The 92,880-nt window shown below is 49.9% G+C and carries 79 protein-coding genes and 1 pseudogene; 55 read left to right on the plus strand and 25 right to left on the minus strand.

Annotation, left to right across the window (positions count from 1 at the left end; genetic code table 11):
* Nucleotides 1–256 precede the first annotated feature (256 nt).
* The 5 genes from H8S52_RS09420 to H8S52_RS09440 all read left to right on the plus strand — a co-directional run bounded on the left by H8S52_RS09420 (nt 257) and on the right by H8S52_RS09440 (nt 10,747).
* Complete coding sequence (locus tag H8S52_RS09420; RefSeq protein ID WP_117954776.1) at nt 257–2,980, plus strand: TonB-dependent receptor; 2,724 nt, start codon at nt 257–259, stop codon at nt 2,978–2,980.
* 19 nt (nt 2,981–2,999) lie between these two features.
* A complete protein-coding gene (locus tag H8S52_RS09425) occupies nt 3,000–4,352 on the plus strand; it encodes a hypothetical protein (protein WP_117906694.1) in 1,353 nt (450 codons plus the stop codon).
* Between the two features lie 410 nt (nt 4,353–4,762).
* Complete coding sequence (locus H8S52_RS09430) at nt 4,763–4,966, plus strand: hypothetical protein (protein WP_016662945.1); 204 nt, start codon at nt 4,763–4,765, stop codon at nt 4,964–4,966.
* A 158-nt stretch (nt 4,967–5,124) separates the two neighbouring features.
* Nucleotides 5,125–7,404: a PAS domain-containing sensor histidine kinase gene (locus tag H8S52_RS09435; RefSeq protein ID WP_186909694.1), complete on the plus strand. Its 2,280-nt coding sequence runs from the start codon at nt 5,125–5,127 to the stop codon at nt 7,402–7,404.
* A gap of 148 nt (nt 7,405–7,552) precedes the next feature.
* Entirely contained in the window at nt 7,553–10,747 is a 3,195-nt protein-coding gene (locus H8S52_RS09440; RefSeq protein ID WP_186909695.1) for a carboxypeptidase regulatory-like domain-containing protein, read from the plus strand.
* Between the two features lie 134 nt (nt 10,748–10,881).
* Here the strand turns inward: H8S52_RS09440 and H8S52_RS09445 are convergent, their stop codons facing one another.
* The 6 genes from H8S52_RS09445 to H8S52_RS09470 all read right to left on the minus strand — a co-directional run bounded on the left by H8S52_RS09445 (nt 10,882) and on the right by H8S52_RS09470 (nt 18,883).
* The gene (locus H8S52_RS09445; RefSeq protein WP_117906697.1) at nt 10,882–11,994 is read right to left on the minus strand and encodes an endonuclease/exonuclease/phosphatase family protein; all 1,113 of its coding nucleotides are present in this window, start codon (nt 11,992–11,994) and stop codon (nt 10,882–10,884) included.
* Nucleotides 11,995–12,078: 84 nt separating this feature from the next.
* Entirely contained in the window at nt 12,079–13,035 is a 957-nt protein-coding gene (locus tag H8S52_RS09450) for a D-2-hydroxyacid dehydrogenase (protein ID WP_117984775.1), read from the minus strand.
* Between the two features lie 49 nt (nt 13,036–13,084).
* A complete protein-coding gene (locus H8S52_RS09455) occupies nt 13,085–14,353 on the minus strand; it encodes a replication-associated recombination protein A (protein WP_005653543.1) in 1,269 nt (422 codons plus the stop codon).
* A 25-nt stretch (nt 14,354–14,378) separates the two neighbouring features.
* Nucleotides 14,379–14,744, minus strand: coding sequence for a four helix bundle protein (locus H8S52_RS09460; protein WP_005653544.1), 366 nt, complete (start codon nt 14,742–14,744; stop codon nt 14,379–14,381).
* Between the two features lie 39 nt (nt 14,745–14,783).
* Nucleotides 14,784–17,369, minus strand: coding sequence for a DUF5686 and carboxypeptidase-like regulatory domain-containing protein (locus H8S52_RS09465; protein ID WP_034536330.1), 2,586 nt, complete (start codon nt 17,367–17,369; stop codon nt 14,784–14,786).
* 419 nt (nt 17,370–17,788) lie between these two features.
* Entirely contained in the window at nt 17,789–18,883 is a 1,095-nt protein-coding gene (locus H8S52_RS09470; protein ID WP_005653550.1) for a UDP-N-acetyl glucosamine 2-epimerase, read from the minus strand.
* Nucleotides 18,884–18,963: 80 nt separating this feature from the next.
* Between H8S52_RS09470 and H8S52_RS09475 the strand changes: the two genes are divergently transcribed.
* The 3 genes from H8S52_RS09475 (at nt 18,964) to H8S52_RS09485 (ending at nt 22,572) form a co-directional block, all read left to right on the plus strand.
* Nucleotides 18,964–19,599 (plus strand): trimeric intracellular cation channel family protein, encoded by a 636-nt coding sequence (locus H8S52_RS09475; protein ID WP_005653552.1) that lies wholly within the window; start codon nt 18,964–18,966, stop codon nt 19,597–19,599.
* A 294-nt stretch (nt 19,600–19,893) separates the two neighbouring features.
* The gene (locus H8S52_RS09480; RefSeq protein WP_016662935.1) at nt 19,894–20,397 is read left to right on the plus strand and encodes an RNA polymerase sigma factor; all 504 of its coding nucleotides are present in this window, start codon (nt 19,894–19,896) and stop codon (nt 20,395–20,397) included.
* A 399-nt stretch (nt 20,398–20,796) separates the two neighbouring features.
* Entirely contained in the window at nt 20,797–22,572 is a 1,776-nt protein-coding gene (locus H8S52_RS09485) for an oxaloacetate decarboxylase (protein WP_117984778.1), read from the plus strand.
* A 24-nt stretch (nt 22,573–22,596) separates the two neighbouring features.
* On the opposite strand, the gene H8S52_RS09490 is transcribed toward H8S52_RS09485, so the two are convergent.
* The 3 genes from H8S52_RS09490 to H8S52_RS09500 form a co-directional block, all read right to left on the minus strand.
* Nucleotides 22,597–25,314, minus strand: a complete 2,718-nt coding sequence (locus tag H8S52_RS09490; RefSeq protein WP_186909696.1) for an ATP-binding protein — start codon at nt 25,312–25,314, stop codon at nt 22,597–22,599.
* 12 nt (nt 25,315–25,326) lie between these two features.
* Nucleotides 25,327–26,517 carry a glycosyltransferase family 2 protein gene (locus H8S52_RS09495; RefSeq protein ID WP_186909697.1) on the minus strand — a complete coding sequence of 397 codons (1,191 nt, stop codon included), beginning with the start codon at nt 26,515–26,517 and terminating at the stop codon, nt 25,327–25,329.
* Nucleotides 26,518–26,705: 188 nt separating this feature from the next.
* Complete coding sequence (locus tag H8S52_RS09500) at nt 26,706–27,908, minus strand: BamA/TamA family outer membrane protein (protein ID WP_186909698.1); 1,203 nt, start codon at nt 27,906–27,908, stop codon at nt 26,706–26,708.
* 11 nt (nt 27,909–27,919) lie between these two features.
* Between H8S52_RS09500 and H8S52_RS09505 the strand changes: the two genes are divergently transcribed.
* The 19 genes from H8S52_RS09505 to H8S52_RS09595 all read left to right on the plus strand — a co-directional run bounded on the left by H8S52_RS09505 (nt 27,920) and on the right by H8S52_RS09595 (nt 48,432).
* Nucleotides 27,920–28,096: a hypothetical protein gene (locus H8S52_RS09505; protein WP_155895308.1), complete on the plus strand. Its 177-nt coding sequence runs from the start codon at nt 27,920–27,922 to the stop codon at nt 28,094–28,096.
* Nucleotides 28,097–28,245: 149 nt separating this feature from the next.
* Nucleotides 28,246–29,643 carry a C1 family peptidase gene (locus H8S52_RS09510; protein WP_186909699.1) on the plus strand — a complete coding sequence of 466 codons (1,398 nt, stop codon included), beginning with the start codon at nt 28,246–28,248 and terminating at the stop codon, nt 29,641–29,643.
* A 264-nt stretch (nt 29,644–29,907) separates the two neighbouring features.
* Nucleotides 29,908–31,257: a Na(+)-translocating NADH-quinone reductase subunit A gene (locus H8S52_RS09515; protein ID WP_016662929.1), complete on the plus strand. Its 1,350-nt coding sequence runs from the start codon at nt 29,908–29,910 to the stop codon at nt 31,255–31,257.
* Nucleotides 31,258–31,379: 122 nt separating this feature from the next.
* Entirely contained in the window at nt 31,380–32,552 is a 1,173-nt protein-coding gene (locus H8S52_RS09520; RefSeq protein ID WP_005653578.1) for an NADH:ubiquinone reductase (Na(+)-transporting) subunit B, read from the plus strand.
* Between the two features lie 16 nt (nt 32,553–32,568).
* Nucleotides 32,569–33,258, plus strand: coding sequence for a Na(+)-translocating NADH-quinone reductase subunit C (locus H8S52_RS09525; protein WP_016662928.1), 690 nt, complete (start codon nt 32,569–32,571; stop codon nt 33,256–33,258).
* A 4-nt stretch (nt 33,259–33,262) separates the two neighbouring features.
* Nucleotides 33,263–33,898, plus strand: a complete 636-nt coding sequence (locus H8S52_RS09530; protein WP_004294324.1) for an NADH:ubiquinone reductase (Na(+)-transporting) subunit D — start codon at nt 33,263–33,265, stop codon at nt 33,896–33,898.
* A 94-nt stretch (nt 33,899–33,992) separates the two neighbouring features.
* Nucleotides 33,993–34,619, plus strand: a complete 627-nt coding sequence (gene nqrE, locus H8S52_RS09535) for an NADH:ubiquinone reductase (Na(+)-transporting) subunit E (protein WP_005653585.1) — start codon at nt 33,993–33,995, stop codon at nt 34,617–34,619.
* 17 nt (nt 34,620–34,636) lie between these two features.
* Nucleotides 34,637–35,911 carry an NADH:ubiquinone reductase (Na(+)-transporting) subunit F gene (gene nqrF / locus H8S52_RS09540; RefSeq protein ID WP_034536317.1) on the plus strand — a complete coding sequence of 425 codons (1,275 nt, stop codon included), beginning with the start codon at nt 34,637–34,639 and terminating at the stop codon, nt 35,909–35,911.
* A 156-nt stretch (nt 35,912–36,067) separates the two neighbouring features.
* The gene (locus H8S52_RS09545; protein ID WP_186909700.1) at nt 36,068–37,621 is read left to right on the plus strand and encodes an ATP-binding protein; all 1,554 of its coding nucleotides are present in this window, start codon (nt 36,068–36,070) and stop codon (nt 37,619–37,621) included.
* A 289-nt stretch (nt 37,622–37,910) separates the two neighbouring features.
* Nucleotides 37,911–39,242, plus strand: coding sequence for a DEAD/DEAH box helicase (locus H8S52_RS09550; protein ID WP_186909701.1), 1,332 nt, complete (start codon nt 37,911–37,913; stop codon nt 39,240–39,242).
* Between the two features lie 326 nt (nt 39,243–39,568).
* Nucleotides 39,569–40,636, plus strand: a complete 1,068-nt coding sequence (serC, locus tag H8S52_RS09555) for a 3-phosphoserine/phosphohydroxythreonine transaminase (RefSeq protein ID WP_117858955.1) — start codon at nt 39,569–39,571, stop codon at nt 40,634–40,636.
* A gap of 113 nt (nt 40,637–40,749) precedes the next feature.
* Entirely contained in the window at nt 40,750–41,670 is a 921-nt protein-coding gene (locus tag H8S52_RS09560; RefSeq protein ID WP_016662923.1) for an NAD(P)-dependent oxidoreductase, read from the plus strand.
* Nucleotides 41,671–41,691: 21 nt separating this feature from the next.
* Nucleotides 41,692–42,939, plus strand: coding sequence for a DUF1015 domain-containing protein (locus H8S52_RS09565; protein WP_117917486.1), 1,248 nt, complete (start codon nt 41,692–41,694; stop codon nt 42,937–42,939).
* A gap of 178 nt (nt 42,940–43,117) precedes the next feature.
* Complete coding sequence (locus H8S52_RS09570) at nt 43,118–43,522, plus strand: FKBP-type peptidyl-prolyl cis-trans isomerase (RefSeq protein ID WP_022104499.1); 405 nt, start codon at nt 43,118–43,120, stop codon at nt 43,520–43,522.
* 18 nt (nt 43,523–43,540) lie between these two features.
* Nucleotides 43,541–44,872 carry an MATE family efflux transporter gene (locus tag H8S52_RS09575; protein WP_186909702.1) on the plus strand — a complete coding sequence of 444 codons (1,332 nt, stop codon included), beginning with the start codon at nt 43,541–43,543 and terminating at the stop codon, nt 44,870–44,872.
* Between the two features lie 114 nt (nt 44,873–44,986).
* Entirely contained in the window at nt 44,987–45,889 is a 903-nt protein-coding gene (locus tag H8S52_RS09580) for a DMT family transporter (RefSeq protein ID WP_117665868.1), read from the plus strand.
* A gap of 84 nt (nt 45,890–45,973) precedes the next feature.
* The gene (locus H8S52_RS09585; protein WP_005653630.1) at nt 45,974–46,576 is read left to right on the plus strand and encodes a YigZ family protein; all 603 of its coding nucleotides are present in this window, start codon (nt 45,974–45,976) and stop codon (nt 46,574–46,576) included.
* A gap of 75 nt (nt 46,577–46,651) precedes the next feature.
* A complete protein-coding gene (locus H8S52_RS09590) occupies nt 46,652–47,779 on the plus strand; it encodes an HpaII family restriction endonuclease (RefSeq protein ID WP_117941597.1) in 1,128 nt (375 codons plus the stop codon).
* 86 nt (nt 47,780–47,865) lie between these two features.
* The gene (locus tag H8S52_RS09595; protein ID WP_186909703.1) at nt 47,866–48,432 is read left to right on the plus strand and encodes a nitroreductase; all 567 of its coding nucleotides are present in this window, start codon (nt 47,866–47,868) and stop codon (nt 48,430–48,432) included.
* Between the two features lie 34 nt (nt 48,433–48,466).
* On the opposite strand, the pseudogene H8S52_RS09600 reads toward H8S52_RS09595, so the two are convergent.
* The 5 genes and pseudogenes from H8S52_RS09600 to H8S52_RS09620 form a co-directional block, all read right to left on the minus strand.
* Nucleotides 48,467–48,601: pseudogene (locus H8S52_RS09600) on the minus strand (hemolysin III family protein); the annotation flags it as partial.
* Nucleotides 48,602–48,713: 112 nt separating this feature from the next.
* Nucleotides 48,714–51,563, minus strand: coding sequence for an aminomethyl-transferring glycine dehydrogenase (gene gcvP, locus H8S52_RS09605; RefSeq protein WP_186909704.1), 2,850 nt, complete (start codon nt 51,561–51,563; stop codon nt 48,714–48,716).
* A gap of 128 nt (nt 51,564–51,691) precedes the next feature.
* A complete protein-coding gene (locus tag H8S52_RS09610) occupies nt 51,692–52,330 on the minus strand; it encodes an MBL fold metallo-hydrolase (RefSeq protein ID WP_118939613.1) in 639 nt (212 codons plus the stop codon).
* A gap of 142 nt (nt 52,331–52,472) precedes the next feature.
* Nucleotides 52,473–53,093, minus strand: coding sequence for a 16S rRNA (guanine(527)-N(7))-methyltransferase RsmG (gene rsmG, locus H8S52_RS09615; RefSeq protein WP_005653646.1), 621 nt, complete (start codon nt 53,091–53,093; stop codon nt 52,473–52,475).
* A 30-nt stretch (nt 53,094–53,123) separates the two neighbouring features.
* The gene (locus H8S52_RS09620; RefSeq protein ID WP_117742079.1) at nt 53,124–53,981 is read right to left on the minus strand and encodes a DUF3298 and DUF4163 domain-containing protein; all 858 of its coding nucleotides are present in this window, start codon (nt 53,979–53,981) and stop codon (nt 53,124–53,126) included.
* 287 nt (nt 53,982–54,268) lie between these two features.
* On the opposite strand from H8S52_RS09620, the gene H8S52_RS09625 reads away from it, so the two are divergent.
* The gene (locus H8S52_RS09625; RefSeq protein WP_186909705.1) at nt 54,269–55,933 is read left to right on the plus strand and encodes an HAD-IC family P-type ATPase; all 1,665 of its coding nucleotides are present in this window, start codon (nt 54,269–54,271) and stop codon (nt 55,931–55,933) included.
* Between the two features lie 4 nt (nt 55,934–55,937).
* On the opposite strand, the gene H8S52_RS09630 is transcribed toward H8S52_RS09625, so the two are convergent.
* Both H8S52_RS09630 and H8S52_RS09635 read right to left on the minus strand, forming a co-directional pair.
* Nucleotides 55,938–56,771 (minus strand): helix-turn-helix domain-containing protein, encoded by an 834-nt coding sequence (locus tag H8S52_RS09630; RefSeq protein WP_117740092.1) that lies wholly within the window; start codon nt 56,769–56,771, stop codon nt 55,938–55,940.
* A 44-nt stretch (nt 56,772–56,815) separates the two neighbouring features.
* On the minus strand, nt 56,816–57,991 hold the full coding sequence (locus H8S52_RS09635; RefSeq protein WP_186909706.1) for a glycerate kinase: 1,176 nt from the start codon (nt 57,989–57,991) through the stop codon (nt 56,816–56,818).
* Nucleotides 57,992–58,233: 242 nt separating this feature from the next.
* Here H8S52_RS09635 and lipB point away from each other — a divergent pair, with 242 nt between their 5' ends.
* The 15 genes from lipB (at nt 58,234) to H8S52_RS09710 (ending at nt 71,942) form a co-directional block, all read left to right on the plus strand.
* Complete coding sequence (gene lipB, locus H8S52_RS09640) at nt 58,234–58,902, plus strand: lipoyl(octanoyl) transferase LipB (RefSeq protein WP_005653663.1); 669 nt, start codon at nt 58,234–58,236, stop codon at nt 58,900–58,902.
* A 317-nt stretch (nt 58,903–59,219) separates the two neighbouring features.
* Nucleotides 59,220–59,819: a UpxY family transcription antiterminator gene (locus H8S52_RS09645; protein ID WP_225982403.1), complete on the plus strand. Its 600-nt coding sequence runs from the start codon at nt 59,220–59,222 to the stop codon at nt 59,817–59,819.
* A 38-nt stretch (nt 59,820–59,857) separates the two neighbouring features.
* On the plus strand, nt 59,858–60,334 hold the full coding sequence (locus H8S52_RS09650) for a UpxZ family transcription anti-terminator antagonist (protein ID WP_005653675.1): 477 nt from the start codon (nt 59,858–59,860) through the stop codon (nt 60,332–60,334).
* A gap of 91 nt (nt 60,335–60,425) precedes the next feature.
* Nucleotides 60,426–61,517 carry an MraY family glycosyltransferase gene (locus H8S52_RS09655; protein WP_186909707.1) on the plus strand — a complete coding sequence of 364 codons (1,092 nt, stop codon included), beginning with the start codon at nt 60,426–60,428 and terminating at the stop codon, nt 61,515–61,517.
* Between the two features lie 64 nt (nt 61,518–61,581).
* Nucleotides 61,582–61,839 (plus strand): hypothetical protein, encoded by a 258-nt coding sequence (locus H8S52_RS09660; protein WP_186909708.1) that lies wholly within the window; start codon nt 61,582–61,584, stop codon nt 61,837–61,839.
* Nucleotides 61,827–62,123, plus strand: coding sequence for a type II toxin-antitoxin system RelE/ParE family toxin (locus H8S52_RS09665; RefSeq protein ID WP_117902421.1), 297 nt, complete (start codon nt 61,827–61,829; stop codon nt 62,121–62,123). Before H8S52_RS09660 ends, H8S52_RS09665 begins: the two co-directional genes overlap by 13 nt.
* A gap of 215 nt (nt 62,124–62,338) precedes the next feature.
* The gene (locus tag H8S52_RS09670) at nt 62,339–64,147 is read left to right on the plus strand and encodes an aminotransferase class I/II-fold pyridoxal phosphate-dependent enzyme (RefSeq protein ID WP_186909709.1); all 1,809 of its coding nucleotides are present in this window, start codon (nt 62,339–62,341) and stop codon (nt 64,145–64,147) included.
* A gap of 67 nt (nt 64,148–64,214) precedes the next feature.
* Nucleotides 64,215–65,645, plus strand: coding sequence for a lipopolysaccharide biosynthesis protein (locus H8S52_RS09675; protein WP_117943295.1), 1,431 nt, complete (start codon nt 64,215–64,217; stop codon nt 65,643–65,645).
* A gap of 51 nt (nt 65,646–65,696) precedes the next feature.
* The gene (locus H8S52_RS09680; RefSeq protein ID WP_118086443.1) at nt 65,697–66,401 is read left to right on the plus strand and encodes a LicD family protein; all 705 of its coding nucleotides are present in this window, start codon (nt 65,697–65,699) and stop codon (nt 66,399–66,401) included.
* Nucleotides 66,402–66,406: 5 nt separating this feature from the next.
* Nucleotides 66,407–67,417 (plus strand): glycosyltransferase, encoded by a 1,011-nt coding sequence (locus H8S52_RS09685; RefSeq protein ID WP_118086442.1) that lies wholly within the window; start codon nt 66,407–66,409, stop codon nt 67,415–67,417.
* Between the two features lie 2 nt (nt 67,418–67,419).
* Nucleotides 67,420–68,631, plus strand: a complete 1,212-nt coding sequence (locus H8S52_RS09690) for a hypothetical protein (protein WP_117943297.1) — start codon at nt 67,420–67,422, stop codon at nt 68,629–68,631.
* A complete protein-coding gene (locus H8S52_RS09695) occupies nt 68,624–69,721 on the plus strand; it encodes a glycosyltransferase (RefSeq protein WP_117943299.1) in 1,098 nt (365 codons plus the stop codon). The genes H8S52_RS09690 and H8S52_RS09695 overlap by 8 nt, the downstream gene beginning before the upstream one ends.
* Nucleotides 69,722–69,750: 29 nt before the next feature.
* A complete protein-coding gene (locus H8S52_RS09700; RefSeq protein WP_186909710.1) occupies nt 69,751–70,824 on the plus strand; it encodes a glycosyltransferase family 4 protein in 1,074 nt (357 codons plus the stop codon).
* Between the two features lie 13 nt (nt 70,825–70,837).
* Nucleotides 70,838–71,653 (plus strand): glycosyltransferase, encoded by an 816-nt coding sequence (locus H8S52_RS09705; RefSeq protein ID WP_118086440.1) that lies wholly within the window; start codon nt 70,838–70,840, stop codon nt 71,651–71,653.
* A gap of 67 nt (nt 71,654–71,720) precedes the next feature.
* Nucleotides 71,721–71,942 (plus strand): hypothetical protein, encoded by a 222-nt coding sequence (locus H8S52_RS09710; protein ID WP_117665862.1) that lies wholly within the window; start codon nt 71,721–71,723, stop codon nt 71,940–71,942.
* A gap of 182 nt (nt 71,943–72,124) precedes the next feature.
* Here H8S52_RS09710 and H8S52_RS09715 read toward each other — a convergent pair whose 3' ends face one another.
* The 3 genes from H8S52_RS09715 to H8S52_RS09725 are packed head-to-tail and all read right to left on the minus strand — an operon-like array spanning nt 72,125 to nt 73,154.
* Complete coding sequence (locus tag H8S52_RS09715) at nt 72,125–72,541, minus strand: N-acetylmuramoyl-L-alanine amidase (RefSeq protein ID WP_178605499.1); 417 nt, start codon at nt 72,539–72,541, stop codon at nt 72,125–72,127.
* Nucleotides 72,538–72,645 (minus strand): smalltalk protein, encoded by a 108-nt coding sequence (locus H8S52_RS20160; RefSeq protein ID WP_016662907.1) that lies wholly within the window; start codon nt 72,643–72,645, stop codon nt 72,538–72,540. The genes H8S52_RS09715 and H8S52_RS20160 overlap by 4 nt, the downstream gene beginning before the upstream one ends.
* A 38-nt stretch (nt 72,646–72,683) precedes the next feature.
* Nucleotides 72,684–73,154 carry a hypothetical protein gene (locus tag H8S52_RS09725; RefSeq protein ID WP_005653717.1) on the minus strand — a complete coding sequence of 157 codons (471 nt, stop codon included), beginning with the start codon at nt 73,152–73,154 and terminating at the stop codon, nt 72,684–72,686.
* Between the two features lie 199 nt (nt 73,155–73,353).
* On the opposite strand from H8S52_RS09725, the gene H8S52_RS09730 reads away from it, so the two are divergent.
* Entirely contained in the window at nt 73,354–73,581 is a 228-nt protein-coding gene (locus H8S52_RS09730) for a DUF4248 domain-containing protein (protein WP_005653719.1), read from the plus strand.
* 547 nt (nt 73,582–74,128) lie between these two features.
* Here H8S52_RS09730 and H8S52_RS09735 read toward each other — a convergent pair.
* Entirely contained in the window at nt 74,129–76,081 is a 1,953-nt protein-coding gene (locus H8S52_RS09735; RefSeq protein WP_117984830.1) for a DUF3987 domain-containing protein, read from the minus strand.
* 179 nt (nt 76,082–76,260) lie between these two features.
* Nucleotides 76,261–76,935 carry a BT4734/BF3469 family protein gene (locus H8S52_RS09740; RefSeq protein WP_016662904.1) on the minus strand — a complete coding sequence of 225 codons (675 nt, stop codon included), beginning with the start codon at nt 76,933–76,935 and terminating at the stop codon, nt 76,261–76,263.
* A gap of 183 nt (nt 76,936–77,118) precedes the next feature.
* Here H8S52_RS09740 and H8S52_RS09745 point away from each other — a divergent pair, with 183 nt between their 5' ends.
* From H8S52_RS09745 to nhaA, 11 genes are all read left to right on the plus strand, one after another.
* Nucleotides 77,119–77,277: a helix-turn-helix transcriptional regulator gene (locus tag H8S52_RS09745; protein ID WP_005653730.1), complete on the plus strand. Its 159-nt coding sequence runs from the start codon at nt 77,119–77,121 to the stop codon at nt 77,275–77,277.
* Between the two features lie 254 nt (nt 77,278–77,531).
* Nucleotides 77,532–79,994 carry a phenylalanine--tRNA ligase subunit beta gene (gene pheT, locus H8S52_RS09750; protein WP_186909711.1) on the plus strand — a complete coding sequence of 821 codons (2,463 nt, stop codon included), beginning with the start codon at nt 77,532–77,534 and terminating at the stop codon, nt 79,992–79,994.
* A gap of 17 nt (nt 79,995–80,011) precedes the next feature.
* Entirely contained in the window at nt 80,012–80,236 is a 225-nt protein-coding gene (locus tag H8S52_RS09755; protein ID WP_117984839.1) for a hypothetical protein, read from the plus strand.
* A gap of 42 nt (nt 80,237–80,278) precedes the next feature.
* A complete protein-coding gene (locus tag H8S52_RS09760; RefSeq protein WP_005653738.1) occupies nt 80,279–81,016 on the plus strand; it encodes a YebC/PmpR family DNA-binding transcriptional regulator in 738 nt (245 codons plus the stop codon).
* On the plus strand, nt 81,016–81,261 hold the full coding sequence (locus H8S52_RS09765) for a TIGR03905 family TSCPD domain-containing protein (protein ID WP_005653739.1): 246 nt from the start codon (nt 81,016–81,018) through the stop codon (nt 81,259–81,261). Before H8S52_RS09760 ends, H8S52_RS09765 begins: the two co-directional genes overlap by 1 nt.
* A 363-nt stretch (nt 81,262–81,624) precedes the next feature.
* Nucleotides 81,625–82,884: an Nramp family divalent metal transporter gene (locus H8S52_RS09770; protein ID WP_186909712.1), complete on the plus strand. Its 1,260-nt coding sequence runs from the start codon at nt 81,625–81,627 to the stop codon at nt 82,882–82,884.
* 120 nt (nt 82,885–83,004) lie between these two features.
* A complete protein-coding gene (locus H8S52_RS09780) occupies nt 83,005–83,769 on the plus strand; it encodes an exodeoxyribonuclease III (protein ID WP_117740077.1) in 765 nt (254 codons plus the stop codon).
* 3 nt (nt 83,770–83,772) lie between these two features.
* Nucleotides 83,773–84,234, plus strand: a complete 462-nt coding sequence (locus tag H8S52_RS09785; protein WP_117740076.1) for a C-GCAxxG-C-C family protein — start codon at nt 83,773–83,775, stop codon at nt 84,232–84,234.
* Nucleotides 84,235–84,391: 157 nt separating this feature from the next.
* Complete coding sequence (locus H8S52_RS09790) at nt 84,392–84,592, plus strand: winged helix-turn-helix domain-containing protein (RefSeq protein WP_005653747.1); 201 nt, start codon at nt 84,392–84,394, stop codon at nt 84,590–84,592.
* Between the two features lie 132 nt (nt 84,593–84,724).
* Nucleotides 84,725–86,509, plus strand: a complete 1,785-nt coding sequence (gene lepA, locus H8S52_RS09795) for a translation elongation factor 4 (protein WP_005653751.1) — start codon at nt 84,725–84,727, stop codon at nt 86,507–86,509.
* A gap of 111 nt (nt 86,510–86,620) precedes the next feature.
* The gene (gene nhaA / locus H8S52_RS09800) at nt 86,621–87,937 is read left to right on the plus strand and encodes a Na+/H+ antiporter NhaA (protein ID WP_117740075.1); all 1,317 of its coding nucleotides are present in this window, start codon (nt 86,621–86,623) and stop codon (nt 87,935–87,937) included.
* Between the two features lie 235 nt (nt 87,938–88,172).
* Here the strand turns inward: nhaA and H8S52_RS09805 are convergent, their stop codons facing one another.
* The 4 genes from H8S52_RS09805 to map form a co-directional block, all read right to left on the minus strand.
* On the minus strand, nt 88,173–89,492 hold the full coding sequence (locus H8S52_RS09805; RefSeq protein WP_005653755.1) for a nucleobase:cation symporter-2 family protein: 1,320 nt from the start codon (nt 89,490–89,492) through the stop codon (nt 88,173–88,175).
* A gap of 9 nt (nt 89,493–89,501) precedes the next feature.
* Nucleotides 89,502–90,068, minus strand: a complete 567-nt coding sequence (xpt, locus tag H8S52_RS09810; RefSeq protein WP_186909713.1) for a xanthine phosphoribosyltransferase — start codon at nt 90,066–90,068, stop codon at nt 89,502–89,504.
* 25 nt (nt 90,069–90,093) lie between these two features.
* The gene (gene rmuC, locus H8S52_RS09815; RefSeq protein WP_186909714.1) at nt 90,094–91,542 is read right to left on the minus strand and encodes a DNA recombination protein RmuC; all 1,449 of its coding nucleotides are present in this window, start codon (nt 91,540–91,542) and stop codon (nt 90,094–90,096) included.
* 194 nt (nt 91,543–91,736) lie between these two features.
* On the minus strand, nt 91,737–92,591 hold the full coding sequence (map, locus tag H8S52_RS09820; RefSeq protein WP_005653762.1) for a type I methionyl aminopeptidase: 855 nt from the start codon (nt 92,589–92,591) through the stop codon (nt 91,737–91,739).
* Nucleotides 92,592–92,880 lie beyond the last annotated feature (289 nt).

A 92,880-nucleotide genomic window follows, 5' to 3' on the forward strand; every position in this document is an offset into this window, starting at 1 on the left:
GATAGAATTATGTGAGAAAGCACCGAAAAATGGCAATAAGAATGGCATATGAAGTGGTCATGTCCTATCATCTTCATATGCCATCTTATTTTTTAGGGACATTTACTGAATATCCCTAAAAAGTTTTTAGAATGCTTTATTAGGCTGAAAAAATGTAGTGCAAACGTAATAATTATTTGATATATAAATAGTATATTTGCAACTCAATATTATTTTAAACTTTAATTAACACTATCTATTAACAAAAAGCAGAATTATGAGAAAACATCTAATTCAATTTCTGTTGGTTGCCGTGTTGTTGGTATTTACTTCCGCAGCATGGGCTCAGACCACAGTGCATGGTCAGCTTGTCGACGCTGAAACCGGCGAACCTTTGGTAGGTGCTGCCGTTATGGTAGAGGGAACCACTCAAGGTTCCGTGACCGACATTGACGGCTATTTCAAGCAAAGCGTTGCTTCGAATGCCACGTTACTTTTCAAATACATCGGTTATAAAGACCAGAAGAAAAAGATTACACAGAAGGGTGCTTCCGTAGAGCTGGGAACTATCAAGATGCAACCTGATGCAGTGATGCTGTCGGATGTGACGATTACATCGTCCGTTGCAGTGGCCCGTAAAACTCCGGTAGCGGTATCTACCGTAGACCCGGTGTTCATTGAAGAAAAACTCGGTTCGCAGGAGTTTCCCGAAATTCTGAAATCCACTCCGGGTATCTATACCACTAAAGACGGTGGTGGTTATGGTGATGCCCAAACACGTATCCGCGGTTTCAAGAGTGAGAACGTGGCTATGATGATTAATGGTGTGCCCATGAACGGTATGGAGAACCAGAAGGTGTACTGGTCCAATTGGGCCGGACTGTCCGATGTAACCCGTAGCATGCAGGTACAGCGCGGTTTGGGTGCTGCCAAAGTATCTGTTCCGGCAGTGGGCGGTTCTATTAACATCGTAACAAAGAGTACGGAAGCCAAGAGAGGCGGATTTGTGTCTTACGGCATGGGTAATGACGGTTACAATAAAATCCTTTTCAGCGTATCGTCCGGTTTGTCCAAAGACGGTTGGGCGTTCACATTGCTGGGTGGTAAGACCTGGGGCGACGGATACATCCAGGGTACGGAGTTCGAAGGCTACAACTGGTTTGCCAGTGTTGCCAAGCGTTTCAACGATAATCACCAGTTGTCTCTGACTGCGTTCGGTGCTCCGCAGTGGCACAATCAGCGCAACAATCAGAACGGACTTACCATCAAGGAATGGCAGCGCGTAAAGCAATACATGGGCGAGGACAGTCCTTATAAGTACAATCCTACTTTCGGTTACAGAAACGGACAGGTATTCAACTCATCCAGAAACTCATACCACAAGCCGCAGATTTCGTTGAACCATCTGTGGCAGATAGACCGCAAATCAAGTTTGAGTACGGCACTGTACGTATCCATCGGTCGCGGTAACGGTTACAGCGGTTCGGGCGATGCTGCCAACCGCAGCAAGTGGTATGGTGCAAGTAACGGATTGGTGAACAATGAATTCCGCGAAGTGGACGGCACATTTGCATACGATGAGGTAGAAGCCATGAATGCGGCAAGTACTACCGGTTCTAAGATGATAATGTCCAAGGCAATGAACAACCATACATGGTATGGATTGCTTTCCACTTACACCACCAAGTTCGGCGAGAACTTCGACTTTTATGGCGGTATCGACTTGCGTTACTACAAAGGATTGCACCAGAATGTGATTACCGACCTTTTTGGCGGTTCATACTTCGTGGATATAGACAACCGTAAAAATGTACGTGTTGAGAATAATGCGGCGGCTGCCGATCCCAATTTCAAGAATCAAAAATTGGGAGTAGGCGATGTGATATACCGCGACTATGACGGCTTTGTAATGTCTGAAGGTGTATTCGCACAGTTGGAATACAACTACGACAAGCTGAGCGCATTTGTTTCCGGCGGTCTTTCAAACACCAGCTACTGGCGTTACGACCGTCTGTATTACGACAAGGCACATGCCAAGTCCGACAAGAAACACTACCTGGGCGGAAACGTCAAAGGCGGTATTAACTATAACCTCAACGAGTACAACAACATCTACTTCAATGCCGGTTATATCAACCGCGCTCCGATGTTCGATACATCTTTCATCAATTCTCAGAACTCACATGCACGCAACGGCGATGCCAAGAACGAGAAAGTAATGTCCTTTGAGTTGGGCTACGGTTTCCGTACCGGTTTCTTTACAGCCAATGTGAACGCCTACTACACCCGTTGGAAAGACAAGGCACTCTACGACTCAGGTACATACGACTATGAGAATGAGGAAGGTGTAGAGATAGAAGACCGCTGGACGCTGAACATGACCGGAGCCAATGCCAACCACATGGGTATAGAGCTTGATTTCGTTGCCAAGCCACTTAGATGGCTTGATGTAACGGGTATGTTCTCTTGGGGAGACTGGCGTTGGAACGGTAACGCGAAAGGTTTCTACTACAACGGAGCAGGTCAGATGCTTGCCGACCTGAAGACCGGTGAGGTAGTGAGCGATATGGCTAATGCAGAGCAATACCGTGCCAACATCAAGATGGACAACATCCACGTAGGTGGTTCGGCACAGACCACAGCCGCTTTGGGTGTGAACGTACGTCCTATGAAAGGTTTGCGCCTCAGTCTGGACTGGAACTTCTTTGCCCGCAACTATGCCGGATACGACATCGATGCAGGACAAGCCGGTATGGGTAATGAATACGTGGTTACAGAACCTTGGGAGATACCTTCCTACCACACATTCGACCTGAGTGCGGGTTATTCCTTCGACTTCGGTAAGGTACGTGCCACTTTGAGCGGTAACGTTAACAACCTCTTGGATCAGGAATACATTGCCGATGCACGCGATGGCAGCAAGCACGATTGGGAAACCGCAACACGTGTACTTTACGGTTTCGGCCGTACTTATTCCGTACGCTTGAAATTCAATTTCTAAACCTTTAAGAGCTATAATTATGAATAAAAAGTTAATATACGGCTTGTGCGCTGCCTCGTTCCTGATGACGGCGTGCGACTATAATGAAGATAACTTCCCCGGCTTCGACCAGGAACCTCTGACAGACGTTGTCTACTACGAAGGAGAATTTACCGGGAAGTACCCTACCGAAGGCTATTTCAGCCTTGTGCAGGGTGATGAAGAGTCAGGAAAGGCGACCATAGAAAAAGCATTGATCGAAATGCTTGAGGATACCTATCCGTATTGTGATAAGGGATCATCGGCAAAGATTAAGGTGAAGGTGGCGGATGTGATGCCTTCTCAGGAGAAAGAACCTGCTTATGAAGATGCCTATGAGTTGAGCACAGCAGATTATGATGCAATGGGCACGGGCAAGAATGAACCGGGTGAACATGATAACTTCTCGTATAGAATCGATCCGAATGACTATCTGCCGGATTTCTGTGCAGGGAAGTATGCTGACAAGGCGGAAGGATTTATCTGCAAGATAATATATAAATATTATAGTAACAGAGTTACCACTACTCAGGCTAAATACTACAAAAAAGGTGCAGACGGTTGGACAGAAGAGCCGCTTATTCCTTACGATGCAGATAAGAAACTTCCATTGGAAGAGCAGGATTATGACGCTATGGGTATAGAAGCTGGCGAGCCGGGAGCTAATGACACATTTGTTTCCGATGAGCAGGCTGATGCTTATTTGCCGATATTCCTGCAGAACAAATATACCTATGTTGCCAAGGAAGGTCTGACTGTAGAAGTAACTTATAAAGTATCCGGTAAAGAGAAAAAAACTATTTACCGTTACAACGGTTCCGCTTGGGAGGTATATAACCCGAAGGCATCCATTGTTGTTTCCGTTACCGAGCGCATCACAGTGATGAAATTCGACGGCAAGGAATGGAAGCTCTCCAACCTTATCAGCGATATCAAGGAACTGTCTCTCACCAATGCTGAATACACTAAGTTGGTAGAGTGGGTGAAGGAAAACAAACCGGAGTTTATGAGTACGCAGAACACAACTTCCGAGTACTATTTCGGCGCCGATACAAAGAATAACAATATCAACAACAAGTATTCCACTTGGACTCAATATTACAATGTAGACGGCTATCTGAACGATTTGAAAGATGAGGAAATCCAGGTTATCATGGACGAACGTCTTGCAAAGGAGGCTTTCCCGCTTATCCTGTTGCCCGATATGGTAGATAATCCCGACCCGGATATAAGCTATACTGTTATCTATAAGATATATGGCGGACGTGGCAATGGTAATTATGCTATGTCGTTCTACTACAGCAAGGAAGATAATGCTTACACATGGGATGAAATGGCACCTGTTATGCAATAATAGGATGTAACATCATTTCAAAGAACTCTGAAAAAAGACGGGGGGAGTTGTCCTGTAAAGGACAGTTCCTCCCGTTTTGTTTTCTTACAGATTAATCGATTTCATGTCGGTAAAAATATTGCTTAGTATATTACTATGTTGGCGTAACGAACTGATTTAGTTAGGTATTCATTTCACTCACTCTTATCAAATTCGGTACAGCCGTTGTAATGTTCCTGTCATACGGCTTATTTCTTCTTTTTTATTGTATTATTTATCCATAATCATGTAAATAATGGCAAAAAGTGTTATCTTTGAGCGTCCTTCTTTCCGTAAGGGGAGTGAGGTGTGTTTTTTCGATGGGTGTTTTCCCGACATGTTTTTGTAAAGCAGATAAGATAACCCCTTACATAAACCCAAAAAATAAACTAATGGATAAAAGTCCTCTATGCACCTGCCTGATGAAGCAGGATTTGGAAGAAGCTGCCGACCCTTATGAGTTTCTTGATAAAAACTATTCGATCTCCGGTATTCTCGACAATTTGGATAAACTTTCCCCAAAAGAATTGAAATGCGCTTGCTGCCTGTTCGGTGTGGCATTGCAGAAAGCCTGCAGGAAGAAAAGGCGGTGGTAGATGATGACATACTGTTGACATCTCGGCAAGTATGGTGCAGGGCATTCAAAAATAAAAGCGGCAATGTTTTTTTTATTTTATAATATCAACGATATTCAATACAATTTGTTTCCGGTATGTATTACTATCTTGGCAAGTGCAAAAGAAGAACAAACAAAATGAACATAAAGACAATAGCTATCCTGTTGCCTTGCTGGCTAATTCTGCTTTGCCTGTCGGGATGCGGGCATAAGCCTTATACCAGGCAGTATAAGATAGCTCTTGTCCACTCCTACGAAGAGGGGTATCCGGATGCGGAGCGCACCCGTCGGTTGCTATGTGAAGCATTGGCAAAGCGCGGCTTGTCCTGCGATTTCCGCGAATATTTCCTGAACTGCGACGGTCTGCTGTCCGATAAGGAAGAGGAGTTCTGTTCGGATTTCATTGATGATTTTACCCGCTGGGGCGCCCATCTTGTGGCAGTGCTGGATGATCAGGCCACTTACTCGCTCATGGCCTGCGGCAATCCTTTGTTGCACGACTTGCCTGTGGTGTTCAGCGGCGTGAATTATCCCAATCGCCAACTGTTGGAACGCTATCCCAATGTGACGGGCTATGCCGACGCTCCCGACTACCTGAATACCGTACGTATGCTGGAACGTGTCATGGGCAAATCCCGTGTGTGCGTGATAAACCGTAACAATGTGCTCGACCGCTTCATATGGGAGGACCTCATGAAGCAGTTCGACGGACAAGGCTACGAGATTTACTGCGGACGGGTGGGTATGCACGTTTCGACTCACCGGAAGTTGGGCGATGATCTGCCGTCCTTGGTTCCCGGCGTAAATTGGGAAAACGAACGTTTCGACACTACAGCCATTGTTCGTCTCAACAGCGACTCGCTCTCACTTACCCAAGTGGCGTGGACGGGATATGGCAGCCGCACGCTATGCCTTTTCACCCACCGTAACTTCATAACCGTGCACTCTGCCAGTTTCTTTCAAAATCCCTGCTTCGCGACGGTAAATAAAGGCTTTGGTCTGTCGGACTATGCTTTGGGCGGCTATTTCGCCACTATTGAAACGCAACTGGATGATATGGGGCAGGGGATCGCCGAACGTCTTCGGGGAAGGATGCCTGCCGAGCAAGTGAGGTACTGTGCCAAACGGTACGTGGTGAACTGGCACGTGTTGCAACGCTACGGTATTCCTCTGAGCTGTATTCCCAAGGAATACACCATAATGTACATGCCCTTTACGGAGCGTTACCGTTACACCTTATTATATATGGCATCCCTTTTCGGTCTGCTTCTGTTGTTGCTGATAGGTTTCCTCATCCGAAGTCTTTCCGTGGAGCGCAGGCGTAAACACGAGGCACTGCACTCCCTGCGTTACGAGCACGAGACGCTGGCACTTGCCATCAGTGGAAGTTCCACATACGTATGGCGTATGGAAGGTGAGGGGATTATCTGCGACGCGCACTTCTATGAGGTTATCCATCACCCGCGTGAGCGTATCACTTTGGACGAGATAATGGATTTTATCCATCCTGACGACCGGGGACGGTTCTACCGCAATTATCGCGCGTCGGAAACTGTGCGCAGCCACAAAGGGCAGTACCGCTTCGATTTCACAGGCGAGGGATACGAATGGTGGGAACTGCGTTACAGTACGCTGTCTGCAACCACAGGCGGCAGGCATATCATTACTGGAGTGTTGCAGAACATTCAGGACATCAAGGACCATGAAGAGGAACTGATACGTGCCCGTCGTCTGGCAGAGCATGCCGAACTGAAACAGTCGTTCCTGAACAACATGAGCCATGAGATACGTACACCTCTCAATGCCATAGCGGGTTTTGCCAATCTGCTGGTGTACGATCCGGAGCTGTCCGGAGCGGAGAAGCAGGAGTATGCAGGCATCATCAACACCAATACCAAACTGCTGCTGAAACTGGTGGACGATGTACTGCAGCTCTCGCGCATGGAGACTGCAAACATGTCTTTCGACCTGCGCCGGGAGAGTGTTCATCATCTGCTCGAAACGATTTACCAGACACATAGTGTGCTGATTAACCCGTCACTGGAGTTTGTCACGGATTTCTCCGACAGGGATGTCTTTGTGAACGTGGACTGCATACGGCTGACGCAGGTCATTACGAACTTTCTGAACAATGCCAATAAATTCACGCCCCAAGGCTACATCAAGTTGGGATACATCTACCGGCCTGCTACCAACGAGGTGAGCATTTACGTGGAAGATACCGGAATCGGTATTCCGAAAGAGGAGCAGGAGATGATTTTCGCCCGTTTCTATAAGCGCAGTGAGTTTTCGCAAGGTGTGGGATTGGGGCTTGCCATCTGCAAGGCTATAGCAGAAAAGTTGGGCGGGTGTATCGAAGTGGAGTCGCAAGTAGGGCGGGGAAGCCGGTTTGCGGTGGTATTGCCATGTGTGGAATAGTTTTTTACGTTATATGTTGTATCTGGATAGCTGTAGACTCAATTCTTAAAAAATGTAGCATGATTGTAATGTATTTATATATTATTTTGCTTATCTTTGCCAATGTTTTCGAAAATATAACATTTTAAGAAACCAATTAAAAACTATTATGTTAAAAGTATTAAGACTTATTTTTACGTTTATGCTGGTTCTGACGGCTGTGGGCGTAAATGCGCAGGTTACGACTTCCGCTATCAGCGGTAAGGTGACCGACGAACAGAGTGAAACGGTAATCGGAGCGACGATTATTGCCGTTCATGAGCCTTCCGGTACACAGTACGGTGCTATCACCAATGTGGATGGACGTTATACGATTCAGGGTATGCGTACGGGTGGCCCGTACAAGCTTACGGTGTCTTATGTAGGTTATCAGAGCGCAGTGTTCACCGGTATCATGCTGGAATTGGGTAACACTTATACACAAAACGTAAAACTGCATCCCAGTTCGGAATTGCTGGATGAAGTGGTTGTCGTAGCCGATGCCAAAACACAAAGCGGTGCTGCTACCAACTTCTCTGCCAACGCCATTGAAAACACTCCGACCGTAGACCGTAACATCTACGACATCGTGAAGAACAGTCCGTTGGCTATGACTTCCAAAAACGGCGGTATCACTTTCGTAGGCTCCAACAACCGTTACAACAGTTTCCAGATTGACGGTACGGTGGCCAACGACGTGTTCGGTCTTTCTGCCGGTGGCACGAACGGTGCTCAGACAGGCGCCAATCCTATCTCTATGGATGCCATTCAGGAAATTCAGGTAGTGGTGGCTCCCTACGACGTTCGCCAAAGCGGATTTACGGGCGGTGGCATCAACGCCATCACCAAGCAGGGTACGAACGAAACCCACGGTTCAGCTTACACTTATTTCAACAACCAGAACATGTATGGCAAGTATAGCGCCGTACGCGGTTATGAGAAGTCGCCGATGTCCCAGCAGTTCGACCGTACCTACGGTGGTACGTTGGGTGGTGCCATTATCAAGAACAAACTGTTCTACTTTGTCAGTGCAGAAGGTAAGAAGAACAGCTATCCCTCAAGCACTTATCCGGGATATACCACTAATTACATCACCAGCACCACTGCCAAGCTGATTGCCGACCAATACAAGAAGCTCACCGGTATAGAAGAAACTTACGGTGAACGTGATATCGAACAGAAATCTTTCGGTCTTCTGGCACGTGTGGACTGGAATATCAGCGAAAAGCATAAACTTGCCGTACGCTACCAGCACAACAACTCTTATAAAGATGTGTACGGAGCAAATTCCACCACTTACTACTTCGGCAACAGCGGTTATCGCATGAACAACAAGATGAATTCGGTAGTGGCCGAGTTGAACTCCCGTCTGGGAGATAACCTCTACAACGAGTTGCGTGCATCGGGTACGTTTGTCCGTGACTTCCGCGATACGGAATATGCAGGTCCTTGCGTGCAAATCAGCAATGTCACAGGCGGTGACGGTGAAACTAAGATTACAGCCAATATCGGTACGGAGTTCTCTTCCGGTGCCAACAAGCTGAATCAGGATGTGTATAGCTTTGAGGATAACCTCTCTTGGTACCTTGGCAACCATACACTGACTTTCGGTACTCACAACGAAATCTACAAAATCAGCAACTTGTTTATCCAGGCTTCGGAAGGTGCATGGTACTATAACTCTTTGGATCACTTCCTGCAAGACAAGCCCTACAAGTTTACTTACAAGTACAGTGACCCCGACATGACGGGTGGTAACCTGAAATATGCTCCTGTTATGAAAGCTGGTCAGTTCGGTTTCTACGCTCAGGACAAATGGGTAGTGTCAAGAGACTTCAACTTCACCTACGGTATCCGTTTCGATATTCCTCTGCTGTTCAACAAACCTACTGTGAATCCTACTTTCAACGACTTTGCAGCCGGACGTAATATGGGTGTGCGCGTAGGCGAAACTCCGAGTGCCAAGCTGATGGTTTCACCGCGTGTGGGCTTTAGCTGGTATACCGACGAAGAACACCGCACGCTTATCCGCGGTGGTGTAGGTATCTTTACCGGACGTGTTCCGTTTGTATGGCTCAGTAACTCGTTCAACAATACGGGTATGGAACAGAAAGGTACTACTCTCCAGCCCAAGGATGAATCGGGCAAGAATGATACCAATGAAGCTCCTTCATTGGGAGAATACAAGGATAATCCGCTGGCTGCCGCTACAGGAAGCATGAAGCAGGATATCGTGACTACCGACAAGAAGTTCAAGTATCCGCAGGTGTTGCGTGCCAATCTGGCTTGGGAACAGTTCTTGCCGGGTGATGTGAAGATGACTCTCGAGGGTGTTTACTCCAAGACCATGAATAATGTATTCTTCGAGAATCTTGCTCTTGTGGAAAACGGACAGGTGTATGCCGTTCCGGGTGTAGAGGCTTCCGCTTCTCCTTCTTATAAGGTACAGGCGGGTGACTATTACTCTATTATCAACCTGAAGAATACAAACAAGGGTTATAGCTATGCTCTTTCGGCCTTGTTGGAGAAACACTTCGGGTTCGGTCTTGACATGTCTGCATCTTATACCTTCGGACACTCCAAGTCTGTAAACGACGGAACTTCTTCCGTTGCCTACTCTAACTGGAAGTACAACTACTCCCGCGACACCAACAGCGGTAATGAACTGGGTTTCTCCAAGTTCGATATTCCTCACCGCGTAATGGCTCAGGTGGCTTATACTACTCCGAAATACTGGAACAACTGGATGAGCACTTCTATCTCTGTTATCTACAACGGATTCTCCGGAAACCGTTACAGCCTGACCATGAATGAAACTTCCGACTTCAACGGCGACGGACAGAAGGGTAACTCCCTGCTGTATATTCCGACTGACGAAGAGTTGGATAAGATGAAGTTCGTGGATGCCACAAACAAAAAGGGAGAAGTAACCATGACTGCCGAAGAAAGCCGCCAAGCTTTCAAACAGTGGATTGAAGGTGACGCTTATGCCAAGGAGCATCGCGGACAGTATGCCGAGCGTAACTCCAACCTCACCAAGTGGGAACATGAAATCAATCTCCACCTGGCTCAGACCATCTATAATCCTAAGGGGTTGGGCAAACTGGAATTTACTTTCGACATCATCAACTTTGCCAATATGCTGAACAAGAAGTGGGGAGCAACCTATGGTTCACTCTATAACCTTTCACCGATTTCCGTTACGAAACTGACAACGGTGGACGGTCAGACCACTCCTAACTATATTTACAACAAGTCCGAAATCACCAAGAGCGATGTTTCCTCACGCTGGCATGCTCAGGTGGGTATCCGCTTGACGTTCTAAGGATATTTTTGTTCATGTTTATTTTTACGGTAGAGCTGTTCCGGGAAACCGGGGCAGCTCTATTTTTTTTATTGTACCTTGAGCGTAAGAGGAAATACGGTATGGCAGAGTGGGATGGTGTTTAAAATCCTCTTTTAATACTTCACCGTAAATATCACCGGGTTGTGGTCACTGCATAAATCCAGATTGGGAGAGTAGTAGTCGGTGCATTCCAGCTCCGGTGAGTGGAAGGCATAGTCGATGCGTAGCATGCGCTTGCCGTAACGGTAGGTGTACATGTAGCCGTGTCCGCCTGTCTTGAAGCCGTCCTTGAGGCTCTCGGAGAGCCGGTGATAGGTGTAGGATGAGGGTAGGGAGTTGAAGTCTCCGCACACCAGTACGGGGTGAGGGCTGGCAGTGGCGAGCTGACAGATGCTGTCGGTCTGGAAAGCGCGTTTCACGAAGTTTTCATGCAGGGTTTCCGCTGCATCCTGTACGGCTTGCGCTTCACGGCGTGTATTGTCGGTGGCAAGTTCGCGTTCCCATTTTTTACGGTTCTGGCTGACACTGGTAGTTTGCAGGTGATTGTTCAGCAAGCGGATGGTATCTGTATTCAGAATGATGTCGCACAGCATGCTGCAATTGGCGCTGTGAGGGTAGGTGATGAAACGTCCGCCGATAAGCGGGTAGCGGCTGAATACGGCAATGGGGAGAATGCCGCGGATGGAGTCGTCTGCAGGGATAATGGCATATTGCCAGTGGGAAAGGGCACGACGCAGACTGTCTGCCGTGAAGTGTTTGTTTTCGCCGAATTCCTGAAAGCAGAGTACATCGACGTGTTGTTGCTGCATGTACTTGGCAATCTGCTTGCAGGAGTAGCCGGTAATTTCGTTTCCGAAGTTATGAACGTTGTAGGTGGCTACGGTGAGGTAATCGCTGTTTTCGCCTTGTCGGTTCGGTGCCGGTGCGATGGCGGGTACTTCCTGGGGAGAACCGAAACGGATAACAGCTGTAAGGTATTCCCAATTGAAGAAGAAAGCCGTCAGCGTGACGAACGCCCATTTCCTGTGTGCCAATGCCCAGCAGAGGGCAACAATCAGGCAGGATACCAGCAGTACCGGTACGGCAAGTCCCAGCAAGGGCATGATGGTGGAATGTTCCGGATGGTAATGCCCGGAACGGGATGCGATGATGGTGACAACAGCCAGTGCAAATGTGGTAGCTATCAGTATCAGATGAAACAGACCTTTGACGGCGGTTTTTCCCATGATTAACGCAGGTGTGTTTTATAAAAGTGTGGCGAAAGCCCCGGCAACAAGCTTGCCGGAGCTTTCGTCACACCCTTTTGCTGGTTATTTTATTACTGAATTAATCGGCTTTCCGTCCAAGAAAGCTTTTATATTATCCAGCATGATTTGCATGAGGCGTTCGCGTGCGGCGGCGCTTGCCCAGGCTATGTGCGGGGTGATGTAGCAGTTTCGGGCGGTGAGCAGCGGGTTGTCGGCACGGGGAGGTTCCTGTGAGAGCACATCCAGTCCGGCGGCAAAGATGGTTCCGTTGTTCAGTGCATCGGCAAGGTCTTGTTCGTTGACCAGCGGACCGCGTCCGGTGTTGATGAGGATGGCGTTGGGCTTCATCTGTTTCAAGCGGGCGGCATTGACCAGTTCACGGGTGGAATCGGTGAGGGGGCAGTGCAGGCTGATGATGTCGCAGTTGGCAAAAAGTTCGTCGAGCTCCGTTTTCTTGATTTCGGGAGGAAGCTGGAAAGGCGATTTGGATGTGTATGCATGTACTTCCATGCCGAAGCCGATGGCGATGCGGGCGGTGTTGTAGCCGGTTTGTCCGAGACCGATGATACCGATTTTCTTTCCGCGCAGTTCGATGAGCGGAGTGTCCCAGAAGCAGAAATCGGGGCTGTTGGTCCAACGGCCTTTGTGTATCTCATCCGTGTAGTGCTGCACATGCTGGGCGATGTTGAGGATGTGGGCAAAGACCATTTGCGCAACGGATGGGGTACTGTACGCCGGGATGTTGGTAACCGTGATACCCCGTTCTTTGGCAGCGGCGGTATCAATGATGTTGTATCCGGTGGCAAGTACGCCGATGTATTTCAACTGGGGCAGGGCTGCGATGGTTGTTGCATCGAGCACTACTTTGTTCGTCAGCAGGATGTCTGCTCCGGCAGCACGTTCAAGCACTTCGGCAGGGGCGGTACGGTCGTAAACGGTACATTCACCCAGGCTCTTCAGTTCGTCCCAGGAGAGGTCTCCGGGGTTGGCGGCATAGCCGTCGAGGACTACTATTTTCATAAGTGTTATTATAAGTTGTTTCTAATGTTGTTCTGCAGAATTTCCATTTCTAAAATCTTTCCTTTCCCCACAGGGCCTGCATCCTTTCTTTATGCTTTTGTTCGGCGGCATTTGCTTGCGGCTCCCAGATGCGGCGGTCTTTCAGTTCGTCGGGCAGGAACTGCTGGCGCACGAAGTTGCCGGGGTAGTCGTGGGCATATTTATAGTTGTCGCCATAGCCAAGCTGTTTCATCAGTTTGGTGGGGGCGTTGCGCAGGTGCAGGGGAACAGGCAGGTTGCCGGTTTGCCGCACCAGTTCGAGTGCATCATTGATGGCCATATAGGCCGAGTTGCTCTTGGGACTGGTGGCGAGGTAGATGGTAGTCTCCGCCAGCGGGATGCGTCCTTCGGGCCAGCCCACTTTCATGATGGTATCGAAGCAGGCATTGGCCAGCAGCAGTGCGTTGGGGTTTGCCAGCCCGATATCCTCGGAAGCGGAGATAACGAGACGGCGGGCTATGAAAGCAGGGTCTTCACCGCCCTCTACCATGCGTGCCAACCAGTAAATGGCTCCGTCCGGGTCGCTGCCGCGGATGGACTTGATAAAGGCGGAGATGATGTCGTAGTGCATCTCCCCGTCTTTGTCGTAGGCAAGGGGATTCTGCTGGAGGCGCTCGGTCACCATCTCGTCGGTGATGACAACGGGGTCTGCGGTTTCGGACTGCACCACGAGATCGAGGATATTAAGCAGTTTGCGGGCATCGCCGCCGCTGTAGCGGAGCATGGCGGTAGTCTCCTTGAGCTCTATCTGCCGTTCTTTCAGTTGCACATCCGTGGTTATGGCGCGCTGGAGCAGTTCCAGCAAGTCATCCTTCTCCAGTGATTTCAGTACGTAGAGCTGGCAGCGGGAGAGCAGCGGGCGGATTACTTCGAACGAGGGATTCTCGGTGGTGGCGCCTATCAGCGTCACCGTTCCCTGCTCCACAGCGCCCAGCAGCGAGTCCTGCTGCGACTTGCTGAAACGGTGGATTTCGTCAATGAACAGTATCGGGCTTGCCTGCGAGAAGAAGCGGTTGCTCTTGGCGCGGTCTATCACATCGCGCACATCCTTCACCCCGCTGGTCACGGCACTGAGCGTGTAGAACGGCGTCTCCAGCTTATTGGCTATAATCTGCGCAAGCGTCGTCTTACCCACTCCCGGCGGGCCCCACAGAATGAACGAGGAGATGCGTCCCGCATCAATCATCTTACGAAGCACAGCCCCCGGTCCCACCAGGTGCTTCTGCCCGATATATTCGTCTAATGTCTTGGGTCTGAGTCTTTCTGCTAAAGGTTGCATGGGGTTAGCGATTAGGGATTAGTGATTAGTGATTAGGGGGCAGATTCTTTTTACGGGTGATGATGGAAGAGGTTATCATCTTCATCAGTTCCGTACAATCGGTATCCAAGGACACATATTGCTCTGTGGTGATGTAGTTTGTTTTATTTAGCAATTCGAGCCAGTATAGGGTTTCTGAACATTCCTTTTGAGCAACGGAATATTTGTGTATAAAGTCGGCTGGGGACTCGGCAAATTGCCCTTCCCTGATATTGGCTCCCACAGATGTACCGCTTCTTAGTATTTGTTTAGACATAATTCTTTCCTGTTTGGTTTCATTCAAGAAATTATATAAATTCACAATGCGTATAGCAAAGTTCATTGATTTGTTTTTTAATATTCCCTCTCCCATATAACCGCTCCTCGCTCATCACTAATCACTAATCACTAACTAAAATATCATCAATATCATAAAGCGCACTCCGCCTTTCTTCACCCCCGGGATGTCGGTATAGGTGAGGCGGCGCACATATTCTATATGCAGCAGCTTGAAGATGTTGTAGATGCCTACGCTGGCTTCAATGTAAGGGGTCTTGCCCATGACATGGCTGGTGGGCACGCCGTCGCGCATCGGGAAGAGGAAGAGGTCGGGGTTGCTGCTTTTGTAGGGGTTGTTCTTGTCCGTCAGCGTGCCCCACATGCCGCGGATGCGGAACATCTCTCTCCATTTCAGTTTCTTGATGAGGGGGATGCGGTTGAAGAGCTTCCCGTTCATGTCGTAGCTGAGGGCGAGCGAGGCGTAGCGGTCGTTCAGGAACTCCATGTTGTCGATGAGGTTGAACGATTCGTTATTCTGGGTGATGTATGAGAGGTTCGCCATGGGCAGGTTCAGCAGCGGGAAAGGAACGGTGTTCCACTGCGCGCCGGCACGGGCGGTAACGTCCAGCTTGCCCCACGAACCGAACCAGAAACGTTTACGGATGCTGGCTTCCGTGAGGTTGAAGTTGTATTCGCCGCCCAGCACGCCTTTCAGACCGACGGTGTGCGAGAGGGTGAACGTGGGGGCGTCCAGCGACACGGGAACACGGCGTTGCTTGGTGTTGACAAACGTTTCGCCGGGAGAGTAGCGCAGGGTCACTCCGAGTTCGGTGGTGGTGATGTCGTGCACCAGGGTATTCTTCTCGTCCCATTCGCCGGGGGTAGTGCCGTTGTTCTTCCAGTATTGCAGCATGCCGGCGGGCTGGTCGTTGCGGTGGCGCGCCATGGCCTTGACGGAGAAGCCGGTATTGGTTTCCAGTTCGTAGGTCAGGGTGGCGTCGCGCATGTACGACATCTGGTCTACGGTAGTCCATTTCCAGCCCACGAACATATTGTCCTTGTCCGTAGCCAGATACTTGTCCATAGGAGACATCACATCGTAGGTGTACTGGAAGGCGAGGTAGTGCTTGGGAAATTCCCAAAGGACGTACTCGCGCTTGTTGAAGGAGTAGGCGGCCTGTCCGGAGTAGAACCACTTCTTGTCGCGCGTGCCGTAGGCGCCGTAACCGCTGAAGCTCCAGTGCGGATGCAGGTTACCGGTGGTCATGCCACTGAGACGGAAACGGGTTCCGTTCACGTAGTTGCTGGTAATCATGGTGTTGATAGGGCCGAAGTCGAACTTGCTGGGGTGCTTCTTGCTGCCCGTCTCCACGAAGTTCTCGATAAGCGCCTTTGCACCGAAGATGACGTACTTGAAGCCCGGAATCTGCTCGATGCGGTTCATGAACACGTCCATGGAACTTTCCTTTTTGGTGAGCGGCACCTGGCGCACTTTGGCCCAGTATTCGTCGCTCTTGGCAAGCATGTTGGCTTCCTTGATGACGCTGCCTTTCAGGCGGAACAGGCGGGGTTCTATCTCATCGAATTTATAGTCGCTGTACTTGGTGGTGCGCTGCACTTCCAGGCCTTGTATGCCTTTCATCAGGGCGAGTTCCACGGTCATGTCGTCGTCGGTGAGCACCCAGTTGCTGTCGGGCAGTTGCTCAAACTGCTGCACGATGTCGAGGTTCTCCACGAAGTTGACACCCGTCTTCTTGGGCAGGTTCATCACGGCTTTCTTTACGGCATAGGTGGAGTCCTTCACTACGTACAGATGTCCCGTGAAACCGAAGTCCTGCGGGTTCTGCGGCACGAAGGTGAGGTGCACGCACTCCTGTTTGTCCACCATGAGGGTGTCCATCAGGTAGAACTTATAGAAGCTGATGGCTCCGCGTCCGATAGGGCTTACGAAGCGGCGTTGCAGCAGGCGGATGTCATCGTCGTAGATGTTGACGTCGGAAAAGACATCGGTAAGGATAGTACCTAACATATCACCTGTGTTGAAGAACTCCTCGATACCGTTGGAGTTCATACCCTCGATGATGGTCTTCTCGCTCTTGGGACTTTTGCGGTAGATGGTTCTGGAAGCCGTCTCCTTGATGGAGATGGGTAGAATCATCTTGTTGGTCTTGGGCGACACTTCCACCTGGTCCTTGAAGAAAGAGAATTTCTTGTAGATGCCTTTCTCCATTTTCTCCGGCGTGACGTCGTTGATGGACATCTTCATCTTTTCGTACTTCTGGTACTGGTAGAAGTCGTTCTCCTCGAGCTTTAAGGCTTTTTTGTGCTCGATGACCTTCTTCATAAACTCCACGGCAGGATTGTTCTTGCGCGAATACTTCTCTTTCTTGGGCTTGACGACGACTTCGGAAAGCATTACATCGGCAGGCGCCAGCGCCACGTTGAGCACTTTCGTACCAGGGGCGAACTTCACTTTCTTGGTGATGTAGCCGATGGCGGAAAAGGTCAGCTCATTCCACCCCTTGCGTGTCTCCACCTGATACTCTCCCTCGGCATTGGAGATGCCTCCTACGCCTTTTCCTTCGTATTGCACGGTGATGTACATCAACGGTTCGTGGGTGAGTGAGTCCGTTATAACGCCTCTTATCTGTGCTGATGCGCCGGCAGAGGCGAATAGTAAAAGCAAGAGGATGAGGGTAATGTTATATAGTCGTTTCATACGTTTCATAATCAAGCTGCAAAGTTAACAATTTACTGTTAATCAAGAAGCAAATATATTTTAAAGAATGAGAGGGATGTTTAAGAGGCGGAGGAATGGGCAAGGTGATGAGCCGACAGGAGAACACTGCCTTTTTCTTCCTTTTATTTATCAATATCGGCAGGATAGGTCGGGATTTGTGCCGTATAGGAAGAATGGGGCGGATTGGAACTTTGAGCCTTTGGTATAATTGGATACTTTTGTCTTGCCGTACGGTAACGTACGATACGGAATGACTCCGAATGATAATATATGGACAGACTTGCTTAAACTATTCTTCTTTTTTACAGTACTGTGTTTAGTGTGGGGAGATGTGCCGGACCAGCATTTTTTTTGTATGGGCACATCTCCTTTTTTATGCGGTTTTCCGAACGCGGGTCTTATAGCTTCTCCCCGTTTATCAACGTCTGTACAATACGCTCGGCTGTACGTCCGTCCCAGCGGTCGGGCAGGGTGGTGTGCTTCCATTCGCCGTGCAGCAGTTGGTCGAGGGCGGCGGAGAGGGCAAAGGAGTTCTCCCCGACAAGCTCGTTGGTTCCGATGCGCCAGGTTTCGGGATGCTCGGCATAGGTGTTGAGCGTGATGCAGGGCACATCGAGGAAGGTGGCTTCTTCGGCTATGTTGCCGGAGTCGGTCACGATACCTTTGGCCTGGTTGATGAGGAAGCCGAAGTGCAGGTAGCTTTGAGGCGGCAGGATGTGCAGGCTGGGCATGTCAAGTCCCAATGATTTTACGGCACGCTCCACGTACGGGTGTATAGGGGCTACGATGGGCATATCGCCCGCTTTTTCGGCCACTGTCTGCATCAGGGAACCGAGTACGGCTTTCTTTTCCAGCAGGTCGTGGCGGTTCAGGGTGAGCAGGAGATAGTTGCCCTTGCGCAGTCCGAGGCTGGAGAACCAGAGCGGTTGTACAAGGCGGTGGCGGTTGTAGCGGATGGTGTCGATGAGGATATTGCCTACGTAGTGGATATACTCCGGTATCATGCCCTCCTGGTTGAGGTTACGGTTGGCCACCATGCCGGCGGTGAAGAGATAGTCGGAGATGGCGTCTACAATCGTGCGGTTGACCTCACGCGGCATGTTCATGTCGAACGAGCGCGTGCCGGCTATGACGTGCGCCACCTTCAGTCCGCGCTTCTTGGCTACGATGGCGCAGCTCATGGTGGCGGTCATGTCGTCCACCACAAGCACCACTTGGGCGGGGTGTTCGTCGAGCTCCCGCTCGAAGGCCAGCATGATGGCGGCTGCCACCTGGGAGTGGTCGCGTCCGCTGATGCCCAGATAGGCATCGGGCTTGCGCATGGCAAGGTCGGAGAAGAGCGAGGCGTCCAGGGTGGTGTCGTCCTGCGGTCCGGTGTAGACTATGCGATAGGATATATTTTTACCTGCCTCTCTGGCTGCGTCTATGGCGCGGCAGAGGGGGGCGATTTTCATAAAATTGGGGCGTGCGCCCGATACGATGGTTATTTTCATTGCTGATATAAATTGGCGGTACAAAAATACACTTTCTTAGGGAAATTATTTGTTACTTTGCAAAAAAAAGAAATGCTCTCATGCCAACATTTGTTCAGATACTCGACTTTATCGGTACATTTGCTTTCGCCATCAGCGGCATACGGCTGGCTTCGGCGAAACGTTTCGACTGGTTCGGCGCTTACGTCGTGGGTTTCGTAACCGCCATCGGCGGCGGTACGATACGCGACCTGCTGCTCGATGTGACTCCCGGCTGGATGACCGACCCCATTTATCTGATATGTACCGGACTGGCATTGCTGTGGGTTATCTTCTTCGGAAAGCACCTTATCCATCTGCACAATACATTCTTTATATTCGACACCATCGGTCTGGCGCTGTTTACGGTGGTGGGCGTGGGCAAGAGCCTGGCGCTGGGCTATCCTTTCTGGGTGGCCATTATCATGGGCAGTATCACCGGAGCCGCGGGCGGTGTGATACGCGATGTGTTTATCAATGAGATACCGCTCATATTCCGTAAGGAGATTTATGCGATGGCGTGCGTAGTGGGCGGTACGATGTATTGGCTTTGCGGGCTTGCCGGCATGCAGTCTTACGGCTGTCAGGTGATAGGCGGGATATCTGTGTTCATCACCCGTATTCTGGCCGTGAAATATAAGATTTGCCTGCCCATACTCTCGGGCAACGATGAGGAAGGGCAGGAGAAAGAGGGGTGACCTTATTCCTTCTCTCTCATCACTCATATAGCTGTATTTAGTTTATCTTATGGTAATATTGTCATAAATTATATCCAAAATTGTACTTCATTTATAGTCAAAATTGTACTTCCTGCTGAGAACCAGCCGCTTTATCTCACCCGAAAACTGTCAAAATAAGGGGTGAAATCTGTCAAATGATAGTTTTCACCCCAAAGAATACCCGTATTCCAACCCTCAGGGCTTGGAAACTTCCGTATACTTGCAACCACTAAACCGAAACGAATATTAACCATTTTAAAAAATTAGCAAAGTATGAATACTTACAGTTTTAGAAAAGATTTACTTGCCGTGCAAGAAGAACTGCTTCGCTTTGCATACAAATTAACGGCCGATCGGGAAGAAGCGAATGATTTGTTGCAGGAGACCTCTCTTAAAGCCTTGGACAATGAGGATAAATACGAACCTGATACCAACTTTAAAGGATGGATGTATACCATTATGCGTAACATCTTTATAAATAACTACCGGAAGATAGTCCGTGAACAGACTTTTGTAGACCAGACCGATAACCAGTATCACCTGAGCATGCCGCAGGACTCCGGCTTTGCCAGCACCGAGGGCGCATACGACCTGAAAGAAATGCACCGCATCGTCAACTCATTGCCGCGTGATTATAAAGTACCCTTCTCCATGCATGTTTCCGGATTCAAATACCGCGAAATAGCCGAACGCCTCGGACTCCCCCTCGGAACGGTAAAAAGCCGCATCTTCTTTACAAGACAGAAACTGCAGGAAGAATTGAAGGACTTCATTTAGTGTCTGTCCGGTTTCTGCCCAGTAAGTTTTTGGGTACTGTTTCTCTGAGGAGCATAGCGGGCTGTGTGACGGATAAAAAGAGGAAAACAGCGGTGAGGTGAGAGAAAAAGTGTAGAGAGAAAGAGGCCGCAAAAAACAGGGTGCGATACGGGCAGTCTAAAGTAGTACTTTAGAATCGCCAAGTAGTACTTTAGACTTCTAAAGTGCCACTTTGGATGTCTCAAGTCAAACGTTGCGTCCCTTGTTCCTCAATTTCTTATTTTCCAATTTACCAAATGATATAAAACATATCTTTCAAGTGAATATTTATGGGGTTATTTTGACTATATGTCAGAATAATCCTTTATATTTGTATATATCAAGTTAACCGAGTGAACAAATAGCTAATTACCTATTACAATGAAAAAGGAAATCAAATTCAGTCTTGTTTACCGAGATATGTGGCAGTCGTCCGGTAAATACCAGCCGCGAGTAGACCAGTTGGTACGCATCGCACCGTTGATAATCGAAATGGGCTGTTTTGCCCGGGTCGAGACCAACGGCGGAGCTTTCGAACAAGTGAACCTTCTCTATGGCGAGAACCCCAACAAGGCAGTACGTGCCTTTACCAAACCCTTTAATGATGCAGGCATACAGACCCACATGCTCGACCGCGGACTGAATGCGCTGCGTATGTATCCCGTTCCCGCCGATGTGCGCCGCCTGATGTATAAGGTAAAGCATGCACAAGGTGTGGACATCACCCGTATTTTCTGCGGACTGAACGAAACGCGCAACATCATCCCCTCTATCCGCTATGCGCTTGAAGCAGGCATGATACCGCAGGCAACGCTCTGTATCACCCATTCGCCCGTGCATACGGTAGAGTACTATGCACACATTGCCGACCAGCTCATTGAGGCGGGAGCACCCGAAATCTGTTTGAAGGATATGGCAGGCATCGGCCGTCCGGGTATGCTGGGCGAGCTGACGAAGGCTATCAAGGAGAAGCATCCCGATGTACTGATACAGTATCACGGACATAGCGGTCCGGGGCTTTCAATGGCATCCATCCTTGAAGTATGCGAGAACGGCGCCGATATAATAGATGTGGCTATGGAGCCCATGTCATGGGGAAAGGTGCATCCGGACGTTATTTCCGTACAGGCCATGCTGCGCGACAAAGGCTTCCAGGTGCCCGACATCAACATGAAAGCCTATATGAAAGCACGTGCCATGACGCAGGAATTCATAGACGATTTCCTCGGTTACTTTATGGACCCCACCAACAAGCATATGTCGTCCCTGCTCCTGAAGTGCGGGCTTCCGGGCGGTATGATGGGGTCCATGATGGCAGACCTGAAAGGTGTGCACTCCGGTATCAACCTGATACTGAAAAGCAAGAACCAGCCCGGACTCAGCATAGACGACCTGCTGGTAATGCTTTTCGATGAAGTGGAATATGTATGGCCCAAGCTGGGCTATCCGCCTTTGGTGACTCCGTTCAGCCAGTACGTCAAGAACGTGGCGCTGATGAACGTGATGCAACTGGTGAAAGGCGAAGAACGCTGGACGATGATTGACAACCATACATGGGATATGATTCTGGGCAAGAGCGGACGCCTGCCGGGTAAGCTGGCTCCCGAAATCGTAGAGCTTGCCAAATCCAAAGGCTACGAATTTGTCGACACAGACCCGCAGTCCAACTATCCGGATGCTTTGGACGAATACCGCAAGGAGATGGACGAAAACGGCTGGGAGTATGGCGAGGACGATGAGGAGCTATTCGAGTTGGCTATGCACGACCGGCAGTACCGTGACTATAAGTCGGGCGTTGCCAAGAAACGTTTCCGCGACGAGCTGGAGCGTGTAAAGGACGCTTCCATGGCAAAGAGCGGATATTCGGAAGAGGAGATAAAGAAGCTGAAACGCGCCAAAGCCGATCCTATCATAGCCCCGTCCAAAGGGCAGGTGCTTTGGGAGGTATCCGTGGAGGGTCCGTCTTCCGCGCCGTTTATCGGACGTAAGTATCAGCACGACGAGGTATTCTGCTATGTCTCTACACCGTGGGGCGAGTACGAAAAGATAATGACCGGTTTTACGGGCCGTGTTGTGGAAGTATGCGCCCAGCAAGGCGCCAACGTCAATAAGGGAGACGTCATAGCGTATATCCAGCGGAGCGATATCTTTGCATAATGATTGATACAGGTGTGTCAAGGCTTATCCGGGACTTGACACACCTGTTTGTTTCAGGTATTTATTGATCAGTTCTTTCAATATCTCCTGCGTATAGGGCTTTGTCAGGAAATCATTGCATCCTGCATCGAGAGCCGCCTGTCTGTCATGCTCGTAGGCATAGGCGGTGAGGGCTATGACGGGTATCCCGGGCGAAAGCTCGCGAATGATTTTCGTTGCGTCCAGTCCGCTGAGGTTGGGCATTTTCATATCCATCAGAATTAAATCCGGATGCAGCTCCTCGAACATGGTTACGGCTTCCATGCCGTCCTTGGCGCGTTCCAGATGGTACGACTTTCCTAATATTGCTTTGACAAGGACGTAGTTGCTGTCCGTATCTTCGGCTATCAGGATAGTGGGCTTCCGGGTGTCCCGGGACGCTCCGGATGTTTGTGTCGCTTGGTGTTCGTGCGTTTCTTCATCAGGGCCGCAAGTATTGTTTCTTGTTTCTGCATTGCCGGGAGTGTTGAAACCGGCTTCGGATAGAGGGTTCTGTTCTTCCGCCGTTTCTCTTTTGCCTTCTGCCAGGGGCAGGGTAAAGGTAAAGGTCGTTCCTTTTCCCACTTCCGAACTGACGGAGATGGTTCCGCCCAGTCGTTCGATAATGGTTTTGCAGATAGACAAGCCCAGTCCCGTGCCTTGCGCAAAGTTATTCACCTTTACAAAGCGTTCAAAGACCCTTGCCAGTTTGTCGGTTTCGATGCCGATGCCGGTGTCGCTGACATGAAATTCTATTCCGTTTCCTTTGCGGCGGTATCCGTAGCCGACGCTGCCGCTTGTGGTAAATTTGAAGGCATTTCCGATAAGGTTCGATATTACCTGGAAGATGCGGTTCTTGTCGCCTTCAACGACAATCTCCTCGTCCGAGGCCTCGTAAACAAGCTCCACACCCTCGGGGCAGCGGAATTTCAGTGCATCGTGTATTTCCTTGCAGAGCGGGTGCAGGCGTACCGGGGTGATGGTGAATTCTACCATGCCCGCTTCAATCTTGGAGAGGTCCAGGATTTCGTTTATCAGTTGCAGAAGCCTTTCGTTGTTGGCTTCCACGATGTCGTAGTAGTCTTGCCGCTCCTCGGCATCGGTGCTCTCGGCAATGATTCTGGAAAAGCCTACGATGGCGTTGAGCGGGGTACGTATCTCGTGGCTCATATTGGCAAGGAAAGCCGATTTCAACTGGTCGGAAGTCTCCGCTTTCTCTTTGGCTACGAGCAGTTCCCGTTTCATCCGTTCCATTTCGGTGATGTCCCATTCGATACTTAATAAGATAGGTGGGAAGTCGCTGCTTTCAATACGCATCTTCCGTTTGTCCAGAAAGATGGATTTACCGTTCTGGTCGTGCTCTTCGGTAATCCAGTGCTTCTCGATTCCGGTCCGGGCTATTTCAACATCCTGCTTTCTCTTCTCTTGTGCCAGCTCGAGGGGATAGAAGTCGAAATCGTCTTTACCCAATGCCTCTTTAAGGGGAATGTTGCGGTTGTACGATTCGCGGTTGCGGTATAGGTATTTAAAGCCGCTTTGGATGTCCTTGACAACGATACCGGCAGGAAGGTTTTCGATGGTCTTGTCCAGAATCTGGCTGAACCGTTTGATTTGCTGCTCGTTCCTGATGCGTTGGGTGATGTCCCGGCTGAATCCCCACAGGATGGCCTCGCCTTTGTCGCTTGTCACCCAATAGGCACTTCCTTCCATAGCCAGCACTTCGGGGTGTTCGGGCAGAGGGTGGTAGAGGATGAAGCCGTTGCGCTTTTCTCCCTTGCTGAGTGACTTGATCAGTCCTTGCCAGGAATTCTCGTCCTGTGCATTTGTGTTTATCCGGTAGATGTTCAGTGTGCTGACGTCGTCCGTCATGCTGATGTTGTGATGCTCCCGGAAACGGCGGTTGGCAAAGACGAGCGTACCGTCCTCACGGGCGGCAAATATATCTTCGGTGGAGTTATTGATGGCGTGTGTCAGCAGGGTGATGTCATTGCGCCGTTGCTGGATGTCGGTGATGTTCTGTATGTAGCCTTCCAGAATGCCGGTTCCGTCGGGGAGTATTTCGTGCGAGAAGGTTTTCAGGCGGATATAGAATATCCGTTTCTTGAAACGGATGCGGTAGTCTATGCTGTTTTCCGTATTGCCTTGAAGGTTCTGTACCAGCCATTTGCCGAATATTTCCCTATCCTCGGGCAGGATGTACATAATGTAGTCCTGGACCGGAATTTCCTGTTCCTCTTCAGTACACATTACACGGGAGTGTCCGGTGTAGTAGAAGCATTGCCTGCCGGAATTGTATTTCCATCTTCCGATAAGGGCGGCTTTCTGTATTTCGTTGAGTTCGTGGTTTCTTTTTTCCAGTTCCCGTTTGCGCTGGCTGCGTTCGGTGATGTCGCGGTATTGGCAGAGCACCATATCTTCGTAGGGGCGCATGATACATTTAAAGAAGTAGGTCTCGCTGCCGATAGTCAGTTCGTAGTTCCGGGCGGAAACTTCCTTGTACGCAAGTACTTTCTTGAATTCGGGGTAAACCTGCCGGTAGGTAACAGACGGTAGCAGTTGGAGTATGTTCCTGTCCAGTAACTGATTTTCTTTCAAAAACCACAAGTCTGCGTTATGTACTGCAATGTCCACGCAGATGCCGTTTCTGTCCAATAAAATCATGGTGTCCGATGTCAGCTCCAGCAGCTTTTCGGCATTCTCCGCGTTTTTCAGGATGTTTTTCATAGTTCTCTTGTTTTATGCCCTCCGTGCTTTTTCCCATGTGCCGCCGGCCTGCCCCCGCCGTTTGCGCAGGTAGTTGAAACCGCGGACAACATTGATGTTCATGAAAAGAAAATAATAAGGAACAAAGAGTATTTTATTCTTGATATGTTTTGCTGACAGGTAATGCCCCCAACTCGCCATGAAGTAGAACAGTGCTTGCAGCAGCCAAATGACGGCATAGAGCAGAGGGGTGTTTGACGTAAAAATGAGAATCGTATTGAGGGGGAACAGCAGGAACAACAGTACGGGTGCAAGCGACCATCTCAGTACGCGGTGGGATATGTATTGAAAAGAAAACATACCGTAGCGCAGCGGATTGAGCAATGTACGCAGACGCCAGACGGACTGCAAGCCGCCGGCAGCGATACGCACTTTGCGTTTTTCTTCTTCGTGCATGTCTGCCGAACCGTTTTCTACGGCATAGGCATCGGCGCAATAAGCGATGGTATATCCGCGCATCACAATGCGCAGGGAGAGGGTGAAGTCGTCCAGCAGTGTGTCGGCGGGCATCTCCTCGTACAGCTCGCGACGGATGGCAAACAACTCTCCGGCTGCCCCTACGGCAGAGTAGAGGCGGGAGTCCAGTTGCTTGAGGGCGGACTCGTATTTCCAGTAAAGGCCTTCGCCGCCGGATGCAGCGTTGTCTTTGTCCTGTAAGGCGATGCGCTTCTCTCCGGCCACACAGCCTACTTTGAGATTGGCGAATGCGCGTACAATCTCGCGCAATGCTTCACGGTTGAGGTGTGTATTGGCATCGGTGAATACCACAAGCGGGGTGGTGACGAACCGGATGCCGCGGTTCAGTGCAGCGGTCTTTCCCTCTCTTTGGGGTTGATAAAGCACGGTGGCTTGCGGCCAGTGCGAGAGACGTTCGTTGGTGCGGTCGTTGCTGCCGTCCGTTATCCAGAGTATGTGCAGCTTGTCTGCCGGATAGTCCAGGGAAAGGCTGTTGCGCATCTTATCGTCTACGACATCTTCTTCATTATAGGCAGTAATGAATAGCGTCAGTTCGGGAAGCATGCAGTCTGCCGGCAGGGGCGGGGGAGGTGTTTGACGAAAACATTCCTTTAGTCTGACCAGGACATAAAGGAGCATTCCATAACCTATATATGTATAGAATATAACGAGTAAACTTATCCAAAAGACAGTTTCGCAAATTTTCATCCGTATCAGATTCTTATATTTCTATTTCGAGAGCAGGGGGATTAATGCCCAAAAATATGGATAATCTTTTGGCGGTGCAAGAAAAAGGAAGAATTTATTAGTGATTGGCAGGTAAATGGTAGATGATTGCTGACGGGCAGACAGTGTCTTATTATGCCGCATGGCGCTAACGGCTGCCCGTCAGTTATTTAAAATGCTTCCGTCATATTGAAATAGAACAGCGTCTGGTCGTTTACGGTATTTTTGCCTAAGTCCAGACGCACGTTCATACGGGGTTGGACTTCGATGCGCAGACCTACACCGTAGTTGGGCAGTACGCCTTCAATCTTGCCCATGGTGGGGCCCATGAAACCGCATCCGGTCCAGGCCACGAAACCGATGTGATGCAGCAGGCGTTTTATCCAGTTGCTGCGGTCGGTGTTTATCATCTGGCGGTATTCGGCCATGACGACGTGCGAGGATTTGTCGCGATACTGCCCCATGTAGTAGCCGCGCAGGTCGAAAGGGGTTCCGGTCAGGGAATATTGGGTGAGGGGGACGTTGCCGAATACGTTCTTGCTTTGCGCGGTCCAGGCGAATACCTTGCGGTGGCCTACGGACTTGTACTGGCGGTAGTCCAGTTCCAGACGGTAGAAGTTGTTGTCGCTGCCGAAAGCCTTGCTGTACATCATGCCCCGGAAATCCAAGTATACACCCTTGTAGGCGTTGGCGGGAATGTCGCGGCTGTCGTAGGTGAGGAGGAAGCCGAGACCGGCGTTGAAGTTCTTGTAGCCGTTGGCCGTACCGCCGGCTGCCACGTAGTCGGGCTCTTCGATGAGATGCTTGGCAGGGTCGGTTATCTTGTCGTAGTTGATGTCTACCTGCGGACCGGCAAAGACGTTGCTTTCTCCCAGGCGGAACAGGAACCACGGGTTGATTTGTATGCCGCTGTAACGGTATTTGCTGGTACTGTCGCTTCGAACGTAATCTTTGTTCGTGCCGTAACCGATGCCGTAGAAGTTGTCTTCCGTATTCTTGTAGACAAACTTTCCGAAGATGCGGAAGCGGTCGCCTTTAAAGAAAAGCTGTGGCTTTACCATCAGGTTGACGCCGCCTTTGAACATATAGGCTATGGACATGGGCAGCACCGAACGCAACTGTGTGGTGTCGCTTGGATTCATACGGAAAGTCATCAGCGCGCTTCCGCCTATCAGTGCGCCGAAATCGGGCGTATAGCTGGGGCCGCCCAATATATTATAGTGGAAATTTCTGCGGGCTACCCTTTGTTTGCGCAATTCCTTTTTGGTCAGTGCGGGAGTGGTGTCGTTGGTAGCTGTAACGGTCTGCTCTTGTGCTGAAACAGTCGTCAGTATCAGTATCAGAGTAAATATACTCAGTATGTATTTTCTCATATCGTGCGAATATGGCTGCAAAGAAAACTATTTTATTTGAATTGGTTTTGAATAGAATAGATAATAAATCTAAAGAGGGCACTAAAATTATCAAAAAAGACATTACATTTGCTTTGTCAAGGCTTTTAGATGGGGAATGCAAAGTTCTTAGACATAAGAACAAAAGTACAGATTCTGTTAATGTATAGTCATAACTGCCATCTGTATATTGTATGTTCTTATGTTCTTCTGTCTGAAAAATGACATAAGAGAATACTCTGTATGCTTTGTCTGCTTTGTAATGAAAGTATCTGTTTATCATCTTGTTTAATATCGAACATACATAACAAATAATGAAATGAACAAACGTATTTTATCTGTAATTGTTTTCGGCGCCGCACTGCTTTCGGTGCAGGCGCAGGACGGCAAGGGCGGGATAAGCCCTGCCATGCTCGGTCAGATTCAACAGAGTTATCAAGGTACGCCTTCCGACAAGGCGTTGCGCAATGCCATCGGCAACAACGACATCCGCAAGCTGGCGCTCAACCAGGAGAATATGCAGGATATGGATACCCATTTTTCCATCAAGGTGGATTCCAAAGGCATCACCGACCAGAAGTCTTCCGGCCGTTGTTGGCTGTTCACCGGGCTGAATGTAATGCGTGCCAAGGCCCTTGCACGCTATGGCTTCCCGGCTTTCGAGTTCTCGGAGATATATCCTTTCTTTTGGGATCAGTTGGAGAAATCCAATCTCTTCCTGCAAGGCATCATCGACACTGCCGACAAACCGCTGGATGACAAAACGGTGGAATGGCTGCTGAAACATCCGTTGAGCGACGGCGGCACATTCACCGGAGTGGCGGACATCGTTTCCAAATACGGCCTTGTGCCCAAATCTGCCATGCCGGAGACGAACAGCAGCGAGAATACCGCCCGTATGGCTAATCTCATCTCTTTGAAACTGAAAGAGTACGCCCTCCAGCTCCGCAACCTTGCTGCCGAAGGCGCCAAGCCTGCCGCTCTGGAGAAAGAGAAAACCGCCATGTTGGGCACTGTCTATCGCATGCTGGTGCTGAACCTGGGTGTTCCGCCTACGGAATTCGACTATGTGCGTACCGATGCCCAAGGCAATCCGGTGGAGACGGAGCACCATACCCCGATGTCTTTCCTTGAGAAATATGGTGACAAACAACTGCTCACCAACTACGTGATGCTGATGAACGACCCCAGCCGCGAGTATTACAAATGCTATGAGATTGACTACGACCGCCACCGCTACGACGGCAAGAACTGGACGTACGTAAACCTGCCCGTAGAGGATATCAAGCAAATGGCTATCGCTTCATTGAAAGACAGTACCATGATGTATTTCTCCTGCGACGTAGGTAAGTTCCTGAACTCGGAACGCGGCTTGCTCGATGTGAAAAACTATGACTATGGATCGCTCATGGGCACTACCTTCGGAATGGACAAGAAACAACGCATCCAAACCTTCTCCAGCGGCTCTTCCCACGCCATGACACTGATGGCGGTAGACCTGGACAAAGACGGAAAACCCGTCAAATGGATGGTCGAAAACAGCTGGGGCGCTGACAGCGGCTACAAAGGCCACCTCATCATGACAGACGAATGGTTCGACGAATACATGTTCCGCCTGGTAGTGGAAACCAAATACGTCCCTGCCAAGATAATGGAACTCTTCAAACAAAAGCCTGTCCGCCTGCCGGCATGGGACCCGATGTTTGCAAACGATTAGCGGTTAGTGGTTAGCGATTAGTGGTTAGTGATTAGTGATTAGTGATTAGTGATTAGTAGGCTGCGCTATAACTCTGCAGGATATCCATTCCCAACCGTTCATCGCTAATCGCTAATCACTAACCGCTAATCCCTCTCCTCGTGTTCGTTAACGAAAGGAATTACGGAAATTTCTCCGTAATTCCTTTCTTTTTTGCTCTTTATTCACATTCTTTTTTGCTACTTTTGCGGGCAAATTAATGAAACCATTATTTTATATAAACGCATGGCAAATGTAATTAAGTTACGCAAAGGCCTTGACATCAACCTGAAAGGCAAAGCTGCCGAAGAGTTTATGTCTGTGAAAGAGCCGGGATTCTACTCGTTGGTTCCCGATGATTTTACGGGTATCACTCCGAAAGTGGTGGTGAAGGAACAGGAGTATGTGATGGCCGGGGGACCCTTGTTTATCGACAAGAATCATCCTGAATTGAAATTTGTTTCGCCCGTAAGCGGCGTAGTGACGAGCGTGGAACGCGGTGCACGTCGTAAGGTGCTGAACATCGTGGTAGAGGCTGCCGCCGAGCAGGACTACGAGGAGTTCGGCAAGATGGACCCGTCCAAGATGAGCGCACAGGAAGTGAAGGACGCATTGCTGCAAGCCGGTATGTTCGCCTTTATCCGCCAACGTCCGTACGACGTAATCGCCGACCCGACGGTGACGCCGAAAGCAATCTTTATCTCCGCTTTCGACAGCAACCCGCTGGCTCCCGACTTCGAGTTCGTCCTGAAGGGCGAGGAAGCAAACTTCCAGACAGGACTTGACGCTTTGTCCCGCATGGCAAAAACCTATCTGAGTATCAGTGTAAAACAAAAAGCAGCCGCACTTGTGCAGGCAAAGAACGTTACCCTTACCGCATTCGACGGGCCTAATCCGGCAGGTAACGTAGGTGTACAAATCAACCACATCTCTCCCATAGTGAAAGGCGAGACGGTATGGACCATCGGCGCGGAAGCCGTAATCTTTATCGGTCGTTTGATGAACACCGGTCGCGTAGACCTCACCCGCACCGTAGCCGTAACAGGCAGTGAAGTGCTGAAACCCGCATACTGCAAGTTGCGTGTAGGCGCATTGCTCACCAACGTTTTCAAAGGCAATGTAACCACCGACAAAGACCTGCGCTACATCAGCGGTAATGTGCTGACGGGTAAGAAAGTTGCCCCCAACGGTTTCCTCGGCGCTTTCGACAGCCAGCTCTCCGTAATCCCCGAAGGAGATGAAATCCACGAAATGCTGGGTTGGATTATGCCGCGTTTCAATCAGTTCAGTGTCAACCGCTCTTATTTCAGTTGGCTGATGGGTAAGAAAGAATATGTAATCGACGCCCGTATCAAGGGTGGCGAACGCCATATGATTATGTCCAACGAATACGACCGCGTGTTCCCCATGGACATCTACCCCGAATATCTGCTGAAAGCCATCATCGCGGGAGACATCGACCGCATGGAAGCTCTGGGCATCTACGAAGTAGCTCCCGAAGACTTTGCGCTCTGCGAATTCGTATGCTCTTCCAAAGTGGAAGTCCAGCGTATCGTTCGTGCCGGTCTCGACATGCTCCGTGCCGAAATGGCTTAGGAAATTAAGAATTAAGAATTAAAAATTAAAAAATGACGGTTGAAACATTGCGATATAACCTGCCAAGTGTATACAGCGCAGCCTATTTCTCAATTTTCAATTCTCAATTATCAATTTAATAAATGAAAGCGTTAAGAAATTATCTCGACAAGATAAAGCCGAACTTTGAAGAGGGCGGCAAATTCCACGCATTTCGTTCGGTGTTCGACGGCTTCGAGACATTCCTGTTCGTGCCCAACACCACTGCGAAATCGGGAACGCATATTCACGACTCTATCGACAGCAAACGCATCATGTCGATGGTGGTTATTGCGTTGATGCCGGCGCTGCTGTTCGGTATGTATAACGTAGGTTACCAGCATTTCCACGCCACCGGTGCTGCCGGCGGTTTCTGGGAAATGTTCGCTTACGGTTTCCTGGCTGTATTGCCTAAAATCATTGTATCTTATGTAGTGGGTCTGGGCATCGAGTTTGTTGTGGCCCAGTGGAAGAAGGAAGAAATTCAGGAAGGTTTCCTGGTTTCGGGTATCTTGATTCCGATGATTGTGCCGGTAGACTGTCCGTTGTGGATTCTGGCGGTGGCCACTGCATTCTCCGTAATCTTTGCCAAGGAAGTATTCGGCGGTACGGGTATGAACGTGTTCAACGTTGCCCTGATTACGCGTGCCTTCCTGTTCTTCGCCTATCCTACGAAGATGTCCGGTGATGCCGTTTGGGTATCAGGCGACAGCATTTTCGGTTTGGGACAGACGGTAGACGGGCTCACCGTTGCCACTCCGCTGGGAGCAGCCGCTACTGCGGGCGCTTATCCGGAGTTCTCGTGGGACATGGTGACCGGCCTTATTCCGGGCTCCATCGGTGAAACCAGCGTCATAGCCATCGCCCTCGGCGCCATCCTGCTGCTGTGGACGGGCATCGCGAGCTGGAAAACGATGTTCTCCGTGTTCGTGGGCGGTGCATTCATGGGCTGGGTGTTCAACACCATCGGTCCGGACACTGCAATGGCCAACATGCCGTGGTACGAACATCTCGTGCTGGGCGGTTTCTGCTTCGGCGCCGTATTCATGGCTACCGACCCCGTAACTTCTGCCCGTACGGAAACAGGTAAGTACATCTTCGGATTCCTTATCGGCGCAATGGCTATCATCATCCGCGTGCTGAACCCCGGTTATCCCGAAGGCATGATGCTTGCCATCCTGCTGATGAATATCTTCGCTCCGCTGATTGACTACTGTGTGGTACAGGGCAACATCAGCCGCCGCGAGAAACGTGCAACCGCTAAGTCTAACAATTAAAATACCGGAAAAAGAAATGAATACCAATAGTAACAGTTATACTATCATTTATGCTTCGGTAATGGTTGTTATCGTTGCATTCCTGCTGGCATTCGTAAGTTCTTCTCTGCGTGCCACTCAGAACAAGAACGTGGAGCTGGATACGAAGAAGCAGATTCTTGCCGCCCTCAACATCAAGAATGTAGAGGATGCCGATGCAGAATATAATAAGTACATCAAGGGCGATATGCTGATGAACGAGGACGGTACGCTGACCGAGAACACCGGCGCATTTGCCACCGCTTACGAGAAAGAAGCAAAGGAAAATCACCGTCTGCACGTGTTTGTGGCCGAAGTGGACGGAGAGACGAAATATGTATTCCCCGTTTACGGTGCAGGTCTTTGGGGCGCTATCTGGGGGTATGTGGCCCTGAACAGCGACAAGGATACCGTTTACGGCGTTTACTTCTCTCATGCCAGCGAAACCCCGGGTCTGGGTGCGGAAATCGCAACCCCTCAGTTCCAGGGAGAATTTCCGGGCAAGAAGACACTGGAGAACGGTGAAATTGCCCTCGGCGTTGTGAAGAACGGAAAAGTAGAGAAACCGGACTATCAGGTAGACGGCATCTCAGGCGGTACTATCACCTCTGTGGGTGTGGATGCCATGCTGAAAACCTGTCTGAACAGCTACAAGAACTTTTTAACCAATAATAATGAGGAGAAATAAGAATATGGGAGCATTGTTTTCAAAAAAGAATAAAGAAGTATTCTCTACTCCGCTTGGACTGAACAACCCCGTTACCGTACAGGTGCTGGGTATCTGTTCTGCCTTGGCCGTTACCGCCAAGCTGGAACCGGCTATCGTGATGGGGCTTTCCGTAACGGTGATTACGGCATTCTCCAATGTAGTGATTTCATTGTTGCGCAAGACCATCCCCAACCGTATCCGTATCATCGTCCAGTTGGTGGTAGTTGCCGCATTGGTAACGATTGTAAGTGAGATTCTGAAAGCTTTTGCTTACGATGTAAGCGTACAGCTTTCCGTATATGTAGGTCTGATTATCACAAACTGTATCCTTATGGGACGTCTGGAAGCATTTGCCATGCAGAACGGTCCGTGGGAGTCTTTCCTCGACGGTGTGGGCAACGGTTTGGGATATGCCAAGATTCTGGTTATCGTGGCTTTCTTCCGCGAATTGCTGGGTTCGGGTACGTTGCTCGGTTTCAACATCCTGAACTACGAACCTTTGCAGAAGATCGGTTATGTAAACAACGGCTTGATGCTGATGCCGCCCATGGCACTGATTCTCTGTGCCTGCATTATCTGGTATCAACGCGCACGCCATAAAGAATTGCAGGAAAAGTAATATAAATGAAGAATGAGGAATGACGAATGAAGATTGTGCCGTCACTGTATGGAGATTCTTGATTCTTAATTCTTAGTTCTTAATTAAAAGAATTATGGAACATTTATTAAGTTTATTCGTCCGCTCCATTTTTGTGGACAATATGATATTTGCATTCTTCCTCGGTATGTGCTCTTATCTGGCCGTATCAAAGAATGTAAAGACTGCCGTAGGACTGGGTATCGCCGTAACTTTCGTGTTGGTGGTGACGCTGCCGGTCAACTACTTGTTGCAAACGAAAGTACTGGGTCCCGATGCCATCATTGAAGGCGTCGACCTCAGCTTCCTGAGCTTTATTCTTTTCATTGCCGTGATTGCCGCTATCGTGCAGTTGGTGGAGATGATTGTGGAACGTTTCAGCCCTTCGCTCTACGCTTCACTGGGTATCTTCCTGCCGCTGATTGCCGTGAACTGTGCCATTATGGGTGCGTCACTCTTCATGCAGCAGCGCATCAACGTGGGCGAGAGCGATCCTAAATTTATCGGTGGCGTTGCCGATGCCGTTTCCTATGCACTGGGTTCGGGTATCGGCTGGTTGCTGGCCATCGTGGGTCTGGCTGCCATCCGCGAGAAGATGGCTTACTCTGATGTACCTGCTCCGCTGAAAGGCCTGGGCATTACCTTCATCACGGTAGGTCTGATGGCAATGGCATTCATGTGTTTCTCTGGTTTGAACATCTAAAAGAAAGGAATAAGACAATGGATATGAATTTGATATTAGCAAGCATTGGAGTATTCCTCGTGGTTGTTCTGCTGCTTGTGGTTATTCTGTTGGTAGCCAAGAATTTCTTGGTTCCATCCGGTAATGTGAAATTGACTATCAACGGCGAAAAGGAACTGGAAGTCGCTTCCGGTTCGACGCTGCTGAATACGCTGTCTGTCAACGGCATCTTCCTTTCCTCTGCTTGCGGTGGCAAGGGCTCTTGCGGACAGTGCAAATGCCAGGTTGTAGAGGGCGGCGGCGAGATTCTGCCTTCCGAAATACCTCACTTCAGCCGTAAGCAGGTTCAGGACCACTGGCGTCTGGGCTGCCAGGTGAAGGTGAAGGGCGACATGGGCATCAAAATCGACGAGTCCGTACTCGGCGTTAAAGAGTGGGAGTGCGAGGTTATCTCCAACAAGAACGTGGCTACGTTTATCAAAGAGTTTATCGTGGCATTGCCCAAGGGCGAGCACATGGACTTCATCCCCGGTTCTTATGCGCAGATTAAGATTCCTAAATTCTCCATGGATTACGACAAGGACATCGACAAGTCTCTTATCGGCGAGGAATATCTGCCTGCATGGGAGAAATTCGGTCTGCTCGGCCTGAAATGCCGCAACGACGAAGAAACCATCCGTGCCTACTCCATGGCTAACTATCCTGCAGAGGGCGACCGCATCATGCTGACGGTACGTATCGCCACTCCGCCTTTCAAGCCGAAAGACCAGGGTCCGGGCTTCATGGATGTGATGCCGGGTATCGCTTCCTCTTACATCTTCACCTTGAAACCGGGTGACAAGGTAACGATGAGCGGCCCTTACGGAGATTTCCACCCGATTTTCGATTCCAAGAAGGAGATGATGTGGATTGGCGGTGGTGCAGGTATGGCTCCGTTGCGTGCTCAGATTATGCACCTCACGAAGACGCTGCACACAACCGACCGTGTGATGAACTACTTCTACGGCGCGCGTGCCCTCAACGAAGTGTTCTACCTGGAAGACTTCCTGCAGATAGAAAAGGATTTCCCCAACTTCAAGTTCCACCTTGCACTGGACCGTCCCGACCCGGCAGCCGATGCAGCAGGCGTGAAGTATACTCCGGGCTTCGTACACAACGTAATCTACGAGACTTACCTGAAAGACCACGAAGCTCCCGAAGACATCGAATACTACATGTGCGGTCCCGGCCCGATGTCCAAAGCCGTTGAGAAGATGCTCGACGACCTCGGCGTTCCGGCTCAGAACCTGATGTTCGACAACTTCGGCGGATAAGGAAACGGTGTTGTCAAAGACACATAATAGTAAAATAGTGAAGAAACTCCGGCAGGGCTGCGACTCTTGCCGGAGTTTTTTTATGGGCATAGGATAGAGGCGGTTCGAAAGAAATGAGTATCTTTGCTTTATCGTAATCTAAAAACAGTGGACGGTATGAGCAATAAAATATATCCTATCGGAATACAGAACTTCGAGAAAATCCGCAAAGACGGGTATTTCTATATCGATAAAACCGCTTGGGTTTATCAGTTGGCCAAGACCGGCAGTTACTACTTCCTCAGCCGTCCGCGCCGTTTCGGCAAAAGTCTTCTGATTTCCACCTTAGAGGCCTACTTTCAAGGGAAAAAGGAATTGTTCAAGGGACTGGCCATCGAGAAACTGGAGAAAGACTGGACGGAACATCCCATTTTGCATCTGGACTTGAACATCGAACGGTATGATACGCCCGAAAGTCTGGGTAATATACTGGAGAAGAACCTTTCCGAATGGGAGAAACTTTATGGCGCCGATGTTTCCGAACGTACATACTCTTTGCGCTTTGCCGGAATCATCAAGCGTGCTTGCGAGCAGACAGGGCAGCGTGTGGTAATCCTTGTGGACGAATACGACAAACCGATGCTCCAGGCTATCGGCAACGGGGAACTGCAAAAGGAATACCGCAACACGCTGAAACCTTTCTACGGTGTGCTTAAAACGATGGACGGCTGTATCAAACTGGCTTTCCTTACCGGTGTCACCAAATTCGGCAAGATCAGCGTGTTCAGTGACTTGAATAACCTGGATGATATTTCCATGCAGGAAATGTATGTCGGTCTTTGCGGAATAACCGGGCAGGAGATTCACGATAATCTTGAAGAAGAGCTTCACGAGTTGGCAGACGCTCAGAAAATGACCTACGAGGAAGCTTGTACCGAGTTGAAGCGGAGATATGACGGCTATCATTTCGTAGAGAACACCGAAGGTATCTACAACCCTTTCAGCTTGCTGAATACTTTTAAATATAAGAAATTCGGCAGTTACTGGTTCGAGACGGGAACACCCACCTACCTGATAGAACTGTTGAAACGCTACCATTACGACCTGGAACACATGGCGCATGCCGAAACGTATGCCGATGTGCTGAACAGTATCTATGGAGATGAGGAACCGTTGCCCGTAATTTTCCAGAGCGGTTATCTCACGATAAAGGGGTATGATGAACGTTTTGGAATTTATCGTCTCGGCTTCCCCAATCGTGAGGTGGAAGAAGGTTTTGTTAGATTCCTCATACCTTACTATACACGTTTCAACAAGATTGAAGCACCGTTTGAAATACAAAAGTTTGTACAGGAAATAGAGAGAGGTGAGCCCGATGCCTTCTTCCGCCGCCTGCAAAGTTTCTTTGCCGATACTCCCTACGAATTGGTGAAAGAACTGGAGCTGCACTATCAGAATGTGCTCTTCATCGTTTTCAAACTGGTAGGTTTTTATGTAAAAGCGGAGTATCACACTTCGCAGGGCAGGATAGACCTTGTACTGCAAACCGACAAGTACGTTTATGTAATGGAATTCAAACTGAACGGCACTGCGGAAGAGGCTTTGCAGCAGATTAACGACAAGCAGTACGCACTGCCTTTTGCAGCGGACAGCCGCAAGGTACTCAAGATAGGGGTGAATTTCAGTAATACTACGCGCAATATCGAGCGTTGGGTGGTAGAGGAACTTTAAGTCAGCCATATTGCTGCCATTGTTTTTTCTCCGTCTGTACCGGCTCTTTTTCTACACATGTGTTTTTTTCTTCAGTACATACTGATTGTTTTTCCAGTGGGTACCCTTTGTTTATCCCTGTTAAACTCAAAATTTATCCTCAATAAACTTGAAGTTTAACCGGGATAAATCGGGAGTTTGACCGGGATAAATTGTAATATACTTCATGCAGAACGAAGTGATATATACACCATCACCTCGTTTTCCGCCAATCTTTTCGTATCTTTGCTCCATTAAACCAAAGTACTTTATGGAACAATCTGACATACTTCGTAACTTACGGATAGAGCAACTCACCCCGATGCAGGAAGCAGCGCGGGATGCCTATCAATCGGATAAGGACCTCGTCCTGTTGTCGCCCACGGGGTCGGGCAAGACGCTGGCATTCCTGCTGCCGCTGGTGCAATCGCTCAAAGCCGATGTGCAGGGCGTACAGGCGGTGGTGCTCGTACCGTCGCGCGAGCTTGCCTTGCAGATAGAAAACGTATTCAAGTCGATGAACGTCCCTTTCAAGGCGATGAGCTGCTACGGCGGACGTCCGGCAATGGACGAGCACCGTACGATGAGGGGCATCAACCCTGCCGTTATCATCGGCACTCCCGGACGTATGAACGACCATTTGCGGAAGCAGAACTTCGATACCCGCTTTGTAACCACATTGGTGATAGATGAATTCGACAAATGCCTTGAATTCGGCTTTCACGACGAGATGGCGGAAGTTATCGGACAGTTGCCTGCCTTGAAGAAACGGGTATTGCTGTCGGCAACGGATGCCGAGGAAATCCCGCAGTTCACCGGAGTGGGCGGGGCGGAATCGTCACCGCAGGTTGTCAAGCTGAGTTTTCTTTCGGGCGAAACCGTATCCGGACGATTGGACTTGCAGAAGGTAATCTCTCCCGAAAAAGACAAGCTGGAGACATTGTACCGGCTGCTTTGTACGCTGGGCGACCGTTCTACACTGGTATTCGTGAACTATCGCGAGAGCGTGGAGCGTACGGTAGCCTATCTGAAGTCGAAGAAATTCCCTTGCGATGCTTTTCACGGCGGTATGGAACAGGACGACCGCGAGCGGGCGCTCTATAAGTTCCGCAACGGCAGTTGCCCCGTCCTGGTATCGACCGACCTTGCCGCACGCGGATTGGATATTCCGGGCATCGACAACGTGGTGCACTATCACATGCCCGTCAACGAAGAAGCCTTTACGCACCGTAACGGACGCACGGCACGCTGGGAAGCGCGCGGCTCTTCTTTCCTGCTTCTGCATGCCGAAGAGCGTCTGCCCGATTATCTTCCGGAGGAGCTCTCCGTATTCGAATTGCCGGAGCAGACGCCGAAGCCTGCCAAACCCCGCTGGACTACCTTATATATAGGCAAAGGCAAGAAAGACAAACTGAACAAGGTGGACATTGTGGGCTTCCTGTATAAGAAAGGCGGACTGGTGCGCGAAGATGTAGGACAGGTGGATGTGAAGGAGCACTATGCTTTCGTGGCAGTCCGCCGCAGCAAAGTAAAGCAATTGCTTACACTGCTGCGCGGGGAAAAAATCAAGGGGATGAAGACTTTGATAGAAGAAGCTCGTTGACAGTATGTTATGAAGCATATCCGGTGATGTTATTAAGCATGGGAAAATAGTTTGTTTTTGATAATCATGCACTTTTTTTTCAGTTTTTATTCCCGGTAGAAAGTTTTTTCAGCTTCTATCTTTCAGTTTACTTTTTAATACTTTTTGTGTTAAGTATACATAACAGTTTGGCGTATATTTCTTGTATATACCAATAAAAAGTAAGGCAAATACGCGATAAAGAAGAAAAATTATAAGGAAAGATTTGCAATGCAGAAATAATTCCGTAATTTCGCCATGTCGAAAGACATAAACGAACGAAATTGTATAACCAAAACAAACTTCAAATGAAAAAGCATAATTTCAACGCAGGACCTTCCATTCTTCCGCGTGAGGTGATAGAGGATACGGCGAAGGCTATTTTAGATTTCAATGGATCCGGTCTGTCTCTTATGGAGATTAGCCACCGCGCCAAGGACTTCCAGCCCATAGTGGACGAAGCCGTAGCACTGTTCAAAGAACTACTTAACATTCCCGAAGGCTATTCGGTGCTGTTCCTGGGGGGTGGTGCAAGTCTGGAATTCTGCATGATACCTTTCAACTTCCTCGAAAAGAAGGCCGCTTACCTCAATACGGGTGTGTGGGCAAAGAAAGCCATGAAGGAAGCCAAGGGATTTGGCGAGGTTGTAGAGGTTGCCTCTTCTGCTGAAGCCACCTATACTTACATTCCGAAAGATTATACGGTACCGGCCGATGCGGACTATTTCCATATCACCACCAACAATACTATCTATGGCACGGAATTGAAGGAAGACCTGAACGTAAACGTTCCTATGATTGCCGATATGTCGTCCGATATTTTCTCCCGTCCTATTGATGTATCCAAATACATCTGTATCTATGGCGGTGCACAGAAGAATCTGGCTCCTGCGGGTGTGACATTCGTTATCGTGAAGAACGATGCAGTGGGCAAGGTGTCACGTTACATCCCGACCATGCTGAACTATCAGACTCACATCGACGGCGGTTCAATGTTCAATACTCCTCCCGTTGTTCCTATCTATGCGGCATTGCAGACATTGCGCTGGATAAAGGCTCAGGGCGGTGTGAAGGAAATGGAACGTCGCGCCATCGAAAAGGCGGATATGCTGTATGCCGAGATAGACCGCAACAAGATGTTTGTGGGTACTGCCGCCAAAGAAGACCGTTCACGCATGAACATCTGCTTCGTAATGGCTCCCGAATACAAGGAACTGGAAGCCGACTTCCTGAAATTCGCTACCGAAAAGGGTATGGTAGGTATCAAGGGACACCGTTCCGTAGGCGGTTTCCGTGCATCTTGCTACAATGCCATGCCGAAGGAAAGCGTACAGGCTTTGATAGACTGCATGCAGGAATTTGAGAAACTTCATTAATAATATTTGTTCACCACAGAGGGCACAGAGTCCCACAGAGATGAAATGAAAAGGAAAACTCTGTGAAACTTCGTGCGGTTCTGTGGTGAATCTTTTTTTAATACCATTGAATCATGAAAGTATTAGTTGCAACAGACAAACCGTTTGCAAAAGTTGCAGTAGACGGTATTCGCAAAGAAATTGAAGCAGCAGGCTATGAACTTGCCTTGCTGGAAAAATATGGCGATAAGGCAAAATTGCTGGAAGCCGTGAAAGATGCCAATGCCATTATTATCCGTAGCGACATTATTGATGCCGAGGTTTTGGATGCCGCCAAAGAGCTGAAAATCGTAGTGCGTGCCGGTGCGGGGTATGACAATGTGGACTTGGATGCCGCAACCGCCCACAATGTATGTGTGATGAACACTCCGGGGCAGAACTCCAACGCTGTGGCCGAACTGGCTTTCGGGCTTATGGTAATGGCTGTCCGCAATCTGTACAACGGTACTTCCGGTACGGAGCTGAAAGGCAAGAAGTTGGGCATTCATGCTTACGGTAACGTAGGCCGCAATGTAGCCCGCATAGCCAAAGGTTTCGGCATGGACATTTACGCATTCGACGCTTTCTGCCCGAAAGAGGTTATCGAGAAAGACGGTGTAAAGGCTGTGGCTTCGGCCGAGGAACTTTATTCTGCCTGCGACATCGTTTCGCTGCACATTCCCGCAACGGCGGAAACCAAGAACTCCATTAACTATGCTTTGGTGGGCAGGATGCCGAAAGGCGGTCTGCTGGTGAACACCGCCCGCAAGGAAGTTATCAATGAAGCCGAGCTGATACAACTGATGGAAGAACGTGCCGACTTGAAGTACATGACCGATATTATGCCTGCAGCCAATGATACATTTGCCGCCAAGTTTGCCGGCCGTTACTTCTCCACACCGAAGAAGATGGGCGCGCAGACGGCCGAAGCCAATATCAATGCCGGCATTGCCGCTGCCAGACAGATTGTGGGCTTCCTGAAAGACGGCTGCGAGAAGTTCCGCGTAAATAAGTAATGGATTTATACTCTGATAACCATGGCAACAATAAAACCTTTTAAAGGGATTCGTCCCCCTCAGGATTTGGTAGAGCAGGTGGCATCCCGTCCGTACGACGTCCTGAATTCCGCCGAAGCGCGTGAAGAAGCGGCAGGAAACGAAAAATCCCTGTATCACATCATCAAGCCCGAAATAGATTTTCCGGTCGGTACGGACGAGCACGATGAACGTGTGTACCGGAAAGCGGCCGAGAACTTCCAAATGTTCCAGGACAAAGGCTGGCTGGTGCAGGACGATAAGGAGAACTATTACATATATGCCCAGACCATGAACGGTAAGACGCAATATGGTTTGGTGGTGGGCGCATACGTGCCCGATTACATGAACGGCGTTATCAAGAAGCATGAGCTTACCCGCCGCGACAAGGAAGAAGACCGCATGAAGCATGTCCGTGTGAACAATGCCAACATCGAGCCCGTATTCTTCGCTTACCCCGACAATGCAGTGCTGGATGCGGTCATTGCCCGTTACACGGCACAGAAGCCTGTTTACGACTTTGTGGCTCCGGACGACGGTTTCGGCCATACATTCTGGATTATCGACCGGCAGGAAGATATTGAGGTCATAACCAAAGAGTTTGCCAAGATGCCGGCACTTTACATTGCCGACGGACACCACCGCAGTGCAGCCGCAGCCCTGGTGGGTGCGGAGAAGGCCGGACAGAATCCCAATCATCGCGGAGACGAGGAGTACAACTACTTCATGGCAGTCTGTTTCCCCGCCAACCAGTTGACTATCATCGACTACAACCGCGTGGTGAAGGACCTGAACGGGTTGACTCCCGAAGAATTCCTGGCTGCCGTAGGCAAGAACTTCACGGTAGAAGAGAAAGGAACGGAAATCTACAAGCCGGCAGGCCTGCATAACTTCTCCCTTTACCTGGACGGCAAGTGGTACAGCCTTACGGCAAAGCCGGGCACTTACAACGACAATGACCCTATCGGCGTGCTGGATGTTACCATTTCGTCCAACCTGATACTGGATGAAATCCTCGGTATCAAAGACCTCCGTTCCGACAAGCGTATCGACTTTGTCGGCGGTATCCGCGGGCTGGGCGAATTGAAGAAGCGGGTGGACAGCGGTGAGATGAAAGTGGCTTTGGCGCTTTATCCTGTGTCCATGAAGCAGTTGATGGACATTGCCGATACCGGCAATATCATGCCGCCCAAGACCACTTGGTTCGAACCGAAGCTGCGTTCGGGACTGGTAATTCATAAACTGGACTGATTCAGATATAATTTCAAAGAACGGATAAGAAGAAGGTGCATGGAAACTTGGCAGGTTTTGATGCACCTTCGCTATTTTATATTGCCATTCCCTTTTCCGGTATACGGAAAATACCGACCTTTGCCGTCAAAATAAGATACCGTTATTCGGCATTAGTTATTAAAACCAAAAGAACGATATGGGCAAAAAGGAAGAATACAAACTGAAGAACGAACAGTTCCTGCAAAATCTGCGTACCGAAGAAGGCGTAAAGGAGTTGGCTGCCGGCGTGCTTTACCGTATCCTGGAAAGCGGGCAGGGCAGTAGTGCTACTCCTCGATTAAACAGTATTGTGTCGGTGCATTACAAGGGAACGCTCATTAACGGCAGGGAGTTTGACAATTCCTGGAAGCGCAACTGTCCGGAGGCTTTCCGGCTGAACGAAGTAATCGACGGCTGGCAGATAGCCTTGCAGCAGATGCGCGTGGGCGACCACTGGATGGTCTACATCCCGTACACCGTGGGATACGGCACACGCACCAGCGGGCCTATTCCGGCTTTCTCCACACTGATATTCGAAGTGAAACTGCTGGGCATTGCCTGAGAGAGGGTGTGAACAATCATGTTACGGAACGGAGACCTTACCCGGGGTGGCATAACGGGTACGCTGTTGCGTTTCACCCTGCCTATGATGGCGGGTTCGTTGCTGCAACAGTGCTATAACATAGCCGATACGCTGATTGTAGGGCAGTGCATCGGTGCGGATGCACTGGCGGCGGTAGGGTCGGCGTATACGCTGATGGTCTTCCTTATCTCCATCCTTCTCGGTTTGTCTATCGGCAGCGGCACGGTATTCTCGTTGCATTACGGTGCGGGAAACCATTCCGCCCTGCGCCGCAGCATTTTCGTGTCGTTCGTACTGATAGGGGCGGTCACATGCGTGCTGAATATGGCGGTATTCGTATGGCTGGACCCCATTCTCCGTTTGCTGCAAGTGCCGCAGGACATTTACGGCATGATGCGCGGTTACCTGTGGATAATCTTTTGCGGCATTGTTTTTACGTTTATCTATAATTTCTATGCGGCGATGCTGCGTGCGGTGGGAGATTCGGTAACTCCTCTCTGGTTTCTGGCACTCTCTGTGGCACTGAATATCGTTCTCGACCTGTTTTTCATCCTGCAACTGGACTGGGGCATCGAGGGGGCTGCGATAGCTACGGTCATGGCACAGGGAGTCGCTTCTGCGGGAATTATGCTCTATACCTGGAGGAAGCGTCCGGAACTGCGGCTGCATATCGGGGACATGCGCTTCGACCGTGGCAGCCTGAAAGAGATAGTCTCTTTCTCCACACTGACCTGTGTGCAGCAGTCGGTCATGAATTTCGGCATCCTGATGATACAGGGGCTGGTCAACAGCTTCGGCACGGCAGTCATGGCCGCCTTTGCCGCTGCCGTCAAGATAGACTCCTTTGCATACATGCCCGTGCAGGAGTTCGGGAACGCCTTTTCCACTTTCATCGCGCAGAACTTCGGGGCGAAACGTTACGGGCGTATCCGCCGGGGTGTCCGCAGCGCCTTGCTTACTACGGTTATCTTTTCGATTATCGTCTCCGTGCTCGTGTTCGTCTTTGCAGAACCGCTGATGCTGATTTTCGTTCATCCGGGCGAAACGGAAATCCTTGCTACCGGAGTGGAGTACCTGCGCATAGAGGGTGCGTTTTACTGCGGCATCGGCATTCTGTTCCTGCTTTACGGCTATTACCGGGCTGTCCGGAAGCCGGGGATGTCGGTAGTGCTCACGGTGATTTCGCTGGGCATTCGCGTGGCGCTATCCTACCTACTGGCGGCTATTCCTTCTGTCGGGGTAACGGGCATCTGGTGGTCTATTCCCATCGGTTGGCTGCTGGCGGACGCGGTGGGTATCCTGTATTATAAAATGAAGAACGGGGCATGAACAATTCCCTTGCGGCATGCTTGCGTTGTGCAGGATTCTTTTTAGTTCTTCATTGAGCTAAGTATCAATAAAAGCGGTATCTTTGCGCCCGATTTTTCAGAAAGAGATACTGCCATGACCAATAATCGTCTTAAAGGATTTACTTACGGAGCCGTTGCCGCTGCCAGTTACGGCATGAACCCGTTGTTTGCATTGCCCTTGTACGGGGCGGGAATGAGTGTGGATTCCGTCCTCTTTTACCGTTACTTTTTCGCCGTTGTGATGCTGGGCATCCTGATGAAAGTGAAGAAACAGTCCTTTGCGCTGAAGAAGACGGATATACTTCCGCTGGCGGTAATGGGGCTGCTGTTCTCTTTTTCCTCGTTCTTTCTCTTCGAGAGCTATAATTACATGGATGCGGGCATTGCGTCCACCATCCTGTTTGTCTATCCGGTGCTGGTTGCCATCATCATGGCGGTGTTTTTCCACGAGAAGGTCTCCTTCATCACGATGTTCTCCATAGCGCTGGCATTTACGGGCATCTCCCTGCTGTACGAGGGTGGGGACGGGAAGACGTTGAGCATGCTTGGCGTACTGTTCGTTATTCTCTCCTCGCTGACGTACGCCATATACATCGTCGGCGTGAACCGCTCTTCACTCAAGGAGCTGCCTACGGCGAAACTCACTTTCTATGCTTTGCTCTTCGGCATCAGCATCTATGTGGTGCGTCTGGACTTTTGCACGGCTTTGCAGCCCGTCCCTTCGCCGGTGCTGTGGGCAAATGTCCTTTCGCTGGCTTTGTTTCCCACTATCATTTCGTTGGTGCTGATGACGCTCTCCATCCACCTCATCGGCTCCACGCCGGCTGCCATATTGGGGGCGCTGGAACCGGTGACGGCGCTGTTCTTCGGCGTAGTGGTGTTTGGCGAGCAGCTCACTCCGCGCATCATGCTCGGCGTACTGATGATACTTACTGCCGTAACACTGATAATTGCGGCGAAGCCGTTGCTGCAACTGGTGAGGAGGCGCATCGGCTGAAAAGCGGCTCTTTCTTCTGCCGCGATAAAGTTTTTTTGCCGGCTATCAAAAGGCGGATAGCAAAAAGTGTAGTATCTTTGCGGCATGAGCGAAGATACGTATAAAACCATAGCCGTCCCGTCCGAGGGAATTTATACCGAGAAGCGCAGCAAGTTTATCGCTATTGCCTTGCCGGTGCGTACGGTTGAAGAAGTAAAGGCGCATCTGGAAACTTATCAGAAGAAATACTACGATGCCCGCCACGTGTGTTATGCCTATATGTTGGGGCACGAGCGCAAGGATTTCCGTGCCAATGACAACGGCGAACCGTCCGGTACGGCGGGAAAGCCCATCCTGGGGCAGATAAACTCGAACGGACTGACGGACATCCTGATTGTCGTGGTTCGTTATTTCGGCGGCATAAAGCTGGGAACCAGCGGACTGATAGTGGCTTATAAGGCTGCCGCTGCCGAGGCTATCGCTGCCGCCACCGTCATTGAAAAGACGGTGGACGAAACGGTGACCGTCCTTTTCGAGTATCCTTTCATGAACGATGTGATGCGCATTGTCAAGGAAGAGGAGCCGGAGATGCTGGAGCAGTCGTACGACATGGACTGCCGCATGACGCTCCGCATCCGCAAGTCGGCAATGCCCAAGTTGAGGGCGCGTCTGGAGAAGGTGGAGACTTTACGTTTTGAGGAAGCGTAAAGTCTCCGGGTTTTCCATATCTTTTGTACGGATTTACTTATCTTTGCACACTTATTTAATCAAAATCGAGTTGATATGGCATTTGAAGCAACCAAGCGCGAGCTGGGCGAACTGTATACCTTCTTCCGTCTGCTGGCGGACGGGAAGGTCTTTCCGGGAACGCCGGACGCGCAGAGAGATGATAGGAAGTGTTGGCCTGTGGCGCTGATACAGAGAGAGGAACATGACGGCACGCGCCGTTATTATATCGGGGAAGAGGATGTGCGCATTGTCAGCGGTACGGTGGAGAAGGACGGTACGTTTACCGCATCGGCAGGAAAAGAGCCGCTTTCGTTTCCCCGTGCGGACTTTGGCGATGCGGCGGAAATCATACTCCATCTGCTCAGAAATGAGCAAGGCGAGGAGGTGGAAGTTTCCGAAGGGCTGGAAGCCTTTCTGGATGCTGTGAACATCTACGACTTGGAGTCCAGAACCGATGACCGTACCGACTTCTCCGTAGCTTTCTGGAGTGCGGACGCTCCGCTCACGGGCTTCACCGTCCGTTGTCGTCTCAGCCGCATGAATCCTTTGCTGGACGGCGGGCGCACAGCCAATCTGAAGCTGGAGCAGAGCGGCGTGAAGTTTGCCGTGCCCACGGTAAACAAGGTGAACGCCTTGCCCGAATCGCCTATGGAAGTTGCCGAACGCATGATGATGATTGAGCGTCTGGGCGGCGTGTTGAAGTATTCCGACGTTGCCGACCGTGTGTTCCGCTGCAACCTGCTGATGATAGACCTCCACTTCCCCCGCATGCTGGCCGAGATGGTACGTATCATGCACCTGGACGGCATTACCCGTGTTGCCGAACTGACGGAACGCATTAAGGAGATGAATCCCCTGAAAATCAAGGACGAACTGATAAACAAGCACCGCTTCTACGAGTTCAAGATGAAACAGTTCCTGCTGGCGCTTGCAACGGGCATGCGTCCGGCAAAGATTTACAACGGTACGGACTCTGCCGTGGAAGGCATGCTGCTGACCAATGGAGACGGCGGGGTGCTCTGCTATCATAAGTCCGACCGGCAGACCTTTGCCGACTTCCTTTACCGGAACACCCGTTTCGAGAAGGGGTCGGTAGATAAGGACAAATACGGCTTCCTGGAGCGGGAGAACGGTGTGTATTACTTTAAACTGAACGTAAAGATAGGATTGGTAAAGCGCTGACCGTCTGTTTGGCGCCGGTATAGGCGGAACGGCAGACTGAAACTTAACGCATTTACTCTCCTTACATAAAAACATATATCCTGACAATGAGCAACGAAGTATTGGAAAATATCAAGTCGCGCCGTAGCGTGCGTACTTATACGGAACAGCAGGTTTCCGCCGGAGATTTGAACCTTGTACTGGAAGCGGCAGCGTATGCCCCCAGCGGCATGAACTTCCAGACGTGGCATTTCACCGCCATCCAGGATGCCGCCGTGCTGACCGAACTGAATGAAAAGATAAAAGGCGCTTTTGCCAAGAGCGACGACCCTCATTTGCAGGAGCGCGGACATAGCGAAACCTATTGTTGCTATTACCATGCTCCGACGCTGGTCATCGTCTCCAACGAGCCTACCCGCTGGTGGGCGCCTATGGACTGCGCATGCGCCTTGCAGAATATTTTCCTTGCCGCCAAGTCTTTGGGCATCGGCTCTTGCTGGATTAACCAATTGGGGCAGACCTGCGACGACCCCGACGTGCGTGCTTTCCTCACCCGCCTCGGCATCCCCGAAAATCACCGTGTGTACGGCTGTGCCGCCTTAGGCTATGCCCCTGCGGATGCTCCCATGAAAGAGAAGAAGCTGGCAGCAGGCACGGTAACCGTAATCCGTTGACGGTGCATGTATCATGTATAGGCGGAGAGCCTGTTTATATCCCCGCCAGGATGTACCATACGGCAACAAGGTGGCAGCCCGACCCCGCCAGTACGAAGAAATGAAAAGCCGAGTGCATATAGCGCACGCTGCGTATGGAATACAACGCCGCACCGCCTATATAGCATACTTCAGGCACGGATTACACAGATTTCGCAGAAACAGAAACAGAAAAAATCAAGTAAATCCGTGAATTCCGTGTAATCCGTGCCTAAAAAAATCATCGAGTATATTTCACTACCCTATTCGAAGCACCCGTAGCACGTAGGCAGCAGTTTGCGGTCGCCCAACGTATTGTCCACCCGTGCCACGTTCACCCAGAACTTGTTGTCGCGTACGCTTTCTATCGGATAGGCGGCTTTCTGCCGGGTATAGCTGTGCTCCCATGTATCGGCCACCACTTCATATTCGGGATGCGGGGCATTTACCAGCACATTGTCGGTCTTGTCCGCTTCGCCGTTCTTCACTTCCTGAATCTCCTGCCAGATGGCGAGCATTACGTGTACGAAGTTATCCAGTTCGGCAAGGCTTTCGCTCTCCGTGGGTTCTATCATCAGCGTGCCGTGAACGGGGAAGGAGAGGGTAGGCGCATGATAGCCGTAGTCCATCAGTCGCTTGGCGATGTCGTTTTCGCTGATGCCCGTTTCCTCGTGTACCTTGCGGCACTCCAGTATCATTTCGTGGCCGACAAAGCCGTTTGCCCCGCGATAAACGATGCCGTAGGTATCCTTGAAGCATGCAGCCAGGTAGTTGGCGTTCAGGATGGCCGTTTGCGTGGCGCGTGCCAGCCCTTCCGCACCCATCATGCGGATGTAGCCGTAGGTGATGGGCAGGATACCCGCACTGCCGAAGGGTGCTGCCGCTACTTCATTGGCGGCATTGCCGAACAGTCCGTGGCCCGGCAGGAACGGAACCAGATGCTCTGCCACGCAGATAGGGCCTACGCCCGGTCCGCCGCCGCCATGAGGAGACGCGAATGTCTTGTGCAGGTTCAGGTGGCATACATCGGCGCCGATAAATCCGGGGTTGGTCAGCCCCACCTGGGCATTCATGTTGGCGCCGTCCATATACACCTGCGCGCCGCAGGCATGGATAATCTGGCAGATTTCCACGATTTCCGTTTCAAAGATGCCGTGGGTAGAGGGGTAGGTAATCATCAGCGCGGCAAGGCTGTCCTTGTTCTCTTCGGCTTTGGCGCGGAGGTCGGCCATGTCAACGTTGCCCTGTTCGTCGCAGGCGCAGGTAACGGTGGTGAAACCGGCCTGGACGGCGGAAGCCGGATTGGTGCCGTGCGCCGAAGCGGGTATCAGTACCTTGTTGCGGTGTCCCTGCCCGATGCTCTCCTGATAGGCGCGGATTACGCGCAGCCCCGCATACTCTCCGGCAGCGCCGGAATTGGGTTGCAGGCTTACGCCGGCAAAGCCGGTTATTACTTTCAGTTCCTCGCTGAGGTTGTGTATAAGTTCGCGGTAGCCTTCCGCCTGGTCTTCGGGAACGAGCGGGTGCATGCCCATAAATTCCGGACGGCTGAGGGGCAGCATCTCTGCGGCGGCGTTCAGCTTCATGGTGCACGAGCCGAGCGAAATCATGGAGTGCGCCAGTGAGATGTCCTTGCGGTCCAGCCGCTTGATGTAGCGCATCATCTCCGTCTCCGTGTGGTATTTGTTGAACACCTCGTGCGTCAGGTACGCACTCTGACGGCGGAACGCTTCCGCAATGGTGCAGCTTTCGGGGATGTCGGCGGCTTTGGTATAGTCCTTTCCGGCGGCGATGCCGAAAATGGAGAGCAGTACGTTTACTGCGGCGAGGTCGGTGGTTTCGTCAATGCTCATGCCCACGTCGCCGTTCTTGAAGTAGCGCAGGTTCACCTCCTTGCTCAGGGCTACGGTGCGCACTTGCTGTGCCGATACATTGTCGGGCAGGGCGAAGCGGAGCGTGTCGAAGTATTGGGCGTTCATCTGCCTGTATCCTAATTTATTGATTTCCTGTTCCAGGAATGCGGCGATGCTGTGGATGCGTCCGGCAATGGTGCGGATGCCTTCCGGCCCGTGGTATACGGCATAGAAGCCTGCCATCGTGGCCAGCAATGCCTGTGCGGTACAGATGTTGGAAGTGGCCTTCTCGCGTTTGATGTGCTGTTCGCGGGTTTGCAGCGCCATGCGGTAGCACAGTTTTCCGTATTTGTCTTTGGACCAGCCGATGATGCGTCCCGGCATGTTGCGCTTGTACTCGTCGCGTGTGGCGAAATAAGCTGCCGACGGGCCGCCGTAGAACATCGGCGTACCCAGCCGCTGGGTGGTTCCGAATACGATGTCCGCTCCCCATTCTCCCGGCGGGGTGAGCAGGGCGAGACTCAGTATATCGGCGGCAACCGCCACTTTGCAGCCTGCGGCGTGCGCTTTCTCCACGAATGCGCGGTAGTCTTCTATGTTTCCGCCGGCATTCGGATACTGCACTATGCAGGCAAAGGTGTCGGGCGTGAGTTCCGTCTCGCTGTACTTGCCCGTGCGTATCCGGATGCCCTGCGGGATGGCGCGGGTGGTGACAACGGCAAGTGTCTGCGGAAATACGCTTTCGTCCACGAACACCACGTTGGCTCCCGACTTCTGCATATCGCGCGGGCGCAGGGCGTACATCATCGTCACGGCTTCGGCGGCGGCGGTTGCCTCGTCCAGCAGGGAGCAGTTGGCAAGGGGCATGCCGGTGAGGTCGCATACGGCGGTCTGGAAGTTCAAGAGGGCTTCCAGGCGTCCTTGCGACACTTCGGTCTGGTAGGGCGTATAGGAGGTGTACCAAACGGGGTTCTCGAACACGTTGCGCTGGATTACGGCAGGCGTTACGGTGTTGTACCACCCCATGCCGATGTAAGTGGTGTAGAGTTTGTTTTTGGCTGCCAGCGCCGCGATGTGCTGTCCGAACTCGTATTCGGTCATGGCTTCGGGCAGTGCCAGCGGTTCTTTGAGGCGGATATTCGCGGGGATGGTTTTATCAATCAGCTCGTCCAGGCTGCTCACTCCGATTTTGCGGAGCATCTGCTCTTCGTCCTTTTTGCTGATGCCGATGTGGCGGTTAGCCAATAGGTCGTTTTTCATAACGGTAATGATTTAGAAGTTTATTGTTTTCGCCGCAGGGGGCGGACCGGTACTTGTGTCTGCTACGGAAGGACCGGTGTCCTGCGCTGCCTGCGGCGGGCTTTTTTATCCGGAGAACGGGGGGAGGCTTACCTGAAGAACGGGTTCTCCGCCTTTTCGGTGCCGATGGTTGTGGGGGCTCCGTGCCCCGGATAGACAACCGTTTCGCTGGGCAGTATGAACAGGCGGCTGCATATATGTTCTATCAGTTCGTCGAAGTTGCCGCCGGCAAGGTCGGCACGGCCGATGCTGCCCTGGAACAGTACGTCGCCGGAGAACATGCAGTGCTCTGCCGCGCAGTAGTACACCAGGCTGCCCGGCGAGTGTCCCGGCACGTGGATGGCTTCCAGCTCCGTATGGCCGAAGGTGATGATGTCTCCGTCGTGCAGGTAAGTGCCCAGCGGTACGGGCGGTTCCGGCAACTGGAAACCGAACATGCGGCTTTGCTTGGGTGCTTCGTCAATCCAGAACTCATCCGCCTGGTTGGCTTCCGCTTTCAGTCCGAATTCTTTCAGCATGAAGGGGTTGCCGAAGATGTGGTCCAGGTGCAGGTGCGTGTTCAGCAGGTGCTTCACTTGCAGCCCGTTGCTGATGATAAAGTTCTTTAAAGCCTGTTTCTCTTCTTCGTAGAAACAGCCGGGATCGATAACTACGGCTTCCAGGGTTTCGTCCCACAGCACGTAGCAGTTTTCCGGGAACATGTTAAATTCAAATTTCTTTATCTTCATGGCGTATATATAGGCGTTTAATTCGATATGTTGTTTGTTACGGTTTCTAAAGTGCTACATTAATTTTCTAAAGTGCTACATTAGCTTTCCAGAGTGCCACTTCAGCTTTCTAAAGTACTACATTGCTTTCCGGAGTGCTCGTTCAGTTTGCCACGTACACCACTTTTTTGGTCTCGAAGAACTCTTCCCCGAAGAATTCCTTGAGGTTCCACATCGTGGTTTTGTTCTTCACGGGCATCGTCTCTCTCTCCAGCTCTCCGCCTTTGAGGCAGATGAGTCCGTTGGGCAGTGCGTTCTGCTGTTTGGGCGAGATGTTCTTGCGGATTATTTTCAGCAAGTCGGTAAGGGGCATTACGGCACGGCTCACCACGAAGTCGAACAGTTGTTTCTCCTCTTCGGCGCGTGCATGGCGGGTGGTTACGTTTTTCAGTCCGATGCTGCCGGCTATCTCGGTGGCCACGCGCACTTTCTTGCCGATGCTGTCCACCAGGTGAAACTGCACTTCGGGAAAGAGTATCGCCAGCGGGATGCCCGGAAAGCCGCCTCCCGTGCCTAAGTCCATGACTTTCGTACCCGGCTTGAAGCGGATTACCTTGGCTATGCCCAGGGAGTGGAGCACGTGGTGCTCGTACAGGTTTTCAATGTCTTTACGCGAGATGACGTTTATTTTGGAGTTCCAGTCCGTATAGAGGTCGTAGAGGGCGGCGAACTGCCTTTTCTGCTCCTCTGTCAGGTCGGGAAAGTATTTCAGGATAAGTTCCATTGTTGTGTTATGAGTTATAAAAGTTATGGGTTATGGGTTGCGCACGTCGTTCAGCGCCATTGTTTCGTCGCTCAGCAGGTGCTGCATCATTTCGTACGGTAGTGTTATCTTTACGGGGCCCATTACGTAGGGGGCGATGTCGTAGACATTGTAATAGAATGTGATGCCGTCCTTGCTCAGGTAGAAGTTCTCGGTCGGCGTGAGGTCGCCGGTGGTGACGTATCCCATATCTTCCAGTTCCTGGCGGGTGGCTACTTTGTTGTCCGCCATAAGCTGGTTCCAAAGGAGGTCGGTGAGCTGCTCCTTGTAGTCGCCGGCAAACAGGTCGTCCAGGCGGATGGGAGCGAGTGTGCGCAGGTCGAGGTTGAGGAAGGTGGACATATAGATGCCGTGTGCGCCGCCGGTGTATTCGTTGTAGTCGATGCGGTAAACGAGCAGATGCCCGGTGTACAGTTGCACATGGCTTTCGATGCCTTTATAGTAGGAGTACCATGCCCCTATCTCTCCGGCATTCTCCTTGTCCTGCTCGTCTTTGCGGTACATCGGTTCCAGGTCTTTGCGGTAGTCGCCCACGTACTTTTCGGTGTACTTCTTTACGGCTTCTTCGGGAGTCATGCCCATGTACTTCTCGCCGAAGCAGGCGGAGAGGAAATAGGTGTTCAGGCTATCCTTCATCTTCCCGTCCGAAGATTGGGAAGCGTACGCAAGGTTGATGATGAGGTTGCATGCCGGCTTGGCGGTATCACCGAAGAGATGGGCGGTTTCGTTCACTTGTATGCTGTCGAACTCCAGCGCTCCGGCGTTTTTGTTCATGGTGTTACCACAGGAAAAGAAAAAGCCGCTTGCCGCAAGCAGAAGGACAAGTAGGCTGACAGTTTGTTTTTTCATATTGGATTTCGTTTATAAAACAACATTTCATTCAGGAAACTTTATCGACAAATATAGAACTTATTAGTGAACTCCACGCATAAAAAGGAAAAAAATAATCCCGGCAGGCGGTTAAAACTTCCTATCTCCGGCAATCCCCGCCCGTGCGCCTCACAAGACGGATATTCCCGCTCCGCAATACGCGCCACAGCTTGCGTGCAGGCCGGAGGGGAAGGAGGAATTGAACAAACGCTCCGTTCCGGTTGTTTACTAAGTTCAGAGTAACAACCCCCTAAAGTTTATATAGAATGAACAATATATTGAAGAACGTATGTTCTGCGCAGAAACTGCACGGCGCGGAACATGCCGGTAATATGGAACACCGTGAGATGGAAGAACGGAACAGCCGGTACCGCTGCCTGAAGATGAAGGCTGCCGCCGCGTGGGCGCTTGCCGTATTGCTGTCGCTGCTTTCCGTCTTCGGCGGTGAGGTGCCCTATGTCAACGAAATACAGATGTCGCTGGCTGCCCTTGTGCTGCTGTTTCCGGGAAACGCTTTCTATGCGGCCGCCCGGAAGCAGCTTTGTGCGGGGCGCATTGGGCTGGATACGCTGATTGCCTTCGGCGCTTCCGTTGCTTTCCTTTTCAGTCTGTTCAACACGTTCTTCCCGGACTATTGGCTCAGGGTGGGGCTTCACCCGTATGTCTACTACGAAGTGGCGGTGCTGGTTGTAGCGGTGGGGCTCACCGGCAAGGTGTTCCGCTTCCTGCCCGAAGAGCGGCACGGTGCAGACCGCATAGCCCGGATTTTCTTTCCCGTCCTGGCGGGAACGGCGGTTGCCGTGTTTTTTATCTGGATATTCTGGGGCGGTATGACCGCTGTGCCGCATGCGTTCTATGCGGTCGTTTCCGTTTTTATCGTCGCCTGCCCGTGTGCGCTGGGGCTGGTCGCTCCGCTTGCCCTGACGCGCGGCATAGGCCGGGCTGCCGATATGCACATCCGGATAAAGGACTCCCTGGCGCTGGAGCGTCTGGACAAGGCCGATGTAGTGGTCTTTGACAAGACCGGCACGCTGACCGAGGGGCAGCCTACGGTCACCGCCTGGCTGTGGGCGCAGTATCAGGAAGAGGATTTCAAGCGGATATTGCTGGCCACGGAAATGAACTCGCCCGACCCGCTGGCAGCAGCCATTACCGCCGCCCTGCGCGAAGAACGCATAACTCCCGCACCGCTGGACGGCTGCGGGGTGCTGAAAGGCAAGGGGGTGAAATCCCTCTGCAACGGTACGGAATATTGGGTGGGCAGCCATAAGCTGCTGAAAGATTATCGGGCTTATCTTTCCGATGTGCTGGGAGATATGCTGGTGGAGTATGAATCGGAGGGAAACAGCATCGTTTACTTCGGGCGTGAGGATGAGTTGCTTGCCATAATAGCCGTCAAGGACAGGCTGAAAGCGACCGCTTCCGGTGTAGTCAAAGAGCTGAGGGGGCAGGGGCTGGACATCTGTATGCTGACGGGCGACGGTGAGCGTACCGCTTCGGCCATAGCGGGGAAGCTGGGCATCATCCGTTACATGTCCGACGCCCAGCCGGAGGATAAGGAGGCCTTTATCTGCGAACTCCGCTTGCAGGGGAAGAAGGTGGTTATGGTGGGCGACGGCGTCAACGACGCACAGGCGCTGGCTGCCGCCGATGTAAGTATTGCCGCGGGTGCAAGTGCCGGTGATGGGCTGACGGACAAGGCTATGATAGTGATGAAATCCGCCGATTTGCAGTCGCTCCCCCGGCTCTTCGGCCTGTCCCGCCATACGCTCCGGCTGATGCGCCGTAACTTTTTCCGGACAACGGCCTTTCATCTGGCAGGCGTGCTGGTAGCTGCGGGCATTCTCTATCCGGTGTACGGAATACTGTTGACGCCCATGCTGGCTGTAACGGTCATAGCGCTCTCCTGCATCATGCCGGTGAAGGGGTAGGGGGTTAGCTGTTTCTGTATTCCAGCGGACTCATTCCCAAATGCCGCTTGAAATACTTGCCGAAGAACGAGGCGCTGGGGAAGTTCAGCGAATAGGCTATCTCCTGGATGGTCATGTCCGTGGATTTCAGCTTGGCTTTTATGTCGATGATGACGACATGCGCAATGAGGTCCAGCACATTCTTCCCGGTCACCTGTTTGATGGTGGTGCTGAGGTGTTGCAGCGATATGCCCAGTTTCGCGGCATAGAACTGCGCGCGGCGTTCGGTGGTGTAGTTCTCGATGACCAGTTGTATGAACTCACGGCAGATTTCCTCTTTCCGGCTTTTAATCCTGTTTTGGGAGTCGGGACGGCTGCTGTATAGCTCGTTGACACCATAAAGCAGGGTGTCCAGCACGTTCTGCGCCATTCGCGTCTTGGGCATGTACGGTCCGGTGGATATGCGGGCAAGCAATGCGAAGTAATCCCGGAAATAGGAAGCGACGGTTTCGTTGAGCGGTATCACGGGAGCTTCTATAATCTTGGAGTACGAGCTCATGGTGGACTGGATGATGTTGACTCCGTTGAGGCAATGTTCGGAAAATCCGGCAAAGCAGATGCGCACTTTCTCCTTCTGCCCGTGAAACTGGATGATGGTGCCCGGAAGCAGGATGATGAAGTCGCCTTGCTTGATTTCGGTATCCATAAGATTGATGGATACCGTGATGGAGCCTTCGGTGCACAAGGCGAAGATACATGCCTTCAGCCGGCACGATTGCTTGTAGATGTTCAGGATGTCTTCCGTGACATCTGTCCATGCAATCAGGTCTACGGGGAGGTCGACGTGTGGGAATTCCATAAGCGTTGTCGTTTTTGGTCCGTGCAAAGTTACACTTTTATTTTTCAATCTCCGCCTTTTTGAAACAACAATGTCCCGGTGCAATGTTTCATGGTGGTCAGGATTTGCTCTACCGTGCATCGGATGCGGGCAGTGGCCCACTCCTGCCGCATGGCTTGTTCAAGGCTCACCGGAGTGTTTATGATGGAATATATGCCGATAAATCCCATCTCTTTAAGCTCCCGGCACATCGCTACAGACCCGCCTATGGCGATGACGGGGATGCCTTTCCGTGCGGCATGCCTCAGGACTCCTGCGGCTGTCTTTCCCGCTGCTGTCTGGGCGTCTATCCGTCCCTCGCCCGTGATGACGAGGTCTGCTCCTTCGAGAAGCGAGTCGAATGCAATGGCGTCGAGCACCATTTCAATCCCTGCGGTCAGCCTGGCATTTAAAAAGGCTTTGAAGGCGCCGCCTAATCCGCCGGCTGCACCGGCTCCGCTCAGGGGTACTATGTCGGTTTGGAACTGTCCGGCTATCACCCGGGCAAAGGAACGCATGCCGCGGTCCAGGGCTTCCGCGGTTTGAGGGTTCGCTCCTTTTTGGGGAGCAAAGACACGGGCAGCTCCGTCCGCTCCGCAAAAGGGGGTGTTGACATCGCAAGCCACGATAAATTCGGACTCCCGTGCTGCGGGCATCAGAGACGACATGTCTATCCGGGCAATGGATTCCAAATCCCTGCCGCAGCCTTTCAGCCTTTGTCCGCGGCTGTCGAGAAATCTCACTCCCAATGCGGAGAGCATGCCCGTGCCCGCATCGTTGGTGGCGCTGCCGCCTATTCCGACCAGGAATTTGCGGCATCCCCTGTTCAGCGCGTCAGAAATCATCTCGCCGGTTCCGTACGTAGAAGTAATCCACGGGTTCAGTTCGTCGGGAAGCAGGAGCGGCAGTCCGCTGGCGGCAGACATTTCCATAACGGCGGTTTTCACGCCGCCTGACCTTACAATGCCGTAGGCTGCCTTTACCGGTCTGCCCAAGGGGTCTGTAACGGAGGCTGCGTACATATCTCCTCCCACCGCTTTGACAATGGCCTCTACGGTTCCCTCGCCCCCGTCCGCCACACCGGCTTTAACAACATTGCACTGCGGGAAAACATCCTTGATTCCTCTTTCCACGGCATCGGCCACTTCGGCCGAAGTCAGGGAGCCTTTGAACGAGTCCGGTGCTACAACGATTTTCTTCATGCTCTTCAATGTATATTATATATAATGTGGTACAAAATTATAAAATACGGGGAGGTAATGCATGCTTTCGTCCGAAAAATAATCTTCGTGCCTTGACGATGGTCAGATTATGAAAAAAGCCTGCGTCCGGGATGCTTGTATAATTCCGGGATTTCGTATCTTTGCATAGACCGGATGAAGCTCCGGGCATGTGCTCCAATCATACCATGTGCGGTTGGGCGGTAAAATAGTATGTTTGTCTTATGAAACTGGAAATATCTGATTGGAAAACCGTTCCCTACGCCGAGGCGTGGGACAGGCAGACGGCGTGTTTCGATGCGCTTGTGCATGCCAAGCAGGCAGGAGAGGAGTATGTGAACCGTATCGTACTCTGCGAGCATCCGCATGTATATACATTGGGACGCAGCGGTAAGGAAACCAATATGCTGCTGGGCGAAGAGCAGTTGCGTGCCATAGGCGCTTCGCTCTATCACATAGACCGGGGCGGCGACATCACTTATCACGGGCCGGGGCAGCTTGTGTGCTATCCTATCCTGAACCTGGAGGAGTTCTCTCTGGGCTTGAAAGAATATGTGCATCTGCTGGAAGAAGCCGTAATCCGCGTATGCGCTTCCTATGGGATAACCGCCGGACGTGTGGAGAAAGCCACCGGCGTATGGTTGGACGGAGATTCGCCGCGTGCCCGCAAAATCTGCGCTATCGGTGTGCGCAGCAGCCACTATGTTACGATGCATGGCCTGGCGCTCAATGTCAATACGGATTTACGCTATTTCAGCTATATCCACCCTTGCGGGTTCATAGACAAAGGGGTGACTTCGCTTCAAAAGGAGCTGGGACGGGAAGTGCCGGCAGATGAAGTGAAACAGCGGCTTTGCCTTGAACTGAAAGGCATGCTTGAAGGCAGGCGGTAAACCGAAGAATTTCCACCAAATGTTTTGCCAATACAAAAAACTGCCATATCTTTGCATTCATTAATCGGGAATGTCCGGAAATGTATCTGTTTCATTCGTTTGCGGCTTCCCGAAGGCTTATTGATCACATAACTGTTTCAACGTTCTCTTTCTGTGATAGTGGGGAGCTTTGGGATAATATGGATGCAGACTAAACTATTGACTATAATTGCATTACATGAATTGACCGGAAAGAGTGCTCTTGAACCGGTGTCCCCAAAGAATGTCCTTTTCACAAGGTGGTATTTTCCTCAAACTCTTACAATCCGTATTTTGTAATGCCCGGTCCGTCAGACAATAATCAAGCAGATTTGCAGCACGCCCCTGTGTGTCAGTCCCACAAGGATTGCCAGTTGCACTGGTATGCCGTCCGCGTAACATACAGCCGCGAATTGTCCTTGAAGGACTATCTCGACAAGGAAAATATAGAGAATTTCATCCCCATGCGCTACGAGTATGTCATAAGGAACGAACGCCGCGTCCGCAAGCTCGTTCCCGCCATACACAACCTGGTATTTCTCCGTTCCACCCGTTCCCGTATCGATGAAATCAAAAACAATCCGGTTCTGAACATACCGGTACGCTATATCATGAACCGTGAGACCCATCAGCCGGTTATTATTCCGGATGCGCAGATGCGCAGCTTCATACTGGTTGCAGGCACGTACGACGAGGCCGTCATCTACGTGGAGCCGGAAGAACTGAAACTGGTGAAAGGAACCAAAGTACGCATCACGGGCGGAGTTTTCGAAGGAGCCGTGGGCGAATTTGTCCGTCTGCGCCACGACCGCCGTGTGGTGGTAAACATAGAAGGCGTCATGGCAGTAGCCACTACATTTATTCACTCTTCGCTTATAGAACCGATAGGTGTAATCTGAAACACTTGTAATTCAATAATTTATTTATCTGTATAAAAATGAACGAACACGTTTCATCTTTGTACGTCCGTGCCCATGAGCTTTTGAATCTGGGCATGGACGGCAGTCCCATTTACAGCGATCACTTTGCCCGTCTGAATCGCGAAGTTTACGAGCAAGCGCTTGATTTGTACAACACCTTGGAAGGCAACACGCCGGAAGAGGAAGCCGAACTTTGCCTCTCCATTCTCGTAGCCCTGAATGCCACATTCTACGACAATGGCCGCAAGCAGCAGTATATCCAGCGCCTGCTCGACCGTTGCCTGAATGTTCTCGACAAGCTTCCGGATTCGCTTCTGAAAGTGCGTCTTCTAACCTGCTGCTACGGCGAGGTATACGAAGAAAAGCTTGCCGCTGAGGCCCATTCCATTATCAATACCTGGGATATGGCTTCTTTGACGCCGGAGCAGAAGGAAATCATCGGCGAGTTGAAGAATATGGAAGAGAATCAATACCCTTTCGAGATTATAGATTGATTCTGCCTGACAATTTTCCTCTCTCTCCCTGTCAGTAAGCGTTTATGTTTTTCAGCTATCAACCGCTAATTACTAAACAACAGTTATTGTCGTGAACTTCATTTTTATTATTCTTACCTTTCTGATATCGGCTGTTATTGCCCGTATCCTGATACCGCGTATCCTATTGATATCCCTGCGCAAAAAACTTTTTGACATACCGGATGACCGTAAGATACATAAGAGAGCTATCCCGCGGTTGGGGGGCGTATCATTTTTCCCCACCACCCTGTTTGCTTTCTGCCTTGTCTATGCTTTCCGCCTGCTGGACGGCGACAGCATTTCCACGCTCTATGCCAGCTATCTGCTTCCGGAGCTTTTGCTGTTTGCCTGCGGCATGACGCTGCTCTACCTGACGGGCATTGCCGACGACCTTGTCGGCGTGCGCTACCGCCAGAAGTTTGCCATCCAAATCTTCTGTGCCTGCCTTTTCCCCTTGTCGGGACTTTGGATAAACGATTTGTACGGCCTGTTCGGCATACACGAGCTTTCGGCTTATGTCGGCATGCCTTTCACTGTGCTTACGGTGGTCTTCATCACCAACGCCATCAACCTGATAGACGGCATCGACGGTCTTGCCTCAGGCTTGAGCAGTGTGGCATTGCTGGTTTTCACCTTCCTGTTCATCAGCAAGGGCCTGTGGAGCTATGCCATGCTTTCGGCCGGTACTTTCGGCGTGCTTGTGCCGTTCTTCTATTACAACGTGTTCGGCAGTGTGGAGCGTGCCCGCAAGATTTTCATGGGCGATACGGGAAGCCTTACCTTGGGCTATACCCTCAGTTTCCTTGCCATAAAGTACAGCCAGCACAACACGGATATCATGCCTTACACCGAAGGCGCCTTTCTCATAGCTTTCAGCACTATGATTATTCCGGCGTTCGATGTGGTGCGTGTCGTCCTGGTCCGCATCCGCGAGGGACACAGTCCTTTCGAGCCGGACAAGAACCATATCCATCATAAACTGCTGGCGATAGGGCTGTCGCCGAGAAGGGCGATGCTGAGCCTGCTCTCCATGTCCTGCGCTTTCAGTGCGGCCAATATCCTGCTGGTTCCTTACATAAACAATACGGTGCTGCTGATTGCCGATATTGTGATTTGGGTAGGATTAAATCTGTGGTGGGATTATTTGAGAGATAGGAAGTAAAAGATTTGTTTGTTACGAATAAAATCCCGTTCTTTGCGTTAACACGTTAGAATAGAGATACATCATGAGAACAGAGGCGTCGGAACCGTTGGTAGCATATAACACTCCTAATCTTCAAGGATTGAAGAATAGGATTATAGAATCTCTTGACACTGCTGTTGATGAAGAGAAACTGCAGCGTTGCTTGGAGTTGCTGAGCGAGGACGAAATACCCTGCCGTTTCACCGAAGAAGAGTTGGATGAAGAAATCAGATTGTCTGAAGCAAGCGGCTTTGCTACCGACGAAGAAGTAGCTGCCATGTTTGCGAAATGGAGAATTTGAAAGTAAAGTGGCACAAGCATTCTCAGAGTCAGTTTGACAGAATTGCTACGTGGTATTCTTGCAATATGGGTGCTAAAGCTGCCATGAATTTCTCTGAAGATGTCAGAAGAACGGTTATGCTCCTGTCTCACTCTCCCCGTATAGGGATTTTGGAGAAGAGACGCAGTACGGTAAAGACGAAGTATTACAGCATTTTGGTTCATCCTAAATATCGCATTGTCTATCGCTTTTCAAAAACAACAGTTTATATTGTGACAATTTATGCTACGATGATGAAGCATTGATAGCGGCTTTGTATTTGTATTTGAATCCTTTCGGACTATCGGAAGCATTAATAAGATGCCAAGACAGTCCTTGTTTTTTATTTCATCAGTTTTTTTATTTCAATTTTATTGTTAAATGACATTGGTTTGTAAGTTTCGTTTTATGTCACTATTGGTGCCATAAGCGCAAATCTTTTACAGCAAAGACAATCTAAGATTATACTTATATAAAAAATATGCAAGCAATTATTTTAGCTGCCGGAATGGGCAAGCGTTTGGGGGCTCTTACTAAAGATAATACAAAATGTATGATTAAGGTAAATGGCGTAACCCTGATTGACAGACTCTTAATTCAGCTTTCATCATTACAGTTATCTCGTGTAGTGATAGTGGTAGGATATAAAGGTGATAAATTACGCGAATATATTGGAAACCGTTATCCTGATTTGCATATTCAGTATGTATATAATACTGTATATAACAAAACCAATAATATCTATTCATTATATTTGGCGAAAGAGTATTTTGTAGAAGACGATACTTTGTTGATAGAATCAGATTTGATATTCGATGATGCTCTTTTTCATAAAATTGTAGATAATTCTTATCCGAATTTAGCATTAGTAGCCAAATATGAAACTTGGATGGACGGAACAATGGTGCGTTTGGATGAGGATGATAATATTGTAAATTTTGTACCAAAGAAAGCTTTTAATTATAATGATATAGCTTATTATTATAAGACAGTAAATATTTATAAGTTTGATAAGAAATTTATTGCCAGCAATTATATTCCGTTTTTGGAAGCATACATTACAGCATTGGGTAATAATGAATATTATGAACAAGTGTTGCGTGTCATAACCCTACTTGACAAATGCGATTTGAAAGCTCTTCCATTACAAGGAGAAAAGTGGTATGAAATAGATGATGTGCAGGATTTGGATATAGCAGAGACTCTTTTTGCAGAGGAGGGTCTATCGCTTTATCAAAAGCGCTATGGAGGTTATTGGCGTTTTCCTACTTTATTGGATTTCTGCTATTTGGTCAATCCTTATTTTCCACCTCAACGGATGGTAGAAGAGATGAAATCTAATTTTGCGACCTTACTCACCGAATACCCTTCAGGTATGTCGGTTAATAATTTGCTGATAAGCAAATATTTCAATTTAAACAGGGATTATGTATGTGTAGGCAACGGAGCTGCTGAGTTGATAAAAGTGTTGATGGAATTTTTGGAAGGGAATTTGGGCGTGATATATCCTACTTTTGAAGAATATCCCAATCGGTATCCCAACCAGCATATTATTTCATATGTGCCCGACAATACAGCTTTCTCTTATTCTGTTTCCGACTTACAGAACTATTTTTCCGATAAGTCCCTATCTGCATTATTGCTGATAAATCCGGACAACCCTTCCGGCAACTTTATTTCACGTGATGATGTATTGAAATTGGCAGATTGGGCAGGGCATAAAGGTATTACTTTGATTGTAGACGAGTCTTTTGTTGATTTTGCAGAAGGAGGATTGGATAGTTCTTTATTGCTCGACAGTATCTTAGACAGTTATCCGCATTTGATAGTTTTGAAGAGTATTTCCAAGTCTTATGGCGTACCAGGCTTGCGTTTGGGAATATTGGCATCTTCCAATCGCCAGGTTATAGACAGAATAAGAAAAGAAGTCTCTATTTGGAATATCAATTCTTTTGCAGAGTTTTATATGCAGATTTATGGCAAATACGAGTCGGATTATAGAAAAGCTTGCGAACGTTTCCTGTCTGAGCGCATTCGTTTCTATAAAGAACTCTCATCTATATCGTTTCTTCGGGTAATTCCTTCTCAGGCTAATTATTTTTTGTGTGAGGTTATTGCAAAGTATTCATCGACAGCGTTGACTCGTTTATTATTGTATAGTTCAAATATTCTAATAAAAGATTGTTCTACCAAACAAGCGTTTAATAACGGTAATTACATCCGAATAGCGATTCGCAATGAAGCGGATAACAATAAGCTGTTGTCAAGATTGAAAGAATTAGACTGCTGAGAAAGGGAAAGTATATAGGTATTATGGAGTATTTCTATAGGGAAGAATATATTGGATTTGATTTATTATGTCGGAGAGCCTAAAAAGTAAAACTGTTTCCGGAGTTTTATGGAGTGCTATCGAGCGTTTCTCTTTGCAGGGAGTGCAGTTTATCATAAATATTTTGATGGCACGCCTTCTTTTGCCTTCTGATTATGGGATGATTGGGATGCTTGCTGTTTTTCTTCAGATATCGCAAACTTTTATAGACAGTGGCTTTTCTGATGCTTTGGTTCAGAAGAAAGACAGAACAGAAACGGATTTGTCAACTGTTTTTTATTTCAATATTATAATATCTGTACTGCTTTATATTTTATTGTTTATTGGTGCTCCTTATATAGCTCAGTTTTACCGGATGCCCGAACTAACATTGGTTACTCGGGTTATCATGCTGAATTTGATATTTTCTTCTTTTGCCGCTGTTCCTAAAACGATATTGACGATAAGGATAGATTTTAAAAGTCAGTCCAAGATATCTTTAATATCTGCTATTATTTCGGGCATTGTAGGTATAACAATGGCCTATAAGGGATTGGGAGTGTGGGCTCTTGTTGTTCAGTCTTTGTTGAATGCTTCCTTGACTGTATTGTTGTTTTTTTATTATATTAATTGGCGTCCATTGAAAGTTTTTTCAAAAGAATCGTTTCAGAGACTTTTTTCTTTTGGATCAAAACTGTTATTTTCAAGGCTTATTCACGCTTTATATTATAATTTATATTCATTGGTTATAGGTCGTAAATATTCATCTGCTGAATTAGGATACTATACACGTGCAGAGCAATTTGCTATTCTTCCTTCCAGTAATATAAATGCAATAATATCTCGTGTGACTTTTCCGATACTGAGCAATATCCAAGATGATAATGTACGTTTGGCATCTGCTTATCGGAAATATATAAAATTAGCTTCCTATCTGATTTTTCCGTTAATGGTAGGGCTTGCCGCTGTGGCCCAGCCACTTGTTTTATTATTATTGACAGAGAAATGGATGATGGCAGCAGTATTACTTCAAATACTGTGCTTTGATTGGATGTTTGATCATTTAAGCATCATAAATTTAAACCTTTTATATGTAAAGGGGCGTTCCGATTGGGCTTTACGTATGGAAATCATAAAAAAGACTATAGCAACTCTTATACTCTTTGCCTCCATTCCTTTCGGAATAGAAGGAATGTGCTGGGGACGTGTCTTATACTCATTGATTGCTGCTTATTTGAATTCTTATTATACAAAGTCACTGATAGGGCTGAGCTTTATGGAGCAGGTTAAGGATATTTATCCGTCTCTTTTGCTTGCACTGTTCATGGGAGGCGTAGTTTTTATTTCTATTGGCTTTATCACACATCCGGCATTGCAATTATTGGCAGGGATTTTAATAGGCAGCAGTTGCTATCTGTTCATTTCCTATTGGCTGCATTTTGAAGCATTGCACGAAATTTTATCTATGGTAAAACGATAATGGAGGATAAAAAGAACAGATGAATAATCTGTATAAATATATTATAGAAGGATGATAGAATATTTTTATTTTTTAAGAAAAGTTCCTTTGATAGGTAGTTTGGGACGATTTATATTGAAGAAGTACGATGCTATTTGTTTTCGGAGAAGAAAAAGATGTTTTTTATCTTGTGGAAATGAAGTTTTACAAAAAGCAAAAAATGCACTGGATAGTGAGAATGTGCTATTTTGGTTAGATTATGGTACATTACTTGGGGCATATAGAGAACACGATTTCATTAAGCATGACTTTGATCTGGATATCGGGTTGTGGCTGAAAGATGCGGAGATTGCCAAAAAAGCCATGTTGAAAAACGGCTTTGAATTAATACGTTGTTTCCAGATAAAAAACGATGAGCGCAGAGTTGAGTATTGCTTTGCATACAAAGGAGTATCTATTGATTTGTTTTTTTATGAATTGGAAGGAAATTGTACATTAGGTCATTTTTTTACTTCTATAATAGGAATCAGCAAGCTTAATTATCCTAATAAATGCGGAGTATGCGAGGTGAGATTCCCTTATACGGGATTTAGACAAATGCTTTTCAAAGACAATCTGTATAATGTTCCTGCTGAAACGGATAAATATTTGAGTGCTCATTATGGCAGTACTTTTATGCAGCCGGATCCGAACTTCAGCGAGTCTGAAGCTTCTAATATAAAATATTACTCTTTGGAAGAGAAAGAAGGCATTGCTTTTATTTATCGTAATATATAACTATCATGTACGAAAAATTGGTTTCTGTCATTATTCCGTGCTATAATGCAGAAAAGTATCTGCGCGAATCAGTGGAATCTATAATAAATCAGTCATATCCCAACTTGGAAATAATATGTATTGATGATTGTTCCACAGACAGTACCTTAGCAATATTGGAAGAGCTGGCTTCGAGAGATGCCAGAGTAAAAGTGCTTCATAATTCTAGAAATATGAAGATTGCAAGTAGCTTAAACCGGGGTCTTGAATATTCTACAGGCGAATACATTGCCCGGATGGACGCTGATGATATTGCATTGCCCAAAAGGATTGAAAAGCAAGTTGACTATCTGGAGAAAAATAAAGAGACCGATATCTGCGGAACATGGTGTGAAAAGATAGATTCGGAAGGAAAACATATCGGTAAAATCATTTATCCTCTTTTGCATGATGACTTGAAGGTAATGTTATTATTCAACAGTTGTTTTGCGCATCCTACGGTAATGTTTCGCCGTACGGTATATCAGTCCGTCGGAGGATATAAGGATATAATGCCTGTTGAAGACCTTGAATACTGGATTAGGATAGTTAAAAGTAAACGATTGGCAAATATTCCGGAAATATTGTTGAAATATAGAATTCATGGTACTAATGTAACAATAACTCATACATCCCAAAAGTCAGGTAAGCTTTCGGAACTGTTAAAAGAACATCCGGATTTCTTTTTAAGTAGAGATGCCTACTGGTATAATTTGAGGTTTTTATTATCAAATTGGAATGAGAGAACTTCGGAAAAAGACTTGCTTTCTATAAAAAAGGCTACGGATGAAATTATGATGGAGAATATGGATAAAAAGATTTTTGATACCTGCTCATTAAAGCAAGCAGCACTGCTCTATCAAAATCTTGCTTACCTGTGTTGTGTAAAATCTTCACGTAATTCTTTTAGGGTACGGATACGAGCATTGTTTTATTTATTGCAGTCTCCTTTGATTACTTGTAAGAATGTAAAAAGACGATTACAAGCAGACAGCTGAAAATGAATTTGCTAATATTATTTTTTTATATTTATCCTATTATTTTTATAGGTTTGCCTCTGTCCACCCGTATATTATATGCGTTGGGCGGTGTCTTTTTATTTATATGCCAGCGATTTATAGATAAGAGATTATTTTCTGTATGGTGGGGATTGGTGCCTGTAGCACTATGTTCTGTCGGGTCGGGTATTTTGAATCTGACTTTTGATTTTACTTTTGTGTTTTATGCATTTTCCCAGATTGCTATTTTTTTTGCAAGCCATGCCATGGTTTACGTGTTTGGCAGAAAAAAGAAAAACTTTGATTTATCCGATTTTTTAAAGTGTTTTGTTTATGTGGTGGGGATTCAGTCATTATTGGCTTTATTGATGTTTTTGTTCCCTGCACTTCACGATTTCATGTATTCCATTATCCGGTTAAACGAGTTGGAGGATGAAATGGTAGACTCCACTTATGGGATGAGGCTTCAGGGCTGGGGCTCTAACTTTTTTGGAGCCGGAATTATCAATGGATTAGCCCTTATATTGATGACTTATCTCTTTCTCAATAAAAGGGTCCGTAGGCTATGGTGCTTTACTATCTTGTACGTGTTTATATTAGTAATAGGTATATTGATAGCCCGTACTACGTTAATAGGCTTTTTGTTCAGTCTTTTCTATTTATTAGCCTGGAAGTGGAAGAACCCTTATTGGATAAAGAGGAAAATGCGATGGATGCTTTTGGTGTGCTTGATTTTATTATCGGGAGTATCTTTTATTTTCTTGTATTTAGATGCGAAAGTCGTAATGTGGGCGTTTGAAATGTTTATTAACTATGGTTCTGATGCCGGCTTGAGTTCTGCTTCTACCGATAGACTTAAGGAGATGTATGTATATCCCACATCTTTAAAGACCTATTTGATAGGTGATGGCCTTTTCAATTTGAAAGACCATTATTATATGGAAACTGATGTGGGATATTTACGATTGCTGTTTTATGGTGGAATACCGGTGGCTTTGTGTTTTTTTATTTATCCTTACATGATTATAAAAAAGACACTTGCAACTTATTCTTCCCCATTATTTAAAAGACTTCTTTTTATAATATTTTTATATGTTTTGGTCCTGAATTTTAAAGGACTTGCCGATGTAAACTTGTTTTTGATTTTGTTGTACGGATTACTGTTTCATTGGGTTAAGAATGGGCAAACTGTAGAATCTGATACTTATGAGTAAGAAGAGAATATTGGTTTATGGACTCTCCAATATTTTTGGAGGTGTAGAGAGCATCGTATTGTCAATAATCAATAGAATGCCTGATTACTATAACTTTACGATAATTCTACCAAAAGGAGAATGTTCGTATAGTGATAAATTCCATTCGAGTAATATTTGCATTGTAAGTATGACGGCATGGGGAAAGAATCCTTTTAATTTCAGAAAGGAAATGTCGGAGTTCTTAAAGCACGAAAACTTCGATTATGTTTGGTTAAATCTTTCCAGTTTGAGTAACATTACTCTTTTTAAAGTACTCCATAAATATTCCACTGCTCCTATTGTAATTCATTCTCACACTGTCGCTTTTGAAAAACAGGGTGGATTGAAAGACTTTCTGATTCTCATGCTACATTATTATTGTCAGAAAAAATATTTAAAAGCTGCTTCTTGTTTATGCGCCTGCTCTAAACAAGCAGCTATCTGGATGTATGGAGATAAAAGAAATGATATTAAAATAATAAATAATGGCATTGATGCTGATAAATTCGGATATGCTGATGCAGACAGAATGAAGTGCCGTGCAGAATTAAATCTTGGTTCCAAGATAGTTTTTTTGCTTATGGGCCGTTTGTGCGAAGTAAAAAATCAGTCATTTGCTCTTGATGTTTTTAATAAAATACATAATAAATGTAGCAATGTGCATTTACTGGTTGTAGGAGAGGGCGATTTAAGAAGTGAGTTGGAGCATAAGTGCAAAGTGTTATCTTTATCGGATAATGTTTCTTTTTTAGGGTTTAGAAACGACGTGAATTTTCTCCTTCAGGGGGCAGATGTTTTATTAATTCCTTCTTTGCATGAGGGATTATCATTGGTTTCTATTGAAGCCCAATGTGCCGGTTTGCTATGTATTGCTTCGGACGGTGTGCCGGAAGAAGCAAAAAAAACAGAATTACTTCATTTTTTACCATTACAGTCGGGGGCGGATTCTTGGGCTGATTATATTTTACAGCTATTGCCCTATGAACGTAGAACTCATAAGGAAGAAATAGAAAAAGCTCATTTTAGTATAGAATATACAGCCAAGGAAATGAAAGATATTTTCATTTGATTATCAGTGTTATAAAGGTTTTATTTTTCATGAAGATAGCCATGATTCTCCCTTCTCTTGCCAATAAAGGTCCGATATTGGTTGCAAGAGATTTATGTATTGAATATAAGAAAATGGGACATGAGTGTTCCGTTTTTTATTTTGATGATATTGTGGAAGTGGAATTGCCCTGTCCCTCAAAGCGGATTTCATTTTGGAGACCGATTGATTGGAATGCCTTTGATATTGTACACTCGCACATGTACCGTTCGGATGCTTATGTTTTTTTCCATAAGCCGATACTGAGAAAATGCCGTACTAAATTTATCACAACCTTGCATCAACATATTGCAGAGCAGATGCCGTTTGATTTTCCGGCGGCAAAGGCCTCTTTCGTCATTCATACTTGGCTGCTTTTTCTGCGGCGGTTTGATGTTTTGGTAACTCTCAGCGAGTATCATAAGGCATACTATCAGAAATGTGGCTTGTGCAATGTCGAGGTTATTTACAATGGACGTGACGTTAATTGCGATACTGATATAGAAGACAGCGACAGGCAAGCCATAATGAACCTGAAGCAGAAGTATCGGATAATCGGAGGAGTGGCTTATATAACCAAAAGAAAAGGATATGCGCAATTAATCGATGCCTTGAAGAAACTGCCCCGATATGCACTGATACTGGTAGGAGACGGTCCGCACCTGAGTGAGTTGCAGCAGCAGGCACGGCAAAATGGGGTGGACGGACGGTGTTTATGGCTCGGAAACAGAAAAGAAGGCGGGCGGTATATGAAATATTTCGATGTGTATGCCTTGTGCAGCCACACGGAAGGATATCCGTTGGCTTTCATTGAGGCTGCTGCTGCCAAATTGCCGGTTGTATGTTCGGATATACCAGTGTTCAAGAGCATCATTCCGGAAGAGTGTTCCTGCTTTTTCCGGTTAGGCAATATTGATTCGTTATGCGATGCGCTTGTCTGTGCAGACAAGCGGGCGGATGTCCTTTCGGAGAAAGTGTATGCTTACTATTTGCATTATCTGGTACGTGGAAAAATGGCCGAAAACTATATGGCTTTGTATAACAGGGTGCTGAATACAGGCTCTGCATCTGTTGAGAAAAAATAACAAAATTCTATTTATGATTACTGCATCTATTGTCGTTTATCATACAGCGGCACACGAACTGCTTCGTGTTATTAATTGCGCTGTTCGTTCTGCCATTGAAATTCTTTATATCATAGACAACTCTTCTAATGACAGTTTGCGGGAGTTGAAAGATGTGTCGGAGAAAATAGTATATATACATAGTGAAAACCTTGGGTATGGAAGCGGGCATAACATAGGCATAAGAAAGGCTGTGGAAAAGGGAGCGACTTATCATGCGGTGTTGAATCCGGATATTTACTGGAATGATTCCGTTATAGAGGCTTTGTCACATTTTATGGATTTAAACTCCGATTGCGGTTTAGTGATGCCCCGGATTCTTTATCCCGATGGCAGCATCCAATACCTGTGTAAATTGCTGCCTACTCCTATGGACTTGTTTGGAAGGCGTTTTATTCCTATAAGGAAATATCAGGAAAAAAGTGCGGATAGATATGAATTGCATTTTACGGGATATGATAAAGTAATGGAAGTACCTTCATTATCCGGTTGCTTTATGTTTATGAGAGTCGATGTCCTGAAAAAGGTAAATGGTTTTGATGAGCGCTTTTTTATGTATGCGGAGGACTTGGATTTGTGCCGCAGAATAGGAGAGGTGTCTAAAACAATGTTCTATCCTATGGTGGCTGTATACCATGAATATGAAAAAGGCTCATACAAGAATCGTAAATTACTTAAATATCACCTCTGCTCTGTAATTAAATATTTTAATAAGTGGGGATGGGTATTTGATAAAAAGAGAATACTGAGAAACAAAGAATGTCTGGATGCTTTGTCGCAAAAGAAATAGAAAAGAAAAACGTATAGGCTTGTTTATCTGAGTAATAACCGTATCTTTGCGAAAAATACACAGAGCCATGAGTGAAGCGAAATCCTATAAAAAACAAGAAGTATCGGAAGATTATGTAGCCGAACCAATGGCAATGAAATACTCTACGGTGGCGGAAGATGCAGGCTATTTGGATGATGATATTCTTGTGGACGCCATAAAATATACGCAAACGGCCCGTGAAAAGGGGCAGATGATTCCGAACGGGGAAGTGTATGGTTTGTTGGCCGGGAGAATGGGATGGAAGTAGTTTTTGAGGAGATAAGTGGGGGATAAATTTTAAACTTGAAATTAGAATATCCTGGAAACCTCAGGAAAGGCTGAAATAGACTCAAAAATATTCAAGAAAGGGTCGTATCATCACTCCCCAAAACGGAGTTTGATACGACCCTTTCATCTTGTTATAGCTACAATCTTTTTGGAGCACTCATTTCAGTTTGGGCAGCCCCCATATTCCGCCACCGCATTAAAGCAAGGGCATTCCTTCATCGGATTCAGGTCATGATGCCCCACTACCAGAATTTTCGGAAAAATCCGTTTCAGTTCGCGCAGCAGTGCCACTAACGATGCCCGCTGTGCCGGTGTGCGGGTGTCGGCGGGTGTGCCGCGGATGTCCAGGCCGCCTTCGTAGCAGATGCCTATGGAGTGCCGGTTGTGGTTTTGGCAATGGGCGCCGATTTTCTCCAGCGGGCGGCCGCGGTGAATCTCTCCGTTGCGTGTGATGTAGAAGTGGTAGCCGATGTCGCTGAAGCCGCGGCGGATGTGCTCGCGGCGGCAGTCGTCAAAGCTCAGGCGCACGCCCTGGGGCGTGGCCGAGCAATGAATGATGGCAAGCGTGATGATTCTCATCGGCCTATGCAGGAACTGAAACCGAATACCCCTGCCAGGGCAGTGGCTACTGCTACGATGGTTTTGAGGACAATGCCCCATACGGATTTTGATTTTGTGCTCATGTTCTTCAGGTGTTAATGTTGATAATCTGTTGCTTTTGTTATCCTAACGGATTCTCCTCTTCGCCGTTGCCGCCGCCGGGGGTGCTGCCACCCGCGCCGCTGTTGTCAGGGCTGTACTTGGACGCTTCTTTCAGCTGGCCTTCCAGGTTGATTTGGGCATTGCTCAGCTCACCCGTGGCGCGGGCGCGGAGCTTCAGGCCCTTTACGTTGTCCGCCAGGGTGAAGGCGTCGGCAGAGGCAGCGCCTTTACGGCTGACGATGCCTACGGAGAAAATGGCGAGGTCGTCCAGTTTCACGTTCTTGCCGTCCAGGATAAGCTCTTTGGTGCAGGCTATCATGTCGGTAAGCACGCCTTTGATTAAGCCGGCCGAGTAGGGCGTGTTGTGGTTTGACATGTGCTTGGCGAGCTTCTCGGTGTCGAACGTGTCCTCAATCAGGGGACGGGCATACCATAAGCCTTTCAGGGGGTGGTTTTCACCGGTCATTTGATACTTCTTGTAACGAATCATAATCTTTAAGTTTTTGGGTTTTTAATTCTTGTTTTCGACTCTCTTTGTGATCACGTTACGAAGATACGATGCGCGGGAAGAGGGTTTGTCACTTTCGGTACGTTATGGTCTGTTGTAGGTTGTTATATACGGATATAGATGCGGAAGTGTGGAGATATTTCCGTATCTTTGCTCTGTAAGAACCAAAGAATCAGGGATTATGACGAATTTTAAAATACGCACATTCGGACGCACGGAACTTGCACAGCTTTACTGTCCGGAGTTGTGCCCGCAAGCGGCTTTCCGTAAACTGAACCAATGGATAGACCTCTATCCGAACCTGCGGGAAGAACTGCTTGCCTTAGGGCTTTCGCCCAAGTCGCGGACATACACGCCCGCTCAGGTAGGACTGATTGTAGGGGCATTGGGAGAACCGGGCGAGAACTGACACCCCGGCAGCCCGACACATACCACCCGCATCTACAACCGAAAAGACCGCTTTTCATAGCCCGAATCCCCCTCTGGCCACTCAAGGATGCTTTGCGTTGCCAAAGTTCTACTCCACGCTGCTAAAGTTCTACTTTACGCCGCCAAAGTTCTACTCTGCAACGCTAAAGTTCTACTCTACCTTGCCGGAGTAGCCCCCAGGAAAACGTGAAGCAACCTCTCATCCTTTTTCATCTTCAGTAACGTTACCGACCGTTTCCGGCAACATCACCTCACCGTCCGTCCTTCCCACCCGAAGTCCTTTCTCGACCGAAATCCCTTCTTACCCGAAACCCCTCCCTTTTCCACTCTTCTGTTCTTCTGTTCTTTTGTCCTTTTCTCCTTCCGTCCTTCCGTCCTTTTCTCCTTCTGTTCTTTTGTTCTTCTGTCTCTACCTCCGTTCCAAATACACAATTGGTACACAACAATCACCCCCGCCGTCCGCTTCGCACACACGCACGTATAGTATATACACAGAAAACCTGTCAAAACAACCACCCACAAACCTGTCACACCCCATTAGGGAGAGGTTTCCGGTACGTCCCCTTTCCGTCCACGCTCTCTATCATCCCATGCTTCACCAGGCGTTTGAGCCATGTGGATGCCGTTCCGGGTTTAATGCCCGTTGCTTCGGCCTGCAGCAGGAAGGCGGAGCGTGTAAACTCCCTTTCCATGCTTTGCAGCAGGGCGTCTCGGTCGGCGTTGCTCCGGCGGCTGATTTCGGTTCCGGGCAGGAAGGAGAGGATGTGCGTGGCGTGGCGGTAGAGGCTTTCGGTAAGCTCCAGCACGGAGTTGAAGTCGGCGGGGAGGATGGTCATGTCCCAGCGGGTGATGATGCCGTCCTTGAGGTTGTCGCCGGAGATGTCCTTGTCGGGGGTGAGGTGGGGCGAGCGGGCGATGTCGTCCGATTCGAGTACGCGGAGCATGGCCACTACCTGCATGATGCGGCAGATGTTGATGGCAAGGCGGGCTACGCTGCTCGCCATTTCGCTGCCGTTGGCAAGGTGGGAGCGGATGAAGAGGTTGGCGAAGAGGTTGTTGAACAGCTCTTTCTGTTCGGGGGTGAGGCGCAGGGTGAAGAGGCCGCCGGCGGTGATGCGTTTCAGTTGCTCGCGCCACTGCATGCCCAGGCCGGTGAATACGGTTTCGAGGTCGGTATCCTGCCGGTCGAACTGGTTCTGCCACTTGTGGATGGCGGGCATGTAGTAGAAGAGCTGGCGCGAGAACAGGCCGTTTTCGGCGGTGGGGATGAGCGGTTTCACCTGGGCGGGAGTGCCCGAGAGCAGGACGGAGAGGTAGCTGCGCTTCACTTCGCGGTACTCGCGGTCGGTGCGGCGGTTGTAGGAGAGGCGGTCGTGGTCGAAGGCCTTGCGCATGGTGTCGCTCCAGTGGCCGTGTTCCGAGCCGATGGCGGTGGAGATGGTGTCGGCTTCGCTCTCGCATATCAGGCCGATGCCTTCGGAGTCCATGATGTTCTGCAGGATGCCCGTGCCGGTGTTGTTGCCCGAGATGAGGAACATGCGGTCGGGCGGCAGCGCGGGCGGGGTGGCCTGCGAGCGCTCCTTGCCCAGCGAGTCGTAGGCGCCCTTCTCCTTGCGGTACTGCTTCATGGCTTCTGCCGTGTGCAGGCGTATCTCGTCGTGGATAGGCTCCACCAGCAGGCGGACGAGGGAGAGCACGCCCTTGCCCGAGGCAGGCAGGGCGACGATGAATGTTTGCAGGCTGGGCGATATCATCTTGCCGCCGTAGGCGCAGCGCACGTGGCTGTTCATGCTGGCGCCCAGCACGGTGACGGCGCCCAGCAGCATGATGTCCTGTTGGGCGCGGGTGGTGCCGTGGGCGGTAATTTCGTTCAGCGGCGCGGGCCAGAGCGTCCGGTTGTCGAAGCAGGGCAGCGGGGTGAGGGGTTCGCTGCCCCGGCAGGTCTCCTCGTCGGCTGCTTCGGGGTCGGATGCTTCGGGGTAGGTTGTCCCGGGGTAGGTTGTTCCGGAGTTTGCTGTTCCGGCATCGGCTGCTTCGGCGGGAAGACTGGCAGCGGGCGCTTCCGGAAATTCTTCCGCAGGCATCTCCGCCTTATTATAATAACCGTGCGCATGCGTGTGTGAGGCGGCGGGATACGGTGCACCCGGCGTACCAAGTGTACCCGCGGGAGCGTCCTGCCGCGGTTTCTCTGCGGGGCGGGGGCGCACGTTGCACAGTTCGGCAAGGTGGAAGGCAGTGCCTATGTGGACGCTGTTGTTGTTTGTTTTCAGGGCGTTGCTGAAGAGCTTGTTTGCCGCGTGCGCATCGTATTTGGCAGAGAGGCTGCACAGCATCAGGAAGTCGCTGCGTCCGGCTTCGCCGCAGTCGGTGGCTATGGCGAATGCCAGTTGTACATACTCTCTGTAGGTGGGCGCGATGTCGGCGCCCGCTGCGTGAACCGCTTCCGTGAGGCGGCGCAAATCGGATAGGATATTGGTCATGGGGTTATAAATTATGAGTTATCTGTTATGAATTATGTGCTATGAGTTATCTGTTATGAGTTATGAATTATGTGCTATGAGTTATCTGTTATGAGTTACGAATTATGTGTTATGAGTTACCTGTTATGAGTTACGAATTATGCACTATAAATTATCTGTTATAAATTATGAGTTATGAATTACTGGTTTTGTAGCAGATTATTTTCCGGCGAAAGATTATTCCGGGTAGCGATGAGCGCACCGGGGTCGTAGCTCAGGAAGCAGGCCCGTACGAGGTCCTTGCCGGAAGTATCCACGCCTTTGGCGGAGTTGCGGTTACCGTCGGCATACACGCACTGCACGTAGTCCATGGCCCATCGGATACTTTCGGCGGCATTCTGGCGCACATCCGGCAGGGCGGGGTCGGGGGTGTAGGGCACGAAGGCTTTTACGCCCTGTCCGCAGGGGCTGATGAAGACCAGCTCCGGCCTAAGAAACGGGTCTTCAAACAGTTGGCGGCGCAGCCGGGCGGCTTCGTCAGCGGAGTCGAGGTGGTCGATGTCCACCACTACAAGACCCGATGCTTCGAGAAGGCTGTCGCTGCGCCGGCGGCCGAACGTGCCGCAGGGGGTGACGTAGGGCAGAAGCTCCTGTTTGAGGGCACGGTAGGCGGATAGGTCGCCGCTGTCGAATGCCCGGCGCACGCGGTCGGTGAGCAGTTGCAGGCGTGTGTTGGCGGTTATCGTCCGGTACACTTCCTGCAGGGTCATGGTTTTGTAGGGTTTCAGGGTGGCAGGTTTGATGATTTGCCCCGTGCCGCCGTCCTTCACCGGCGAAATGGGGGCGAGGAACAGGGACATTTTGAATTCATTCATTTGTTTACTTGTTTTTTTGGTGCTGATTATTAATTTGTTAATTTTGCATCGCAATTCCCGAATCTTCCAGGAATACCCTTCAAAGTTCGTGATTATAAAACAGATGACCGTACACACATGTATGTACGAAACTTAATAAACCTAAATATTTCCCTTGTGTTTTTAAATAAAATTAATATTAAAATGAGCGTAAAAAATGAAGACGGGCAATATCCCTATCTTATGATAGGTGAAGAGCTCCGCTATCTGTTGAAGGCATCCGGCGTGTCTTTGAAAATGATTGCCGACCATGCCGGCATGAGTAATACCACCATTCAGACCCTTTTAAAAGGGGGGATGTGAAAATCAGCGTGCTCATACGCTGGTATAAGGCAATGAAAGCCATCCTGGACGATGAAGAGTTCGAATTGCTGCGGAGACGGGCGCACCGGATAGTGGATAAACTTTGAACCCCATGCCGGATATGTTTGTAAATCAGTCATGGCAACAGGTAAAAGCGTATATACTCTCGAAGATTTCCTGAAATTTTTCCCTTTCTACAGGAAAATCTTATTAACTTTGCGGGTCACTTTTGGAAACAATAAAAAAATAATGATATGAATATCTCTTATAACTGGTTGAAAGAGTATGTGGATTTCGACCTGACACCGGATGAAGTAGCCGCCGCGCTCACTTCCATAGGACTGGAAACGGGAAGCGTGGAAGAGGTGCAAACCGTTAAAGGCGGACTGGAAGGCCTGGTCATCGGCGAAGTGCTGACGTGCGAGCCCCATCCCAACTCGGACCACATGCACATCACTACCGTAAACCTGGGACAGGGAGAACCTGTGCAGATAGTATGCGGCGCAGCCAACGTGGCAGCCGGACAGAAAGTGGTGGTGGCCACTTTGGGTACAAAACTTTATGACGGTGATGAATGCTTCACAATCAAGAAATCCAAACTCCGCGGCGTAGAGTCCAACGGCATGATTTGTGCCGAAGACGAAATAGGCATCGGCACAGACCATGCGGGCATCATCGTACTGCCCGAAACAGCAGTGCCGGGCACGCTTGCCAAGGACTATTACAACATCAAGAGCGACTACGTGCTGGAGGTGGACATCACGCCCAACCGCGCCGACGCCTGCTCGCACTACGGCGTGGCGCGCGACCTGTACGCCTACCTGGTGCAGAACGGCAAGCCCGCCGCCTTGAAGAAACCCTCTGTAGAGGCTTTTGCCGTCGATAACCACGACCTCGACATCCGGGTGACGGTAGAGAACAGCGAAGCCTGCCCGCACTATGCCGGCGTCACCGTGAAAGGCGTCACCGTAAAGGAAAGCCCCGAATGGTTGCAGAACAAGCTCCGCATCATCGGCCTGCGCCCTATTAATAATGTGGTGGACATCACGAACTACATCGTCCACGCATTCGGCCAGCCGCTCCACTGCTTCGATGCGGACAAGATTAAGGGCGGCGAGGTCATTGTAAAGACCCTGCCCGAAGGCACTCCCTTCACTACCCTGGACGGCGTGGAACGCAAGCTCAACGGACGCGACCTGATGATTTGCAACCGGGAAGAGCCCATGTGCATCGCCGGAGTGTTCGGCGGACTGGATTCAGGCTCTACCGAAACCACGAAGGACGTCTTCCTCGAAAGCGCTTATTTTCACCCCACCTGGGTGCGTAAGACCGCCCGCCGCCACGGCCTGAACACGGATGCTTCCTTCCGCTTTGAAAGAGGCGTCGACCCCAACGCCACCCTTTACTGCCTGAAGCTGGCGGCGCTGATGGTGAAGGAACTTGCCGGCGGCACCATCTCTTCCGATATCAAGGATGTATGCGCCGCTCCCGCCCGCGACTTCCGGGTGGAACTCTCTTACGGGAAGGTACACGCGCTGATAGGCAAGGAGATTCCGGCAGAGACGATAAAAAGCATCGTGACCAGCCTGGAGATGAAGATTGTAGGCGAAACGGCAGAGGGCCTGACGCTCGACGTGCCGCCATACCGCGTGGATGTGCAGCGCGACTGTGATGTGATAGAAGACATCCTCCGTATTTACGGATATAATAATGTGGAGATTCCCACAGCCTTGAAGTCCAGCCTGACAACGAAGGGCGAGTGCGACAAGTCCAACCGTCTGCAGAACCTGGTTGCCGAGCAACTGGTGGGCTGCGGTTTCAACGAAATCCTGAACAACTCGCTGACACGCGCCGCCTATTACGACGGACTGGAATCTTATCCCGCCAAGAACCTCGTGATGCTGATGAACCCGCTCAGCGCCGACCTGAACGCCATGCGCCAGACGCTGCTTTTCGGCGGACTGGAGAGCATCGCGCACAATGCCAACCGCAAGAATGCCGATTTGAAATTCTTTGAATTCGGCAACTGCTATTACTTCAACGAAGAGAAGCGTAACCCCGAAAAGGCGCTCGCTCCTTATTCCGAAGACTATCACCTGGGCCTGTGGATTACCGGCAAGAGAGTGTCCAACTCATGGGCGCATCAGGACGAGGACAGTTCGGTGTACGAGCTGAAAGCGTATGTCGAAAACATATTTGCCCGTCTGGGCTTGCAGATGCACGACCTGGTAGTGGGCAACCTTACGGACGATATTTACGCCGCTGCCCTGTCCGTGCAGACAAAGGGGGGCAAGCGCCTTGCCACGTTCGGCGTGGTGACAAGGAAGCTCCTGAAAGCGTTCGACATCGACAACGAGGTGTACTATGCCGACCTGAACTGGAAAGAGCTGATGAAGGCCATCAGGAACGTGAAGGTAAACTATACCGAAATCTCCAAATTCCCGGCCGTGAAGCGCGACCTCGCTTTGCTGATTGACAAGAAGGTGCAGTTTGCCGAAATCGAGAAGATTGCCTACGAAACGGAGAAGAAGCTGCTGAAAGAAGTCTCCCTCTTCGACGTCTATGAAGGCAAGAACCTGGAAGCCGGCAAGAAATCGTATGCCGTAAGTTTCCTGTTGCAGGACGAGAATGCCACACTGAACGACAAGCAGATTGACAAAGTGATGCAGAAGCTGATTGCCAACCTGCAGAACCGACTGGGAGCCGTGCTGCGGTAAAAACAAGCTGACCCGCTATGAAGAAGTATGATATAAAACCGGATCACCATATCAGAGCCAAAAGAGCGTCTCTGACGGGCCTGACCATAGGGCTGCTCCTCTTGTTTCAGGCAGTAAGGGTGCTTTGGCACTTCCCTGAGAACGAGGGCTGGAGAAATGCCCTGGCAGGGGTGAGCGGTCTGATATGGCTGCTGCTGTGCGGCGCGTCATATTGGAAGTATCGGAAACTGACGCGACAGTAAAGACAGAAACCAATTAAAGAACAAATTAAAATATACAATCCAATGGGAAGAGCGTTTGAATATAGAAAAGCTGCCAAATTGAAAAGATGGGGTCACATGGCTAAGACCTTTACAAGACTGGGTAAACAAATTGCTATTGCGGTGAAAGCCGGCGGACCCGAACCGGAAAACAACCCTGCACTGCGTTCGGTTATCGCTACCTGCAAGCGCGAGAACATGCCGAAGGACAACATCGAGCGTGCCATCAAGAATGCAATGGGTAAGGACCAGAGCGACTACAAGAGCATGACCTACGAGGGATACGGACCTCACGGTGTGGCCGTATTCGTGGATACACTGACCGATAACCCCACCCGCACGGTGGCCGATGTGCGCAGCGTGTTCAACAAGTTTGGCGGAAACCTGGGCACAATGGGCTCACTGGCTTTCCTGTTCGACCACAAATGCGTGTTCACTTTCAAGAAGAAAGACGGCATGGATATGGAAGAATTCATCCTCGACATGATCGATTTCGACATTGACGAAGACTACGAAGAGGACGAAGAAGAAGGCACTATCACCATCTACGGTGACCCGAAGAGCTACGCAGCCATCCAGAAGCACCTGGAAGAGGGCGGCTTTGAGGATGTGGGCGGCGAGTTTACTTACATCGCCAACGACCTGAAAGATGTGGAGCCTGCACACCGCGAGACCATCGACAAGATGGTGGAACGCCTGGAAGAGTTTGACGACGTGCAGACGGTGTACACCAATATGAAGCCGGAAGAAAGCGAAGAATAATGACGTATACTTACAAGACCAAAGGCACGTGCAGTACCAATATCGAGCTTGAGGTGGAAGACGGCATCGTGCGGAACATCGCGTTCTGGGGCGGATGCAACGGCAATCTGCAAGGGTTGTCGCGCCTGGTTGCCGGGATGCCGGTGAAAGAGGTGATTTCACGCCTGGAAGGTATCCGCTGCGGCGGACGTCCCACTTCCTGTCCCGACCAGTTGTGTAAGGCATTGCACGAGATGGGATATTGATTCTGCTGCCCTGATTGAAGATGTAAGGGGGCTTTAGGCACGGATTACGCGGATTTTCTTTATTCTTTTTTGATTAAAATCCGTGAAATCCGTGCCTAAAAGAAATCGTCAAGTGTATTTCGACACACTCTCTTTCGGAGACCTTGTGAACTTTGCGGAAAGGAAATCAGGAAAAGCTGTGTTTTCCGTACGGGTATATTCATCCCACGAGGTGGATAAATTTGTCTTGCGGGATGAATTTATCCGTCTCGTGGGATGATTTTTTTGGGTTGGCAGGGCAACGTGCCTGCCGTTTTGAACCAACTTATGGTGCATTTGTTTTTTATTTGAGTACTTTTACATCCTCAAAACAAGAACAACACAATGAAGAATATTTTTAAAGACTTGCAACGGAAAGACCACAAACGCTATTTGGGTGGTCTGGATGTGTTCAGATATATCGGACCGGGACTGCTGGTGACGGTAGGTTTCATCGACCCCGGAAACTGGGCGTCGAATTTTGCGGCGGGGTCGGAGTTCGGCTACTCGCTGCTGTGGGTGGTGACGCTCTCTACCGTCATGCTGATAATCCTGCAGCACAACGTGGCGCACCTGGGCATCGTGACGGGACTGTGCCTGTCGGAAGCCGCCACGCAGTACACTCCCAAATGGGTGTCGCGCCCTATATTGGGTACGGCGGTGCTGGCTTCCATATCCACTTCCCTTGCCGAAATATTGGGCGGGGCCATCGCGCTGCAAATGTTGCTGGACATCCCCATAATATGGGGTTCGGTGCTGACCACGGTTTTCGTATTCATAATGCTTTTCACCAACTCCTACAAGAAGATTGAAAGGGCCATCATCGCCTTCGTGTCCGTCATAGGGCTTTCGTTCATCTACGAGCTTTTCCTTGTCAGGATAGACTGGCCTGTGGCGGTGCAGGGGTGGGTGACTCCTTCGTTCCCCCAGGGGAGCATGCTCATTATCATGAGTGTGCTCGGAGCTGTGGTGATGCCCCATAACCTGTTTCTCCATTCGGAGGTGATACAGAGCCACGAGTACAACAAGAAGGACGATGCCTCTATCCGCAGGGTGCTGAAGTACGAATTGTTCGACACGCTCTTCTCCATGATTGTGGGATGGGCCATTAACAGTGCGATGATTCTGCTGGCCGCCGCCACCTTCTTCAAGGGCGGGATTCAGGTGGAGGAGTTGCAGCAGGCGAAGTCGCTGTTGGACCCGTTGCTGGGCAGCAGCGCCGGCGTGGTGTTTGCGCTGGCATTGCTGATGGCGGGCATCTCCTCGACGATTACGAGCGGCATGGCGGCAGGTTCCATCTTTGCCGGCATCTTCGGCGAGTCGTACCACATCAGGGACAGCCACTCGCAGGTGGGGGTAATCCTGTCGTTGGGCATCGCGCTGCTGTTGATTTGTTTTATCGGCGACCCGTTCAAGGGACTGCTGATTTCGCAGATGATACTGAGCATCCAGTTGCCGTTTACGGTGTTCCTGCAGGTGAGCCTCACCTCGTCCCGCAAAGTGATGGGGCAGTATGTGAACAGTAAATGGAGCACATTCGTGCTCTATACGATTGCTGCCATTGTAACGGTATTGAATATTATGCTGCTGATATCGAGTTTGTAATGAATGCCGCTTGCCGGATGAACGATTGCAACCTGACGAATGATTGCAACCGGGCGAATGATTGCAACCTGACGAACGATTGCTGCCGGGCGGATAATTAAAAAAAATATATATACGGATATGAAGATTATAACCTACAACGTAAACGGTTTGCGGGCCGCCGTGTCCAAAGGACTGCCCGAATGGCTGGCAAAGGAACAGCCGGACGTGCTGTGCCTGCAGGAAACCAAATTGCAGCCGGAGCAGTATCCTGCGGAGGCGTTGGATGCATTGGGATACAGGCATTATCTGCATTCAGCCCGGAAGAAAGGGTATAGCGGAGTCGCCATCCTGACGAAACGCGAGCCGGACCATGTGGAATACGGCATGGGCATGGAGGAGTACGATAGCGAAGGACGGTTTGTCCGTGCCGATTACGGCGACCTGTCCGTGGTGAGCGTCTATCACCCTTCGGGAACGAGCGGCGACGAGCGCCAGGCCTTTAAGATGGAGTGGCTGGAACACTTCCGGCACTATGCGGTGGAACTGCTGCGCACCCGTCCCAAACTGGTGTTGTGCGGGGACTATAACATCTGCCACGAGGCGATAGACATTCACGACCCGGTGCGCAATGCCACCAACAGCGGCTTCCTGCCCGAAGAAAGGGAGTGGATGACCCGCTTCCTGAACGAGGGTTTCATAGATACCTTCCGCCTGTTGCACCCCGACAGCCGGGAGTACACCTGGTGGAGCTACCGCTTCAACTCGCGGGCGAAGAACAAAGGCTGGCGTATCGACTATTGCATGGCAAGCGAGGCGGTGCGGCCGATGCTGAAAGAGGCGCGTATCCTGAACGATGCCGTACATTCGGACCATTGCCCCATGATGTTGGAATTAACAGATTAAGATATGACGATGAAAGACAGAGTGGAAAAAGCCGTTGAACTGTTCAAGAGCGGCTATAATTGTTCGCAGTCCGTCGTGGCTGCCTTTGCAGATATGTATGGTTTTACACAGGAACAGGCATTGCGCATGTCCGCCTCGTTTGGCGGCGGCATCGGACGGATGCGGCAGACGTGCGGCGCCGCCTGCGGCATGTTCCTGCTGGCGGGACTGGAAAAAGGTGCCGTAGACGGCAAGGATCGTGAGGGCAAAGCCGCCAACTATGCGCTGGTGCAGCAGCTTGCGGAGGAATTCAGGAAACGCAACGGCTCGATGATTTGCGCCGAACTGTTGGGACTGAAGAAGCCCGAAGGCTCTTCCATGCCCGAAGCCCGCACGGAGCAGTATTACGCCAAGCGTCCCTGCGCCAAAATGGTGGAAGAGGCGGCGGCAATATGGGCGGAGTATCTGGAAAAACAGCGGAAATAGGGCAAATCGTGCCGTTTCTCCGGCTGAAAATGGAAAAAAATGAGAGTTAACGTGCTATATAACATAAAAATAACTATCTTTGCCGCCGAAATAAAATCGGTCTTCTCCGTCGGGGGAAACGGATTTTTAAGCATGTCTAACTAAAAACAAAGAGAAAATGTTAAAAGAAAAAGCCGGTGAAATCGCAGGAAAAATTTGGAACGCACTGAATGAAACCGAAGGTTTAACCGCAAAACAAATCAAAAAAGCTACAAAATTGGTGGATAAAGATTTGTTCCTGGGTCTTGGATGGTTATTGAGAGAGGACAAAATCTCTACTCAAGAAGTTGAAGGCGAACTGTTTGTGAAGCTGAACTAAGAAAGTGATTGGAATGTTATAAAAAATGCGTTGATACATTGGATATGTTATCAACGCATTTTTTTTGTGCGCTCCTTTTCGTATCTTTGTCCAAGATACACTATCTTTGCACTCCAAAAACTTTAGAAACGAATGAAAAAGAATATACGTAACTTTTGTATCATAGCCCATATCGACCATGGCAAATCTACTTTGGCCGACCGCCTGTTGGAGTTCACCAATACCATCCAAGTAACCGAAGGACAGATGCTGGATGATATGGATTTGGAAAAGGAGAGAGGTATCACCATCAAGAGCCATGCCATCCAGATGGAGTATGTGTACAAGGGCGAGAAGTATATCCTGAACCTGATTGACACTCCGGGACACGTGGACTTCTCCTACGAGGTGTCGCGCTCCATCGCCGCCTGCGAGGGCGCACTGCTCATTGTGGACGCTTCGCAGGGCGTGCAGGCGCAGACCATCTCCAACCTTTACATGGCCATCGAGCACGATTTGGAGATTATCCCCGTTATCAACAAATGCGACATGGCAAGCGCCATGCCCGAAGAGGTGGAGGATGAAATCGTGGAACTGCTCGGCTGCAAGCGCGAAGAGATTATCCGCGCTTCCGGCAAGACGGGCATGGGCGTGGAGGAAATCCTTGAGGCGGTAGTCGAGCGCATCCCGCATCCCGAAGGCGATGAGGAAGCGCCTTTGCAGGCACTGATTTTCGACTCCGTATTCAACTCGTTTCGGGGCATCATCGCCTACTTCAAGATTGTGAACGGCGTGATTCGCAAAGGAGACAAAGTGAAGTTCTTCAATACGGGCAAGGAATACGATGCGGACGAAATCGGCGTGCTGAAGATGGATATGGTTCCCCGTCAGGAGCTGCGTACGGGCGACGTGGGGTATATCATTTCGGGTATCAAGACTTCCAGGGAAGTGAAGGTGGGCGACACGATTACGCACATAGCCCGTCCGTGCAAGGAAGCGATTGCCGGCTTCGAGGAAGTGAAGCCGATGGTCTTTGCCGGCGTATATCCCATTGAGGCGGAAGACTTCGAGGATCTGCGCTCTTCGCTGGAGAAGTTGCAGTTGAACGACGCCTCGCTGACCTTCCAGCCCGAATCGTCACTGGCGCTGGGCTTCGGTTTCCGTTGCGGATTCTTAGGACTGCTCCACATGGAGATTGTGCAGGAACGCCTGGACCGCGAATTCGATATGAACGTGATTACCACCGTGCCGAACGTGTCGTACAACATCTACGACAAGCAGGGGCACATGACCGAGGTGCACAACCCCGGCAGCATGCCCGACCCCACCCTGATAGACCGCATCGAAGAGCCTTATATCCGCGCCTCGGTGATTACCGCCACGGACTATATCGGCCCCATCATGACGCTCTGCCTGGGCAAGCGCGGCGAACTGGTGAAGCAGGAATACATTTCCGGCAATCGCGTGGAGATATACTATGACATGCCGCTGGGCGAAATCGTCATCGACTTCTACGACAAGCTGAAAAGCATCTCCAAGGGATACGCCTCTTTCGACTACCATGCCAACGGCTTCCGTCCGTCCAAGCTGGTGAAACTGGATATTCTCCTGAACGGCGAACCGGTGGATGCCCTTTCCACCCTGACGCACTTTGACAACGCATACGAGCTGGGACGCCGCATGTGCGAGAAGCTGAAGGACCTGATTCCGAGACAGCAGTTCGACATCGCCATCCAGGCGGCCATCGGCGCCAAGATTATCTCCCGCGAAACAATCAAGGCTGTACGCAAGGACGTTACGGCCAAGTGCTACGGCGGCGACGTGAGCCGTAAGCGCAAGTTGCTCGAGAAGCAGAAACGGGGCAAGAAGAGAATGAAGCAAATCGGTAATGTGGAAGTGCCGCAGAAAGCATTCCTGGCGGTGCTGAAACTGGATTAGCGGTTTGCTGCCGAACCAATCATATCTTTCGGGGGTTGTTCTTTCATGATAGGGCTGCCCCCTTTTTTGTCTTTTTCCGAAAATGAACGAATCCTTCAATTAAAAACACTTATGATTATCCTACGTACCGTAAAAAACATTTCATCGCTGAACATAGCAGCGAGCGTGCTTTTGTTTCTGGCGGCTATCCTGGCCGCTGTGGTTGCCAACTCGTCCCTGTCGCCCGTATACCAGGATTTCCTGCTTCAGGAGCTGCATCTGCGCATCGGCAACTTCAATCTGTTTTCGCACGGCGGGCATCCGCTGAAGATGATAGAATTCATTAACGACTGCCTGATGACCGTTTTCTTTCTGGCAGTGGGCCTGGAGATAAAGCGCGAATTGCTGGTGGGGGAACTGTCCTCTGTGCGGAAAGCGGCTTTGCCTTTTATTGCGGCATGCGGGGGGATGGTGGTTCCGGTTGTCATCTATGCGTTGTCGGTTGCCTCCGGCACTCCCGAAACCCGGGGGATGGCTATCCCGATGGCCACGGACATTGCCTTCTCATTGGGCGTGCTCAGTTTGCTGGGCAAGCGTGTGCCGTTGAGCCTGAAAATATTCCTGACGGCATTTGCCGTGGTGGACGACATCGGCGGCATACTGGTCATCGCATTGTTCTATAGCGCTGACGTGGCATACGGATACCTGATTGCGGCGGCTGTCCTGTACGTGTTCCTCTACTATATGGGTAAGTTCGGCGTAACGCAGAAGATATTCTTCCTCTTCTTCGGTGTGATTATCTGGTATCTGTTCCTGCAGTCGGGCATACACAGTACGATTTCGGGTGTGATACTGGCGTTTGTGATACCGGCGCGTCCGCGCTTGGATGCGGGCAAATACATCGAGCGGATTCGCGACATCATCGGGGAGTTCCCGGTTTCCAAGTCGGATAATATCGTGCTGACCAATGCGCAGATTGCCACGTTGAAGCAGGTGGAGCGGGCATCGGATTATGTTATCAGCCCGTTGCAGTCACTGGAGGACAACCTGCACGGGGCGGTGAGCTTCGTGATACTGCCGCTGTTTGCCTTTGCCAATGCCGGTGTGGTGTTCAGCGGTAGCGGCAGCATCGTGGGAGATGTGAGCATTGCTGTGGCGGCTGGCTTGCTGCTGGGCAAGTTCCTGGGGATATACCTGTTTACGTGGCTGGCGGTGAAGAGCGGCGTGGCGCTGATGCCGGCGGGGATGAACTGGAAGAATATAGCGGGCGTCTCTCTGCTGGGCGGTATCGGGTTTACCGTATCGTTGTTCATAGCCAACCTTTCCTTTGCGGACGAATATCCGGAATTGCTGAACCAGGCGAAATTCGGGGTGCTTGTAGGGACGGTGCTTGCCGGAGTACTGGGGTATGTGGTGCTGAATTGGGTGCTGCCGAAGAGGGAGAAGTGAGGTGGTTTGTTTCGGAGAGATTTTTAGGCACGGATTACGCGGAATTACGCGGATTTCAGGAATTACGCGGATTAGTACGGATTATACAGAATTTACGAACTACACAGAATTTACGGATTTAATACGGATTACACGGATTTCATGGAAATGTAAAAGAAGGTAATGTTGTCCGAAAGAACAAAGAACAAAGTAAATCCGTGAATTCCGTGTAATCCGTGCCTGAAATAGAATAATGTTACTCCTTGATATGAATCAGCAGATTTGCCAGAATAGCCGTTATCCCACCCGTTGTGATGCCGGATGCGAAGATGTTCCGCAGCGTTTCCGGCAGTTGGCACAGTATTTCGGGAACCAGCTCCACACTGAGGCCGAGCGAGAAACTGACAGCCATGACAAGGGTAGCCTTCCGGTTGATTTCCTGCGCTGCAATGATGCGGATGCCTGCCGCCGCCACCGTACCGAACATCAGCAGAGTAGCGCCGCCCAATACGGGTTCGGGCATCAGTGAAAACACCAGTCCCACGGCAGGGAACAGGCCGAGCAGCACAAGAAAGGCTGCAATGTAATAGCCCACATACCGGCTGGCAACTCCGGTCAGTTGTATCATTCCGTTGTTCTGTGCAAAGACGGAGTTGGGGAAGGAGTTGAGCGCACCCGCCAGCATGGAGTTGAAGCCGTCGGCAAGGATACCGCCCGAAGCGCGCTTTACGAAGGTATCTCCTTCCACCGGTTCGCCGGAGATAAGGGAGTTGGCGGTGATGTCGCCGTATGCCTCGATGGCGGTAATCATGAAAATAAGTCCCAGGGCGATGATGGTGGACAGGTCGAAGTCCAGTCCGTAGCGGAAAGGCATCGGCAGGTTGAAGCCGCCGTAGCTTTGTATCGAGGAGAAGTCGATGATGCCCATGAACCAGGCTGCGATGTAGCCTATTACCAGTCCGATGACGATGGAACTCATGCGCAGGTAGCGGTTGGAACTCCGGTTGAAGGCGATGATAAGCAGCAGTACCGCCGCGGCAAGGCCCACATGGCGGAAACTGCCGAAGCTGCCGTCCGCCTGTGCCGTGGCTCCGCCGCCGCAGGCTGTGATTCCTACTTTTATCAGGCTCATTCCGATGAGGGTGACTACGATGCCGGATATCAGCGGCGTGATAATCTTCTTAGTGTATTTCAACACCCGGCTTATCAGCATCTCCACGCTTGAAGCCGCCATGCAGGAACCGAAAATCAGGGGAAGCCCGCCCAGCATTCCGGCAGAGATGATGGGACCTATGAACGAAAAGCTGGTTCCCTGGATGCAGAGCAGCCCCGTGCCCAGTCCGCCGAACCTGCGGCATTGGATAAACGTGGATATGCCGGATGCGAACAGCGCCATCGAAACCAGGTAGCCGGTGGTTTCCGCATCGAGCTTCAATGCGCCCGCAATGATGAGCGGCGGGGTGATGATGGCTACGAATATGGCGAGCAGATGTTGCAGCGCAGCGAAGAAAGCTTCCTTAAAAGGCGGCTTGTCGTTCAAGCCATAAATCAGTCCGTTTCCCTGTTGTTTTTCCATCGCTCCGGGTTATCTGATTTTGATTTCACAGTTGTCAAGGCTTTCGATGATGGCAAGCGATTCTACATGGATGCTCTGGCTGCGCAGCTCGTCACCACCGTGCTGGAAGGCTTTCTCTATGATGAATCCCATGCCCACCAGTTCCGCGCCAGCCTGCTTCACCAGGTCCATGATGCCTTTGGCAGCGTTTCCGTTGGCAAGGAAGTCGTCGATGAAAAGCACCTGGTCGCCGGGTGCGAGGAAATCCTTGCTGACGCATACATCGTACGAGCGTTGCTTGGTGAACGAATACACGGAAGTAACCAGCATATTCTCCATCGTGCTCGGTTTCTTCTTCTTGGCAAACACTACGGGCAGCTCCAGCAGATAGCCCACCATGATGGCGGGAGCGATGCCGCTGGCCTCGACGGTGATAATCTTGTTGATACTGGTAGAGGCGAAACGTCTTACGAACTCCACGCCGATGGATTTCATCAGTATCGGGTCCATCTGGTGATTGATGAAGTTATCCACTTTCAGTATGCCTCCCGGATAGCATTTTCCGTCTTTGAGAATACGGTCTTTTAAAGTTTTCATAATGTATCAAGTCTTGTCTTAAGAGTTATTTATTGTCTTCTTGTTCTGCATCTTCCTGTATCTCCTCTTTGGGCAGCAGCCTTGCCGAGATGCGCTTCTTCGGGGTGAGGCTCATGTCCTTCAGCATTTCAGCCTGGCGCACTACGCTGCCGTTGCCTTCGGAGAGCTGGTTGAGGGCTTTGTCGTAGTCCTTCTGCAAGGTTGTCATGCGGTCGCCGAGGGTGAGGAAGGTGTCGGTAAAGCCTACAATCTTTTCGTACAGGGCAGTGCCGCGCTTGATGATGGCCTGCACGTTTTTCACCTGGTTTTCCCGCTTCCACAGGTCGAGCGAGAGACGCAGGGCGCTGATGAGGTTGGTGGGGCTCATCAGTACCACCTTCTTGTTGTAGGCATACTCCCAAAGGTTGGCGTCGCTCTGGATGGCGAGCAGGTACGCGCCCTCCGTGGGGATGAACATCATGACGAAGTCCGGCGCCTTGATATCGTAGTGCGAATAGTCCTTCCGGCTGAGCTCGTCGATGTGGCTGCGGACGGACTGCAAGTGCGCCTTGAGCCAGCGCGCCTGCTCGTCGCGGTCTTCGGCGGAGGTGTAGGCGGCGTAGGCGGTGAGGGAGACTTTGGAGTCGATTATCATCTCGCGTTCGTCGGGATACCTGATGAGGATGTCGGGCTGCATCTTCTGTCCGCTCTCTTCGCTGACAATCGCTTCGCCGCGCTCGTCTTTCAGGAACTCCTGGCGGAAATAGTGCTCGCCCTCAATCAGGCCGGATGCCTGCAAGAGGCGTTCCAGAATCATTTCGCCCCAGTTGCCCTGCATCTTGGAGTCGCCCTTCAGGGCGCGGGTCAGGTTGTTGGCATCCTCGCTGAGACGGTTGTTCAGTTCCACCAGCTCCTTAATGCGTTCGCCCAGCGAGAAGCGCTCTTTGGCTTCGGTGCTGTACACCTGCTCTACTTTTTCCTTGAAGTCCTTAATCTTCTCGTCGAGGGGGCGCAGCAGGTTGCCCAGATGCTCGGCGTTCAGTCTGGTGAAATCCTCGGTCTTGCTTTGGAAGATGCGGTTCGAAAGGTTCTCGAACTCGGTGTTCATACGCTTGTGCAGGGCTTCGGCCTCTTCTTTCTGTTCGGCGAGGCGTTGTTCCCATTGCCGTTGCTGCTGGGCGATGCGCTCGCCGAAGGAATGTTCCTGCTGGACAAGGCGTTCGTTGAAACTGCGTGCCTGCTCGGCGAGGCGTTCGGCAAACAGCCGTTCCTGTGCGTCCAACCGTTCCGAAGCCTGGCGGGCGGCTTCCTGCAAACGTTCCTCGGCAATGGAGCGTTCGCGGGCGATGCGTTCTTCGGCGGTGCGGTTCAGCAGGGCTTCACGCTCTCCGGCGGCTTCTACCTGGGTCTTCAGGGCAGCGGCTTTTCTGCCGGCCGTCAGATAGCCGATAACGGCTCCTGCGATAATCCCGGCGGGTAATAGGATGATATTCATAATTGCATATAAGGAAATAAAGTTTCGGCAGGCGGTACCGGCAATACCATCGGGCGGTACGGGAAATACCAATAGTTGGTATGAAGAATACCAACGGTTGGTACAGACAATACCAAAGCGTGGTACAAGGAGTACCAACGGTTGGTACGGAGTGTACCGCACGGGGGGACATCTTGCGGCCTGCCGTCTTGCATTTATTGTGTCAGTATCTCGTTTCCGTCTTCGGTGATAAGAATCATGCTTTCCCACTGGGCGGAAGGCAGACCGTCGTCCGTGCACACCGTCCAGCCGTCGGCTTCGTCAATGAATACCTCGTAGCTGCCCATGTTAATCATCGGCTCGATGGTGAACGTCATGCCCGGTACTATCAGCATGCCCGTGCCGCGTTTGCCGAAGTGCTCCACGTCCGGCTCTTCGTGAAACTTGATACCCACGCCATGCCCGCAAAGGTCGCGCACCACGCTGTAGCCGTTCTTCTCGGCATGTTCCTGGATGGCGGCGCCCACATCGCCCAACCGTGCCCAGGGCTGTGCAGCCTGTATGCCGATGTCGCGGCACTCCCTGGTCACCTGCACCAGGCGTTGCATTTCGGGGCTGACTTCCCCGATCATATACATGCGCGACGCGTCGGAGAAATACCCTTTGTAGATGGTGGACACGTCTACGTTTACAATATCTCCGCTGCGCAGGAATTCCTTTGTGCTGGGGATGCCGTGGCACACCACATCGTTGATGCTGACGCATACGCTCTTCGGAAAACCTTCGTACAGGAAGGGAGCGGGGATGGCGTCGTGGTCTGTCGTAAAGCAGTATACCATGTGGTCTATCTCTGCCGTGGACATTCCCTCGCGGATATTCTCCGAGATGTAATCGAGCAGGGCGGTGTTTATCCTTGCGCTTTCGCGTATGCCTGCCAGTTGCTCTTCCGTACGCAGCAGATGGCGTGACGGCAATTTGTATCCTTCTCTTTTATAATGCTGTATCTTGGCTTCTACTTCATCGGAATAGTTTTTAGGAGCAAACCGGACTCCTTTTACGAACTTCTTCATGATTGCATATTTTATAAACGATGTGCAAAAATACGAATAATTTGGGTGTGCGTATTTATAATGCTTGAATAATTAGAAACCGATTTGCATTTTATCATGTGAGAACAATAAAAAAGAGGTTGTGTCAAAATGCTGACACAGCCTTTTTTTATGCGCAAAGCCCAGACTTTCTCAAGCCCGGGCTTTGTTATTACCCAAAGTTTTCGTATCTTTAGGCATAAAGTTTTTCGTTATGGCAAAGTTACATTTTCGTCCTTACATTCCCAACCAAACCGTTCTTTTTCCACAA

Origin of the sequence: Bacteroides sp. NSJ-48 (assembly GCF_014287405.1) — a bacterium.
In the GTDB taxonomy this organism is placed as follows: Bacteria; Bacteroidota; Bacteroidia; order Bacteroidales; family Bacteroidaceae; genus Bacteroides; species Bacteroides stercoris.

What these genes read in the sequence shown, in the direction of transcription:
- H8S52_RS09610 (WP_118939613.1), bottom strand. Translation starts at nt 52,330, where the DNA reads ATGAAGATAAAGAAATTTGAATTTAACATGTTCCCGGAAAACTGCTAC.
- H8S52_RS09420 (WP_117954776.1), top strand. Translation starts at nt 257, where the DNA reads ATGAGAAAACATCTAATTCAATTTCTGTTGGTTGCCGTGTTGTTGGTA.
- H8S52_RS09590 (WP_117941597.1), top strand. Translation starts at nt 46,652, where the DNA reads ATGGCATTTGAAGCAACCAAGCGCGAGCTGGGCGAACTGTATACCTTC.
- H8S52_RS09675 (WP_117943295.1), top strand. Translation starts at nt 64,215, where the DNA reads ATGTCGGAGAGCCTAAAAAGTAAAACTGTTTCCGGAGTTTTATGGAGT.
- H8S52_RS09695 (WP_117943299.1), top strand. Translation starts at nt 68,624, where the DNA reads ATGAGTAAGAAGAGAATATTGGTTTATGGACTCTCCAATATTTTTGGA.
- H8S52_RS09760 (WP_005653738.1), top strand. Translation starts at nt 80,279, where the DNA reads ATGGGAAGAGCGTTTGAATATAGAAAAGCTGCCAAATTGAAAAGATGG.
- H8S52_RS09520 (WP_005653578.1), top strand. Translation starts at nt 31,380, where the DNA reads ATGAAAGCGTTAAGAAATTATCTCGACAAGATAAAGCCGAACTTTGAA.
- H8S52_RS09440 (WP_186909695.1), top strand. Translation starts at nt 7,553, where the DNA reads ATGTTAAAAGTATTAAGACTTATTTTTACGTTTATGCTGGTTCTGACG.
- H8S52_RS09480 (WP_016662935.1), top strand. Translation starts at nt 19,894, where the DNA reads ATGAATACTTACAGTTTTAGAAAAGATTTACTTGCCGTGCAAGAAGAA.
- H8S52_RS09430 (WP_016662945.1), top strand. Translation starts at nt 4,763, where the DNA reads ATGGATAAAAGTCCTCTATGCACCTGCCTGATGAAGCAGGATTTGGAA.
- H8S52_RS09550 (WP_186909701.1), top strand. Translation starts at nt 37,911, where the DNA reads ATGGAACAATCTGACATACTTCGTAACTTACGGATAGAGCAACTCACC.
- H8S52_RS09770 (WP_186909712.1), top strand. Translation starts at nt 81,625, where the DNA reads ATGAAGAATATTTTTAAAGACTTGCAACGGAAAGACCACAAACGCTAT.
- H8S52_RS09570 (WP_022104499.1), top strand. Translation starts at nt 43,118, where the DNA reads ATGGGCAAAAAGGAAGAATACAAACTGAAGAACGAACAGTTCCTGCAA.
- xpt (WP_186909713.1), bottom strand. Translation starts at nt 90,068, where the DNA reads ATGAAAACTTTAAAAGACCGTATTCTCAAAGACGGAAAATGCTATCCG.
- pheT (WP_186909711.1), top strand. Translation starts at nt 77,532, where the DNA reads ATGAATATCTCTTATAACTGGTTGAAAGAGTATGTGGATTTCGACCTG.
- H8S52_RS09665 (WP_117902421.1), top strand. Translation starts at nt 61,827, where the DNA reads ATGGAGAATTTGAAAGTAAAGTGGCACAAGCATTCTCAGAGTCAGTTT.
- H8S52_RS09580 (WP_117665868.1), top strand. Translation starts at nt 44,987, where the DNA reads ATGACCAATAATCGTCTTAAAGGATTTACTTACGGAGCCGTTGCCGCT.
- H8S52_RS09630 (WP_117740092.1), bottom strand. Translation starts at nt 56,771, where the DNA reads ATGGAATTCCCACACGTCGACCTCCCCGTAGACCTGATTGCATGGACA.
- H8S52_RS09530 (WP_004294324.1), top strand. Translation starts at nt 33,263, where the DNA reads ATGGGAGCATTGTTTTCAAAAAAGAATAAAGAAGTATTCTCTACTCCG.
- H8S52_RS09460 (WP_005653544.1), bottom strand. Translation starts at nt 14,744, where the DNA reads ATGGGAGAGGGAATATTAAAAAACAAATCAATGAACTTTGCTATACGC.
- nqrF (WP_034536317.1), top strand. Translation starts at nt 34,637, where the DNA reads ATGGATATGAATTTGATATTAGCAAGCATTGGAGTATTCCTCGTGGTT.
- lipB (WP_005653663.1), top strand. Translation starts at nt 58,234, where the DNA reads ATGAAACTGGAAATATCTGATTGGAAAACCGTTCCCTACGCCGAGGCG.
- nhaA (WP_117740075.1), top strand. Translation starts at nt 86,621, where the DNA reads ATGATTATCCTACGTACCGTAAAAAACATTTCATCGCTGAACATAGCA.
- H8S52_RS09545 (WP_186909700.1), top strand. Translation starts at nt 36,068, where the DNA reads ATGAGCAATAAAATATATCCTATCGGAATACAGAACTTCGAGAAAATC.
- H8S52_RS09685 (WP_118086442.1), top strand. Translation starts at nt 66,407, where the DNA reads ATGTACGAAAAATTGGTTTCTGTCATTATTCCGTGCTATAATGCAGAA.
- H8S52_RS09525 (WP_016662928.1), top strand. Translation starts at nt 32,569, where the DNA reads ATGAATACCAATAGTAACAGTTATACTATCATTTATGCTTCGGTAATG.
- H8S52_RS09730 (WP_005653719.1), top strand. Translation starts at nt 73,354, where the DNA reads ATGACGAATTTTAAAATACGCACATTCGGACGCACGGAACTTGCACAG.
- nqrE (WP_005653585.1), top strand. Translation starts at nt 33,993, where the DNA reads ATGGAACATTTATTAAGTTTATTCGTCCGCTCCATTTTTGTGGACAAT.
- H8S52_RS09510 (WP_186909699.1), top strand. Translation starts at nt 28,246, where the DNA reads ATGAACAAACGTATTTTATCTGTAATTGTTTTCGGCGCCGCACTGCTT.
- map (WP_005653762.1), bottom strand. Translation starts at nt 92,591, where the DNA reads ATGAAGAAGTTCGTAAAAGGAGTCCGGTTTGCTCCTAAAAACTATTCC.
- H8S52_RS09425 (WP_117906694.1), top strand. Translation starts at nt 3,000, where the DNA reads ATGAATAAAAAGTTAATATACGGCTTGTGCGCTGCCTCGTTCCTGATG.
- lepA (WP_005653751.1), top strand. Translation starts at nt 84,725, where the DNA reads ATGAAAAAGAATATACGTAACTTTTGTATCATAGCCCATATCGACCAT.
- H8S52_RS09595 (WP_186909703.1), top strand. Translation starts at nt 47,866, where the DNA reads ATGAGCAACGAAGTATTGGAAAATATCAAGTCGCGCCGTAGCGTGCGT.
- H8S52_RS09745 (WP_005653730.1), top strand. Translation starts at nt 77,119, where the DNA reads ATGAGCGTAAAAAATGAAGACGGGCAATATCCCTATCTTATGATAGGT.
- H8S52_RS09650 (WP_005653675.1), top strand. Translation starts at nt 59,858, where the DNA reads ATGAACGAACACGTTTCATCTTTGTACGTCCGTGCCCATGAGCTTTTG.
- H8S52_RS09500 (WP_186909698.1), bottom strand. Translation starts at nt 27,908, where the DNA reads ATGAGAAAATACATACTGAGTATATTTACTCTGATACTGATACTGACG.
- H8S52_RS09715 (WP_178605499.1), bottom strand. Translation starts at nt 72,541, where the DNA reads ATGAGAATCATCACGCTTGCCATCATTCATTGCTCGGCCACGCCCCAG.
- H8S52_RS09585 (WP_005653630.1), top strand. Translation starts at nt 45,974, where the DNA reads ATGAGCGAAGATACGTATAAAACCATAGCCGTCCCGTCCGAGGGAATT.
- H8S52_RS20160 (WP_016662907.1), bottom strand. Translation starts at nt 72,645, where the DNA reads ATGAGCACAAAATCAAAATCCGTATGGGGCATTGTCCTCAAAACCATC.
- H8S52_RS09455 (WP_005653543.1), bottom strand. Translation starts at nt 14,353, where the DNA reads ATGCAACCTTTAGCAGAAAGACTCAGACCCAAGACATTAGACGAATAT.
- H8S52_RS09515 (WP_016662929.1), top strand. Translation starts at nt 29,908, where the DNA reads ATGGCAAATGTAATTAAGTTACGCAAAGGCCTTGACATCAACCTGAAA.
- H8S52_RS09805 (WP_005653755.1), bottom strand. Translation starts at nt 89,492, where the DNA reads ATGGAAAAACAACAGGGAAACGGACTGATTTATGGCTTGAACGACAAG.
- rsmG (WP_005653646.1), bottom strand. Translation starts at nt 53,093, where the DNA reads ATGGAACTTATCCTGAAATACTTTCCCGACCTGACAGAGGAGCAGAAA.
- H8S52_RS09755 (WP_117984839.1), top strand. Translation starts at nt 80,012, where the DNA reads ATGAAGAAGTATGATATAAAACCGGATCACCATATCAGAGCCAAAAGA.
- H8S52_RS09780 (WP_117740077.1), top strand. Translation starts at nt 83,005, where the DNA reads ATGAAGATTATAACCTACAACGTAAACGGTTTGCGGGCCGCCGTGTCC.
- gcvP (WP_186909704.1), bottom strand. Translation starts at nt 51,563, where the DNA reads ATGAAAAACGACCTATTGGCTAACCGCCACATCGGCATCAGCAAAAAG.
- H8S52_RS09785 (WP_117740076.1), top strand. Translation starts at nt 83,773, where the DNA reads ATGACGATGAAAGACAGAGTGGAAAAAGCCGTTGAACTGTTCAAGAGC.
- H8S52_RS09625 (WP_186909705.1), top strand. Translation starts at nt 54,269, where the DNA reads ATGAACAATATATTGAAGAACGTATGTTCTGCGCAGAAACTGCACGGC.
- H8S52_RS09635 (WP_186909706.1), bottom strand. Translation starts at nt 57,991, where the DNA reads ATGAAGAAAATCGTTGTAGCACCGGACTCGTTCAAAGGCTCCCTGACT.
- H8S52_RS09645 (WP_225982403.1), top strand. Translation starts at nt 59,220, where the DNA reads ATGCCCGGTCCGTCAGACAATAATCAAGCAGATTTGCAGCACGCCCCT.
- H8S52_RS09680 (WP_118086443.1), top strand. Translation starts at nt 65,697, where the DNA reads ATGATAGAATATTTTTATTTTTTAAGAAAAGTTCCTTTGATAGGTAGT.
- H8S52_RS09470 (WP_005653550.1), bottom strand. Translation starts at nt 18,883, where the DNA reads ATGAAAATAACCATCGTATCGGGCGCACGCCCCAATTTTATGAAAATC.
- H8S52_RS09790 (WP_005653747.1), top strand. Translation starts at nt 84,392, where the DNA reads ATGTTAAAAGAAAAAGCCGGTGAAATCGCAGGAAAAATTTGGAACGCA.
- H8S52_RS09660 (WP_186909708.1), top strand. Translation starts at nt 61,582, where the DNA reads ATGAGAACAGAGGCGTCGGAACCGTTGGTAGCATATAACACTCCTAAT.
- H8S52_RS09465 (WP_034536330.1), bottom strand. Translation starts at nt 17,369, where the DNA reads ATGAAACGACTATATAACATTACCCTCATCCTCTTGCTTTTACTATTC.
- H8S52_RS09560 (WP_016662923.1), top strand. Translation starts at nt 40,750, where the DNA reads ATGAAAGTATTAGTTGCAACAGACAAACCGTTTGCAAAAGTTGCAGTA.
- rmuC (WP_186909714.1), bottom strand. Translation starts at nt 91,542, where the DNA reads ATGAATATCATCCTATTACCCGCCGGGATTATCGCAGGAGCCGTTATC.
- H8S52_RS09725 (WP_005653717.1), bottom strand. Translation starts at nt 73,154, where the DNA reads ATGATTCGTTACAAGAAGTATCAAATGACCGGTGAAAACCACCCCCTG.
- H8S52_RS09485 (WP_117984778.1), top strand. Translation starts at nt 20,797, where the DNA reads ATGAAAAAGGAAATCAAATTCAGTCTTGTTTACCGAGATATGTGGCAG.
- H8S52_RS09495 (WP_186909697.1), bottom strand. Translation starts at nt 26,517, where the DNA reads ATGAAAATTTGCGAAACTGTCTTTTGGATAAGTTTACTCGTTATATTC.
- H8S52_RS09475 (WP_005653552.1), top strand. Translation starts at nt 18,964, where the DNA reads ATGCCAACATTTGTTCAGATACTCGACTTTATCGGTACATTTGCTTTC.
- H8S52_RS09740 (WP_016662904.1), bottom strand. Translation starts at nt 76,935, where the DNA reads ATGAATGAATTCAAAATGTCCCTGTTCCTCGCCCCCATTTCGCCGGTG.
- H8S52_RS09735 (WP_117984830.1), bottom strand. Translation starts at nt 76,081, where the DNA reads ATGACCAATATCCTATCCGATTTGCGCCGCCTCACGGAAGCGGTTCAC.
- H8S52_RS09575 (WP_186909702.1), top strand. Translation starts at nt 43,541, where the DNA reads ATGTTACGGAACGGAGACCTTACCCGGGGTGGCATAACGGGTACGCTG.
- H8S52_RS09505 (WP_155895308.1), top strand. Translation starts at nt 27,920, where the DNA reads ATGGCTGCAAAGAAAACTATTTTATTTGAATTGGTTTTGAATAGAATA.
- serC (WP_117858955.1), top strand. Translation starts at nt 39,569, where the DNA reads ATGAAAAAGCATAATTTCAACGCAGGACCTTCCATTCTTCCGCGTGAG.
- H8S52_RS09450 (WP_117984775.1), bottom strand. Translation starts at nt 13,035, where the DNA reads ATGAAAATAGTAGTCCTCGACGGCTATGCCGCCAACCCCGGAGACCTC.
- H8S52_RS09445 (WP_117906697.1), bottom strand. Translation starts at nt 11,994, where the DNA reads ATGGGAAAAACCGCCGTCAAAGGTCTGTTTCATCTGATACTGATAGCT.
- H8S52_RS09490 (WP_186909696.1), bottom strand. Translation starts at nt 25,314, where the DNA reads ATGAAAAACATCCTGAAAAACGCGGAGAATGCCGAAAAGCTGCTGGAG.
- H8S52_RS09620 (WP_117742079.1), bottom strand. Translation starts at nt 53,981, where the DNA reads ATGAAAAAACAAACTGTCAGCCTACTTGTCCTTCTGCTTGCGGCAAGC.
- H8S52_RS09565 (WP_117917486.1), top strand. Translation starts at nt 41,692, where the DNA reads ATGGCAACAATAAAACCTTTTAAAGGGATTCGTCCCCCTCAGGATTTG.
- H8S52_RS09705 (WP_118086440.1), top strand. Translation starts at nt 70,838, where the DNA reads ATGATTACTGCATCTATTGTCGTTTATCATACAGCGGCACACGAACTG.
- H8S52_RS09435 (WP_186909694.1), top strand. Translation starts at nt 5,125, where the DNA reads ATGAACATAAAGACAATAGCTATCCTGTTGCCTTGCTGGCTAATTCTG.
- H8S52_RS09690 (WP_117943297.1), top strand. Translation starts at nt 67,420, where the DNA reads ATGAATTTGCTAATATTATTTTTTTATATTTATCCTATTATTTTTATA.
- H8S52_RS09765 (WP_005653739.1), top strand. Translation starts at nt 81,016, where the DNA reads ATGACGTATACTTACAAGACCAAAGGCACGTGCAGTACCAATATCGAG.
- H8S52_RS09710 (WP_117665862.1), top strand. Translation starts at nt 71,721, where the DNA reads ATGAGTGAAGCGAAATCCTATAAAAAACAAGAAGTATCGGAAGATTAT.
- H8S52_RS09670 (WP_186909709.1), top strand. Translation starts at nt 62,339, where the DNA reads ATGCAAGCAATTATTTTAGCTGCCGGAATGGGCAAGCGTTTGGGGGCT.
- H8S52_RS09700 (WP_186909710.1), top strand. Translation starts at nt 69,751, where the DNA reads ATGAAGATAGCCATGATTCTCCCTTCTCTTGCCAATAAAGGTCCGATA.